Below are 115,343 nucleotides of genomic sequence, written 5' to 3'. Positions count from 1 at the left end.
AACAACGTGCCAATGGTAGGTCGTGACGAAGTGCGTATGGGTCGTGAGATGCATTGGCTTCGGATTGACCGTTACTACATCGGTGATCCTGAAAAACCAGAATCACTCGAAATTGCACACCAACCACTTATGTGCCAACATTGTGATAACGCTCCTTGTGAGACAGTTTGTCCAGTGGCTGCAACCGTTCACAGTTCGGAAGGAACCAACGATATGGTTTACAACCGTTGTGTAGGAACTCGTTACTGCTCGAACAACTGCCCTTACAAAGTGCGTCGTTTTAACTGGTTAGAACATTGGAATGAACACAGCTTACTTGGTGATGCGACTCCTACTTTTAAGGCTCGTCCTCCAAGAAACTTAGGTCTTAACCCAGATGTAACCGTTCGTTCTCGCGGGGTCATGGAAAAATGTAACTTCTGTGCGTCTCGTGTTGCTGAGAAAAAAATCGCAGCGAAAAACGAAGGACGAACTCTGAAAGATGGGGAAGTGAAAGCCGCTTGTGAACAAACATGTGCATCCGGTGCCATTGTGTTCGGTAACGTAAATGATCCTGAATCAAAAGTAGCGAAGCTCTTGAAAGACCCTAGGTCTTACAAACTTCTGGAATACCTAAACATCGGACCTGCCGTCAGTTATTTGACCCGAGTTCGAAACGAAGTTTAACAGGGAGAACACAAAGGGAATGTCATTAACACAAGCAGTTAGAGATAAATTAGATATCCCCGACCTGGTAACAGGCGGGAAATCGCTTAAAGATGTAACCGTTGATATCGCAAAACCAAACGAAGATTTCCCAACCAAACTTTGGTGGAATACCTTCCTTTTGGTTTTGACGATCACCCTGATCGACGTAGCCATTATCGGTTATTTGTTTTACGAAGGTCTTTACCTCCTCGGGATCAACAACCCGGTAGGTTGGGGATTTTTCGTCGTCAACTTCGTATTTTGGATTGGTATTGGTCACGCAGGAACATTGATTTCTGCGGTATTATACCTCTTCCGTCAAGGTTGGAGAACAGGGATTAACCGTGCCGCAGAAGCGATGACAATCTTTGCCGTACTCGTTGCAGCATCGAACCTCATCCTCCACGTAGGTCGTCCATGGCTCGGATTCTGGCTCTTTCCCTATCCAAACGAAAGAGGACCTCTTTGGGTAAACTTCCGTTCCCCTCTGATTTGGGACACGTTTGCGGTATCGACTTACCTTTCCATTTCGATGGTATTCTGGTATTTGGGCCTCATTCCTGACCTTGCGACTCTTAGAGATCGTGCCACAGAAACTTGGAGAAAGAACTTATACAACGTTCTTGCTTTTGGTTGGGTTGGATCGGCAAGAGCTTGGTCTCATTTGGAAATTGTTTCCATGATCCTTGCAGCTCTTTCCACTCCACTTGTTCTTTCGGTTCACACCATCGTATCCTTCGACTTCGCTGTTTCCATCCTTCCTGGTTGGCACACGACCATCTTCCCTCCATACTTCGTTGCTGGTGCGATTTTCTCCGGATTTGCGATGGTGGTAACCCTTATGGTCATTGCTCGTGAAGTGTTTAACTTAAAGAACTACATCACGATGAAACACTTGGACAACATGAACAAAATCATGATGGTGACAGGGCTTATCGTGGGACTCGCGTATGGAACAGAGTTTTTCATCGCTTGGTATTCGGGTAACGAATACGAAGTGTTTGCATTCTGGAATAGAGCTTTCGGACCATATGGTTGGGCTTACTTCATTATGATTTCCTGTAACGTACTTTCCCCACAGGTATTCTGGTTCCGCAAACTTCGTTACAACATTCCAGTGATGTTTGTTGCCTCCCTTGTGGTGAACGTGGGTATGTGGTTCGAACGTTTTGTGATCATGATGACACTAAACCGTGACTTTTTACCATCCAGTTGGGCTATGTATACACCGACTCTTTTCGACTACGCGATGTTAATCGGAACGTTCGGTATCTTCTTTACTCTCTTCCTTCTCTGGTGCCGAATTATGCCAGTGATTGCGATTGCAGAAGTAAAAACAGTGATGCCACAAAAAGAAGGAGCACACCACTAGTATGTATCTTCCAAAATTAGAACAGTTTCATAAATACAAAGAAATGGATGAAGGAGTTCTCGGAATTTTCGATACTCCAGAAGCCATTATGCATGCTGCGGAAAAAACAAAGGCAAAGGATTACATCGGTTTTGATTGTATCCTTCCTTATCCAGTGCACGGAATTGATGAAGCCATGGGAACTCCTAGATCAGGACTCCCTTGGGTCACTTTCTTTGCTGGGATTTTTGGATGCACGATTGGAATTTTATTCCAATACCTCACTCATGCACATGACTGGCCTCTCAATATCTCGGGAAAATCTCTCAATGCATGGTTTGCCTATGTGCCAATCATCTTTGAACTAACTGTATTTGCCGCAGGGATTTATACAGTAGCTGCTTTATGTTTTTTAAGCGGTATTCCCAAAGCGACACGTCGAATTCTGCACCCAGATTTGACGTCTCATAAATTCGGTCTTTGGATTCCAAAGTCTGCCAAAGGGTATAACGAATCCGATGTGGTTTCGTTTGTCAAAAGCCTTGGTGGATCCGAAGTAACCGTTGTGAAACCGGAGAATCAAAAATGAAACAAAACATCTTTCGAGTTTTCGCACTTGTGGCGTTAGTTTTTGTCGCAAACTGTGATTATAAAACTCCCGTTTATGAATACTTTCCGAATATGTATGATTCTCCTGCAAGAGAATCACAAGAGGATGATTCGTTTGCATCCAATGGTTCGGCTTCTAGAATTCCACCCAAAGGTGCGATTCCAGTTGGATACTACCCATATCCGTATGCGTCTGAAGCAACTCCAGATACCCTTCCAGGTGCTGATAAAGGATTAAAAAATCCAATTGGAAAGGCGAGTTTAGGGGATTTGATGATTGGAGAAAAACGTTACCAAACGTATTGCACTCCTTGTCATGGTGTGCAAGGTTTAGGGAATGGATCGGTTGTTGGTCCTGCACCAAAGTTCCAACAACCACCTCCATCAGTTGTCTCTGATAAAATCCGCGGTTGGTCCGATGGACAAATTTACCACATCATCACGATGGGTCGTGGTCTCATGGGAAGTTATGCTTACCAAATCGAACCAGAAGACAGATGGAAGCTTATCGCTTACATCCGAAAACTTCAAGAATATGAAGTGAAAAATAAAAAGGCGAACTAGGGGAAATTATGAGCTCTACAAAAGCAGCGAAACTAGACGAAACATTACTGCAGTTCAAACTGCCGGTGTCCCTTCGTAATGCCCTCATTGCCATGATCGGAGTGGGAGTGGTGAGTTTTCTCATCGCTTTCTTCGGATTTGGTCATGAAACATCTCGTCATATGGACGAAGCAGGACATTTTCACCATACAAACTTAGGATACCATATCCTACTCATTGGTGCTTATTTTGTCATTGGTCTTTCCATCACAGGGATTTTCTTTACAGCGATCCAACACCTAACAGGCTCACAGTGGTCAGTAACTGTTCGTAGGATTTTTGAAACTTACGGACTCTTTGCACCTGTCGCTGGACTCCTTCTTGTGGGTGTGATTTTTGGAATGCATGACCTTTATGAATGGGCAGATGCTACGGTTCGTGAAAACGACCACCTCATCCACCACAAATCTGGTTACTTAAATCCAACCGCTTTCATCATCCGATGTGTACTTTTCATTGGAGTATGGTCTGTGTTTGCTTACATTTTCCATGGAAAGTCAGTAGGACAAGACAAGGACAAAGTTGTGGATACTACAAAGACTCTTGCAAAGGTTTCCGGAGGATTTATCCTTTTCTTTGCAGTCTCTTGGTGTCTCATGTCGTTTGACCTTCTCATGTCACTTTCGCCGCATTGGTTTTCCACTATGTTTGGTGTGTATGCTTTCGCAGGTGCGTTCCAAACTTCTCTTGCATCGTATTTGATTGTCATTGCGATTCTTAAGAAAAATGGATACCTCGGGGAAGCCGTGAACGAAAACCACTACCATGACATATCAAAGTTTTTACTTGGTATGACAACTTTCTGGGCTTATGTGGGATTCTCTCAGTTCATGCTCATTTGGTATGCAAACATCCCAGAAGAAACATTCTTTTATGAAATGCGTATGACTGGTGGTTGGGGATACACGACACTTCTTCTTCCTTTTGTGAAGTTTGTGATTCCTTTCCTTTTGTTACTCAATCGTCCTAACAAACGAGACATTGATTTCCTTTGGAAATTATCTACTTGGATTCTTGCCGTTCAGTTCTTTGAACTTTTCTGGTTGGTGTTCCCAGCAAACTTTGAAAAGTTTTCAATCCTTCACTTCGTTTTAGCCTTTGGCGGAACAGTGGGTGTGATTGGTCTTTTTGGTTTCTTTGTCTTCAAAAAGTTCGAAAAACATAGTTTAGTTCCGGTTGGAGACCCTCGCTTAGATGAGTGCCTTCACCACCACCAATAGGAGAATTGTTTTGAAACTGAAATTAGTAGCATTCTTGATCGTTGGAATGAGCGTTACCGCTTGTTCCAAAAACGCAGAAGTGACTTGGCATAAAAATTGTGATTCCAAAACAAACAAAGCAAGTTTGGATTTTACAGTTCCCCTATATTCGGAACCAGATTCTAATTCCAAGGTGGTAGAGTTTGTTCCAGCAGGGACTGTGGTAAAAGTGTTTGATGCACGTAACCATAACGTATGGGCACCAAAATACTTTATCAAAGTGCAAACGGCAAAAAACGAAGGTTATATGAGCCCAAGATGTTTTGTCGTAGGACAAGATCCGGCAAATAGTGTTTGGAGATATTCCAAAGGTCTCGTAACAGAATCAAAACCTTTTTACGACCCAAGCGATAAAGCTCATTATCCACGTGGAACGGAATACAGTAACCTAAAGGACCTTCCAAAAGAGAAAATCCCTCTTTCTGAACTGACAAAAGGTTTAGAAGAAGAAACTTACGTAAACAAAAACATGTTGAAGCAAAATTAAAATGTGAATCAGCATGGAAGGATAACATTGTAAGAGGAATTTCCATTTACACTGACTTCAAAAAAAGACCCAAGGGAAACCAAGGGTCTTTTTTATTTCCTAAGAAGAATCACCTCATACAAAACAATTCCCAAAATGACAAATTTCTCCCAAATAAAGTAAAAAGCACCGAGTGTTTGAACTACATTCCAATTTTCGATTAAAAAATACATAGAAACACCACAGTAGGAAAGGTTTCCAAGGATCACTCCGAGTAAGAACGGTTTCCATTTTTTTGGTTTTTGTATGAAACAAATACTGGAATAAAGAAACATCACACCTGCAAGCATTCCGAGTTGATACAACACATCGGTAGGCATTCCAAAATAGGGTTGGAGAGGTAGAACCACACCAAATAAGACAAACAAGGATATAAAAGCACCGAAGGCATCGAGTAAAAATACAGTGTGAGGTTGGTATTTATGGAAAAGATTTTGTATCATCAATTGAGTCCTCAGAAGTTTTGATTTATAAAATACATTGTAACCATGATGGGAACATCAGTTTCACTAAAAAAAAATGTTTGTTGAAACCAAATGGATATTCCATCAACCTTTTGCATTGGAAATGATTTTGCAAAGAATAAATTTTTGACTTCGGACTGGCTTACCATAAACTCTAACTAGAGTAAGATTCCTTTGTAAAACAGCTCCCCACCATTGTGTTTTCCAATCCTTGGTAAACTTCCTTTCCTTGACAAAGGATTCAAATCCGATAGATTCAGCAACATGGGACAAAAACGCACCATTGCCACTTCCGCTTCCGAAGAACGTTTGGAAAAACTATTAGAAGAACGACTCACTGAAGGTTCCAATCATGATATCATCGATAAACGGATCTGGGATTTATTTGGAGAGACATGGTGTGTGATGTTTACAGACCTTTCGGGTTTTTCGAGAGGTGTGGCCAAATTTGGAATCATCCATTTTTTACAAACGATTTATGAATCCCAACGGATTCTCATCCCCGTCTTAGACGAGTTTGATGGAATCCTGATGAAGGACGAGGGAGATAGTTTGATGGTTTTATTTCGAAATACAAATAAAGCCATCCAATGTGCTATCCAAATGCAAAAAGCCTGCAAACGTTATAATGAAGGAAGGATTCTGGAAGAACAGATTCTTCTCTGTGTGGGACTTGGCTACGGTAAAATTTTAAAAATTGGGGATACAGATGTGTTTGGTGCAGAAGTGAATGCCGCTTCCAAACTGGGGGAAGATACAGCCAAAGCTTGGGAGATCCTTGTGACCAGTGCTGTCAAAGAAAATGCAGACGATACAACTGACTTTGATTTTGAACCGATCAAAGAAATTCCTCCTGGTTCCGATGGTGCCTTCAAACTTCTGTATACATTAGATGAGCCAAAGTGGGTTGTATTGTAACTTACATGAGTTAGTTGAATTCTAAACAGAAATGCCAAAACCTAAAAAATGAAACGATTTTTCATTCCATAAATTCATAAATGGAACGAATTTCTCCATATGTTTCGATGTAATTGTATAAGTCTTGGAATTCTTTGTGTTGGCATAGAGTCGCAGAATCTCCAATGAGAATCAAATGGGACTTGGCACGAGTGAGAGCCACATTCAAACGTTTTGGATTCATTAAAAATCCGATTTCCCCATCAGGATTGGATCTGACAAGACTTATGATGACAATTTCAGACTCCCTTCCTTGGAATGAGTCGATCGTTTGTGTGTAAAATCGACCTGCTGCTTTTTGTGATAGTTTTTCCACCTGGCCTCTGTAAGGTGAAATGACAGTGGTAAATTCTTTCGGTAATCCTTTCTCCACAAAAGTTTCAACAAGAGATATTTCTGTATCATTATAAAAACTGAGTTCTTCTCCATCAGTTTCTTCTTGGCTATCACTTCCTGCTGTATCAATCCAAAGTAAACTTACGTCAGAACCAAAGATTTCAGAGATTGCTTTGATCGTTTGATGGTTTAGATCGGGTTCGGTGAAAACTTTATTTTCATAATAGGTTTGGTTTGGGAAACCTAAGATTTCTTTTTTCATCCGAAATTGTTTTTCTAAAAAGATGGTTCGTTCACCTGTATCGTTTTCGATCACCTTTTCTAAAAAACTAGGAATGGATTCATGTTCTTTATGAGAATAGTTGACTCCAAGTTGTTTTGGATCTCCAAAGAAAAAGGTTTTTTTCCCAGAGAAAATTGCCATATAACAACCAGGATCAACACTTTGTGTGGCTTCATCCACAAACACGTAATCAAAGTTTCTTCCTTTTTTGAATTCGTTTCCAAAACCTGCGAAGGTAGAAACGATGAGTTCACTTGTATCCAATAACTTGGTTCTAATATTGGTTTCCGCATCACGGATGGTTTTTAATAAGAACTTCGCTTCTTTTCTCTGTTGGTAACGTTCTTCTCTTTCTTCTTTTCCAAAATTTCGTTTCCAAGAGTTGATTTTCTTTTGGAGCACTCTTAGTTCTGTTTGCCAATTTTGGATTTGTTTTTGATCGGGATGGGTTTGGATGAGATGGTCCAGGTGATAGGGTAGAACATTTTCTTTGATTTTTGTTGAATTCCCCATACGAATCACACGAATTCCCTTTTGGATGGCAAGTTCTACAATATAATCGCAGGCAAAATTCGTTGGACAAAGAGTTAAAACGGATTCCATTCTCTTTTGGATCTCAATGACAGCTTGCATGAGTAAGGTAGTTTTTCCCGTACCTGGTGGTCCAAAAATCAGTCCATAATCAAGGAGAGAAAATATTCTTTCGATCGGGGAAAGCTCCATTGTTTTTTTGGGAGGAGTTGGTTTATCTCCCAAACTATAACCGAGCATCCATTTGAGTTTTTGATACGAATCCGATTCCTTTGTTTGTTTTACTTTTTGTATGATTTCGTTATATAAATCATAGGTGGATTCAGGAAACCATTTGGAGATTTTGTATTCTTCTCCGTCCCATTCATAATCACCACGGACTTGGATGATGAGTTTTGTTTCATTCCATTGGTAGATATTTCCATAAATGGATTCTGTTTGGTTTTGTAAAAGGACAGGAACTCCAGGTTTGATCCAAAGTTTCGCTTTGTTTGAAAGATTCACTTGGAATTCTGCTCTCCAAGTATTTCCGACAACAAATCGAAGATCAACAAATGTTGCTACTTTGATTGTTTGGGATTCTGAATCCTTTTCTAAAAATAGATTTCGTTCTTCCTCACGTTCCTTCGTTAAAACTTGTTCTACGAAATTTAATTCTTCTTCTAATGAACCAAACGTTTGTTTTATGGCTCTTCCCATTCAATGTTCTCCAAGGTAGTAAAAAAACCATTCCGAAGGAGTGGTGCAAAATCGATAAAATCTGCTGCTTTTAAGTATAAAGAATCTTCAATAGAATACGCCTGGATGAGATTATTGGCAGCTTCTTCCAATTTTCCAAGTCGGCAATGGGCTCGCGCTAAAATGATGAGTGTTTCAGGGTCTATTTCTTTGCAATATTCGATATGGGTGCGTATGGAAGAGAGAGCATTTTCTGGATCTTCTGCATCCAAGTAACATAATGCCAGTAAGTCGTAATAAAGAAACTCTTCTGGTTCCACCATTTTTAGGGATTTTTTTAAAGAGGCGAGAGCAGAGTTAAAATCACCTCTTGAAAAATACAAAGAGCCAAGTTCTGCCCAAATGTCTTTACGATCAATTCCACGGCCATTACTCAAATGTTCTTGGGACAAAGCTTGTTTTAAAACTTCAATCGCTTCTTCGGAACGTTCCATATCTTTTAACAAGGAAGCGAGTAAGAGATAGTTTTCTAAATAGGATGGAAACTGAAGGATACTTTTTTGAAGTAATACCTTTGCGGATTTAAATTTCTTTAATTTAATGAGATAACGAGAGTATACGGTAATACTTAATGGGTGAGAGGGGTAGTTTTGTATGATGTCTTGGAAAACGGTTTCTGTTTCTTTTGGGTTTCCTACAGAATACAAACACCATGCTTTTTTCGCTTTGATTTTGATGAGTGCAGATTCGTCCTTTGTATAGGTTTCACTTTCTGCATATAAATTAAATGCACGTGTGAAATCCTTTTCCTCTTCCAAATGTTTTGCTTCCCGAATCAGAGAAAAAAAAGGATTCATCGTTTTTTTTTACTTCAGGAAAACACGGATTCGCCGATGGGTAGAATAGGGAGTAAAGATTGTAAAAGGAGGTCCAATTATGGTTCCATCTACACCGATTAACCCAATAGTCAATTTGCCAAAGGAAATTTTCCAAGCACAAAACCAACTGACTGAGAAACTCATGAAGTTGGCCGTAGAAGAAAAAGTAGGTCCAGTGGCAAAAAGCGAACGGTTACTCGACATCTATTGCTAAATCAATTTTCTAAGGTGAATCCACACGGGTTTCTGGATTGAAAATTGGACGTTTTCTTTCCATAAACCCACCAATGGCACTTCGGAAATCCTTGGAATCAAGCATACTTGCATTCCAAACAGCCACATAATCCAAACCTTCTTCGATGGTTTTACCTATTCCATGGTTTAGCACTTGTTTGACGCCGCGAATGACGATTGTTGGATTTTCCGCAATTTCATCGGCTGTTTTTAATCCTTCCACGAGCAAACTGTCAAAATCCTTAGTCACCTTGGTCACAAGTCCCATTTGAAAAGCTTCTGTCGCTGTGATGTCTTTTCCCGTTAGGGCAAGTTCTCTCGTATGAGCATTGCCAATGAGATGGGGAAGCCTTTGTAAGGAACCCATATCAGCAACGATGGCTACTTTTGATTCTCGTAAGGAAAATACGGCATCTTCAGACGCATAACGAATGTCACATGCAGATACTAAATCGAGACCACCACCGATACAATGTTTTTGGACTAGGGCAATCGATGGTTTTTTTGAATTGTAAACTGCATTGATCCCTTTTTGCATCGTGAGGATGAGTTGGTAGAGTTTTTCCCTACCGTCGGCGAGTTCCCCTTGGACCACTGGTTTGAATTCTTGGAAAAACTCTTCCAAATCAAGACCTGTAGAGAAAGATTTTCCTTTGCCAGCGATCACAAAACTATGAATTTTCGGGTCCGCATCGATCTCTGCGATCATGTCGGGTAGGTCACGCCAAAAAGGCCAGTTCATCGCATTTCGTTTTTCAGGACGATTCAACCAAAGGATAGCGATGTTTTTCTTTCGTTCGATTGTAAAAAAAGGAGAAGGATTCATGCCTTAGTTTCTTCCTTTAACCAAAGTTTTTTGGAAACCATGAGATACACACCAAAGAGAATGAGGCCAATGGCAATGTATTGAGACTGGGAAAATCCATGCCAATAGTAACCAGTGAGAAAGGTTGGATTTCCATTAGCATCAGGAATGTTCACAAGGGTAGGTGGATCCACAAATGGAATCACCGCTTTATTCACTCGTAAAAATTCAATGATGAGTCTTGCGAACCCATGGATGATGAGAAACTGTGCACCAATGCTCCACTTACGGAAATTTTGGTAGCGTGCCCAAAATTGAAAATAAGCGAAGTAACCGAAGGCCATAATGGATTCCATCACAGGTGTATTCCAAACAGGAACACCGGACGGGTGAGCCCCATGGAATTCAAAAACAAAAAATGGAATTCTCGTATCAGTGGCAAATCCGTAACAACCATCACCACTTACAAAACAACCGAGCCTACCAATCGCATAACCCATGCTAATCGCAGGAATCACTGCATCATAATATGCACCGATATCCAGTTTATAATAACGGAAGTATAAGGTGATGAAGAGCCAGCCAAAAAGAAGACCACCAAAAAAGACAAGACCACCACCACTAAAAAGAGAAGACCATAATCCCGGGTGACCAGGGAATCCGTTCCAGTGGGTGAGAGGATAAGAATACTTGCCATCATAACCAGGAACATCGATGAACACTTGGTCCCAGATTTCAAAGATAAAGAAAATTTTTGCACCGATGAGGGTGCCTAAAATCCCAAGAAAGATCAACCAATCGGAGTGGTTTGGATCTAATTTTTTTCGTTCCAGTTCCTTCGGGAGAAGATAGGAACCAACAAGAAAGGCTAACATCATAAGAAGGCTGAAAGTGGACAGACCCTCCCAGCCAAAGGGATTGGGAATCGGAATTCGATCTAACATAGGGGAAAGGGTAAATTCAAGGCTTTCAGGGGAAAGGAGAATTTGATTTCGAAAAAAGGGGAAAACGAAGGCAAAATTACCTTGACTCTAGATAGTTCAATATTAAACTATTAAATATCGATCTAAGGAGATTTCACTATGTTTGACTTCCTATTTTCTACTTCTGGGGACATCATCCCACTCATTTTACGCATCACAGCTTTTGTTGTGATTTTCCCTCACGGTGCACAGAAACTACTCGGTTGGTTTGGTGGATACGGTTTCAAAGGAACTTACGGATTTTTCACAGGAACCATGAAATTCCCAGGGATCCTTGCTGTTCTCATTATTCTTGGTGAGTCTGTTGGATCTGTACTTCTACTTGTGGGATTTTTTACAAAATTTGCAGCGTTGTCCATTACCATCATCATGGTAGGGGCTGCCATCCTTGCTCACAGACAGAACGGATTTTTCATCAATTGGAATGGAAATCAAAAAGGCGAAGGGTATGAATTCCATATCTTGGCAGCGGGACTTCTCATCGCTCTTGTAGTGGGTGGTGCTGGTGTTTATTCCATCGATTTTAATTTAATTGGTAAGTTCTAATCCCAATTTGTCTAGAAAAACATACAACTAATCTTTGTTTGGAAAACTGATTCTAAACGAGGTTAGTTGGTTTTAATCACTAAACTTCTTCACGGGGTGTTTCAAAAACGTTCGAATTCTTTTTCCCATTCTTTTCCCTCAGATAAATTTCCCATTCCTTTCCATAGGAAAATTAACCTTTGAGAATCAATCCTCCAAATCTTTCACTGGAATTCGTTTTCGGGAATCAATCTAAGTTGATGTATTCTTCTGGGTCGAGGGGAGCATCGAGACCAATGCGCACTTCGTAATGGACGTGAGCTCCCGTTGCTTTTCCCGTTTGTCCGACTAAGGCAATTTTATCACCCCGTTTCACGCGATCCCCTGGATTCACGAGAATGAGAGAGCAGTGGCCATACAAAGTGAAAAATCCATTTTCATGGTTGATGCGAACTGATTTCCCAAGGCCACCAACTGCTGTGTCGACGGCAATGATCCCAGGCCCTGTTGCATAAATCGGTGTTCCTTCTCCTGCTGCAAAGTCAATCCCCGAATGGTATTCTCCCACAGGTAAAATGCCGAAGGGATCGCTGCGATAGCCAAAGGTAGATGTCACCACACCCACACCTGGTTTCAGAGGCCGACCTCTTGGCATGGAATAAAAGATACTTTCTCTCATGGAAAGATAATCGATCGCATTTTGAAAATTGGGGACAAGGTTTCCAAGTCTTACACCAAACTGAGTGTAGGTGGTCACTACTTGTTGGAAAAGAAGTAAGTTGGAATCGAGTTCGCTTGCATCTTTACGAAACTCTTCTTTTAAGAGATAGTCTTGGGTGATCATCTCTTTTTCTGGGATTTCTTCCCAGGCAAGTAAGTTGAGAGACTCGGTCATGGATTCCAGTTCTTCCACAGATTCCCGTAAGTCTTTGGAGAGTAGGTCGTAAAATAAAAAGGATACGAGTTGAGTTTCTGTTTTTTTCTCTAAAGAGAGGTTTCGTTCAAAGAAAAAGGAAAAATAAACGAGGAGACCAAAGGATAAAAGGACAAGGGAAACTGAAAGTCCAAAAAGGAACCCAAGCATTCCGACTGATATTTCAATCTGGGCGAGGGGTTTTTCATCATTGGGGATGAGGACAAAACTCACCTTCTCACGGCTTCGGGAAATCCACTTTTGTAAGCGTTTTCGCCACCGTAAATGTGCAATTTGGAGCCTTTCGTAGGCGGTTGTGACGTAAGTTTCTGCCAATGTTCGTTATCCAGCCAATTTTTTCCTTGCCCATGCCATTTTTCAGGGGAAAGTGGATGAATCCAATATGTTTAAATTTCTCACTTCTCTTTTCAGAAAGAAAGCCGACTCTGTCGATTCCTTTTTGATGTACCCCGAGGGAAAGAGATACTATCGAGAAACTCACTCCATACGCAGGGCCAATATCGATGAAGATGCCATCAAAATCATCAATCGATTGAACAAGTTTCGTTACAAGGCCTACTTAGTCGGTGGAGGAGTCAGAGATCTGCTGATGGGCAAACGCCCAAAAGATTTTGATATCGTCACAAGTGCGACGCCAAACCAAATCAAAAGGATCTTCAATAACTGCCGGATCATCGGTAAACGATTTAAAATTGTTCACATCATTTTTAAAGGCAAAATCATTGAAGTCTCTACGTTCCGATCACTACCGGAACATCGTTTGGAAAAACACAAAGCAGAAAACGATTATCTCATCAAGCGGGACAATTCCTTCGGTACAGCAAAGGAAGACGCGGCAAGACGCGACTTTACCATTAACTCCTTGTTTTACGATCCTAAAAACGATTCCATTTTGGATTACGTTGGTGGATTTGAAGACATCCAAAAGAAAATTGTTCGGGTCATCGGTGATCCTGATATTTCTTTCAAAGAAGATCCTGTTCGTATGTTACGGGCAGTGAAGTTTTCCGTTTTACTTGGTCTTGATATCGAGAAAAAAACCAAACTGGCAATCAAAAAGAACCGTTTGGAACTCGAAAAATCATCCACAGCAAGACTTCTCGAAGAGTACAACAAAATGTTCCGTACTTGGAAAACATCCATTATCTTTGAAGGACTTGCAGAAAATCACCTACTCGATGTTTTGTTTAAAGAACCAGCGGATAAATTAAAGAAAATCGATCCAGAATGGCGTGAACATTTTATGGACACACCACTTGGGAAACGTCTGGCTGTGACTGACAAACTTCTCTCTGCGCGAGAGGAGATGACTCCAGCAATCTTTTATTCTTTAATTTTTTACGATATCGTAAAAGATCTTTATGAAAACGATCGTGGTCACCTAGCACATAACATCAAAGAAAGTTTACAACCTGTTTTTGAAAGAATGGGAATCCCGAAACGGGAACAAGACAACTTGGTAAAAATATTCATTAGCCAACCTCGTTTTCACGTCACTGATGATGAAAAAGAAAGGCAAAATTCTTTCTTCAAAAAGAAGGATTATTTTTACGATGCGTTTATGGTGTACAAAATTGTTGCCATCTCCGAAAACAACGAAGCTGCTGTTCAAACTGCATTTTTCTGGGAAATTTCGCTCCGCCAAAGACCGAAACCAGATAGCCACCAGTTTGGCCAACAGAACCGTAAAAAAGAAGGCAATAAAAAACGCCCACCTCGTAAGAAACATAGAGATCGTAGAGGGAATGGAAACCAACAAGAGAATGGCTCCAATCCTTCCAATGAATCCAAAAAAGGGGACTCAGGCGAAAACCGAAATCCGTCTTACGAACACCAAGATACTGAGGAATCATAAATTCCTCTCCGTATAGCAAGTAGATTCATTCCATAACTCTCGTCCAATGACTTGGGAGTTATGGAATGATTCACTCCAAGTAAAATCTTAAAAAATCACTCTTCCTCATTCTCCTTCTTCGAAGTGAAGGAAACCCTTGGTTTTGGGAAGGTAGGTTTTCCCATCTTTCCAAAACTGAACTCCTGGTTTTCCTTTTTCCAGTCGACCAATCATCGTCACAGGTATGTTGGTGATTTGGTTTGGAAGGATGTCTGGTGATAAAAACAAAAGTTCCAATTCTTCCCCGGAACCAAGGCAGAAGTCCACTCCCAGTTTTTCTACCGCTAACGGGTGTAAGGGGACAGATTCCACTTGGATATTGAGTTTCCCTTTTGAGCTTAAGGCTAATCTCTCGGCGTCTTGGATGAGCCCGTCTGTGATGTCCATACAGGCATGAATTTTAAACTGGGACAGTGGTGATTGCAGGATTTGTTTCGATTTTGGCAATAGGTGTTTTTCTATGGCTTGTTTACAACCTTTCTCCTTCCAGTTTTTCTTTAAGGATTGGTATCCGAGAAGGCTTTGTCCTAAATCCCCTGTGACATAGAGATAATCCCCTGGTTTTCCACCGGAACGAAGCCATGGTGTTTTGACTGTTCCAACGACTGTGAGTGCCAATTGAGTTGTGGGTGAGGAAAAGGTATCGCCACCTGCGAGTTTCATTCCATACTGGTGGAGAGAGTGTCTCAGTGATTTGGCAAATCGTTTGACCCAATCTTGTTTCTGCGAGGTGGGGGATAGGCCCAGATTTAAAAAACATTCTCTCGGAACACCACCAGAAGCTGTGATGTCAGAAACATTCACTTCTACTAGTTTTCCTGCAAGGACTTCGGGACTAGACCATTCATGCAGAAAGTGAGTTCCTTCTGAAAGGGAATCGGTTGTGACAAGGCGGTTTGGCGCCAAAAAATAACAATCGTCCTCTGGAGGAGGAGTTTTTCCAAATAGGGTGCGGATGATTTCTGATTCTTTCAAAGCTTCGTTTCCAATAAATTTGTTTGACCCACTGTGAAAACCGAAAATCCTGACATAAAAGAGGAAAATCTCGTACTTATGGAACTATTGTCTAAAGCCCACAAGACCCCTTCTATTGCAAAAGAAGCCGTACAAAAACAGTGGTTTGTTGTGGACGCAACTGATAAGACTCTCGGAAGATTGGCAAGTCAAGTCGCTTCCCGACTTCGCGGAAAACACAAATCTACCTTCACACCGAACCAAGATTGTGGAGATAACATCATCATCGTTAATGCTTCTAAAGTGGCTGTCACAGGTCGCAAAAGAGAACAAAAAATTTACTACCACCACTCCCGTTACCCAGGTGGTATGACTGCGATCGCTTTCCACAAACTCATCCAAGAGAACCCAGAAAGAGTGATCATGGAAGCAGTGAAAGGAATGTTACCTAAATCTAAATTAGGTGACCAAATGTTAAAAAATTGCCGAGTATTCGCAGGCAATGACCACAACCTAGGTGCACAAAAGCCCCTAAAACTGGAGTTGAAATAATATGGCGCAAAAAGCAGTTTGGGCAGTTGGCCGACGCAAAACATCTGTTGCACGAGCAAAAATCGCATCTGGCACAGGAAAAATCACAGTAAACCATAAAGATGTAAAAGAATACATCAAAAACGGAGATCATTTGGTTCGCCGTGCTCTTGAGCCTCTCACTGTTTTAGATGCTCGTGATAAATACGATATCGCACTCAATGTATCTGGTGGTGGAGTGATTGGACAAGTAGGAGCAATTCGTCACGCTGTGGCTCGTGCTCTAGTGGCTTTCAATGAATCACTCAAACCTACTTTGAAAAAAGAAGGTTTCCTCACTCGAGATAGCCGTATGGTAGAACGTAAAAAATACGGTCTCCACAAAGCACGTCGAGGAACTCAGTTCTCAAAACGTTAATCGGAAAATTCCTCTTTTTTTTCCGATAGAGAAGGCCTCCTTTGGGAGGCTTTTTTTTTCGCTCTGAACCCTTCTGAGTTACAACCTATGAACCAAATCATCTTTTACCTGGCCTTCGCATTTGGAACTTTTGCGAGTAGTTGTTTTTTATATTCGATTGTGATTTTTACCCAAACCCTAACGGTTGTAAAAGGGTATTCTGGCATTGTATTTTTCTTTTTGTTTTTACCCTTTCCCTTTTTCTTTTTGTACACAGGGTATCTTCTCGACCATTACTCCAAAAAATGGGTAGTTGTCGCATTTCAGTTCTTTTTATTTTTTGCCACATTTCTTTTGGCGGCCTTTACATTCGTTTTTGAAACCTATCCACTTTTATTATTACCGTTAGCTTTCCTAAATGGAATTGGAATGACAACGGTTTTGCCTGGAAGGATGGCACTTCTCAGGGAAGTGATGGAGTCGCACCGGCTTGTCTTTCATACAATTGCTGGGAATTTACTTCTTATCTTTTCGTTTGGAATGAGTCCTTTGGCCGTGGGTTGGATCCGGGAATTTGAATCCTATTCCCATTTATTTTTCATTTTGGCAGGATTCCATCTGGTATCGATTCTCGCCTTTACCTTGTTAACGACCAAGTCAACTGAGACTTCGGTGTTACCGAAGGAAAAGTTCAATCACCAAAGTGAATCAAATACAGAAATCCCTTCGTTACGAAAGAATTTACGAGTCGTCATTCAGTTTTTACAAGCGGATCCCGTATCGCGACAAGTGATGTATATGGCGGTTTTAAGTATGCTCGCTCTTGGCCCCATCCAAGTGGTGCTTCCACTCTATGTAAAACAAGAATTGGGGCTTGGGGAATTAGCAAGGGGAACGGTATTAGTATTCCTTGGGCCTGGACTTTTTCTCGGTGGAATCCTTACGATTTTGTTCCACCATTTAGAACGAAAAGGTTTTGTATTACTCCTTGTGTTTAGTTTGTCTTCTTTTTTCTTTTTGGGTTTTGTGCCTTTTTACGAAGCAAAGGCCACTTCGATTTTTTTGTTTTGTTTTGGAATTTCGGGAGGTGTGCTTTCGAGTCTTATGCCTGCCATTTTACAAAAACGAGCCGAGGATGGACTTCGAGGAAGGATTCTTTCTTTGTATACGGTTTGTTTCCAATTCACCCCAGCAGTCTCAGGATTTTTAGCAGCAATTCTAAACGATCACTTCGGAAGCTTTTGGACCTTTACTGGTTTGGGACTTGGGTTTCTTGGTTTTGCCCTCTATTCCTTTATAGGTTACCGAGAATTACGCGAAAGTTAATTTCGAATTTCCTTGCCCTAGAAGGCAAATCCGATTTCCGTGTAAGTGTATGAAGTTCAAAACGGTCCAAGAAATCGCCAGGTTGTATACGAATTACTTTCAAAAGAAAGGTCACACGATTGTGCCTTCTTCTAGCCTCATTCCCAAAGGGGATCCCACTCTTTTATTCACAACCGCAGGTATGGTGCAGTTCAAACCCCTCTTTACAGGAGCGGTGGAACTTCCTTATACGAGAGCCGCTTCGATTCAAAAATGTGTTCGCACTACCGATTTGGAAGTGGTGGGAAAAACGGAACGACATTGTACGTTTTTTGAAATGTTAGGAAATTTTTCCTTCGGCGATTATTTTAAAAAAGAAGCCATCGAATACGCGTTAGACTTTTCTTTAAACCAGTTAGAAATTCCCAAAGATAAAATTTGGGTGACCATTTACCTAGATGATGATGAAGCCAAAAAAATCTGGATGGATGCGGGAATTCCGGAAGAACGAATTGTACGCCTGGGTAAAAAAGATAATTTTTGGGGACCGGCTGGAGACAGTGGAGCTTGTGGCCCTTGTTCGGAATTGTATTTGGACAGAGGCCCTGAAAAAGGGGGACCTACTTGTGGAAACAACCCCAATTGCAAACCAGGTTGTGACTGTGACCGTTATTTAGAATATTGGAATTTAGTATTTAACCAGTTTAACCAAACGGTTTCGGGAGAACTCCTTCCCCTCAAACAAACAGGAATTGATACTGGATCTGGCCTCGAACGTGTTGCCATGTTATTACAAGAAGTAGACTCAGTTTATGACACGGACGAATTAAAAACCATCATCCAAAAAATAGAATCACTATCGGGTTTTCAATATAATGAGTCCACAAAACAATCGTTTCGTGTGATAACGGACCATTCGCGTTCTGTCTTTTTTTCTCTCGGAGATGGAATTTTCCCAGACCGCACAGGACGTGGTTATGTGATCCGCCGCTTGATTAGACGTGCCTCACTTTTTGCGAGAAAAATTGGAATCCATGAACCTTTTTTATACAAACTTGTTGGCACTTTAAAAGATTTGTATGTGGCTCGTTACCCAGAATTAAAAGACAAAGCAAAAGACATTGAATCCATATTAAAAAAAGAAGAAGAACTTTTCCTTCACACGTTAGAAGTGGGACTCGAAGAATTAGAATCTTTACTTTCTCATCTAATGGCAAACAAACAAACACTTGTGACAGGAAAAGAAGGTTTTCGATTGTATTCCACATACGGTTTCCCTCGCGAGATGACAAAGGAACTTGTGGAAGACCGTGGGTTTAGCTTTGATGACAAAGGTTTTGAAGGAGAACTCGAAAAAGATCGCGATTTATCTCGTGCGAGTTGGAAAGGGAAAAAAATCCAATACCTCACTGGACTTTCCGCTTCTCCCGAATTAAAAACAGAATTTTTAGGGTATACGGAATCCAAAGCAACGGGTAAAATTTTGTATCTTTTTGTGGATGGAAAGTCTGTCAATTCCGCCAAACAAGGGGAAGAGGTTGTCATCGTTCTCGACAAAACACCTTTTTATGCAGAAGGTGGTGGGCAAATTGGAGATACTGGTTACTTCAAAAAAGAAGGTTTCCAATTCCAAGTCCAAGACACCCAAAAAGAAAATGATACCTTCCTACATATGGGGATGGTGTTAAAGGGAAGTATCTCCGTTGGGGATATGGTCGAAGCGGAGATTGAAGTCGAACGTAGGCAAAACCTTGCCAACCACCACTCCGGTACACACTTGTTAAACGGGGCACTCCGAAGAATTTTAGGAACGCATGTCACCCAAAAAGGTTCCATTGTTTCGGCAGATTACCTTCGTTTTGATTTTTCTCATCCCAAAGCCTTATCTCCGGAAGAGATCATTCAAATTGAATCAGATGTAAACGAAGCCGTGAGTGCCAATATTCCTGTTAAAACAGAAGTTTTGGACTTAAACCAAGCCAAAGAATCAGGGGCTCTTTCCATGTTTGATGAAAAGTATGGAAGCCTTGTGCGTGTAGTTTCGATGGGTGAAAAATCCAAGGAATTCTGTGGGGGAACCCATGTAACAAACACCAAAGAAATTGGATTTTTTGCGATCGTAAAAGAAGGGAGTCCTGGCGCTGGAAATAGACGGATTGAAGCCATTTGCGGAGAATCAGTTGTCTCTTATTTTTTACACCAATTCCAGACCTTAGCATCTAAAATCGAAACACATAACCTTTTCGCCAAAGAGGCGTTTGGTGATTTGAAAGAATTTGGAATCACAAAAGAAGTTCCATCTCCAGAAGGTTTACAATCCATCTTTTTAAAGGATGGGAAAACAGCCGTGGCAAGTCTTCGTAAACTCAGAGAAACATTGGAAACGGAACTCGAAGAAAAATCATCTTCGCTCTTTAAGGCAAAAAAGAAATTGGAACAACAAAAGTTCCAAATGAACCCAGAACTTGTGGATGGTCTCTTACAAAAGGCACATCAGTTTGCCAAAGGCAAAGTGGTCACAGAAGTATTTCCTTCTGTCGATGCAAAAGCTCTAAAAGATTTGGCAGATTCCCTCAAGGCAAAGGAACCAGAGATCCTTTGTTTGTTTGGAACCACAGAAGGGGAATCCAGTACCCTTGTCTTTATGTGTAATAAGGTTTTGAATGAGAAAGGCATCCACTGTGGTGAAATGTTAAAAGAAACCTTAGTGATGTTAGATGGAAAAGGTGGGGGACGACCTGATATGGCACAAGGTGGTGGTAAAAAACCAGAATTTGTGGCCAAATCCTTAGAGTTTGCTCTGTCCCTTGCCAAAACAAAATTATCGTAAATTTCAATTTTTAGGAATTAGAATAGGAGAATCAAAATGGCTCAAGACCCTTCCTTTGACATTGTATCAAAACTCGATCGTCCCGAATTGCAAAATGCGGTCTCGCAGGCAATGACCGAGATCCAAACTCGTTTTGATTTTAAAGGATCCAATTCCGAAATCAAAATCACGGACGACCAATTGGTATTGACCTCCGAAAACGAAATCAAATTGAAACAGGTGATTGATGTCCTCACGACCAAAATGGCGAAACGAGGCATCAGTCTAAAAGCCTTCGATTTTGATTCTAAAGTGGAATCTGCCACAGGACAAACCGTTCGGATGAAGGTGAAAATCCAAAATGGTTTGGACAAAGAACAAACAAAACAAATCACAACCCTCATCAAAGACCAAAAATTAAAAGTCCATGCGACCATCCAAGGGGATTCGGTGCGTGTGGTGGGCAAAAAAAAGGACGATTTGCAGGAAGTGATGGCCGCCATCCGCAATGCCAATTTCAATTTTGACGCCAATTTTACGAACTTCAAAGGGTAAATCCTGACAGAAAAGAAAGCGCTTCTGGCTTCCAAATTTTTTCTGTCTATGTCTCGAAACCGTCCGATATTTCCCGTATGGACCCTAAAAAATCCGTATGGGGATGGACCTTGCCTAGAAAGGATTTCCTCCCATATTTATTTGTATTTTCTGGAATCTTTTTACTGTTATCCCTTTTTTCCTTCCAAGAAGGAGAGGATGGGTCGCTTTTCAATTGGTTTGGAAGGCTTGGGCATTACATTGCTTTGACCCTTTTTTACCTCTTCGGAAAAACTTCCTTTTTACTGGCTGGGTTTGTATTACTCTTAGGTGTCCTTTCCTTACGGAACCCAGACTTTGATGTCTTAAGTAAGGCTTTATTTTTCCCTATTTTTCTCATTGCGACAACTGTGAGTTTGAACCTTCTCGAAACTCCGATGGGCCATGTGGGAGATAGTGGTGGGATCTTTGGCCAATTTTTCTCATGGATCTTTTCGTATCTCTTTGGGGAAACGGGTCGTGTGCTTGTTGTCTTTTTTTTGTATTTGTACTTTGCTGTGATTTGGCTCGAAGACGGAGCTTGGTCTTATACCTTTTCCACCATCCACTCGGTATCCGAAAAACTCTACCACTTCATGGGAGGACGAAAGGAATTCCCTCATTTCAAACTTCCTTCCTTTATGGAATCAGTGGTGTCAACTCGCCGTGCACCCGAAGCGGAAGTAAAACAAAAAGAATGGTTTCAGATCCAAACATCCGAGGAATCAAAAGATGAGTTAGCTCATCATTTTTGGAATGTTGTCGCAAAGGATACGGGAAACGATTCGCGTTTTCAGATGGAATTTCCTTCCTCCAATCGATTTTTGGAAGAGGAAAAAAACGGAAACGTTAATTCACGTGAATTCCAATCCAAAGAAAAATCGAAACCACAGGCAGTCGTTTTCCAAAACGCCAAACAGTTTGAAGGATTTTTTGATGCGTCAGGCAATGTCTTTCGGTTCCAAAAACAGAGGACCACTTTACGAAGTGAGGCAAACAGTTCTATACAATCTCATTCCAAATTACAACTTGTCGATAAACGTGAGTTAAACGAAAGAGGGGAAGAGGATCCTTCCTTTTCCCAAAATGCAGATGCAGTTCGTGAATCCAAAATCCTCTTTCAGTTTCCGGAAGCAAAATGGAAACCAAAATTAGAGAAACCAGTATCCCTTGCCGACTTGGAACTTCCTAAATTAGAACCAATGAGACCAGGTTTAGAAGATGGTTTGTCCCGTGCCAAAGGCAGAGGATTCGGATGGAATGAACCGGCTCCATCTGAATTCGAATCTTCTTTTTCGGATCGAAATGGGTTTTCCGATTTTGATGACAACGCGAACGAAGAGGATTGGGAGGAAGTAGAATCTCCGGAATCAGTAGAAGCTAGAGACCAGTGGACCGAATCAGACTTGTTAGATGAAGAACAGAAAACAAAGCACACTGGCAATGGCAAAACTCTTGGATCCCTTACCATTCCTATCCCGGAATCGGTTCGATTGTCTCTTGTGGAAGAAACTGGTTTGGAATCAGAAGAGTGGGAGGAAACAAAGGGCGATAGAGAATTCGATTCAGATTCCGAAGGAGAATTGGAAGAAGAGACTTTGGAAACTTTGGCCGTGGAAGAATCTTCGCCACTCGTTCGTTCCAATTTGAGTGCGGGAAATTTTGGTAAGAAAAAACAAGCGCCGAAGGAAACCAAAACCGAACAAGAACTGATGTTTGGTTCCATGGTGCCAAAACCAAAATTGAAAAAAGGGAAATATTATATTTCTCCAAGACTCCTTGCGTCTCACCAAGTTCCTGTCGCCAATATCTTAAAAAATGATTCGGAACTCGACCTGATCGCCAAAAAAATCGAAGAGTCAACAGGCCATTTCGGGATTGAATCTAAAGTCATAACCAAAGAACGAGGTCCGATCATCACTCGTTACGAAATCACCATTCCGAATGGGATCAAACTGAACCGAATTGTGTCCTTGTCAGATGAGATCAGGGCTTACCTTGAAGTGAAAAACATTCGGATTGTAGCACCTATCCCAGGTAAGGCGTCGATTGGAATCGAAGTTCCGAATCGTGTGAGAGAAGATGTGTTTTTATCTGAGATTTTAAAAGACACGATCCTGCAACAAAAAGCAAAAGACTTATCCATTTGTATTGGAAAGGATATTTCAGGAAAACTGGTGATGATTGATATCGCAAAACTCCCTCACTTACTTGTTGCAGGGACAACGGGATCCGGAAAGTCAGTGAGTATCAATGCGATGATCACGAGCCTTATCTGCACTCGTTCTCCTGAAGAAGTTCGATTCATTATGATCGATCCAAAGATGGTCGAGATGACACTCTACGAAGGAATCCCACACCTTCTTATGCCAGTGATCACGGATCCAAAAAAAGCAACGAAGGCACTTTCCTGGGCGATCCAAGAAATGGAGAGTCGTTACCAAATGATCTCCCAATTGAAAAGTAGGGACTTCAAAAGTTTTAATGAAAAAGTGGATGAGTATGCCCACGCGAAGGGATTCCAAAAACTCCCTTACATTGTGATTTTCATTGATGAGCTTGCGGACCTCATGATGGTTTCGGGCAAAGACTTAGAAGAACAAATCCAACGTATTTCCCAAAAAGCAAGAGCAGTGGGAATCCACCTCGTCATGGCAACCCAAAGGCCGTCAGTGGATGTGATCACAGGGGTCATCAAAGCAAACTGCCCAGCAAGGGTTGCTTTCCAAGTCGCACAAAAAACGGACTCACGCACCATTCTCGATACGAGTGGGGCGGAAACTCTCCTCGGAAAAGGGGACTTTTTGTACCGATCTCCTACATCGAGTGACCTCATGCGAATCCAAGCTCCTTACATTGAAGAGAAAGAAATTGATTCCATCGTGGAAGAGGCCAAAAAACAAGGGGCACCTGCCTACGTGGAAATGAACTGGGACGATGAAACGAATATCGAAATGGCCTCTGATGAGGACGAAGAACTCTTCGATGAAGCATGGAACATTGTTGTCACAGAAAAAAAGGCCAGTGCAAGCTACTTGCAGCGAAGGATGCGGATCGGATACAACAAAGCGGCAAGGCTTATGGAACTTATGGAAATGAGGGGTTATGTTTCCCCGCAAGTCGGGGCAAAACCTCGGGAAATCTTACGTTCAGCGTAAATCATCGACAAGAGAAGTTTGTCTGAAAAACTGGGAATCTATGAAAGTATGGATCGGATTTTTGTTACTTGTTTTGGGAGTTTCTTTGGAGGCCCAAACAAGTCCGGCTCACAATTGGCATTCCCCTTCTGAAGTTGTCAAAAAGATCAAAAAAAACTTCAGCGAAATCAATTCGTATTCCGCTGATTTTCTCATCAAAACGGAAGACAACAAAAAAGAAAAACAAATGCGTGGGAAATGTTTTTACAAACGTCCTGGAAAAATTCGTTATAATTTTGCGGAACCAGAAGGGGACGAAATTGTTTCCGATGGAAAAACACTTCATATCTTTATCAAACGGTTAGGTGCTGTGGGAAAACAAGACCTCACACTCGATCGCAAAAATTCCTCAGGTCCTATCTTTACAACCAATAGCCCGGAAGGGTTAAACCGACTCTTTCGAAAATACCATTATAAATTTGATACCATTGAACAACCTCGTTCTATGGGTGATGCAACCAAATACTTTGTTCTCGATTTAGACCAAAGGGAAAAAATTGGTGGGTTCGAAAAGATGAAACTATTTGTGGATTCTGAATCGTACCTCATCAAAAAAGCAGTCGCGACAGATGGTCGTGGTAAAGTCACAACGATTTCATTTTCTAACATTAATTTTTCGGAAGATATCCAAGATGGTGTTTTCAATTTTCATATGAGCGGGAACGCTAAAATTGTCAACAACCCACTTGTCTCTGAGAACTAAACCTAAGAGGAGTTCATTTTGAATACAAAACGAGTTGGTCAGATCCTAAGAGAAGCAAGAGAAGACAAAAAACTTTCTGTGAAAGATGTCGCAAAAGAAACAAATATTGCGGCCAAATACATCATCGCATTAGAAACAGAAGATTATTCTCAGTTCCCAGCAGAAACCTTTGCTCTTGGTTTTTTAAAAAACTATGCCAGTTACTTAAAATTAGACACTGCTATGTTACTCAATTTATACCGTGGGGAACAAATTGAAGAATCACAAGCACCACTCGAAGAACTCACTCGACCTACAACCACTCCCTTTAGTTTAGATCGTAATAAAATCATAAGCCTTGTTTCTCTCTTTTTGTTTGTGATCTCGGCATATATCATCTATATCAGTTTTGAAGATTCTGGTTCTGTTTCCATGGATGATGACAACACAGAAGTAAGCCAAAGTGTTGAGCCTTCCAACAGTTCCGATATTCCTTCTGGCATTAACTTTGTGAACCAAAGTGTTCCTGAAAATGCAAGTGTACCTTTTATCCTCACAGAAGATCGTGGTGTGAGTTTTAGTGTGAACAACCAACAGTGTAAGATGTTCATCAAAGGTGTTTCCAATGGAAAAGCAAACCTAGGATTTAATATTTTCCCTGAAAAGAATGTGTATTTTTTCCAAACAGCAGAAGGGGAAGAAACCATCCTTTCTTATAAAATTGAAGAACTCTCGTCTCTCCGCCGTGACATCCGTGTGGTAACGCAAGCAGTCACAGAAAAATCGGCAAAGGTTCTTGTGACTTTAAAAGAGGAACGAGAAGGGGTCGCTGTGAAATCTCCAGTGGGTGATGTTCCGATCCAAGTGACCTTATTTTTCTCCAAACCTAGTTACGTTGAATTCGTGTTAGATGGTCAAATGGGTGAACGGGGTCTTGTTTCTGCTGGCGAAGTGAAACACTTAGAAGCTCGTGACAGACTTGAGATCAAAGTGGGGGATGGTGGTGCAGTGGAGATGGTACAAAACGGAAAAGAAAGAGTGGTTCTTGGAAAACCAGGAAAACTTGTGAAAAAAATCTTTATCCGCAAACCAAATCCTTACGACTCCACACAGTCCATCATTGGAGAGTTAGGCGAATAATGCCAAAGACCAAAGACAAAACCATTGAGACACCAAAGTCGTTTTTTATTACGACTCTTGGTTGTCCAAAAAACACTGTCGACTCCATGGCGATGCACCAGTCCTTACTCAAAGAAGGACTACTCCCTGCCGCAGACCCAGAAGCCAGTGATTTTCATTTGGTAAATACTTGTACGTTTATCCAAGATGCTACCAAGGAAACCATCCAAACCATCCTTGATTCCATCGATGTGAAGAAAAAGAACAAACAAAAGTTAGTGGTTGTGGGTTGTTTTGCAGAACGGGCTGGAAAGGAAATTTCCGCTGACCTTCCTGAAGTGGATTTACATTTCGGAACAGGTAAGTATGACAAAGCTGGTGAAATTTTACGTTCCCATTTCCCTCTCGATTTTAAAGACCTAACTGAATTCAACGAAGACCTTCTCGAAAGACTGAAAACCTCCAAAGGCATCGAAAACTATTCGAAACCTTATTCCTATGTAAAAATTTCTGACGGTTGTAACCGTGGTTGCCATTTTTGTATCATTCCCAATTTACGTGGGAAATACAGAGACACAGAAATCACAGATGTCCTCGAACAAACGAGGCTTGCTGTCAAAGCGGGTTCCAAAGAGATCTGCTTAGTTTCCCAAGACACAGTGTTTTATGGCAAAGACACAGACAAACTGATGGATTTGGTTCGGTCTGTGGCAGCTGTAGAAGGACTTGAGATCTTACGACTCCTCTATCTGTATCCTGATAAAAAAACAGAAAAGTTACTAGATTTGTACAGAGAAATTTCTAAAATTGCCCCGTATTTGGAAAGCCCCTTACAACATGTTTCCAAATCCGTTTTAAAATCCATGAACCGCACGGGTGATTATGAATTCTTTAAATCCTTATTCCAAAAAGCAAGGGACATCCGTCCTGATTTAGAAATCCGCACTTCGTTTATTTTAGGGTTTCCTGGGGAAACCATGGAAGACGTGGAAGAGATCATTCGCTTTGTGGAAGATGTAAAACCAGAAAAGGTAAACCTTTTTCCTTATTCCCCACAAGAAGGAACCAAAGGGGCAACTATGGAAGGGCAACTGAAAGACAAAGAAATTGCCCGCCGTGTGAACCTTGTGCGGGAAGCTTACCTTGGGACTCTCAAGACCATCCACCAAAACCGAATTGGGAAAACCTACCCATGTGTCGTGGATGAAGTGTTAGAGGAAGGAGCGATTGTTCGTCGCCTCCAAGATGCACCAGAGATTGATGAAGTGGTGTACGTGGAAGAGGTGGGTCTAAAAGTCGGCCAATTTGGTAAGGTAAGAGTGGATTCTTTTTATGAACTCGATATGTCAGGGACTTGGGTGGTTTAGTGGAAGATTGGAAAACCATAGCCAATATTCCTAATTTACTCACCGTACTCCGTGTACTGGCATTACCGTTTTTTATCTTTGCCTTATTCCAAAAAGAATGGGAATACCAAATTTTTGCCTTTGTACTATTTGCACTCGCATCACTTACTGATTTAGTGGATGGGTATCTGGCAAGAAAATGGAACCAACAAACAGAGTTTGGAAAATTCCTCGATCCACTTGCTGATAAATTTTTAGTCATCGGCTGTTTTGTTACCTTTTTGTTTATCCACGAACCCATTGAAGTATGGATGGTGGTTCTCATCGTCGGGCGAGATATGCTCATCACCTTTCTTCGTTACATTGCGGTTCGTTCTGGAAATAGCCTTCGCACGACCATGATGGGAAAGGTCAAAACAGCATTCCAAATGGGAGCGATCCTCATCATCCTTGTGGTGTTTATGCTGATCTCCGGAAAACGCCGTGCGATGATCAACGAAACCTATGCCATGGGAAAACTTGCTGGGTATTCTACCTTTGAAGTGGCATCTCAAAATGCCAATGAGTTTTATACGATGGTGAAAACCTCTGAAACTGTAAGTTGGAAAGATATATTTGATTCTATCGCTTCCTTTGTTCCTTATTTTGGAATGTTATTTACCACGCTAATCACGGTGATCTCTGGATTACGTTATATTTTTACCAACTATCAATTGTTAACCTTTTCGAATTTAAAAAGGATATTTTATGACCGCTCTCACAGTTAAAGAAATCCTTGGCCAAGTGGTGTCTGGGCATCATTTGGTGGATACCCATGCCGAGTACTTTTTAAATGAAGTGATGGATGGCAAAGTGACAGAACCTGTTCTTGCGTCCTTTCTCACTGCCATGAAAATGAAAGGGGAAACAACGGACGAATTGTACGGATTTGTGCGTGCTATGCGTAACCACGCCATCCAACCGAAAACCAATTTTGGTTTTGATTTTTTGGACACTTGTGGGACGGGAGGAGATGGCAAGGGAACATTGAATGTTTCCACATTGTCTGCTCTCACTCTAGCAAGCCTTGGTCACAAAGTGGCAAAACATGGGAATCGTTCGGTTTCTTCGCTTTCGGGAAGTTCTGATATCCTCTCTGGCTTAGGTTATCCTTTGGAACGAACTCACGAAACATGTGAAGCTGAGTTTCTGCGGACTGGGTTTGTGTTTTTGTTTGCGCCTTCCTGGCACCCAGCCATGAAATACGCGGGTCCCGTAAGGACGGCACTGGGTTTTCGCACATTTTTCAATTTGATTGGACCACTTTCCAATCCCTTTTCTCCCACACACCAGATTGTGGGAGTGTATGACCGTTCTTTGTGTTTGCCAATGGTGGAAATTTTGGCGAAATTAGGGGCAAAAGGAGCCCTCGTTTGCCACTCCCAGGATGGTCTGGATGAGTTTTCCATTTTTGAAACGACTGATTTTGCTTATTTTGATGGAAAGACCACAAAAGAACTCAGTTTTGATCCGAAGGAACTCCAGTTGCAAGCGAGTGAACTGGATCGAAATACAGTGTTCTCTTCTTCTAAAGAAGGGGCGGAATCACTCTTTCGTGCTGTCCTTGACCCACAAGGGCCAACAGGGGGAACAGCCATGGTCGCACTGAACGCCGGAGTTTCCTTATTTTTACTCGGTGCAGTAAAAGACATTCCTTCTGGTTACCAAATTGCGAGAGATGCGTTATTATCGAAAAAAGTTCTCCGATTCGCTCGTGAAACATTGAATTTAAGATAAGGCCTGTAAACATTGGATAAATAGCTATGCTCAATTTAGATTTTTTCACATCCCAAATCCTAATCCTTGCCCAAGAAGAAGGCGCTAAGTCTTCTCTTCAGTCCCTGATCATCATTCCGATTATGCTTGTCGCAATGTACTTTCTTGTGATCCTTCCCAACAAAAAGGAAGAGAAAAAAAGAAAAGAAATGATTGGTAACTTACAAAAAGGGGATACTGTTGTGACTAGCAGTGGCCTTCACGGTAAAATCGTAGAATTCAAAGATAACAACGAAACGGTTGTATTAAACGTTTCTGCGAATACAAACGTAACCTTTGATACTAGCGCAATCCTTAAGAAAAAAGCGTAAGATGAAATCCTTCTTTTCCCTTTTATTACTTCTAGGTCTTTCTACATCCCTCTTTTCACAAGAGGGTTTGGACTTTTTGGATAAGGTAAACGACAAACCAAAAACTACCACCAAACCCAAAGAAGACACAGTTCAAACCACAACTAAAAAACAATCTACTGTTGTGACGCAAACTGGAACGACGACAGGGAAAAAGAAAAAATCAAAAAAGAAGTCAAAACAAAACCAACTGACAACAGAGAGTCTTCCACAAAACAACAATTTGGTGACAAACCAAAATGTGAATCCTGTTGTTACAGAAAAAAACTTAAACCCAATAGAAAAACAACCAGCGGTTGTGGAAGAAGAGGAAGTTGTATCCAATGCTTTTTGGATGGACTCTGGGGTTTCAGTAGAACCCACTGGCCTTCCTGGATTTTCGTCTGAATTAAAAATAACAAATTCAGAAGTAGGGAAAGTGACTTCGGAATCCAGTATCAATAAAGATTCAGGGAAATCGTTTTTTAATGTTTCTGATTTTTTTGCGAAATACAAAAAAGCTATGATGATCCTTGGAATTATCATCCTTTTTGCTTTTTATAGACTTAGATCCGCACGTCCAGGTTCTAGCAGTCGTTCTTATAGAAGATAAAATTTTTAGGAGCAAACCAACTTGCAATCGTATCGACTCTTACTTCTACCATTTTTCATTTTAGTGGTATCATTTACCATTTTGTATCCAAACTTTGCCGACCGAACCTTAAAATTGGTTGTGAGAGAGGACGTATATTCCTTATCTGAAGCAGATCAAAAAGCGCTTGTGAGTGGACTCTTTGATCGTTGGGAAAAAGATTATGGGAAAAGTTCTGGTTGGACTATTGAACCAAATGGAACTTTGCCTCCTAAAGAAAATCCGTTTTATATCGTGAATGGACGTTTTATCACATCCGCAAAAATCAATCAAATCTCGCAAGAAAACCAAAACTTAGTAAACGAATCCAAAAACAAATTGGAACCAACTTGGATTGAAAATATGATCCGTGGTGGAAAATCATTGTCCATCAAACTTGGCCTTGACTTACAAGGTGGGATGCGAGTGGTTTTAAAAGGTGATTTTGAAGATTATACCACTAAACTACGTGATTTATATGCCAAAGAAATTGCAGAGCTAAATCTGACTGTCAACAATCCGGCAACCAAACCGGAAGAAAAAGAAAAAGCACAAAATCGACTTTCTGAAATTGAATCGAGTTTTGACCTTTCTCCGATGCGTAAGATTGTTGAATTAGAAAAAGCAAAGATGATTATCGACAATCGTCTCACAACGCAAAACCTAACAGAGCCTCAGGTGAGGATCCAGAAAGAACAAGATGCGATTGAAGTATCACTTCCTGGTGTTTCCAACTCTGCTGCGATCTTAGAAATTTTACAAAATACAGAAACGGTGGAATACCGCCTAGAAGAACCAAATCCTTTTACTTATAAAAACATCATTGGTGATAGTGAAAGAAGGATGATGGATCTTGGCCAAAGAGAAAAAACTGACATCTTTCTTTTCCAAGAACTAGTGAAAAACAAAGCAGGGAAAAAAGCCCAGGATGAGTTTTTGGCAGGCCTAGAAAAAAAATACAATATCCCAAAAGACTACAAAGTGTATGCAATGTGGGCGCGTGGGAATTCTGCTAAGTCTACTTTACTGCCTAGAAGTTTTGTTGTTCTCGAACGGAAAATTGCCCTTTCTGGGAATGATATGACGAATGCCCAACCATCGTATAACTCCAATTCTTATGGATGGATGGTGAGTTTTACATTAACTCCCAATGGTGCGGAGAAATTTTTTGATTTAACTTCTGAGAACCGTGGGCGCAACCTAGCAATTGTTTGGGGTGATAAAGTGATCTCCAATCCTGTGATCAATGATCCCATTGCGGGGGGGCGTGCAGAAATTTCAGGAAGTTTCTCAGAACAAGAAGCCATTCGTTTGGCAAACGTGATTTCAGAAGGTGCTCTTCCCATTCCACTTTCCGTTTTGGAAATGCGTTTTATTGGACCTACTCTAGGGATAGAATCCATTGAAGTCGGTGTAAAAGCCGTAGCGATTGGATTTTTCTTAGTTATGATGTATATGATCTTCTATTATAGGTTAGGTGGGTTTATTGCTGACCTTTCCCTTCTTGTGAACATCATCATTCTTGCTGCTCTTTTAACTCTAATGGATTTTACACTCACCCTTCCTGGGATTGCGGGGATTATTTTAACTGCTGGTATGGCGGTGGATGCAAACGTAATCATCTATGAGAGGATACGAGAAGAAATCGAAGAAGGAAGGGCTCTTTCTGTTGCGGTGACTAGAGGGTTTGAAAACGCATTCTGGACGATTATGGATGCCAACGTAACCACTCTCATTGCCGGGATTTTAATGATCCGTTTAGGAAATGGACCAATCAAAGGTTTTGCGATCACACTCTGTTGGGGTATCGTAACAACTCTTTTCACATCCTTATTTCTATCTCGATTGTTTATGGAACTGACTGTAAACCGAATGGGAGTCCATCATTTGAACTTAAGACCTTTTTTCTATGGAAAAAAAGAGGGTAAACATGCGTAATATCAATTTCACTAAGTATAAATACTTCACTCTTAGTTTTTCATTTTTAGCAATTGTATTTGGGTTTGTCGTGACGTTTTCGAAATACGGTGGGTTTGCTCACTCTCTCGATTTCAATGGGGGACTTCGTACGGTAGTGGAACTTCCCAAAGACAAAACAAGAACGGACATTGAAACCTATTTCCAATCGAAAAAGATTGAAGCCGTTGTGATTTTACTCGAGAAGGAAAAGAATATTTTCCAATTGGACGTCGGACTAGGTTCGCTTGCAACAATTGAGAGTTTATACAAAGAGATTCCAGAAGAGAAACGAGAAACTTCCACCTCGGCGATTGACAGGTTTGTCCAACTGCTTCGTTTTGAGTTCAATCTCCCTAAGGAAAAGGTGCTTTCCGCAGACCAAGTGGGAGCTGTTGTTGGGGGTGAATTAACAGAAGTAGGAATCACCTTACTTCTCACAACACTTGCTATCATTTTATTGTATTTGAGTATCAGGTCTCAGTTTAAGTTTGCTCTCGCTTCTGCGATCGCTCTGGTGCACGACATCTTGATGACAGTGGCTTTAATTGGGTTTTTACAAATCAAACCAAGTGTTCCGATCATTGCAGCACTCTTAACACTACTTGGGTATTCCATTAATGATAAAATTGTGGTATTTGATCGGATTCGTGAAAATGCGCATGGAAAAGATAACTTGGCTCTTTCCAATATCATCAATGTATCCATAACGCAAACTCTTGGTAGAACGATTAACACATCCTTTACAACAATGATTTCCGTTGTGGCAATCATTGTGGGTGGCGCGGCTGAGTTATATGACTTTGCCTTTATTTTACTATTTGGTGTGATTGTTGGAACCTATTCTTCCATTTACATTGCAGCTCCCATTTCTGAGATTTATGACATGCTCAGGAAGAAAAAATTCGCTTAAACCAAATTAGATGGATGTAGGGAAAAAGAAGGAACTTTATTCTCTACATTCTTTACTTGGGTTTCTTGCCATGGGTAAAACTGGCGGAAACCCTCCCGTATCAGCGGTTCTCACTGATGGACAGGGGAATGTGTTGGAAAAAGCACATACCAAAGAATTTGGAGGGAACCATGCGGAAAGGGAACTCTTCGCCTTATTCGAAAAAAAACATTCTCTCAGTCCAACTAGATTCGAAGAGAATCCTTCACCTCCCTCAAACCTAACGGATCAAACGCAAACGGTAAAGAAACCAAATCCTTTGCCTGCAGATTCCATTTTGTCTGTCAGTCTAGAACCTTGTACTCATTTCGGAAAAACACCACCTTGCCGAGATTTGGTGCTCAGTTACCATCCTAAAGAACTCCTCATTGGTTGGAAGGATCCAAATCCTCTCATCACATCAGGAGACTGGTCATCGTATCAAGAGAAAACAATTTCCGTTCGATTGGAACCGGTACTTGCCAATACAACATTACCGTTTTTACAGGGATTTCTCAAACGAATGAAGACTGAGCTCCCTTGGGTTTGGATCAAATCTGCGACTTCGAAAGAAGGAAATTATGCAAGTTTGGATCACAGGAAAGAAAGGGTAAGTGGCGAAGACACTGATTTATTTTTACAAATGTTACGAGGGAAAATGGATGCGGTGGCAGTTGGACCTAATACCATTTATACGGATGAACCTTCGTTACATTATAGAATCACCGATTCGATGATAGAAACAGCAGGTCATCCCAAACAAATAACAGATCTTGTCCCTTTTTTTGAAGCTGCGACCAATTTGTTATCTTCTCTTTTTCGATGGGCCAAAGAAACAGTCGTTGTACATCAGTTAGAAGAGGAAAAATACCAACCGTTCCGAGTTTTTGTTTTGGATCCACACCGAATGCCAAAGGAATCGTTTTGGAACAAACAAAGGGAACTCACAAAACGGTTTGGTAAAAAACTTTGTGTTTTTTTTCTTCTTACGACTCATGAATCCTCGAAATCAGATGAATTGAATTTATCCAATGAGATCAAAACCCATATAGAAAATCTCTCCTCATATTCTGTTGTTTCGCTAAAGAAAACGGATGGCAGTTTGTTTTTAGAAACCTTGGGAAAATTGGGAATCAATACCTTGTTATGTGAAGCGGGAAGTTTTTTTCCCAAATTTTTAGAAAATGACCTGACGGAAGAAGATTGTATTTTGGAGATTCGGAATACTAAAAAATCGATTCCCAATGGGATTCCATTTGCTTACATTGAAGATCCTATTGTGTCTGAATTTCGAATTGGTTCCCATTTCCTCTTCCTGCGAAAACCAAAAAGGAGAACTTAAACCATGTTTACAGGACTTGTTGAAACCCTTGGAAAGGTAATCCAAATCGAACCCATTGACTCTGGAATCCAGTTTACCATTGAAACCGAATGGGAAAATCCAGACATCAAACTTGGTGACTCCATTGCCATCAATGGTGCTTGTATGACTGTCACTCAATTTTCTGAGTTAGGGAATGTATTTCAATTTTACGCCTCGTTTAAGTCTTTAGAGTTAACCAACTTATCTAGGTTAGGGGAAGGTACTCTTGTGAACTTAGAACGGGCTATGGCACTAGGGCAAAGGTTCGGTGGTCATATGGTGCAAGGCCATGTAGATGGAGTGGCAAAGGTCCTCAGTCGAAAACAAATCGAAAACGAAGTGGAAGAGTTTTGGGTAGAGATTCCGAAAGAACTCCGTCGTTTTTTTGTGAAAAAAGGATCTGTGACCTTAGATGGAATCAGCCTTACCGTAGTAGATATCAAAGAGGGAGCAATCCAACTCATCTTGATACCAGAAACGATGCACAAAACAAATGCTAGGTCTTGGAAAGTGGACAGCCGCCTCAATGTAGAAGTAGACGTTCTTGCCAAATACATTGAAAATTATTTGGCATCCAGAGGAGAAGGGGAAGCGAATTAATTTCTTTTGAGTAAGTCGTCGATATCCGAATCATCAGAATTTCCATCCAAATATCTTTGTTGGAAATCAGCACTACTCAAAATTTCAAAAAACATATCCAGTTTTGCCAATTTGAAAACATTTTGGATCATGGGTTTCATGCCTACGAGTAGAAGTTTGCCTTTTTTGTTTTTTAAGGAATTGAGACTTTTGATGAGAGATCCAATTCCGGAAGAGTCGATGTAGTCGAGGCGACTCATTTCAATGGAAACAAGGTTTGGGCTCGATTCGATCAAGTTATTGAAAATCGACTCAAATTCTTCTGTGGACTCAATATCAAATTTTCCCGCAATTTCGATCGATTTGATCTTTCCCGTTGTGCTTAGTTTTAGTTCCAAACATCCCTCCGATCCGACACATTTAGACAAAAGAAATAGGAAAAATCAATGAATTTCTTTGGGAATCTTCTTTAATTCGGAACGGCTTTCAGAGTTTTAGTATATAGAGGCCTTTCCCTATGATACGTCCGATCGAAGAAGCAATCGAAGAAATCCGCCAAGGCAAAATGATCATTCTCGTCGATTCCGAAGACAGAGAAAACGAGGGAGATTTGGTCTGTGCCTCAGAATTTGCGGACAAAGACAAAATCAATTTTATGGCCACTCATGGTCGGGGACTCATTTGTGTTCCGATGGAACGGGAACGACTGCAAAGCCTGGGTCTTGGGAAGATGGTGGATGATTTATCTCTTGGAGATAAACATGGAACTGCTTTTACCGTTTCAGTGGATGCAAAATTTGGCACAAGCACTGGAATATCCGCTCACGACAGAGCAAAAACAGTAGAAGTTTTACTCGATCCAAAAACAAAACCAGATGATTTGATGCGTCCCGGACATTTATTTCCTTTGCAGGCTGTGACTGGTGGAGTGCTCCGGAGAGCGGGACATACGGAAGCAGCGGTAGACCTATCTAAGTTAGCGGGTCTCTATCCAAGTGGTGTGATTTGTGAAATCATGAATGATGATGGTTCCATGGCAAGAATTCCTGACTTGGAAAAATTTGCAAAAACTCACGGACTCAATATCTATACCATAGAAGACCTGATTCGTTACAGAAGACATAAAGAAAAACTCATCCACTTAGAAGTAGAAGCAAGTCTACCCACTGAGTTTGGTGATTTCAAAATCAAAGCGTATTCCACTCAAATTGATGATAAAATCCACATGGCACTTGTCAAAGGGGATATCAATCCAGACAAACCTGTTCTCGTGCGAGTACATAGCGAGTGTTTGACGGGAGATATTTTTTCTTCACAACGTTGTGATTGTGGACCTCAACTTCATAATGCCCTTCGTATGATTGAAAAAGAAGGATCGGGGGTCTTACTTTACATGAGACAAGAAGGTCGTGGAATTGGTATCATCAATAAATTGAAAGCCTATTCCTTGCAAGAGGGTGGTCTTGATACTGTAGAAGCCAACGAAAAATTAGGTTTTGCTCCTGACCTTCGGGAATACGGAATTGGTGCTCAAATCCTAAGAGACATTGGGGTAAAACAGATGAAACTCATTACGAATAACCCTCGTAAGATTGTGGGTCTTGAAGGATACAATTTGCATGTGACTGAAAGAGTACCAATTGAAATTGATCCTGTGGAAGAAAACTCTCGTTACTTACAAACTAAAAAAACAAAGTTAGGCCATTTACTGAACCTGCACGGTTAAGAACCGAATCGATAAACTCTCTTCTTTAAGGGGAGAGTCTTGTTCTTTTCCACTCGTCTTTTAGTTTTTCAAATAAAATCCGATCGTGTAACCTTCCTACTCTTCCTTGCCAAAATTCAATTTTGGTAGGGGCTACAGAATACCCTCCCCAAAACTCTGGCATCGGGATTTCTTTTCCTTCCCATTCTTTAGAGAGAGTCGCGAACTTCTCTTCTAAAAATTCTCTGGATGGCACCACCGAACTTTGATTTGATGTATGAGCTCCAATTTGAGACTCTCTTGGGCGAATTGCAAAATAACGTTCTGATTCATCTCTGGGAATTTTTACGGCAATCCCTTCAATGCGGATTTGTCTTTCCATTTTTGGCCAAAAGAAATTGAGCGCCACGTGGTTGTTCTCAGCGATATCATTGCCTTTGTCCGAATGGTAATTGGTGAAAAATTGAAATTCATTGCGAATGAGACCTTTTAAAAGTACAATCCGTACGCTTGGTTGGCCTTCTTTGTTTACCGTGGCAAGGCTCATGGCGTTTGGTTCTGGTTCTCCTTCTTCTTTTGCTTCGGAAAACCAAAGGGAAAAGAGTGCCAAGGGATCTGTCCCTGCTGTTGTTTCTGAAAGGACAGAACGTTTGTAAGATTGGCGCATATGCGCTAGGTCATTCATTGTTTCCATAAATCTGAAATCCTTCCCATTCATAATAATGGACGATGAGTTTGTAAAAAAAAGTAAAAAAGAGTCCAAGGGAAAAATAGAGACCCATGGGAACCTTGGTTCCTTTTAATGGTGTTCCTTTTTTTCGTAACAAGACAGTCATAACGACTGCTAAAACATAAGAGGTATTCAAATACACCATCCAAAATGGATTTCCTGTGATGGCAGCAAACATGGGAGAATAGAGCACATCCCCAAGACCTGTCCCCCCACGAAACAAAAGATAAATGGAAACGTAAAATACCAAAAAACCTAAATACACATAGAGTTGTTCGAGGCCCAAACTCTCCTCAAACAAAAAGTAATTTGTCAAACATCCAAATCCCAAAAGGAAGGGAAGGTTTTCATAATCCAGGGATAATTTTTTTGCATCGGTGAAAATTGAAATGAGTAGGTGGCCAAATAAAAATAAAAGGCAAATGGTTCCGAGAAGTGAATCAGAAACGAAATATACAAAAATCGCGACGAGACCAAATAAAAACTCAGATAAGGGATAGAGTTTAGGAATCTCTACCAAACAACTCTTACACTTTCCTTTTTCCAAAAACCATCCTAGTATGGGAACGAGTGCTAGTGAGGAAATTGGTGTTTTACATTCGGGACAATGGCTTGGTTTTGTAAAAATGACAAACCAACGTTTTTTCCCTTGGAATTCTTTTCTTCCTTTCTCATAACAGTAATATAAAATTCTGTCAGCGAGTGTAGTATAAAAACTGGCAAGTGCACCACCAAACAAAAACAAGATAGTATATGCTGACAGGTTCCAAAGAAATAACCAATTTGTATCTTCAAAAACGTCCACAGTCACATCCAGCTTTTATAAAAGACTTACGTTTCTTTTGCCAATTCTTGTAAGGCCTTCATTCCGCGTTTCAGTGTTTCCCACTCGGTGGCAAAAGAAAGTCGAACAAAGTTTTTGGAATCACAGAAGATAAACCCAGGTACAAGGATTAAATCTTTTTTGACAGCACGTTTGATAAACTCTTCATCTTCGCAAGGCACTTGGAAAAAGGAATAAAAAGCTCCCCCCGATTTTTGAATGGGGTAGTGGTCTTTTAGGGATTCATACACAAAGTCACGTTTTTCTTTGTAATCTTGGATGTAAGTTGTCATGTCAGTTTTTAAGGCTTCGATTCCTGCCCACTGTGTGATGGAAGGGGCACAAACGACGGTATATTGTTGTAAAGTGGTAAGTGCCTTGATGACTTTGTCTTCGGCAAGGATTGTGGCAAGCCGTAGTCCAGTCATATTATACGTTTTGGAAAATCCAGTGAGAGTGATGGTTTTTTCATACTCACTTCCGATAGAAAAAAACTTCCCATCATAATCGAAGAGTTCATAAATCTCATCACTGATGAGGTAAGCTCCCGTGGCTTCCGCTAAATTGGCAAGAGCACGAAGTTGTTCTTTGGATAAAACCTTTCCTGTTGGGTTCGATGGATTGGAAAATATGATGAGTTTGAATTTTCGGTTTTTGAGTGCCTCTACATCATTTGGTGTAAAGTCTTCCGAAAGAGGGACAACCTTTCCTCCATAAAACTTCAGCATGGCAGGATACATTAAGAAATAAGGAGAGATCACAAGGCACTCATCTCCCTCGTTCACAAGGGCATTGAATAATAAAAAGAGGGCAGAAGAAATCCCCGAAGTCACAAGGATTCTGTCCTCATGTGCATACTTCATATGGTTTTGGGTTCTATATTTTTCGGCCATCGCCGTTTTTAATTCTGGAATCCCTGCTGTGAGGGTGTAAGAAGTTTTCCCTTCAATGGCAGCTTTGTTCATCGCTTCAATGATGTTAGGTGGGCAAGGAAAGTGAGGTTGCCCGATACTCAAATTGATCGGGTTTTGGATGCTCCTTGCAAGTTCGAAGGCTTTTCGGATGGGGGAGGAGTCGATCCCATTCATTCTATTGGCAAATTCCATGGAACCATCATGGTTTTTGGGGGAGGTACGGGTCAATAGAATTTGGTTTACACCCTGGAATTGAGTAGAAATCTGAAGGATATGGAATTTGTAACCATCGCCGATGTGAAAGTGCCGGTTCTACCGCACTCCGAAAAATTTCCCGTTTTCTCTTCTAGCCTTGTTGAAACTGACTCGGTGAAACAAACCTTACAAAAAATCCTCTACCCCATGCTCGAAGGAATGCCCGTCCTCCTTGTAGGAGATGCTGGGGTTGGAAAAAACGCTTTAATCTATTATATCAATTCCCTCAGAAAACAACCTACACTTCGGTTCAGTTTCAACGAGGACACACTCCCTGAAGATTTGATTGGTTCGTATCGTATCCTTCTGGATGGGAAGGGTTTTACTTGGTCCAATGGGCCACTCACGAATGCACTTTCCGAGGGTTTGAGTTTTGTGGCCGATGAGATGAACCTCTGTGCGCCAAACATCATCAAACGATTTTCCTCTGTCTATGAATCCCATTACCTCGACTTACTCGAAGGCAGTGGAGAACGAGTGAAAGGCAAAACGGGATTTTGGTTCATTGGAACCCAAAACCCAAGTGAAGGGTTTGAAGGTCGTAAACCCTTGCCGTTTGATATCACCAAACATTTTGCAGTTGTCTATGTGGATCCGTATACTCCAGATGAGATGTTTTATATCTTAAAAAAACTCTATCCCATGTTATCGGAAGAGGTTCTAAAACAAATCATTCGCATCAGTATCGAATCGGAAAAACGAATTAAATCTGGTGAAGTTGGAAAAGGGGATTTAGAAAAATACCATTTTAATTTACGAACCTTACAAAAGTATTGCAACCGTTTGGTGTTATTTGGCGCCAAAGACAAAACGGTTTCCGTACGCGAAGCATTGTATCTCTTTGAAGAACCATTCCGCAAAAAAGAAGACCGTGACAAACAAAGGGAACTCATTGAATCCGAGTTTGGTGGTGCTGTAAAACTTGTTCCTACCAAAGGGTATGTACAAGGATCTACCATCTTCTGGAATGACAAAGAAATCAAAACTTGGGACGAAACAAAAACGATCTCATTACTTTCCAAATACCCAACACCAGAACCCATCCTGCATTTCCTGGACCAAGTGTTTACCGCCATCCAAGCAAAAGAAAACATCCTTATCGAATACAGAGAAGACCAGGACCCACAAGAATTTTTACCTTTGTTTACTGAACTTACCGGAATTCAAATTGAATCCGTGATGTTATCCAAAGGGATGCATACCTCCGATGTCGTGGGTGCTTTAAAACCAACAGAAGAAGGAAACATCGAAAGTGTCACTTGGGTAGACGGCCCTCTAACGCGCGCTATCCGAAAAGGTCATATCATCCTCATCTCAGGTTTGGAATCGGCTGGTGCAGAACTTGTTGAAAAAATGAATATGCTAACGGATGATGCCAGGTCTCTGACTCTGCCACCAGAGTCTGGAGAATACCTTCCCGTCAAACTGACAGAAACCTCTGTGGTTTTTGGAATGAAGTCCTTTCGTGCTTCTAAGTCTGTGACAACGATCTCTCGTGCCTTCCGTAACCGTTTTACACCAATTTTATTCCCAGAACTGGAAGATGTAAAAGTCTTAGAAGATATTTTGGAATTCTTTTTACCTGAAGGGGTGTTACCTAGATCCCTTGCCCGATTTCACCTCAAAGCAAAGGAACTTTCGGAAAAACGTACGATTGGTTCGGCGAACCTCATGCCTTACCGATTTGGGATTGCGAACCTTCTCAAATGGAAAAATCATATCTACCGTTACAACCAAACCGATGTAAAAGACATTGCGATTCGGGGCGGAAAAATTTATTACACAAACCAAATTGCGGATCCGAAGGAACGAAAGGAACTTGAGCGCCTGTTAGAGGGCTATCTATCTGGTGTAGAAGAGGTATCAACACTCTTCGAGGAAATCGAAGAGAAAAAAAAAACATTTACCGTTGAATCAGGACTAAATCGAAAAAATTGGTGGGATCCTGAGCTTCACAAACGCGATCCTCTCACAGGTGTTGCTAAAAAATTAAACTCTGGTGAAGAAACCAAACGGGGAATTGAGATCAATACACCCGAAACAGGTGGAGGAACCAAAGAAGGACCTGATGCATGGTATGGTCAGGACACACAGGGAAACCAAGGCCAAGGAGAACCACAAGGTGGGGGTGGCGCTTGGGGTTACCGCACTGAAGAACTCTATAAACAATTCTTAAAAAAACGCCGTCTGCTTTGGGATTATTCCATCATGGTGGGTCTCGAAGAATTTAAATCGGTGTTTGGAAAAGAGCTCGAAGAAGTCGAACTCAACCTAGAGCAACTCTTTGATCCTGAAATTGACATCCACCGCATGTACAAAAACGAAGGTTCAAGAGTGGACGCACGCAAATACATCTCTTACAAAAGTGGAAGGGGTGATACCAAAATCTTCGATAAAACCACCATCGAAAAAAATGATGAAAAACTCAAAGGGGTCGAGGTCACCTTCCTTGTTTCCAAATGCAGAAGGATCTTTAACTTTGAGTATTCGATAGCGATGTTATCGGCCCTACTAGTGAGTTTGCATATCCTAAACGAACATGATATCAAAACCAGTGTGCATACTTTCTGTGATATCAAAAACTCAAAAGACACTGTGGATATTTTTAATCTGAAATCAGCAGAAGAAGACTACACCCCCGAGAAAGAAGAAGAAGTATTCAGTGCCCTTTGTAAAAATTGGCAAGGAGATAGCATCCCTGAATTCCAAGTCCTTTCTAACTGTGAACGTTATTTTTCACCCGATGCCCAAACCAAAATCATTGTGATCCTTTCTGACTTCCGAGGCCAGCGGGCAAAGACTTACATTGAGGACGAACTCGCTTCTTTTGATACGAGAAAAATGAAAGAAGCTGTACTGAAAAACGAAGAGAAAAATTATGTATTTTTAGGGGTAGGACTTGGTTCTCGCTACATTGCAGAACACGTGTTCCACGATTCGCTCCAGATAACGGCTGACAATTTTTATTCGATGCCAAATCTCATTGGGGCAGAAATTGCAAGGCTTGTACAAATCCATCATTCTTTAAGACAATAATCCATATGGGCAAAACCAAAAAAGACGATAAACCACGCGGAACCGATCCTTTAATCAACAAAAAGGCAAAGTTCAATTTCGAACTCTTAGATTCGTTCGAAGCTGGTGTTGTACTCACTGGATCTGAGGTAAAATCCCTCAGGGAAAAAAAAGGGAACCTCACCGATTGTTTTGCCAAAGTCAGAAATGGAGAAGTGTTTTTGGAAAACTTTCAAATTCCACCGTATAAGAACGGAGGTTATGCGAACCACCCCGAGATTCGTCCAAGAAAACTCCTTCTCAAAGCAAAAGAAATTGAAAAGATAGACAGGTCCATCAAAGAGAAGGGGCTTGTGCTTGTTGCCACACGTTGTTTCTTTAAGAACAATCGTTTGGTGAAAATTGACGTCGCTTTAGCCAAACCTAAAAAACTTTACGACAAACGTGACGATATTCAAAAGAAGGAAGCCAAAATCGATATGGAAAGAGCCATGAAGGAACACTTACGCAAATGAAGAAACTTCCCATCGTCACCATTGTTGGTAGACAAAATGTGGGAAAATCCACATTATTTAACGCCATTCTGCGAGCACAGAGTGCCATCACAGAAAACACTGCTGGTGTCACACGCGATGTATTGCAAAAAACAGTCGAACGATCAGAGTTTAAAATTCCATTTACGTTGTCTGATACACCAGGTCTTGACATTGAAAACATTGATGAAATCTCAAAAGAAATCATTGAGATTGCCTTTGAACACTTACGCAATTCGGATCTCATCTTACATGTGATCGATCACAAAGACTTACGGAAGTATGATCACAAACTCATCGACTTATTCAAAAAAGATGAAGTACTAAAAGAAAAAAATGTACTAACGCTTATCAACAAAGTGGATACAGAACAAGATGAATATGATCTGGAACCATTTTATAAACTAGGGTTAAACGAACTCCTTCCGATCTCCGCACTTGGGCGCCGCAATTTTGATTTACTCTACCAAAAGATTAATTTTTTTCTCCCAGACAAAATCAAAACCCAAGAAGACCCGTATTGCAAAATTGCCATCATTGGAAAACCAAACTCAGGTAAGTCGTCACTCCTCAATACTTTCCTTGGTTACAAACGAGCAGTTGTGAGTGATGTTCCTGGCACAACAAGGGATTCTGTATCCGATCAGTTTTACTTCCAAAACCATAAATTGGAAATCATCGATACTGCTGGGATCCGAAGGAAATCCAAAACAGGAGAAAGTTTGGAATTTTATTCGTACAAACGAACCTTACATAGTTTAGGGGAAGCAGATGTAGTTGTCCTTCTTGTCGATGCCATGAAAGGCCTTGGTGAATTTGACAAAAAGATCTTTGGGGAAATCCAAGAACTCGGAAAACCCATGCTCGTTGCGGTGAACAAATGGGACCTCGTCCCTGAAAAAGAATCCAATTCCTGGAAACACTACAAAGACCGAATGGAAGGAAAACTTTCGATTCTCAAGGAACGCCCACTCCTGTCTCTGTCGGCAAAAGAAAAACTTCGTACCCACAAACTCTTAGAAGAAGTGGTTTCCCTCTTTGAAAAGTCCCAAAAAAAGCTCACAACCCGCCAATTAAATGACTGGTTAAGCAAGTGGGGGGGAAAAAATAAGGTACAGAAGGCATCGAACCGACCTCCGAAGGTGTATTACGCCACCCAGGTCTCGCAGATCCCTTTTAAAATATTGTTCTTCGTGAACGACACAAAACTCTTTCCCTCAAATATTTTGAGTTTCTACCGAAAGAGTATTGTAAAGGAATTTGGACTGGACGGCCTTGCTGTTGAGATCGAACTCCGGAACAGAAACGAAGGAAAGGAGGGCAGGGAATGATTCTTGCCGCGATCCTATTCAGTTACCTTTTTGGTGGCATCCCGGTGGGGTTTATCCTCGCCAAACAAATGCGAGGGATTGATATCCGTGAGCACGGTAGCCGTAATATCGGTGCCACAAATGTAGGCCGGGTCATTGGTTGGAAGTATGGATTTTTAGCCCTGCTTCTTGATGCTCTGAAAGGTGCCATCCCCGTCATCTCTGCCTCTTACATTGATTCCCCTTATTCTCTTACAACAACGGAAATCCTACTCGGGTCTGTCGCCATCCTGGGACACACCTTCACTCCTTTTCTTCACTTTCGAGGTGGGAAGGGTGTCGCAACTGCCCTTGGGGTGTATATGACCCTTGTTCCCATTGTAACACTCTGTGCTCTTCTGATCTTTTTTATCGTGTATAAAATCTCTGGATTTGTTTCCCTTGGGTCTATCCTGGCAACACTTTCCATGCCACTTTGGTATTTTGGTTCTTCCAAAGTATTACCTAGTGCCGATTACCAACCGATCATCTTTTTTGTGTTAGTGGCTACTTTTTTTCTCATCACGTATTCCCATCGGGAAAATATCAAACGTCTCGTTTCCGGAAAGGAACTCAGAGCTTCCCAAGATGCAAAATGAAAGGGAATCCACACTTTCGCAGAAAGAGAAACTCTTTCTCATCACCAAGTTTGTAGAAGACCACCCAGAAGCGGAAATCCAAGACTTCTACAAATGGTTGTATTATGGAGAGTTTGGAATGGAAGAATCCACACTCCTTATGACGGGAAAACTTTCGATTCCAGAACTCCACTTAGTCCTCAGTGAAATCAAAAAAGAAGAAGAACAGAATCTAGAATCCGAATTCGTTTGGGAACCCGTTGGGCTTGCCGCCAGGTATGTGAAAGTGTATCTCACAAAATACTACCATATGGATTGCCCCGTCAAACGGATTGTGAATTTACTGGAACGGTCTCCTGCCTTTCGTGGGGCAAGGATGAGTTTTAAACTGGATTGGAATTTACTAAAAGAAACAGTTCTGGAACTCCGTCCGGAACTCACTCGGCGTGATTTTATCAATTTTGAAGAGCGTATCAATTTCCACCAATTGCCAGCTCTGCCACATACTGATGGTTATGCGGAGAAAAACCCGTTTGCTTACCGTGTGGTTTCTCAAAAATTATTTTTCGATTATTTCCCTGAGTTTGAAGACAATGCTGTCTTTCATCCTTTTTCCGGAAACGAATCCATCATCGGATAAAGACTGCGTTTTAAAAACCGAATCTCTTTTCGGATGGACTGAATGAGAATTTGGTTTTTTCGTTTTGTATCCAAATCTTTGTGACGTAATAAATAAATTTCTGTTTTGCGGATGAGTCTTCGTAAATAGGATTCACTTTGCATCCAAATCCATATTTCCGAATCTTGGAAGGAAGTGTTTTCCGTATCTACGGCAAATGCATTCAGTTTGGATTCGATAAAAGATAAATCAGTGTGTATCTTTTGGAAAAGAGCTTCCCCACTGCTTGGAATGGTTCCATGCGAAGTCATTTCCTGAAAGTTTTGATTTTTCGGTTTGTTTCCTTTATCTTTACTTATTTCGGGCATCTCATTCTCTTTCGTTTCTTTTCCCGACCATATGGAAAACTTTCGCCAAGGGTAATGATGATTAGGAATCAAGTTTAACTTTTCTTTGGCTGCCTTAGGAGAAAGGGAGGGGATCCCTTCCATGTTTGCCCCGTCTTCGTTCACATTCCAAAGGGACATTTCTTTTACACTTGTGGCGGACTCTTCAAACCAGTGACGGTATAAATCCAGAACATAATCTGTTAACACTTCCCCTCCATTACAAGAGGGAACAAAACGGGTTTCTCGTTTCCGGATGATGACTTCATTGATGCGTTCGAGGCTATTTTTGCGACTGACTTGCGTTAACCATTTTTCATTATGGTGGGTGCCTGTGGAATGGATTTCACGTCCTGAATACGCAAGGTCTTGGCCAAGAAAATAAACACTGCCAAACCCCATAAAACGTAACAAATCAAAGGCAGTTGTGGCCACAGACCCTCCTGATTGGATATCACCCACATCTTGGAATACATGTTCGGCAAGTTCCCCACCAGCTGTGACTTCCCTGACAAGCGAACCTTCCGCATCCACTTGGTATTTGGCAGTTACTGAATGGACAACAGAGGTAAACATTGGTTCGCGGAGTAGAGTTGGGGAACTCACAAGGTCGGCAAAAAGAGGAATCTCTCCCAGGGACTCACCCATAAAATGAAAAAAGGAATTGGTTTGGGCATCGAGTGTGACCACTCCATCTGCTTGGATTCCTGCTTTGATGAGAACTTTGAGTGAGGTATCACAAGACAAAACAAATACTTTGTCTCTTACTTCTTGTAACCAAGATAGGTTTTTTCGTAAACTAGGACCAGCTGACACTAGTACGGCGGTAAGATCTTGGAATTGATCTCGAAGTTGGGAGATTGGGAATTTGACGGGAGGACTTTTTTCCGCATGGACTAGGTTAAACACACTGTTTTTAATCCATAACCTTTCAAACTCAAACTTAGTGAGTAGGTCACTCATCTTGGCTGAAAAAACAGTTTGTGTCTTGTCTTCTAATTCTTTGAAGATTGGGTTACGGTTTGTATCTGTGGGGTTACGAATGATCTTCAGACCACTCACTCGTTCAATGGGAAGAGATTCTAAGTAATTGAAAAATAAAGGAAAAAAGAGTTCTCCTGAAAACAAATGCCTCCCTGGCACTTGTAAAATTGGTTTTAAGAATGGATCCCATAGGATGGGAACCAGTGTTTCGTCTTCTCCTACAAAGATTAAGATTTGTCCTGGGTTCAGTTTATCACTGACACTTGTTAGGAGGTGCGGATTTCCAAGACCAAATACAATCACCACATCTGTTGCTTTTAAAGCGTAAGTTTCTATGAGTCGGATTGCTTGTGTTAGGGGAGAGAAGGAAGAAGAGAGTGGATTTCCATCTAATGAGACATAATATTCCCCATCTTTCTTCGCTCTGTGCAATTCCCACTGGTGATCGGACTGAAAGTTTTTGAAATAATTTTGTAAGTATGGCTTCCTTTCAAAAATTTCACTGGAAATCGGATCGATCATTTGGGACATAATACTATCTAAGGTTTTTTCTTATGTCTCTCAAGACCTGTCAACTGGGAAACAAGGAAATCAAACGGCAAAACAGATATGCATTTAAAAAGCCTAAACATTGTTGGATTCAAAACATTTGCAGATGAGACCGAGATCAATTTTGATCCAGGGTTTACTGCAGTCGTCGGACCTAATGGTTCGGGTAAATCAAATATTGTCGATTCCGTAAAATGGGTTTTTGGTGAAAAAAGTGCCAAAGGTTTACGCGGCGAAAAAATGGACGATGTCATTTTTCACGGAACAGAGAGTAGGCGAGCCGCTGGGTTTTCCGAAGTATCCATCCTTTTCGACAACGATGACCGTTTTTTTAATATCGATTACCCATCTGTCAAAATCACACGTAGGCTTTACCCTGACGGCGAAAACGAATACTATTTAAATGACATCCGCACCACAAGAAAGGACATCGAAAAAACCTTACTCGATACTGGGATTGGGAAATCCAGTTATAGTATTTTAGAACAAGGTCGAGTGGACCAAATCCTCAATTCCAAACCAGAAGAAAGGCGTGCTATCTTTGAAGAAGCTGCTGGGGTTTCTCGTTTTAAATTAGACCGAAAAGAAGCGACTAAAAAATTAGAAGACACAAACCAAAACCTACTTCGCATCCACGACATCATGAATTCCATGCAAAAGGATTTGGAAGTCAAAGAAAAACAATCCGAAAAAGCAGAACAATACTTCAAACTGAAATCCGATTTAGATGAATCTGATAAAAACTTACGTTACTTAAAACTGAGAGACTTCAAACGTAGGATGAAAAAATCGGATGAAGAATTGCAAGAGATCCGAGAAAAAAATAAATCGATTTTATCCCTCATCCAAAATGAAACCAATTTGATTTCCGAAAAGGAAACAATCAAAGAAGCAAAAGAAAGAGAGATTGCAGAGATTGATAAAAAATTATTCGATCATCTTTCCAAAAGCCAAATCCAAAAAGAAAAAATCGCCAAAAACAAAACCTTCATCCAAGAATATGAATTACGCATTGGTGAAATCCTATCTTCCTTAGAATTGGAAAACCAAGCGACCATCAAATTGGAAGTGGAAAAAAAGGCAATTGAGCTTGAAAACGAACGCCAAAGGGAAATCCAAGCAACTCTCCAAGAAGAAATTACAGAATTAGAATCCAAACGTGTTTCTTTGGAACTTTCCATCAAAGAAGAAGAAAAGGCAATCGAAGAAAAGGAATCTCGCATCGGGGAAAATGAAAAACGCCATATCATCCTCCGCGAAAAACAAAAAACAGTCATCCTCGAACTCATCCAAGAGTTGGAAAATAAAAAAAGAGAATCCAAAGAAGGGGAAGAGATCCGAAACCAAAACAAATTAGAACTCGTTTCTCTTACAAACGAATTTCAAAACAAATTACAGTTTGCACTCAATCAATTAGAAGAAACAAAACTTGCAGAAGCAAAAGAATCATTGCAAGGCATTCGATTGGATCTGTATTCGGAAAAACTCAGTGAATTCCTCAAAAAGGAAGATGATTTCAGAAACCTTCTGTTTGATAAAGATGGGATTTTATCCAAAAAAGAATCCATCGACCAAGAAATCGAAGACTTAATTTTAGAAAACGAAAACCTAACACGTGGAATTCGAGACAACCAAAGTAATATCATACTTTTCAGAAACCAATGGGAAGAAACTAGAACCCAAATTGTTGAATTAGAGAAAAAACTTCTCGAATCCAATTCAAGGTTAGAAAACCAACAAAAGGAAATCTCTGTTTTGGAAGAACGGATTGGGGAGATCCAATTGCGTATCTCTGGTGCCAAAGAACAAGAATCTGTGATTCGCGAGAAAAAGGAAAGTTTAGAGAAGGAAGTAGAGTTTTTAGAAAAAGAAATCGAAGATGCCTACCAAGAATTTCTTTCCATGAGTCGTATTTTGGAATCCGAAAAAGAAACCTTACAAAGCTTAGTGGAAGAAATCTCTGGAATCAAATCCAATATTTCCAAAAACCAAGAAGTCTTCCAAAATCTTTTACCACTATTATCCGAAAAAGAAAGAACTAGTTCCGCACTAAAAGTGCAAATTGATTCTCTAGTGGAAGAGTTGTACAATGATTATTCCTTAACGGATTCGGAACTAGAAACAGAAAGGGGAGCACTAGAGCTCGACCAAAAAGCAGAAGAAAGACGTCTTCGTTCTGCCAAATCCGAAATCCAACTCCTTGGTTCGATTAACCCTCTTGCCATAGAAGAGTATCGCAATATCAAAGAAATTTACGAGCACAACCTAAAACAAAAACAAGACATTGAAAGTTCGAAAAAGGACATTGAAGAAGTATTAAAACGAATCAATGAAGAATCGGAAAAACTCTTCCAATTGACCTTTGAACGAATCAAAGAGAATTTCCAAGAAACATTCTCCACACTCTTCAATGGAGGTCGTGCTACCTTAGAACTCACAGAAAAAGAAGATTCTTTGAATTCTGGAGTGGAAATTATGGCGGAACCTCCTGGGAAACATGTTCAAAACTTACGTTTATTATCTGGGGGAGAAAAGTCACTCACAGCGATTGCACTTCTCTTTGCGATTTATATGGTGAAACCAAGTCCATTCTGCTTTTTGGATGAGATTGATGCCGCTCTGGATGAAGCAAACAAACTGCGTTTTTGCCAAATCCTGGACCGTTTCAAAGACAAAACCCAATTCATCGTTGTGTCTCACGCACAGTCCACGATCTCAAGAGCCAATGCGATTTTTGGGGTGACGAACGAAGAACCAGGGATCTCTAAGATCCTTTCGTTACGACTCGATGAAGCAAAATCTTTCTCGAAACAAATTTCGCAAAAAACTGGAACAGAGAATTAGATACAGAGAAGAGAAAAACAGGTTCATTCTGATTGAACATTCGAATGGACCATTTCGCGCTGGTTGTCTCTTGAGGTCTGGGGATAAAAAAAACCTAGGAGAGTGATCCCCTAGGTTTTTGTGTTTGGTCTCTATTGTAAAGTTTCGTTTACGTAAAGATTATTTGTTTCCTTGCATTTCACGAACAATGCAAGTAGAGAAAGCCTTACAAGAATCGCCGCTTGTCAAACAACCAGAGATTTTGTTGTAGTATTTAGGACGATTGCAATTGAACTCACAACCTTTGCGTAATGTGTTCTTTTGTTCTTCCGATGCATTTGGATTCACTTGAACCGTGCAATTGTAAAACTTATCGCAAGCTTCTTTACACTTTGGAAAATCGGCTGCTTGAATGGAACCAGTGAATAACACCAGAACCAGGATGGAAAACAATCGGTTTGTATGTTTCATACCTTGTCCTCTCGATCTTTGGTAGCGAAGACGGGAGTCGAACCCGTGACCTCAGGGTTATGAATCCTGTGCTCTAACCATCTGAGCTACCTCGCCCTATCACCTTAGATCGTTTGGTTGAACTAAATCTTTAGTTCTTTTGTCATTTTTTGAATGGATGGGGAATGGTAAACAAAAAAAAGCCCCGGGGTTAGCGGGGCTTTTTCTCTTAGCAAGAGTAAGTTGTGAGGAATTCGTATGGGTGAGGGCGACCTTCCCATGGCCAAATTTCTGTTTCAAACTTATAGTGTTGGTAAGTTTGTAAGAAGTTTTCAGTGAAAACATCTCCTTGTTTGAAAATTGCTCTTTGAGCAAGCATCTCTTCCATTGCTTCACGAAGTGTGTGAGGCATTTGGCGGATTCCTTTTTCACGGATTTCATCCAAAGAAAGCTCAAAAAGATCTTCTTCACGTGCAGGACCTGGATCAATCTTTTCAGACACACCAGCCATACCAGCCATAAGTAAGGAAGCAAACGCCAAATATGGGTTAGCTGTCGAATCTGGGAATCGGAATTCCACACGTTTCGCTTTTTCACCGCTTACAAATGGAATACGGCAAGAAGCAGAACGGTTTTGTGCAGAGTATGCTAAAATTGATGGTGCTTCAAATCCTGGGATAAGTCGTTTGTAAGAGTTAGTGGATGCATTTGTAAACGCAGCACATGCTCTTGCATATTTTAAGACTCCACCAACAAAGTTGAAAGCGAAGTCAGACAATCCTTGGTATTTGTCTCCAGCAAAAAGGTTTTTTCCACCTTTCCAAAGAGAGATGTGAACGTGCATACCGTTACCATTATCACCAAAAAGTGGTTTTGGCATAAAAGTAGCAGTTTTTCCGTGTTTATGAGCTACCATCTTTACGATGTATTTTAGTTTTTGAACATTGTCAGCAGCTTCAATGAGTGTTCCAAATTTTACACCAATTTCCCCTTGCGCTTGCGCAACTTCGTGGTGAACCACAAACGTCTCCATTCCAATGGCTTCTAATGTTTTTACAAATTCGGCACGAAGGTCTACTTGCGAGTCAATTGGAGCCACTGGGAAGTAACCACCTTTGGTTCCAGGGCGGTGTCCTGAGTTGAAGTTGATTTTTCCAGCATTTGGACTTCCAGGAATTTCAGAGTGTGTGTTCCAGATTCCTTCGTTTGAATCCAATTCGTAGTATTGGCAGTTGATTTCATCACGTACTCTTAAGCTATCAAAAACGAAAAATTCATTTTCTGGTCCGAAGTAAGCAGTGTCTGCCACTCCAGATTTATTCATGAACTCGAGAGCTTTTTTTGCAATCGATCTTGGGCATTTTTCATAGTATTGATTTTTGTAAATGTCCCATACATCGCAGAACATAACAAGTGTTTTGTCCGCAGTGAACGGATCTAAGAATGCCGTTGAAATTTCGGGATGTAATTGCATATCGGAAGCATTGATTGGCTGCCAACGAGCAATCGAAGATCCATCAAAAGGAATTCCTTTGAATGTATCTTCATCTACGGAATTCACATAATACGATACGTGGTGCCACATTCCTTTGATATCCGTAAATCGGAAGTCGTAGAAAAGGACTCCATTTTTTTTGGCATACTCAACCACTTCTTTTCCAGAAGTAAATTTTGGGGTTGCGAACTGCATTTGATTCTCCTTCGTTCAGAGGTCGGTCTGATTGTTGTAATCTGTTACCATTTTAAATGCAAGATTTATACCAAGGCATTTCGACCGAAATATAAGGGTTTCGTGGAGTTTCTAAGCAATTTGTTTCGAAAACAGTGCCTTGATCCTGCGCGAAATGCTGGTTTAAAAGGATAAATGCCTTAATTATAGGCAAATAACACTCAATCTAAGCCGCCATCAATTCCTTGTATGGTAGAAAAAGGCTTCACTTTGGTCAATGGAATCCGGATTTTTTTTAACAAAATTTGGAAAATTCTAAATTCACTGTCATTTATGTTTTTTTTGTGGCAATCATCCCGATCCCAGAAACTGTAGAAGACGATGAGCTCTCGAAAACCTGATTTTGGCCGTTACCAGCACTTGGAGAGCTTCATCCATTTGTCCAAGGACGCCATTTGGTGTTATGAATTGGACATTCCCATGCCCATTTCTCTATCGAAAGAAGAACAAATGGAGTATATCTGGAACCATTCCGTGGTCAAAGAATGCAATTTGGCCATGGTCAAACTCTATGGATTCAATCATATTGAAGAAGTGAGTGGGAAATACTTAAAAGAGATTGTGACTCTGGAAAGTGTTTATTTGCTTCGTTTGTTCATTCAAAATTCCTACCAATTGGAAGATTTGGAATACACACAAAAATCGGGAATTGTTCCCAGAGTGTTTCTCATCAATTCCCATGGCCAAGTTGTGGATGGGCACCTCATTCGGATTTGGGGCCAACAAACTGAAATCTCGAATATCCGAGAGTCAGAATCAAAACTCACTGGCCTGTTGCAGTTTTCCCAAATTGTCACCGAAATTTCGAAGATGTTCGTTCACACGAAGGCAGAATTTGTTTCGGATGCCATCCAATATTCTTTGGAGGAACTAGGTAAGTATTCGAAAGCAGATCGCGTGTTTGTTGCTGAAATTTCTTCAGACAAACAATTTTTGTCCGTAAGCCACGAATGGTTATTCAGTGGTGTACCTTCTTTGTTTGGTGTCGGGACAAAACTCCCCATTGCAAAAATGAATCCAGAACGATTGGGTGTTCTTGCAGGTGATGGTGTTATTTTTATTCCCGATACAAGAGCTCTAAGTGACGAACCATGGCATTTACAGCTGTTCCAATCCGCAGAAGTGAGATCCATACTTGTGATTGGACTTCGTGATGAAGGGAATCTAATTGGGATTATTGGAGTCACCACCTATCAAAATTTAGGTGATTGGACCGATGAAACAAAACAAATGTTGGGTCTTGTGGCGGGTTTTGTCTCGCAAGGTTTGGTTCGTGCCAAAAACGAAATCAAACTGATGAAAAAAGAAAAAATCCTACAAAGGTTTTATTCGGATGTCAAAGAGGATTTGGCGCTTGCAAAACTCACACAAGAAGCTTGGGTGGCAAAAGATTTTGGAACCATCCCTAATTTAAAAATTGAATCTCGATTTTTACCTTACGATGAGATTGGGGGAGATTTGATTTTATATGAAAAACCAAAACCTGATTGTATTGATATTTTTTTTGGAGATATCTCGGGGCATGGAATCTCATCTGCTTTAGTGTCAGGCATTGCCGCTGTATCGTTTAAAAAACATTCCCACCAAGAAGATTCACCAGCAAAAATCTTGGAGGCCATGCACGAGGAATTAAAATCCATTATCTTCAAACACCATGTATCTGCGTGTGTACTTAGAATTTTTCCTTTAGAACGTAGGATCGAATTTAGTTTTGCCGGCCATCCACCAATCGTGTTTTGGAACCACAACGATCGAGTGATGAAATTTGTAAAAGATGAAATGTATCCCATTTTGCTTCTCGATGATTGGAAGGGAAAAAACATCTCAAAAACATTTATTCCGGGAGATCGGTTATTATTGTATTCTGATGGGATTTATGAATTGGAAGAGGAAACGGGTGGTTATATCGGTCTCGATGTCTTTTTACAAGAGTTAACGGAAATGATATCAGTATCCGATGACACAAATAGTCTAATTAAAAAGATGATTGCCAATTGCCTTGTTGAAAAGGAACGAATCATCCACGATGATATCGCTGTGTTGTTTTTGGAATTTTAATTCGAACGATCGATTAGATCGAGTGCTTTCGCATCTGCTTCGGGATACTTTGCCAAATACTCAGAAACAATTTTCTTTTTCCCATCCAATCGATCCAAATGAGTTTCAATGATATGGCCAAAGTCTAGTTTCCCTGTGACGATTTCGTAACGTTCTGTTTCAATGGTTCCGAGATCCAAATCCACTGGCACTTCGTTTGCTTTGTCTGCATAGTCTTTTGCTTTCTCCCAATAGGGGATTGCTTCTTTATAAAAACTTTCTGCCACTCCAAAACTTTCTTTTAACTCATGGGCAAAGTCGAGGTTGTAAAAATAGACATGTCGTTTGTCAAATTTGGAAGCAAGTCGCATATAGGAACGCATGATTTGGATATTGATATGCATAAACATCAAATTTCGATATTTATAGTATTCTTGTTCCGTTTTAGTCTCACATAATGCGTGTTTGGGGTGGCGAAATCGTTTTCCAAGAGAGATTTTCAGCCAGTAGATATTTTTACGAAGTTCGTTATCGTTATAATGTTGTTTTAAATTGTACAATTCATAAAAATCTTCCAGATATTTGGGTTCCCATTTGTGTAATTTATAGGGTACCCAATCAGAAAATTTGGTATACGGGCCATTTTTCTCGTATTCGTAATTGTAATCGATGTCGGTTTCCCAAGCACCGAGGGAAAAGGAAAACAAGGACAATAGGAGGCAAATGGTGACAAAAAATCCTTGTTTCATTAGGATGAATATCGGTGGATTTTCTTTTTTCCATAAGAAGGAAGTCGGTTATTTCAGAGGTTCCACCTCGGCCTTCCACTGGTAACCAACACCTCTCACATTTCGTATGGACTCCTCTCCGAGGGCATCTCGCAAACGGACAATGGCATTGTCGATCGTTCGTTCCGTCGGAAAACTGTCTTCCCCGACAATCACATCCAAAATCTCAGACCGGCTAAACACTTTGTTGGGATCACTGAGAAGTAAGGCGAGAAGGGAGCAGTCTCGTTTGGAGAGAAGTGTGCTTGTGCCATCTCCCCGTTTCACAAGGAAGGAATCCAAATGGATTTCTTTTGTATCCATTTTCCATTTTTGGCCGAAATGGGGCCTTTTAAGAGAAACCACACGTTCCAAACGAATGAGAAATTCTTTCAAATGGAAGGGTTTAGGGATAAATTCTGCGGCTCCGAGTTCAAACCCTCGAAGGCGTTCCTGTGCACCCGCTTGGGCTGTTAAAAATAAAAAAGGAAGGTCCTTTTCTTTTTTCACCATCATCTCGGCCAAATCAAATCCATTTCCGTCTGGCAGTCGTAAGTCGAGAACGACCAAATCGAATTGTCCTGGTGCATAAAGGGTTTCCGTTTCCGAAACTGTTTTTGCCCATTTTACACGGTATTTGTCTTGTTCTAATCGTTCTTTTAAGGTTTCGCCAAGGCCTTCATCATCTTCTACCAGTAAGATTCTTGGTTTCATACGACCTCGTTTAAACAAAGTTTTACTTGGAATCCGTTTGGGCTGTCCGGAAATTCGATTTTGCCTTTCATCTTTTCGATTAATTTTTTTACAATGTACAGGCCAATCCCACTTCCACTGGTTTTAGAATGGCGAAGAAAAGGTTGTGTGAGAAATTGTTTTTTTCCAAAAAAACCGGAACCATTGTCTTCCAGTAAAAAACAAATTCGATTCCCCTCTTGTGAGATCACAAGTTTGATGAGGTTTGCTTTTCCATGGCGTCTCGCATTATCGGTTAGATTTTTTAACATAGCAAAAAATGCTTTTTTATCTAGGTGAACTTTTTTGGTTACGGGTAAGTTTAGTTCCCAAATCAGATCAGGTTCATGATGAGAATATGATTCCTGTAATTCCTGTAAGGTGAGAGTTTCTAAATAAAGTGCTTCTCCTTGCATGAGACTCGCAAGGTAAAAAGCATTCCCCATTTGGGATTCTATCCTTTGGTTTTCTTTCCAAATTTTTGTGAGTTTTCGTTTGAGATCTTGATTTTCTGTATCTTCCAGTAATACTTCGATTTGCAGCTGTAAGCTGGCGATCGGAGTTTTCATTTCATGTGTGACGGTGGAAAAAAAATCAGCTATGAGTTTAGAACGTTTGTGGTCTCTGTAGGATAAAACAGCAAGTGTCACGCCACCCAGTGTTAACATGGAAAGGAAAAAAGATCCTTCCAATTGTAACATCCGATTGACTCGGTTTAGTTCCAATTGTCTCTCGGCGCTAATCGAAATCTCCGAAATGGTTTTTGCTTGGCGAAACCCTAAAATCCACCACCAGACTCCGAGTGACAGAGTGAGGGAGAGCCATGCCAGGGAAAAAAACATACGAAATTGTGCAGATCCTCTCAATTTGGCCTCTGAAAACAAGATAAGGGTGAGGGGAAAGACGACGAGCAAAAAAAGATGTTGTCACCTTGGCCCAACCCGAGAATTTATTTTTAAGGAGAACAACTTTGAACTTCGACGAAATCTCGAAACATCTTGGAAACGACGCGGAATCCCTCCTTGGATTCAAATCACCAAAAATAGCAAAAGAACTCATTCACGTACCTGGTGGCGACTGGGTAGACCGAATTTTTGCACCTTCAGACAGGTCCATTCCTGTTCTCAGAAGCATTCAAACTTTACTTGGCCATGGCCGACTTGGTGGAACTGGATATGTATCCATTCTTCCGGTAGACCAAGGAATCGAACACTCCGCAGGAGCTTCGTTTGCCAAAAACCCAATTTACTTTGATGGCGAAAATATCATCAAACTCGCAATGGAAGGTGGTTGTAACGGTGTTGCGACAACGTTAGGTGTGCTTGGATCTGTAGCTCGTAAGTATGCTCACAAAATTCCTTTCATTTTAAAAATTAATCACAACGAACTTCTCACTTACCCAAACAAAAGTGAACAAATTTTGTTTGCGACTGTAAAACAAGCGCATGACCAAGGTTGTGTGGCGATTGGGGCAACCATTTACTTCGGATCGGCAGATGCAGGTCGTGAAATCGTTGAGATTTCAAAAGTGTTCCAAATGGCACATGAACTGGGAATGGCAACCATCCTTTGGTGTTACATCCGTAACAATGCGTTCAAAAAAGACAAAGATTACCATGTGTCTGCTGACCTTACCGGGCAAGCAAACCATTTAGGAGTAACCATCCAAGCGGATATCATCAAACAAAAGTTACCTGAGAACAACGGTGGATACAATGTTTTAAACCAAGAGTCATCTTACGGTAAAACAGACAAACGTATTTACTCTGATCTTACTTCTGAACACCCAATTGACCTCACTCGTTACCAAGTAGCAAATTGTTACATGGGAAGAGCGGGACTCATCAACTCTGGTGGAGCTTCCGGTGAAAACGATTTACAAGAAGCTTTAAAAACAGCAGTGATCAATAAACGTGCTGGTGGTATGGGACTAATCTCTGGAAGAAAAGCGTTCCAAAAACCAATGAAAGAGGGTGTGTCACTACTTCACGCCATCCAAGACGTATATCTTTCTAAAGAAATCACTGTTGCTTAATGTTGTAAGGCATTGAGTTCTTTGATTTCGATCAAACAAAGAAGGGCAGGGGTACTTGTATCTCTGTCCTCTATTGTTTCTAGGCATTCATTTGAATGTGGAGACATTTATAGTTTATATCCACTTTGTGACTGGGCAAAGGACATTGGATTTAGTATCATCCAATTATTACCACTCAATGATACTGGAAATGGTTATTCCCCTTATAGTGCCATTTCTGCTTTCGCAATTGATCCATTATACATTTCTTTATACAAACTAGGTTTACCTTACAAATCCCGTAAAAATCAAATTGTAACCTTACAAAACAATCCCACTCGAGTTCGTAATTTAAAAATAAAATACCTAAGAGAATTTTATCTCCAACATCAAAAAGAAGCTATGAAAGATGCGCTTAACTTTTTGGAAAAACAACCTTGGTGTTATTCCTATGTTTCGTTTCGGGTATTGTATGAAACATTTGAAGGTAAAAATTGGTGGGAATGGCCAAAAGAATTTCAAGATCCTTACAATGCAAAAGACAAAGTGTTTACAGAACAAAGAGAAGAAGCATTATTTTGGGTTTATTTACAAAAAATCGCCTTTGATCAGTTAAATGCCGTCAAACTTCACTTAGAGGACAATGAAATTTTTTTAAAGGGTGATATGCCGATTCTAACAGCTCGTAATTCCTGTGATGTTTGGGAACACCCTGAAAACTTTATCTTGGATTTACAAGCAGGTGCACCACCTGATCATTTTTCACAAACGGGACAAACCTGGGGTTTTCCTGTTCTCAACTGGGACGTTTTACAAAAAAGCCATTATAGTTGGTGGAAAGAACGATTATTGTATTTAGAAAATTTTTTCCATTTGTACCGCATTGACCATGTGATTGGTATGTATCGCATTTGGGCCATTCCCAAAGAACACGAAACTGCATTAAAGGGATGGTTTCACCCTCAATTCGGAATTGAAACTAGTGAATTTTTAAACGTAGGAATTGATCCCAAATTCATTGAATCCATTGGACTCATCCATGAATTCAAACCCAATCATTATATTTTTTATTGGGACTTTTGGAAAGAAGTTAGTTACCAGTCACTCCCTGAGGAAACCAAAGCTAAATTATTTCCCTTGTCTGAACTTCATATCAACGCAGAAGAAAAACATTGGAGAAAAGCAGGGGAAGAGATCTTAGAAATTTTTGAATCCTTTTCTTCTATGGTACCATGTGCCGAGGATCTGGGTTCCGTTCCAACATTTATCCGAGAATCCTTGTTTGAGCGTCAGATGATTGGAATCGATGTGGTACGTTGGACCAAATCCTTTACAACGGGGGATTACATCGAAGAAGACCACTACCGCGAAAATGCAATTTCTGTATTGTCAACACATGACACAAGTTTGGTGATGGATTGGTGGAATCGGGAAGGGGATTTAGAGCACAAAGTTCAATTTTTCTTTGACCGTTTGGGTAAACCAAGACCTGAATCAGAAGACCAAATCTTAGAAGGTTTACTCGATTTTGTGTTCCAAACCAAAAGTTTGTTTAGCATCCAGCTCTTTCAGGATTTGGCCCTCGGCGTTACCGATGTGTTACAGAATCCAGAAAAACACAGAATCAATTTGCCTGGCACTCCTGACCATTCCAATTGGACCTACCGATTTCCCATCCTCATCGAAGATTTTGCGGATGACTTTACACGCAATTTTACGTTACGCAAACTCGTTCATTCTTCCGGAAGAAATTAGAATTTTTTTAAATTTTGACAGAATCGTTCAAGTGGATTCTCATTTTGTTTGGTAAAGTAGAACCCTAGTTTGGAGGTTCCCTTTGAGATTTGCAAAAGAAATGGCATTTTATTCTGCCTACCATCAAGAAAAACGAAATGTTTGGATTCACGTTTTAGGAGTACCAATGATTTCGTTTACTCTTTTCGTTGTACTCAGTCGATTTTCCTTATTTGAATACAATGGTTTTTCTGTCACTGCATCTCTCCTGTTTACCTTAGGAGTTTTAGGATATTATTATACCTTGGATGTGTTTTTTGCATTTATCGCTACATTACTGTTTGGTGGATTATTTCTGACTGCTGAATGGATCACAGTGCAATTACCATCTCAAACCGCTTGGAGCATTTTTGGATTAGGACAAGTGATTGGTTGGGGATCTCAGTTTTATGGACATTTTGTTTTTGAAAAAAGTAGACCAGCTCTCTTTGATAATTTGTTCCAAGCTCTTGTGTCTGCTCCGCTATTTGTTGTCGCGGATGTCGTATTTGAATTAGGATACCGTTCCGATTTAAAAAAAGCAGTAGAAGATGAGTTAAAACAAAAAGGAGTTTGGAAAGACTTTTCTGTTCACAAACCTGCCTAACAAACACCAGTTTCCCCTCACGGTAAGGGAACTGGATTGATATCACAAAAACAAACCTGGTGTAAATGAGACCCTCCGAGAAATAAGGAGGGTTTTACACCAAACATCTTTTTAAATGTGCGAGACAAATGGGCTTGGTCACTAAAACCAGCAGCATGCGAAGCAGTTGTTAGGTTCTCGCCACTTTGCAAAAGCCTCGCTGCAATATGTAATCGTTGCCACAAGAGGTATTGTCTGAGTGGGATTCCCATATTTTCTTTAAACAAATGCATAAACCGATCTTTGGATATTCCTGTTTCTTTCGATAGTTCTGCTAAATGAATGGGACTTGGCAGAGTGGCTTTGATTATTTGGATGGCCATGTCGATCCGCGGATCTGCTTTTACGTCTGACTTGTTTGAACCCAACACTTCTAAAATTTGGTCATACAGTGCACGTGCAGAGTGACATGTGAGAGCACTCGTAAAGAGTGGATCGGCGATGGAGCGTATCAATTGGATGGTGGATGAGTTTAGGATTTGGTAAGGATCCTTTCTTCCCAAAGTTTGGTATTCAGCGGATTTGGGATCCAATTGAATCACAAGAATTTCGGTATGGCCTGCTTCCAAACGATGGAAAAAATTGGGAGGGATGATGATCCCCTCGGTTTGGATGGACGTGTTTTCTTTTGTCACCAAGTGAAATGGAGTATCCATGGATATGAGGATGGAGACTGCATAATGGGAATGGGATTCGGTCACAAGGCCTTGTGTGCCAAGGAGAATCCGCTCTCCAAAATAAAAAAGACTTCCCTTTCTACTTTTATCCATATACTAAAAAAATCTTTCATAAACATTTCATAAAGACTCGGAATTGGCAAGGATTATCGAATGAAACAATGGATTTTGGTTTTTCTATTTTGTATTGGTAGTGGGTTGCTTTTTGCCAAAGAGAAAGGAGAATTCCTTTCGGAATGGAATCAAGTCCAACCTAAGTATTCAGTTGTTTCCAATGGATCCACGATTGGATTTCCCGAATCTGAATCTGTAGAATTATTTGAATCCTTATTGCAGATTGAAAACAGTTTGTACTTTCAAACAAAATCCAAAGACAAACAAGTTTCGATTTATGAATTCGAACTGCTTACAGGGAAGTGGAATGTAAAACCTTGGGACAAAGGAAAGGTTTTGGGTTGGACCGAATGTAAGGGCCAAATCTTCATCCAAACCAAAACGTTGTTATATGCGATAGAAAAAGGGACTTGGAATGTCCAAAAGGAAATTCCCATTCCCGCTAAATCTTCCAGTTGGAGAGACATCGTTTGTTCGGAAAACCAACTCTATCGATTGGAGAAAGACCAATTGGAAGTTTTGGATTTAGATTCACTGGAAACAAAACCTAGTTTACCTTTACCAATGAAATCTGTGCAAAGGATCGTCAAACGAAAAGAAGGTGAGATCCTTCTTTACTCTTCTTTTTCTGGGAATACCATCCAGTTGTATTCCTTACCTAACCAAACAAAATTAAAGGAATGGAAAATTCCAACCAATCACCGAGCTCTTTTTAAATTCACAGTATTAGAACCAGATCGCGTTTTGGTATTTGATCCAATCACAAAGATTTATGGAGAATGGATTCTCTTTGATGATCAGTTTTTCTCCGTAAACGATGGAATCGAAACACTTAGTGATGCAAAGGCAGTACGATTTTCTCCCATCCGTTCTCGTCTTTCCTATCAAATAGAACTTCTCGCGAAAGAAACAATCCCAGAAACAAATATCCATGTTGTTTTACCGAAAAAAGATACCTATGGCCAAACCTTACGAGAAGAAACATTTTATTCTCCCAGTCAGTTTGGTTTGGATGAAACGGGAAATCGAACCTTAACGATTTCCATTCCCGCTATGAAAGAAGGAGAAACAAAACGACTCACTGTTTATCAGGGAAATCTCACTCGTTACAAAATCCATTGGAAACTGTCACCAGAACTTGTCATTAACAGGGAAAAAGCGGAGTTGCAGTTTCCAAACGAAATGTTAGATGGTTGGTTTTTAAAAATCGACGATCCAATGGTCGTGTCCAAACGAACTGAACTTTTCCAAGACAAAACCTCAGTGAAAGAGATTTTAACGGAAACATCCAAATATGTTTCCTCCATTCCTTATAAGTCAGGGAAATTTGAAGCTGCTCCGAAAGTCATTGAAAAAAATAATGGAGGTTGTACCGAACATTCCTATGTCACCATGTCTTTGTTACGTGGGATAGGAATGCCAACAAGACTTGTATGGAATTATTTGCCAACCGAGTCTTCTGATACGATGCATTTGAATCATAAATATGTAGAAGTTTGGGTAGATGGGTATGGTTGGATGCCAATGGAACCACTGGCACCTCCGCGTTCCAAACCAGGTGTGACCTATGCAAGGCATTTGGTGTTTGCGGTGCTTCCCACACCCAACCATCCTAAAATTTTAGGAGGGGATCGTCTCTTCCAACTGACCAAGGAAAGTTGGGTTCACAGGAATTCTCTGCAAATGAAACTCAAGATTTTAAAAGAGGAAGGGGAAGAGGGGAAAGAAGAGGACGAGGAATACCAACCGAGTCAAAAACAGAACCGTTCCATTTTGTCTGGAGAAGACCTCATCGTCCCCTAACGTCAGCTAGGGGATTTTGCAGTTTTTTTTTACTTTCTTAAAACAAAGTTTTCCCCGTTTTTTGGGCCTGACTTACGAATGAAAAGGCGTTTTTCGACGCTGACACCGAGTATCACTTGGTAGATGTCAGTGAGGATTGGTCTGGAAGAATAATAGCCATGGCCAAGGCCACCAACACCAAGCACTGGGTCATCTACTTCATTCACATTGATGACATCCACACCGGAATACTTAAAACACATACCTGCCCTTGGTGCCCCATTTACTTTTTGGGATGCGATGAGAGCATTGTCTCCAGGGGAACAATACAAGGTGATTCGATCGGCTGATTTTTTTAAGTCACTTAAGATGAGTTCAAATTCGTTTTTATCAAAATCAGGAGCATTCAAAATCAATTCTTGTAGGAATTTTGATTTTCCTGATTTCGAGAGAGAAGCAAGGGAAGGTAATACAACTTGGTGACCCATACTGTGTACGACTAAGTGAATCTTTTTTCCAAGTGAGGTGATCCCATTTAAAAAATTCGCAAAAGGTTCTCTGTTGATTTTTGCTTCTGTAAAGTTTAAATCATAAGTAGATTTTACCATCACTTGGCCAAGGAGTCCTGAATCCGCGCCAGCAGGCCAAGAATATACAATCACTTCCCCTGGGAATTTTAGATCATATTTGATTTGTCCGGCTCGAAGAACTGCCTCATCAAAGTTGACATTAAACCCATGCACAAATACCAAAACTTCTTCACTTGCAGAAGATTTAATTTTTGATAAAAATTCTTTGTCTTCGGTATTCACTCGGCCTTTGAATTGGAAAAAAGAATGTTTGTCTTGAGAATTGTCTTGTGAAATATCACCTATGATATGTTTTGCGGGCACGTTTACGATACAAATTCCGTAATGTGGATTGATATCGGTGATAAAACCAAAACTGTTTCCTTCACATTTGTCTTTGGCACCCATTTCCCTGCGGGTTGTGACAAAATGAACATTTAAGTTTTTTGTTTCATCAAATGGATCGAGAATCCGTTTGTTGATTTGTTCTCCAATTTTGGGAGTACAGGAAACAAATCCGTTTAGGAATACAATCAAGAGTAAGATGAAAAATGAGAATCTCTTACTCAAGTTTTGGAAGGAAACTTGAGAACGGAAAAAATGAAATCGGTTTTGCATGTAGTTTGAATCTTTTTTTGAAAACTGGTTTTTGTGAGTAATTGTTCGTTTCATTTGTATGAAAATCCTTTGATGAGTTTTGTGGGATTGATGTTTTTTCCGTCTTTGATGACTTCAAAGTGTAAATGAGGTCCAAAACAATATCCAGTACATCCCGAACGAGAGATCACTTTGCCTGCACTCACGTAATCTCCTTCTTTGACAAAGAGTTTGGAATTGTGTGCATAAAGTGTTTGGTAGTTATCATCGTGAGATAAAATGATGGCGTTTCCATATCCACCCATCCAACCAGAGAAGGTGACTTTCCCTTTCCTTGCTGCATAAACGGATTCGTAATTGGCACGTAGGTCAAGGGCCATATGGAATTTGTATTGAGGATAAGAACGAGTTCCCCAGCCAGATGTGATGACTCTCGAAGCCACAGGGATTCTCCAAACTGGTCCTGTTTCTGGAATTACAGCCCCAGGTAAAAATACCTTTTGACCTGACTTAAATAAATCATAATCTTCTAATTGGTTTTCTGCATAAATATCATCGATTTTGACTTTGTAGTAGTCAGCTACCTTGGCTAAAGTATCCCCTTTTTTCAGTTTGTACATTAAACCTTGTTTGTTGGGGATGTTCAGGATTTGACCTGCAATGAGTGACACTTCTGGATTAATTCCAGAGCTACCCGCGATAGATTCAACGGATACTTTAAACCTACGGGCAATGTCCGATAAGGTTTCATTTTTTTTCACTTTGTATTGAGTGACTTTTAGTTTTTTGTTTTTGTTGTCTGCGAGTTTGTCGAGTTCCGCAGAACGTAGGATGGCCATTTTTTTATCTTCGGTTTCTTGTAAGTATTTGGCATCGGCAAGTTTTGCTTCTTTGTCTTTGGTATCGTTTTCTTCTACCTCAGTGGACATACTGAGGAATTCTTTTTCCATTAGAGTTTCTTCGTAAGTTTGTTTGTCTACGATGATGGAAAGTAAAAACGCGAATAAAAAAGAAAACCCGAGAAGGGGTAAAATCCGATACCGTTTGCGATTGAGATCGATTGTGCCGTGGAGGACACTGGATTGTGATTGGAGGTTATAAAAATACTTACCTGGGGAAACTTGGATTACGTTTATGTTTCCCCAACGTAACACATGCTTGCCGATCGTAGACTTTTCAGGCGAACGAAGTAGCATGTGTTAAATGGAGTTTAGGTTAGTCCTTTGAATCTAAAGATTTGATTCCGCCAAAAGATTCTTCTACAATTTTGCGAACGTCTTTTTTCTGTCCGCCTGTGATTGTGATGTTTCCTTTTGCTACGACACCTTTTTGAAGTTCTAAGTAAGGGGCAGTGATGTCACCTAACATACGACCTGTTCCTTCTAGTTTTACTTCGTTTTCAGCTTTGATGTTACCAATGAGGGTTCCGGAGACAATGACTTCTCTTGCACTGATATTGGTTTTGACCTTTCCAGTCTCTCCGATGACGAGTGCGTCTTCTGTTTTGATATCACCTTCGAATTTTCCATCGATTCTAAGTGAACCTGCGATATAAAATTTACCTTCAAATATCGACCCTGGTCCGATAACGCTGTTGATGGAATCCTTACCTATTGCCATTCCTGCTCCTTTTCCCCTTCTGTGAGAATCAAAATTTTCGGTCTTTCTGACAAGCCTTTTTAGTAATCAATTTCCTCATCTCCGCTAAAGACCGACTTTTTTCGTTTCGGTGGCTTCGTTTGGATGGGTTTTTTCTCTACTTTCGTGTCTGGTTTTTTCTTCTCGATCGTATTTTGCGTCGATTGTGGTTGTGGTTTTGACTCCACCACATTCCAAGCCGAACCGTGGTCGTTACAAACGTCTTTCGGAACGGTTTGTGGGATGAAGTATTCTTCGAGAAGGTCATGGCACTGGCCGCCAGGAAGTTTTCCAGACATACGGCAGACAGTGCGTTTTGTGACTTTGACCTCAGAGAGCCATGGAAATTCTTTGGCTGGCTCTTTTTCGAGGGCACGAGCCATAAACCGACCCCAAACAGGGGCAGAAAGTCTCCCTCCCGTCATCCCACGACCAAGAGAAATCGTTCCCACATCATAACCAAACCAGACAGAGGTGACAAGTTCTGGTGTGTATCCGACAAACCAAGCATCTCGAAAATTGTTGGTGGTTCCCGTTTTTCCATAGGCCTTTCTGTTTAACCCATAGGAAAGTACACCACGTCCAGTTCCTTCTTCCACCACATCCTTCATCATGGAAGTGATGAGAAAAGCAGCCTCTTTGGAGATGACTTGTTTTCGTTCCACATCTTCGTAGTCTTTTCGAAAGTCTTTAATGACATTGCCAGAGTTGTCTTCTACATATAATACGGAGATCGGGTTTACTGTTTTTCCCCCAGAAGCGAGGGCAGCATAGGCGCGAGTGAGTTCATACGGTGTCAGTTCAAACGATCCAAGGGAAACACTGAAATTATAAGGAATGTCTCTTCCTGGTAATTGTAACAAACCACGAAGGCTTTCCATTAAATGGGAAAGTCCTACTTGTTCAAGGACTCGCACTGCCACTGAGTTTTTCGATTGTTCCAGAGCTTTTCGTAATAAAATAAATCCTGAGTATTCGCTACTATAATTTTCAGGAGCCCACTCATCTCCATCTTCCATCAGGTATTGTAAAGGAGAGTCGGCAAAGAGTGTAGCAGGTGTTACATTTTTCTCAGGGTCTGGGTTTTTGCCAGAATAGTCCATTGCGGCTGCATATAAAATTGGTTTAAAAGCAGATCCTGGTTGGCGAAAGGCTTGGAACGGCCGGATTTGTTGGTTGTCGGAGCGAAATCCAGATCCACCCACAAGGGCTGTGATGTAACCTGTTTCGGGTCTAATTGCGATGAGCGAACCTTCAACGGGTAAAAGATGGTCTTTTGTATTTTGTGAGTTATAGTTTTTCTCAATTGTGTCCCCGAGATAGTCATCACCTGTCAGTAAATTGAGAGCATAAAATTCATCTCGCATATCTTCTTGGTAGGCAGAAGAAAACGTACGTTCTGTTCGCGAAATTTTAAATTTAAACTCAGGTAAGTCATACAAATCAGCGATGAGTGAATACCCACTTCCATACAAATCATCAAAAGCATCAATATTTCGAAACGCACGTTGGTTGGATTCCAGTGTTTGTTTTTGTAGTGCGGGTAGTAGGGCTTTTTCCGCTTCTTCTTGGTGACGGATTTGGATGGTGGAATAAATTTTGAGACCACCATTGTACAAACGGCTCGATCCAATGGAACGGATTAGATTTTTACGGATGTATTCTGTAACATAGGGAAAACGGTTTAACCTGTCTGAAAACGCAGAATCATTCGGAGAACGATTTAGATTTGTGTAATATTCTTCTAAAGCCGCATATTCTTTTTCAGCATCGGCAACAGTCATTCTGCCATTTTCCACTAACTTACGAAAGACGACCCTAACCTTGTTCATACTCGAAACAGGGTTTACGATGGGACTAAATTGTGTAGGTCTAGTGGTAAGGCTTGCAAGGATGGCAGCTTCTCCCCAAGTTACATCTTGTACTTCTTTTCGGAAGTAAAACCGAGAGGCTGCTCCCACACCGATAGTTCCATGTCCAAGAGGGATTTCGTTTAAATACACTTCTAAGATTTTATCTTTGGGATAAACAAGTTCGAGTAAAACGGCAAGCCAAGCTTCCCGTGCTTTTCTTGCGATGGATCGTTCGATGGATAAAAACTTAAGCCTTGCGACTTGTTGTGTGATGGTGGAGGCACCTTCTTTCACGCGACCCGCCATGATGTTCACCACAAAAGCACGAGCAATCCCTTTTAGATCTATCCCATTGTGGGAATAAAAGGAATTATCTTCCGTGGATAAAAAACATTGGATCACTTTGTGACGGTTGTCAGTGGAGTAGTTTGTGGTTTCGGCTTTTAGTTCTTCCAGTTTGACAGGAATCCGAGAGAATTTATAATACTCGGCAATGGGTTCGTATTCGCCTTTGTCATTTAGCCCGTATAAGGTGGAAGGGATATCATAAACCGCAGCTTCCCCTAAACGAAAGAAGTCTTTGACCGAACCAGTGAGTAAAAAAACGTTCAAAACTCCAAACAAAAAGATGGCTATGGATGTGTTTCGAAATTTTTTATCTCCCGTCCAAATGCGTTCCGTGACAATGCGAAACCAAATAATAAAATACTTTTCGAAGAGCCCAACGGGTTCTTGTTTCATATATTTCCCTTTTTCAAATTCCCACTAAACCAGTGGGGAAAATTCCTTCATGTGATCAATGCCGTGGTAACGAAGGCCAGTATCTAAATTATAACCACCAAGTGAATCCAGAATCTTGGAACGGCTCTCCGGTGAAAAACTATATTCATAAGCTCTCGTTAAAATTTCCTTACAAGCTTGGCTTGCTTGGTTGAGTAGTTCGATAAACGAATCATTGAATTTACGATTGGGATCTGCTGGATAAAACCATTCCCGTTTTTCATCATTCATGATTTTGGGATTAATCGCCTCAAGAGTTGGTAACATCAGAACGGATGCATTATAACGATGAAAGGTAAGTGTATCCACTACACTCACAAGCCCTCGCATCAGAGCACTTCTCGAATCTAGAGTGGATGTGAAACGGTAAAACCCAAGATAGGATTCATTTAAGATGTCCCCTGGGATGATTTTTTTTTCTGAGCCGATGTAGTTGGATTGGAATTCTTTAGGAAAGGTTTCCTTTAAAGATTGTAACCAAAAGTTCCAGAGAACTGGGTCCATTTTGTTTTTGATCCCAACGGTTCTGTGTCGGATGTCGATGTATTGTGGAAAGTCATACTCTCTTGCACTCATTCCCCAACGGTGGTTGATGAGAAGGGTATCCAAACCAAACTCCACTTTCATATGGTTTACTTGGGCTTGGTAAGAGATCTTCTTATCGTTGTTATAGTAATCACCAGAGATATAAAAGATATAAGGATGGGTTTGGATGTCTACCACACAGTGACAAATATAACCCAAAGTGAAGGCAAGAAACCTGTCTCTATACAAACCCATTTCGGTATCATATACTTGGTTTAGAAAACTCAAAATCAGTTCGGCTACTTGATGATGGTGAGCAAGGTCTCCAAAAAACGCTGCTTTTTTGGTTCGTTTGGGTTGTAAGACATGATAGAAATAAAAGATATCGGGGGCAACGGCACCTAAATTGGCATAGGGAGCCACATCAGGTCTTGCGAGTAAATTGGCAATTTTCCTTTGAGTGGCATTGCCGTGTTCCAAGTGTTTTTTCACTTGGGAGAGTGCTTCGATATGTGTGATCTTTCCTGCCATTTTCTACTTTTTTGACTTTATGGATTGGAACCTATTGAAAGGTTTATCTTAAATCCTATGACATCAATCGAAAAACTAAAGTTTTTGAAAGAAGACCAAGTGCGAGCTTTGGCAAACGAATTTGGCACCCCACTCTTTGTCTATTCTGAGACGGCAATTGAACAAAAATGTGACGAAGCTTTGGCATTCCCCAATGCCTTTGGTTTACAAGTCCGTTATGCCATGAAGGCAAATCCCAATTCCAATATTTTACAAATCATGAAGAAAAAGGGGATTCTCATCGATGCCTCTTCCGAACACGAAGTGAAACGTGCCCTCCATTTTGGGTTTGCACCAGAATCCATCATGCTCACTTCCCAAGAATTTCCAAGGGCATTTACAGAACTCATTGGAAAGGGAGTGAAGTTCAATGCTTGTTCCCTTCGTCAGTTGGAACTGTTTGGCCAATCCTTCCCTGGAAAATCCGTATCCATTCGCTTTAACCCAGGTCTCGGATCAGGCCATACCAAAAAAACCGATGTGGGTGGAGTTACTTCTTCTTTTGGGATCTGGCATGAAAAATTGCCGGAAGTAAAAGCGATAGTCAACAAATACAACCTCACTGTTGAAAAAGTCCACACACACATTGGATCGGGAAGTGACCCTGAAGTATGGAAGGCTGTGGCCAAATACACTTTAGAATATGCAGAAAGTTTTCCAACGGTCACTGTTGTGAGCCTTGGTGGTGGATACAAAGTAGGTCGTATGGAAGATGAAAAATCGACCGACTTACAAAAGATAGGTGCTCCTGTCAAAATCCAATTCCAAGAATTTGCCGAAAAACACGGAAGAAATCTCATTTTAGAAATTGAACCAGGAACTTACCTCATCGCTCTTTGCGGTGCACTTCTCACTACAGTGGATGACAAAGTGGATACGGGAAAACATGGATTTGAATTTATCAAATTAGACACGGGGATGGATTCCAACACAAGGCCTTCCCTCTACGGAGCCCGTCACCCTCTCGTCACTGTGAAAAAAGATGGTGTTTTACCAAAGTCTAACAAAGAGTATGTGGTTGTTGGTCACTGTTGTGAATCGGGAGACGTGTTTACCCAAAAAGAAGGTGGTGAACCCATCACAAGGCTTATGGGAGAAGCGGAAATCGGTGACTACGTGGTGATGGAAGCGGTGGGAGCCTATTGTTCCAGTATGTCCACAAAGAACTACAATAGTTTTCCCGAAACCGCAGAGGTATTACTTCGGAAAGACGGAACTGCAAAACTCATTCGTAAAAAGGAACCAGTCCTCGAGATCTTTCGGAACGAAATCTTAGTGGTGGAATGAACCAACTGTTTGCGATTCTCCTAGCTGGAGGAACGGGAAGCCGAATGGGAACGGATGTCCCCAAACAATTTTTAAAACTAAGGGGGGAATCCCTCCTTCGGCATTCGGTGAAACGCTTTCGTCGTTTTGGACTTCTCAAATCCATTACTGTTGTCTCGCATCCCGATTGGATTTTAGAAACAGAAAAGGAACTGGAAGATTTACTAGAACCTAACGACCGCATTGTGGAAGGTGGGGAGACAAGACATCTCTCTACCTTGGAGGGACTTCGTTCAGTTCCTTATGATGAAAAGGATATTTTTTTCATCCATGATGTGGCTCGTCCCAATTTCAAACAAAACGAACTCTACCAACTCGTGGAACAAACCAAAATTTTTGGAGCAGCTTCTCTTGTTTGTCCCGTTACGGAAAGCCTTGTGCGAGTGAAACTCCACCAAAACTATTCAAGCGAACCTTTAAAACGGGAAGAAGTCTACGCAGTAAAAACTCCACAGTCCGTGGCTGGTTTTATGTTAAAAGAATTATTGGCAATCCCACTTGCAGTAAATCCCAAACTTCATCCCACAGACCTCTGCACATGGATGGGTGAGAGAAGGGTGGGAATTGTGGAAACTAACTTTCAGAATATCAAAGTGACAAGTCCAGGGGACTTGGCTCTTGCCGAGTCAGTATACACCCTCGACTGAATTCTTAGATTTACCTACCGTGGAATAATTTGAACCTTTGTTTCCAAATCCAAACACGGAATAGGTTTTTGTTTTCGATCGAATCAATTTGGATTCCAAATCCTCTTGGTTTTCCATATTTACCTTGTGGGTTAGACCACCTAACAAGACCAGCTACGGAAATCTCTCCCGATCGAGTTTGGATTTTCACACGACAAGGATCTCCAGAGGATAAAACCGTTTCTGATTCAATATAAAGTCCTTCTAAGGATACATTGAGCAGTGTGCCTTGGTTGGTTTGGTTGTCTGATTTCAAAAACTGAACTGGATTCGAAACAGGATAACGAGGAGCAAAAACACGGTGTAAAAACGATTCATAAATCTGTTTTTCTTCTTTCTGGGCCAGAAGGAATAATAATTGTACACCAGCAATTTCGGTTCCATCAGGTTCGACGTCGATACGCACCACTTTTCCTTGTACGGAGATGGCTGCAGGTTCCCTGTTTTCCTTTTCTAATTTGAGGAGTAAATTGATCGGGTCACCGGGTTTTAAAAAATGATGTTTGGTGAGAGGGAGTAACACTCCATTTTTGGAGATATTGATCGTAAGACCATCTCCTTCTCTTTCTCCGTCGGCATTGGTCCAATGAAAAGGGATGGGATGTGTTTCCCTATACTTAGAACGCCAACCTCGTCTTGCGGAACTGAGGTAGGGTGCTGCAATCTCTCTTCTTAAAAAATAAAAAGCTATGGCAAGTAAAACGGTCGTGATCGCCATATTCCAAACGATGTCAGTGGTTTTGATGCGAATGCCCGCTAGGAAAAATTTTTTCCCTAGAGAAACGGATAATACCATCCAAATATTATAAGTGAGGATGAGGAAGGTGAAACATAAAAAGAGATAATAACCAAACTTCTTTTTGGTGATGAGGCCATACGCGATGATGGCACTTAAAAAAGAAAAGACATACTGCCATGGTTGGATCCTCGTTAGGATCATTTCGACATGGTTGAAATCCAAATCATACAAAGAAGCAATTGCAAAAAAGACAACAAAAGGAACGGCAAAAAAACCAAGTGTTACAATTAAGACAGGGATGGGGTAGTTGAAGAACCGAAATGTCACCCGAAAATCAAACTTCTTTTTTAACCTTTAGTCAACTTATTTTTGAAAGTTCTTTTCGGGAAACAATAGAACTTGGTTCTCTGGATTCACGTCGGTTCTGTTTCCTCTTGGGGAGATTCTTGTGTGTTCTCCTCAGATTTGGGGACAGATTCAGTGTTTGCCACTTCATCGTCTTTTGCATGGATCTCGTTGATTAGTATATGCAATAGTTTTTGTTTTTCTGAGATCATGTCTTCTACGGCTGTTAGGCGGTTGATGATACTATGCAAAATCACGGAAAGAAACCCAGGGCTTTCTTTCCCCATTCCTAAAAAGATATCTTTGGTGATGATTCCTACCTTTGTATCTTCTGATGCCGCCACAATGGTTGCCGCTCTGGGGGAAGGGAAAACCAAAGCCATTTCACCAAAAAATTCTCCAGGTTTGATATCTCGCACATACTGGTCTTCTCCAGATGCTTTTCGTTTGAATACTTGTAAGTTCCCTGAAAAAACAAAATACATTTTTCCATTACACTCTTCGCCTTCTGAAAACACTTTGGTTCCTTGGGCAAAATGGTCGATCCGAACTTCTGTGATGTATTTGCGGATATGGTCTACATTCATTTGGTTTCGTCCTTTTGGATTTCTTCTACCATTTTATCCAGTTCTGCAAGTCTCGCTTCTGCTCGATGGAGTTTTTCTACAGTGCTTTTTGTGAGTTGGAATAAAAAATGAGTATTGATTTTTGCCAATTTTTCAAATTGATCATGGCGTAAGATTCCCACACGAGCATTGGCAGAAACGACACTAATGGTCATAGCTCTTGGTCTTCTTGTGATAAGGGAAAGTTCTCCGAAAAATTCACCAGGTCCTAAACCTTTGATCACTTCTTGGGTTCCGTCTGGCATACGTTTGGTGACAGCAAACATTCCACTCATGATACAATACATACTGCCATCATGGGGATCACCTTCTTTGAAAATCACATCTCCTCGCAGATACACTTGCGTCGAGATATTTTGCATAAATTCAAGTATGTTCATCGGACTTATCCTATTGGTATCTGACATTCGTATAAAATTCCAAAACAAAGGCAAGTGAATCATAAAATCTCACTAGACAGAATTCCCTAGTACAAAAACCTGCTTATACAACCACAATGCGGGCGTGGCGAAATTGGCAGACGCACCAGATTTAGGTTCTGGCGCCGTGAGGCGTGGGGGTTCAAGTCCCTCCGCCCGCAAAACACAACTCTCATCTTTTTCCAAACATTCCAAACCATCACCAAACCCGGAGGGGCTTGAACAGTGACACGACCAGAAACTGTGACGACCCATAGAGAGTCATAGTTTCTGTAAGTTTGCCAGGAAGGCAAACGTCGAGCGGAGCCGTGCCTCGAAGCGTAGCAAACACACGAAGTGTTTGCAGCGGAGAGGTCAAGTCCCGAAGCAAGACCTGATGAAAAAGAGATCATTCTCTTAATCCGAAACAAACCAATCCTTGCAAACAATCACTCCACATAAATTTCAAATGAATCAAACCAGTCAGCGACTCATAGGGAGCAATCATTTCCGACAAACATGTTTGTACGGCAAACTTCTAAAACCAAAGGAAACATTGGATGTTTTCTGAAGATTATATTTATAGGAAATTCATCGAAAATCTCGTTCACCAATCTTTCTTAAAAATGATTCGCCAAACTATAGTTTCCCATGATAGGTTTGCACTATGAAGATATTGGCTACTATCGCTTTATTTGTCTTACTGATCCTGCCATTAACAACAAAAGAAAAATCTCTAAAACGAATGTACGTCTCCGCAAAAGATGTGGTCATCAAGGAAACACCAGATTTAGAAGCAGAAGAAGTTGGATCCTTAGAATTAGGAGATTATCCTTTGGTTGTTTCTTATGTTTCTCACAAAGGAAAAGCTAAATAGAAACAACAAGAATGGGTGAAAATTGAATACGAAACCACAGGTTACATCCTTCTTTCACAACTCTCGGAGGAACCTCCATTTTTACTCGACCAAACGGAACTGAATGAAGTCGCAGAATACAATTTCAAACGATTTACCTCTTTATTTGAACATTACAGCACAAGGGTTCCTTCTGAGGGATTGGATGCTTTTGAAACGGAAACCTACCAAAAACTGATCAAAGACTTACAGAAATTTAGTAAACTGCCTATCCTAAAAACCAAAAATTTGGAAGGTGCTTTTAAAACTTGGTTTCTCCAAAACAACAAACAGATTGAAAGTCGTTTGGATCGCGGAGATTGTACTTTCCAATATGAAGAAGTGGCTAATGCGGACAAGGGATGCACGGATTATAAAATTAGTTTGATTGTTGCACTCAAGTCAAAAACAAACGGAAGCGAAAGAGCTTTAGTCGAAAGTTTTGGTGACCAATATTGTATCACTGCGTATCAAAATGGCAACGATACTTGTGGTCGTTCTAAAGTTGGTTATTCCATCTACCAATCTTTACGTTGAAATGAAGGAATGAAAAGAAATTTCCAAAAGTTGAGATTCTCGAAAGGAAATTAGAAGATTTCGATAGGAATTGGACTGGAAGAGAAAAAATGTTTTAGATCCAACCTAAGATTCGTTTGGTTTCGATGGCAAATGCCAAAAGATAGGAATCCATTGTTTTTTTCCAATGTGCAATCGAATTACCAAATCCAGTTCCAACTGGTGGAGAGAGTGTTTGGCTAGCCGCCGCTCCTATATTATTTAGGTTCTGACTTGCGGGAACAGATCCCCGTACGCTATGAAATGTATACACTAGATTGGTGGACGTTGGTTCGGTAATAATGATATCTTGTAAACCATCTGCATTTGTGTCTTGGAAACCGAGCTTAAGAGAAAAGTTGCTACCTGAGTTCTCACCAGCAAACAAGGTATTGCCTACATCGCCATTCGCCAAATTTAAATTAGGAAGTCCTGTATTCAGATCATTTAAGAATAAATTTACATCTCCAATTCCTAAGCTTGCACCTGTGGCACCTATTAGTAAATCTGGGAGTCCATCTCCATTTGCATCCCCTGAAGCTATACTTCCCCCAAAATTACATGCACTCCCACTACATGAAGGAGTAGGTTGGCCGACGAGAGTTGCCACTGGTGGGTTTGGGTAAGGATTTGTGGAATCACAAGTGGAATGGTAAACAAAAACGATGCCTTGGTTTGAATTAAACCCAGATCCTCCAACTGCGAGGTCGATGCAACGGTCTACATTAAAGTAACCCATCGTAATGCTAGTTCCAAAACGACATCCACTAGGATTGGCACAACCAGGTGAAGGTTCAACTACACTCGGAATTAAATACTGTTGGGGTTGGTTCGGAAGGATACCGAAATTGGATATGTAGATATAAATCCTTCCCAAGTTACTAGAATAAGTGCCTGCACCGACTGCTAAATCAATGAATCCATCTCCATTGATGTCTCCAAAACTGAAATCGGTTCCAAAATTATCATTAGCAGCAGGTATATAAGAAATGTTTGCCGAACTTGTGTTTTGTGATGGAATTCCAACGGTTCCTTGGCTATAAAAAATAAATACATCGTCATTCCATGGAGAAGCAAGAATGGCATCATCATACCCATCAAAATTCATATCTGCGCTTTTGACAATACTCCCAAGTCGACCACCATTGGTAATCCCTGAAAGGATAGCATCAGCTTGTCCTCCCAAGTTTAAATTTTGAGAGAGGATGCCAGATGTCCCTTTACTATAAAATAAGAAAACCCTTCCACCGAAGCTAGTAATGCCAGCGTAAGCTTGGGAACCAACTAACACATCTGCATATCCATCTCCATTAAAATCACCAGAACTAATGTTACTTCCAAAAAATGTTCCGCTGGTCTGGCCATCGGTAAGAGTTGTTTCGGGAGTTGTTGCTAATTGTTTAGAGGCAGAATTCATTCGATACACATACGCATACCCTTGCGATCCTGCTCCAGGACTTGCTGTCACAATTAAATCGGGGTATCCATCTCCGTCCGTATCTTTATTGGTTCCTTTTCGGACAAGAATTTGATTTGCTTTTTCGAATGGAATTTGGGCATAGATCGTGTGAAGGCTTCCATAGGTCCAAAAAGAATTTGTTACTGCTTTTGCAGGTAACGCATAACGCCAGGTTCCATTCACAACAGGTACTTGGATCGGTGCATCTAAATCAATACCTACATTCACAAAACTAACATCAGACGGAGCTGACCCAATGATAAAACCAGTTTCGATGATGGAATGATTGGTAACATTGGTAAACGTAACCCGAGATTCTTGTAAAAAAAGTAAATAAATCCCTGGTGAATATCGTTTGAGAAAACTATTGTCAGAACACAACCAATTGTATAATTTCATCAGGCATTCCAATGGAGGATGCGTCAGTGGATTGGTCCAACATTGGGAAAAGGATAACAGGACAAGAATGGCAAAGGTAAAACGTTTGCAATATGGATGAAGTAACTGGTTTACCATGGTGTGATACAACTAACAATGAATTGATGTTTTGTTTTCAAGTTTGCAGAGGCAATGAATAATTGGATTTTGAAATCAAAATTTCGAAAAAAAATCAAAAAAATATCTTTCCTTTTCTTTTTGACTCAAACAAAATATTCCGAATGAGTTTTTTTGAAAGTTTAAAGGCCGTCGCAGCTCAGGCAGTAGAGCTAGTCCAAAACAATCCACAAGTGGTTTCTGGGATCCAAAAGATCATCGAAGAAAATGGTGGAGTTTCCGGAATCATCGAGAAATTCAAAGAGAAAGGCTTCGCAGAGGCTGCTTCTTCTTGGGTTGGCACTGGAGATAATATCAGTATCGGTGCTGATGATGTGATGAAGGTATTGGGGAAAGATTCCGTAAAAGATCTAGCAAGTAAAGTTGGACTCGATACAGAGGCAACAGCAGGACTCGTTGGAAGTTTATTACCTCTTGTGATCGATAAACTTTCTCCAGAGGGAAAAGAACCTGGTGGAGACATTACTTCCCAACTTTCCTCCCTTGCTTCCTTATTTACTAAGTAAAACATTGTAGTCTTTGCACCACCTATGAAAAATTAGGTGGTATTTTCCCGAATATTTCCCTCTATTTTGTCTTGCCAAAAATTGATTTGGTTTCCATTCTTCCTTCCATGAAGAAGTGGTTTCTAATTATCCTTGTTACTCTTGTATTTTTTTCCTGTAAAAGAACACCCAAAATCGAAATAGGACAGAATGTATATATTTCTGCAACTGTTCTCAATGCGCGTAATTCTCCTTCCTTAGATGGCGAAAAAGTGGGGAAACTCAAACTCGGTGACATTGTAAAAGTATTAGAACGTTCTGAAAAAGAGATGGAGATCGATGGTAAATCAAATTTTTGGTACCACATTGAATCTTCTTCAGTGAATGGTTGGGTTTTCGGTGGTTATCTATCCATAAATAAAGTAGAATCCCGTGATGCTATGATCACTGCGTTACAGGGAAGTTTTGTTTATTGTGCATTCCCTGATCGAATGGACTGTTCCAATACATTTGAATTTGAAGGCGAAAGTTTTGTTTACCGTGGTTATGACCAATACACGGGCATTACTGAAAAATCGGAAGGAAGTTATGAAGTGTATGCTGACCATTTGGTAATCGATGCACAATCACGACTGGTTCGTCCTTCTGTATTCATACAATACCCTCAGACAGATGAAGAACGATCTGCATATTACAACGCTTATCATGGTTATTCCAACTCTGACGAACACTTAGTTTCCTTAAGTACTTATCCCGCTGAAGGTAAAAAAGATTTATACTTTTATGTTTGTAATGAAAAACTCATATTATTAGAATCAAAATTGGAAACAGAAGAAGCGTGTAAAGCCAGTTATGTGTATAGCAAATCTTACTGAGGTTTCTCTTTAAAGGCTTCATTTCGTAACATCGTTTGGGTGCGGTGTGTATTTGGATTTTTCCAATTCAGAATTCTTAGTTTCAAATCGGCAGGAAGTTGACTTAAAAAATCCTGCCAGTTCTTTTCTTCCAAAACAGAATAAAACCCCGGTAAATATTGAATCTTCGTTTCCTTCGGCAAATACCTTTGGTATTCCAAGGCGGAGACTCCATACACAATCCGATAAATCGGTCTGTTTTTATGTTTCTCTTCTGGTAAAAAATGAAAGGCATCTCCTACCTTATTGTAACAAATAAAATAATCAAATCCTTGGTGAACGATGATGAGTGTATTTTTAGGAAATTGGAAGAGGGGGAGTAAAATCGAATACAATTTGTAGTCTTGGTTGTTCCATTCTTTTCCACGAACCATTGCATACGTTTGGTAGGGAATGAGAAGTAACAATAACAAAGTCAAAACCCATTTTTCTTTGCTCTTTGCGAGTGAAGGAAGTAGTAGTATACTTCCTGGGATAAAAATCAAAAGAAACATACGAAAGGGAAAACTAAAGGCAGTATAGGAAAATATCGGAAGCGAGAGGAAAACAAACAAAACAAACAATTTGTCATAGAATGACTTTTGATTGGGTTCTAATCTCTTGCGATTGAAGAGATAGAGAATCGGTGAAAGGAACCAAAGGATTTGTTCCAGGGAAAATTCAGGATACAGTTTTGCATATTGATAGAAGGGGGATAAAAACTCAAACTCAAATGATTCATAAAGAACCATCTTGATATCATTCCAATGGAGAGTATTGGGAAAAAAAATACTCAATCCAATCAGTGCCAAAAACAATCCAATGGCAAAATAGAAACTGAGTTTTTGATTTACAGGAATTTGTTTGATAAGCCAAACGAATAGAAAACAAACCGCAATCCCCGCCGTAATTTTATGACTGAAAAATACCAAAGCAAATAGAAACAAAAGTCTCAGGAAGTGATACCACCTTCGAGAAGTACCAAGAGTCTCTACAAGATACAGTTCCGAGAGAAACAAAATGAAAAATAGAATTCCTCCCAGGTTTTTGATGAAGTTAAAACTAAAATGGGGAAGATAAGAAGAGGAGATCAAAAAAACTCCAAAACAAATCGAAGCTAAAAACTGATTGGTCAAAAGATAGGCCAATCGAGTTCCCGAAAGGAAAATCGTTGATACAAGTAACGATACAAAAATTTTATTGGTGATGACGATATTAGAACCGAACTTGGAGAAAGCGACAAGACCATATAAAATAGGAGAGGAATCTGGACTAAAAAATCTACCTTTGCTCACATAGGAATTGACTTGGGCAGCATAATAATACCCATCCGCACCAAAGGCAAATGGAGAACTCATTTGTACAAGAAACTGTAAGATAAAGATAAAAACAAATAGACCGAGTAAAATGAGAATCTGTTTAGATTTGGTAGTCATCGGAAGAACAAAGTTTGAGTTCGCCATTCCCATCCGATTCTCGATAGACAGAGACATTCGAATATCCATTTTTTTGAATTTGTTGGAATTGCAATTGATATCGAGGGAGTTTTTTGGGACTTCGAATGCGAATGGTGAGTGTATCTTCTGTTAACTCAAATGAAAATTGTAAAGGAAATGGAAATGGGTTACGAATCCGTAAGTCTTTTTTGGGATACACTACGGATGCATCAGTTCCGAGAGGAGTAAACCGAGTTTCTTCTGTATATAAGTCACGGGTGTGAGGATACCGTTCTAAAATATCCAAACCAAGTTCCAAACTTAAATAGTAGATGATGCCTGATAGTTGGCAAAGTCCACCTGCAATCTCACTGGATACCACACCCTTTCGGATCACTCGTCCTTCTGTGTATCCTTTTGATTGAGTTGGATTTCCAATTAGATGCCAAAACGAAAAAATCTTACCAGGATGTAATACCCGTTCGTTGATCCTGGAGATTGCAATTTGCAAGTTTTGTAATTTTCCATCTTTGAGTGGAGAAGGCAAAATGGGAAGAGTGAGGGTAACTTCATAATCCCAATTGGTTTTGCGATCCAATTTTGGATTGAATCCAAACCGAAAGAGATCACCACTTAGAAGATCTTGTAACCATCGGAACAAGGATTTTAATTTCAGTTTAAGAAAAGAAACCAATGTGAGTGGTTAGTCCTTTGGTTCCAAGGGAATTTCTGTAAAACTGCGATCTGGGTTCATCATATACGCAGCTTTAAACGGATGAGGAGGTTTGTTCCCCCATTCATTGGGAGACAACAATGAAAAATAATCTCCACTTTCTTTTGCGTAAAGATAAATCATCTGACCTGGTTTCTTTTCAAATTGGCATTTGGCTTTGTGTAACTCGATGTCTTTTTCTGCCTGTTGTAAAATGAGTTCTGCTTCTTCTTTTAAAGCCCGAATTTCTTTGGCTCTGTCTACTAAACTGATCGCAGGTGCGAGGCGGCTTGTGCCGTAGGTGAGACTATGGTGGGGGATAACCTGTTCTTCCATCACTCTTTAGACAAACTTAGGTTTCCTCCAAAGGCAATTCAATTGGAAATTCGATCGAACTATTTCTTTTTTCGAATCAATCTCTATTGAAAAAGGAAAAAAGACGGATTCTAGACAAAACTAGTTGCTAAGAAAAAGGCTCTCCCGATGAATCAGGAAAGCCCAGTTGCCAAGGAAAGACGATTTTTTTGTTTATGACAATGGTTGGTATTGGATGATCATTGCTTTTGCTTTGATTTCTTTTGGCATCACTGTTTTGGATAAAATTCTTTGTAAAGAGTCTTTATCTTTTGATTTCCCAAGTTGAACGACGAAGTATCCATTTTTTACCATGATGAAAGACTTTGCTTTGAGTTTTCCTTGGTTATCTGCTTGGAGTTGGGATAAAAATGTTTCCGCTGATTTTCGATTTGTAAAAGCAGCAAGTTGAATCGTGTATTGTTTTCCTTCGTTTCCTGAGATTGATTTCGGAACAACATGGGAGGATTGTTTCGATTTCTCTTTTGGTTTGGAAACATGGGAAATGTTTTTTAACTTTTCTTCTTTTGGAACATAAGTAGATCTTTGTTCTTTGGATTTTGTCAAATCTACCACTTGTTGTTTTCTTTCTTCTTCCTCATCTTTCGCAGTGGAAGTTTCCATATAATAAGGATGGTTTCCGATATCAGCCATTGGGATTTCTTGAGAAGAAATGGTTTCCTTAGGTTTTGTTCCTTGGACGAGGGAAGAGGCAACTTGGGCCCCTTGGGTATCCGCAGTGATGGACTCTTCTGATTTTTTTGGAGTGCCATCTGTTGAAGGAAGGTTCGCTCCGGCAGTTTCCATCTGTACTTGGTTAGAGGATGGAATTCCACGATTTTGTGTTTCTTCGGATTTTCCTTTTCCTACAGAGACTCCTAAAAAGAAAATGGAAAAGAATAACGCAAATAGAAAGAGAGATAAAACTCCAATCCTTTGTTTGTCTAAATTAATAACGTAAAATACTCTTTCTTTCATGACTTGATCCTATTTTGAATTTCCTTATAGATAATAACGATTTGTTCTTTTAAGCCTTCTCTATCAGTATCGTTCGTTACGACAAAATCGGAGAGGAACTTTTTTTTCTCAATGTCCATCTGAGATGCGGTTCTTCTTTCGAAATCGGCCTTTTCCATCCCACCTCTAACCCGAACACGTTCCCAGTTTTGTTCTTTGGGGAGGTAAATGGTCACAGTGAAGTTACAAATGGTATGAGCATCTGTTTCAAATAGGAGAGGAACTTCCCAGGCAACGATACTTCCAGGTTTTTGTGCTTCAAAAAAGGAAAGGAAGTTCTTCCTTACGAGTGGGTGTAAAAGTTCGTTTAGTGCCTTAAGTTTGGTTTCGTCGCTAAACGCGAGTTCGGCAATTTTGGTTCGTAGGATGGTTCCATCGTTTGTGAGAATGTTTGGCCCAAAGATAGATACCAATTCCGCTTTGACTGGGCTATTTGGTTCTGTGAAACTGCGCGCAATGGCATCGGAGCTAATCGTCACGGCACCTAATTCTCCAAAGATGGAGAGGGCAGTGGATTTTCCTGATCCAATCGAACCAGTGATGCCAATCAGTGTTTTGTTAGAAGCGAGAGCCACGGGTTTATAACATAAAAAACCCGTGAAAGTACAAGTATTTTTTTATCTCATTTTAGAAAAAAATGACTCAAGTTTTTTTCTTTTTGTTTTACTTCGTTGTACCGTTGAAAATCCAGTCTTGTACCAGTTTGGCGGACAATTTGGGATCTTCGATCATTGGGGCATGGCCCATATTTTCCAGAAGTACGGTTTCTAATTTGGTTTTTAGTTTTTTTTCCAAGACTTCCATAACTGAATAGTGGATCACTTTGTCTTCTTTGCCCCAAATGGTGAGACAAGGTGCTTGGATTTTGTCCAGTTGAGTTTCGAGGATGTATCCTTCTTTTCGGATTTGTTTTAAGATGTGTGCATTCCATTCGCGGTTTGCGACAGATTTTTCCGCAAAGTAGGATTTTAAAAACGAAGGAAGATAGGGTGGTTTCACAAAGGTAAAACGCAATAAACGATCAAAATCTTCTTTGTCTTTCACAAGCAGAGGACTTTCTTTCCCTGAGAGTTCGATGGTTTGCATTTCGCTTGGTGTAGGACTTTTGATTCCTGCATTGTCAAATAATATGAGAGACTTTACTTGTTTGGGAAATTTCGCAGCAAAAATCCCGGCAATCCCTCCACCCATTGAGTTTCCTGCAATGTGGAAATCTTTAAGTCCAATGGCTTCTGTGAATTTTTGCAATCGTATCGCTTGGGCTTCCTGGGTATAAGAGATACCTTCCGGTTTACTCGTTTCCCCGAAACCAGGGAGATCTGGTGCAATGACCCGAATGTTTTTGGGAAGGTGTCTGGAAAATCGTGTCCAGTGGTCCTTATCACCACCAAAGCCATGTACGACGAGAAGGGTTTCTCCATTTCCAGGCCGTTCTGTGTACTTCCAAATTATTTCCTCAACAACAATCGATTTTGTATCGAGATCGGAGCGGTATCTTTCTAGGCTAATACCTGTTTTGTGAAGAGTTGAGGCACAACCAATAAGTGTGCCAAACAGAAGGAAAACGCAAGTACTGAATTTAAAATTTGATTTCATTTTTGTCCTTACAAAAAATGCAAAGGTTCGTTGACAGAGGGCTATGAAAAAATACTTTGGTCGTAACCGAGGCCCTGTAGCTCAGTCGGTAGAGCAGAGGACTGAAAATCCTCGTGTCGGCAGTTCGATTCTGTCCGGGGCCAAGGTTACCTATTTTCCAACCTTTCTTTCTTCTCCCATCGTCCAAAGTCCCAAAAATTCATTTTCTTCTACTTTTTTACAAAGTTCAGGTTTATAAAGTTTTTTGACCGGCGGTTTTGGGTAAATGTGGATTTCATCATTATCGGGAATGAAGGTAAGCATACGTAAAATTGTATCTTGGCCTTCAATTTCATACATGGTATAAGACATACCTTTGGAAGGAATGATTTGGGAAGTTTCCAAATACTTGCGAGTAGAGTCTGACATAATCCTTAAAGTGATTCAGGTTTCTTTTCGTAGCAACTAAAAAGTTGATTTTGATTTTCCGTTTTTCCGAAATCGTTTTGCAAAGAGAATCAGTTTCTCTCGGATTTTTGGTGATCGGCCTACAGAAACATTCATACGAAAAAAATGATTCCAATGTTTGGATAACCCAAATAGAGATCCTGGTGCAATTGCCATACCTAATTTTTTAGCTTCCAAAAGAAGTTTGTCTCCATCTAACTTTGATTCAATCCAAATAACAAATCCTCCGTCTGGTTTCGTAATTTTAAGATTTCCATCACTTTCTTTTGTCAGTAGTTCTATGTATTCATGGCTCAGATTTTGGTATTCTTTTCGTAAACTTTTTAAATGTCTTTCATAGGTTTGTCGTTTTAAGTATTCCAGAACTGAAAGTTGAGTTGGGTGGTTTTCTGAAATTTTAAAGGCTCTTGCGATTTTGGATACCGATTGGATCCCCGTTTTAGTGGCGACCCAGCCCATTCTAAGTCCGGGGGAAAGTGTTTTGGAAAAGGAGGAACATAAAAAAGTTTTGGGCCCATTCAGTTTTTGCGAAAAAAAACTCACCAGAGGTTTTGGTCTTGTCCCTGTATAAAACAAATCACCATAGATATCATCTTCGATGAGGTGGATTCCATATCGATCACAAAGTTCGGCCAAAATTTGTTTGGTTTCATCTCGAAATAAAATTCCATTGGGATTATTAAAATTAGCTGAAAATAAAAATACTTTGGGTTTGTGTCGTTTGATGAGTTTTTCAAATTCAGTGGAACTAATTCCTTCTGCCTCACGATAAGGAATCTCCACCACCTTTAATCGTAAGGTTTCGAGAATTTGGAATAGACCCACGTAAATGGGAGAAGGAACGATCACTGTATCTCCAGGTTCTGTAACAGAAAACAAGGAATAGGTGATTGCTTCTGTACATCCTGCTGTGATTTGAATTTGTTTTGAACTCACTCGATACCCATTCATCGATGTTCGTTTGGCCAACCAATCTCTGAGATGAGGATTTCCTTGTAAGTCTCCGTAACTAAAACCATCCTTATAGAGAAGTGCTTTTTTATAAGCGGAATGTAATTCTGCAATTGGTAAATAACGAAGGGCTGGAATCGCTGCTCCAAAGGAGATGAGTTTTGGATCCATGACTGTGTTCATGATTTGTTGGATCCGATCATCTGCTTCCACCGATTCATAAAATTCGTTTTGAGGACCTAGAATCACAGAACTAATGTTTTTTTGTACATAATATCCTGATTTGTTTAAGACGTAGATATACCCTTCCTCTTCCAAAATCCGATACGCTTCCTTGGCAGTTGTCAAACTACAGGATTTTAAAGTTTGAATTTCCCGAAGGGATGGGATTTTTTCGTTTTCCGAATAATAACCAATCTGAATTTCTTTTTTTAGGTCGGAGGCAAGTTGTTCGTATTTTGTTTTTTCCATCTGTATACCTATAGAACAGACCATCTGTATATGGACAGATTTCTATTTCTTTGATAATTTATTGACATGGAAAGAAATCTTGCAAATCTATTTTTGACAAAAAGAACAAATGACATCCGTTCTTCCGCCATTCGTGAAATTTTAAAAATCACAGTCAAAGATTCAGAGTTTCTTTCCTTTGCTGGTGGGCTTCCGAATCCTAGTTTACTTCCTACGGAACGATTAACTCAGGCGACAGAAACAACCATTCGCACGAAAAAGGATGTCGCTTTTCAATATGGAGATTCCACAGGTTATGAAGCCTTAAAGGAATTGATTTTTGAATATTTTGTCGATGAGAAAGAGGACTTTTCCAAGTCTTTATGCATTACGAGTGGTTCCCAACAAGGTCTTGCGATTTTGGGACAACTGTTTATGGATGAAAACACAAATGTGCTTTTGGAAAACCCCGTGTATTTGGGGGCTTTGCAGGCATTTTCACCATATCGCCCTCATTTTGTTTCACTGCCTATGGAAGAGGATGGTCCCAGTATAGAAGCACTCGAAACCATTCTTGTTCGCGAGAAAATCCATTGTTTTTATGCAAACCCGAGTTACCAAAATCCATCCACATGTACTTGGTCCATCGCCAAACGCGAAAAGGTGGCTTCCCTTTTAGATGCATATGGTGTCATCCTGTTGGAAGACGAGGCATATCGATATTTGGATTTTACGGGAACGGTTTATCCTTCCATCACATCGTTACGTAAAAACAAAGACCTATCCTTTGTTTTAGGAAGTTTCTCAAAAATCATTTCTCCTGGTTTTCGATTGGGATGGGTAAGTGTACCTAAACCATATGAAACAATTTTTACTGCCATCAAACAAGGATATGATCTAAATTCGAATCAGTTTTCCCAAGTTGTTTTGGTGCAACTTCTTCGCGATTTGGATATTAGGAAACATTTACAAAAGATCCAAACTTTTTATGCCAACCAAAAGAATCATTTGGTTCGTTTGTTAGAACAATACCTACCAGAAGTGAAATTTCAAAATCCTCTGGGTGGAATGTTTTTGTGGGTAGAGTATCCAAATGTTTCGGCGAAAAAAATGATGGTTAAGCTTATGGAAAACAAAGTGGTGATGATACCTGGAAATGAATTTCGTTTGGAAAAATCAGAACGGGCATTTTTTCGAATGAATTTCAGTTTTTTACCTGAAGAGCAAATGGAGGAGGGGGTGAGAAGGATCCAATCCGTGTATCGTGACATAATTACGTAACATACGTGTAGTAAAAATTGTTTGACATTTACTACTTATCTGTTTACTTATTAAATATGAAGCCTGCAGTCACGAAAGCATTGCATCCTAAGTTTTCCGTCCTCAGTTTGGAAGAAAAATTGGAAATTCTAAAGGAAGATCCCAGTTTTCGAATGCTTGTGGAACAAATGTACCAAAACTATAAGGAAAATCGATCTACTGTGATTCTTTGATTTGCTTCTCTTTGCATGGAGTGTTTCTATGGAAGGAAAGCAGGTAATTATGAATTTAGATCTTACACCACAAGAAACAAAACAACTCTTGGATGCACTCACTGTATTCGAATGGGTGAGTAACTCTCCTCACGAAGAATCGGATCCCAGTGTGGATGGTTTTCTCCAATCCTTACTCAAAAAACTTTCCGCAGGAATGGAGAATAGTCCCATCACTTCTGAAAATGGAATGTACACTGTCGCAGAAGAATATTTCCAAGAAGTATTTGAGTCTTATATCGAACCTTATAATGATGATGTGTTTTGGACAGAACTCACAACCGAACTCGCACAAAGAGATTTGGAACTTTCTATTTCTGAAAAGGAATTAGAAGCAATGGCACCTGAAGCATACGAAACAAAAGTAGCAAAAGAAGCAGAGAAATACGATGCCGAGTTCGAAAAAAATGGTGTTGATCGTTTGTTCTTAAAAAAATAAACCAATCACATCCAAAACAAAACCTAGAGTGGTTTCTAGAAAAAAAAACACGATCTTCTCCTCAAGTGGATTCGTGTTCTTTTTCCCACTCGATGAAGATGACAGTTTGGTCATCTTCTTGTTCTTCTTTTCCCTGAAACAAAAACAATTGGATGACAAGCTCGGCAAGCACACGTTCGGATTCTTTCTGTGTAAATTCCGAAACAATTTTTTGCATGCGGTCCATACCAAACTCTTCTCGCGATTCATTTTTTTGTTCCAACATTCCATCGGTAAAAAGTAGGATACGATCTCCTTCCAAAATGGGAAATTGTTTCTGAGTATAGGGTTGGTCTTTTTTGAGACCAATGATATTACCCGTTCGATTCAAAATAATTTGTGTTCCACTCGATTGGAAAATTTGGTTTGGGTGACCAGCTGACGAATAGTAGACGGTTTTGGTTCTGGTATCAATGTCTAATAAAAATCCAGAAAATACAATTTTTAATCCTGAAAATTTGTTTTGAATTTTTTGATTCAAATGGTTCATCAAATCATCAGTTTTTGTGATAAATCGTTTGATGGCTTCGTATTCAGATTTGATCGCCATCGTATACAATGCTGCTTGGATTCCATGCCCCGTGGCATCTGCGATAAAAAATCGAACGATTCCATTATCGAGTTCAAAGATATCATAAAAATCACCTCCCACTTGTTCTTGGGGTTGGAAGTAGAGATGGATTTTGAGTGGAGAAAATTTGATTCCATCTTCTGGAAGGATTTTTTGTTGGATTTTCTTCGCAAGTAGTAGGTCTTTTTTGATCCGACCGAGTGATGAGTTTAATTGGTAAGTTCTTTCCGAAACAATTTGTTCCAAATTTTCTGTTACGGCAAGTAAGGATTCATTACTGATCTTTAAACTTTCAGCAAGTTCTTCTGCTCTTACGAATGCATTGGCAATCCGACTGGATAAAATTAAAGATTGGATAAAAATAAAACAAAGAAGGGCATAGGGAGTCAGTCCAATCCCTCTGCTATTCAAACTATGTTTTAAAATATCAAAGGAAACCGAAAACGCTAAGACGAGTAACCCAATCAAAAACAATTTGGAATTGGGTCTGCTATTCAAAACTGCTTTTAAGTTGATATGAATGACGTACCCAATGATGAGGAAGGCAAGAATTTGAAATCCATAAAGTAAAATCGTAAAAACCGAAATGGGTAAAAACAATGTAAAGGCAAATACCGTACTGGCAACTAAGGCACGTCTTACATGTTTGATTTTCGATTCTTCTGGAAACAATGAATGAATGAAAAGTAAAAACGTGGGAACCGCAAAATAATAAGAAGCGAATTCAATGCGAAATGCTGTTGGCCAATGGAACTTCGGGAATAATTCAAGGATATATCGTTCTCCTGTAAATGCTAAACGAATTCCAAGCAAAACACAAAAGATCGCAAAATAGAATATGGATGTTTCTTTTCGTTTATAAAAATACAAACCAAAATGGTACAAACCAATGAGAGAAAGTGCACCGAGTAAAAATAACTCACGTGCATTGGCAAACATTCTTTCTCTATCCATGATATATTTGTTTCCGAGAATGGGATGACCCCAAAACCCACCAAAATTGTTTTCATAATTGGCAATATGGAAAACCAACTCCACAATTTCATCATCAGGAATCAGTGTGTAATATTTGGATTTGATACGAGGAGTGTCATCAAATTGGTTAATCCCTGGTTTTCCTTGTCCACCGATGAGAACTCCATTGGCAAAAAATCGATAGGAGGAAGCTACATCGGGAATGTAAATTCGTAGCTCTTGACCTACACTTTGTTTGTTGATATGGATGAACGCGCGTAAGGTGGCTTTTCCTGTCCTAGGTAATTCAATCCCACTATACTCTTCTCCTTGCCAGGAATTCGGAATGGCCAAATAACCCGTCAGAGCTTTTTTTCCATGAAAGGGAGGATAGTGGAATTCATCAAAGTACAACTCCCATTCCCCTTGTAAGTCAATGGCAGTGTTTTCTTTGAAAGTGATCTCTCGTAAATCCAAAATCCCTTGGCGGAACCGAAGGCTATCCCCCAAGTCTGGATTTTGGCATTGAAACGTACACAAAGCACAGGTGGTGATGAGGACCACAAAGAGAATTAATTTTCGCATTGGTTTTAGTTTAGATGAATGTGAAAAACGAAAAGAACTAATTTCGTCCAGAATATCCTATCACATCCATAAACGCAGAAACGGAAAACACAGCTTTCCCTGGGCCTGGTTCTCCATATCCTGGAGGGGTTGGCAAACCATAGGATTCAAAGGTTTCTTTCCATGCGCGTAGTAATTCACAAAAATACACAAGAGGGGGGCCTGCTTGTTGGCCAAGGGTTGTGTACGGTTCAGGGCACCATGCTGTAAATCTTGGCACAATTCCCTTGGACATAAAAAAGTCTAACCCTTGTTTTGTGGAAGTGATTGCTTCTTTTACTGTTTTAAATCCCCAAGGTTCAGAAAGTTCGACACCACCCACAAAGTTCGGGATCACATTTTCGGGTCCAAACACTTCTGCCGAGTCAACCACTCGTCGGATCCAATTTTCATACCCAATCCAACTTGCTTTTCCTGGACAAATTTTTTCAAAGAGATCTTTGTCCCAAACTTCATAATTGGGATGGTAAATCTGAATTCCTGCGTCTTTGAATTTTTGGCAGTCTTCCTTTTCAAAGGCTTGAGCCACCAGTTTTCCCATCCAACGTTTGGGAAAACGAGCTTCGATTGCTTCCGGGTATTGGAGGTAAAAATCCACTTCTGATTTTTTCTTTAGATTGGTGAGAACAGATCCGCCAGTGATCGTATACACTTTTGCAATTTGGTCTTCTGCATCTACCCAAGATAATACTTCTAAAATATCATCCACATCCTTCACACCTGTGTAAGGACGTCCTGCCCCTTTTTGTTGGCGGTAGTTATGATTGATGTCACAGTATGCACATTCTTCGTCTTTTCCAAAATATTGGCAGTTGCGAAAGACTGTGAGGTAGAGGAGGTATCCCCATTCAATGACAGGTGCCACTTCCCCTGGAAGTTTTCCGGATTTGGTTTTGTGTCTGTACCAAGAAGGAATGGGTGGATACTCTGCTGTTCCAATCTCCGTTTCTTCTAAAAAGAGAGTGGGTTTTCCATCTCTCAGTTTCATTTTGTATGGAGAGTTTGGATTGTTCCTTGTGGAGATCACTGTTTTTAAAAGACCGAAATGGCCACCGCTGATCTTAATTTCCTCAGGTGCTTTGGTATCGGCTCCATCTTTTAGGTCAGCTAGGGGAATATGATCAAAAGAAAAAATAAAATAGTCTTTGGATTTATAAGGATCTTTGACTTGGAATGCCTCTGGAAAAAAATGAATGCCTTGCCTGAGAATGTCTTGTTTGACAATCGCTTCCATGGGAAGGTCTTTGTAAGTTCTTTCCATTTCTTCGAGTAAAGAAAGGGAGGAGGCAGGTCTTTGGTTCATTGTAGAGGTTTCAGCCATAATGGGAGTTTTTTTCTTCCTCTGTCTTAGACAAAGCGATTTTCCCGAAAAAACTGCGAAAAAGACCCGAAAATCGTAGGTTTCCTACGAAATACCTGAATATTCGTTTACAAATCCACTCACCAAATTATTTTTTTTCCGAACTAATGAAATTTTTTTCATTCTAGAAAAAAATAGAAAAAAACTGGGAATTTTCCATCTCCTGGTTTGTTGATTAGAGAGTAAGGAAATTAGTATTTCACTAAGGGACAGGAAGATATGAAAGCATCGAAACTAACCATCGTAGGTCTTGCGATTCTTTTCACTGGTCTTACAGTTTGTAAGAAACCAGAGGCAGAAGTAACGGAAGCACCTAAAAAACCTGCAGATTTATCTGCGGTTGTCGTATTTGCGGTAGGAGATTCCAAAATCCAACACGCAGACCAAACAGAAGAAAAAGCACAACTTGGTGCTCTTTTGAAAACAGGGGATAATGTAGTCACAGGCGACAATGGAAAAGTAGACATCCAATTTGCAGATGGCTCGAGCATTCGTATCTCTCCAAAATCCGCGATTGACTTTGCGAAACTTTCCCAAGACAACGCTGGAACAACAGACACTCAAATTGCTCTAGTTTCCGGAAAAGTATTTGCGAAAGTGAACAAAGCGAAGAAAGAAGACAACTTCACTGTTGTAACACCAACCGCGATTGCGGGTGTGCGTGGAACTTCCTTCATCGTAGAATCAGCTGATGGAAAACCTGCGAAGGTGAAAGTTGTGGAAGGTGCGGTTGCATTCGCTCCACGTGTTCCAGCTCTTGAAAAACTTTCAGAAGAAGAAATTTCTAAAAGTGCTGATCTTAAAAAATTACAAGAATCCATTGCAAAAGCAGAAGTGATCTTAGAAAAAGACCAAGCTTCTACTCAATCTGTAAAATCTGCAGAACTTGCAAAGTCAGCAGACATTCAATCTTTGGATTTATCAAAAGCATTCAAAACTGCAGAGAAAGAAAAACTCGTAGTTGAAAATGCAAAACTCACTAAAAACGAAGAACAAGAAATCAAAACCATCGTAACTGTTGATAAACAAACAGCACAAGAAATTGTGAAACTCAGTGAATCAGCTCAAACTGAGAAATTGGATGAGTTGAAAAAACAAGAAATCGATGCTAAGAAACAAGCGATTGAAAAAGACGTTGCTAAGCGACAAGAAGAAGAGAAGAAAAAATTCGAAGACACTTTAGCTAGCCAACCAAAAGAATTCAAATCGAAAAAAGACATCATCAACTACTACGAAAGAATTGAAAAAATCGTATTAACTGATGGTAAAACAGTGATCATTGGAGCAATCATCAACCAAGAAAATGGACAATTGATTGTTCACACTGAAAATGGTGTCAAAAAAATTGATATGGATAAAGTAGAAGAAGTCATTTACGACCTTCAACAAAAATCCAAATTCTAAAACAACCACACCCTTACGTAGAAAAGAAGCCTGGAGGGATTCCCCTTCGGGCTTTTTTTATGTACTCGTGTTTTTGTATTCGTTCCAAAGAACGCGAATGGCGCTGATGAGAGGGCTCACTTCGATCATGAGGAGATTGTTTTGGTATTTGACGAGGAGTGTGTTTTGACCAAATCGTTCCATCTCTCCCCATTCCACTTGTAATTCCGGATGGTGGGTGAGTGCTTTTTGGATGAGAACCTTTACTTCATAATCAGAGAGAGTATCATCAATTTCACCCAGGTCTTTTAAGATGGATAAAAAAAAGGTTTTGGTAAGTCCTTTTTGAAACTCCTCTAATTCGGATTCGGTCATATCTACTCTTTCGGTAGATTTTCCTTTTCTATTTCAAAATATTCATCTGCGTGGTAAGAGGATCGTACGAGAGGACCCGATGCTACCGTCTTAAATCCAATTTGGTAGGCGACTTGTTTCCATATCTCAAACTGTTCCGGTGTCACAAAGGACTGCACGGGGTAGTGAGTTGGACCTGGTTGTAAGTATTGGCCAATCGTCAACATCCGAACCCCATTTGCATACAAGTCTTCCAAACAGGTTTTGATATCGGTCTCTGTTTCCCCAAGACCTAAAATCAGTCCACTTTTGGTCACAAATCCATGTTTGGCGATATGAGATAATACTTCGAGGGAACGCCGATAGTTTTTTTGAGGTGTGATGGTCGGAAAGAGACGTTCCACCGTTTCGATATTGTGATTGATGATATGGGGTTTTGCGGTATAGAGGATTTGTAAAGAATCCTCTTTTGCCTTAAAATCAGGAATTAACACTTCAATGGTGCAATGAGGAGAGTAGGTTTTGATCTTTTGGATCGTTTCCGCGAAATGAGCTGCGCCCCCATCTTTTAAATCGTCTCGGTTGACTGCTGTGAGAACCACATGTCGGAGTCCAAGTAGTTCAACAGACCTTGCTACCTTTTCGGGTTCTTCCATGTCGAGGGATTTTGGTTTTCCAAAGGCGACGTCACAGTACTGGCAACGTCTTGTGCAAATATCACCAGCGAGCATATAGGTGGCAGTTTTACGATTCCAACAATGGTTTAAATTCGGGCAACTGGCGGATTCACAAACGGTATGAAGTTCTTTGGATTCGACATCGGCTCGAACCACAGAAAGGGAGTCAGAATCCTTGGGAAAACTCACTCGCACCTTCATCCAATCCGGCAGGGGTTGGGTGGGGTTCAAATGTTTGGAGCGAGGTTTCTTTTTTAATGGATTCATACCTTCTTTAGACTTTTTGAAATGAGGCCACTTTGTAAAATGGAAAATCATGAGGATCAATGCATTTCTTGCCAAATTAGGTTTAGGTTCCCGTCGAAAAGTGGAAGAATTGGTCCTCGCGGGAAGGGTCAAAATCAATGGTAGTACAATTACGGATTTGTCCTTCCAAGTGGATGAAAACGATACCATCCTCTTTGATGGAAAACCAGTTGTCAACGAAGCCGGGGATTCTCGTCCGAGGATCATTGCCTTCAATAAACCTCCCGGATTTCTTACCTCTCATGAAGACAAACACCATGAGAACACCATATTCACCTTATTACCTGAATCCTTTCAGAAATACAATTATGCAGGACGATTGGATTTAGATTCTAGAGGGCTGATCCTCTTATCGATTGATGGTAATTTCATCCAAAAGGTCACTCATCCCAAACATAAAATCGATAAAGAATACATTATCAGTTTAAAACAACCAGTGAATTGGAAAAAAATTGCCGAAGAATTCATGTTAGGTGTAAGAGAAGGGGGAGAAACCCTTCGTGCCTTGGCAGTCAAACCAGCCAATGTTGTTCCAGAAAATACGCAAGCCGGTTTTACAAGTTATCTCAGTATTGTGCTAAAAGAAGGAAAAAAACGTCAGATCCGTCGGATGTGTAAAACAAAAGATTTGGTGGTTCTTGATTTGTATCGGATTCGGATTGGCAAACTGGATTTACGAAATTTTCACTTGGAAGAGGGAAAATACAAAGTGGTCACGGAAGAACAAGTTCTCGGCAATTAGGTTCCTTAATTTGGTTGAAGAATCCACTCGATTCATAAAATGGTGAGGTTAGGGGATTTGTTTTTTTGAAATCAAAACCATTTTTATTTTATCCTTTGGTTCTCTTTTTATTTATCTTTTTGGTAGATAAAATCTTTTTATTACCTGTTTTCCATGAGGAATTTTTGCAAGCAGGCAATTCAGTTTTTTATTACCAAAGAAAGGTGCTACAAGACCGCCTCGTTTCGGATCCGAATCTAAAGGAAAAAAAATTAGCCCTTGTATTGGGAGATTCTAGATCCTATCCTTTTGCTGAAATCGGAATCCCAGAACCATACCAAAAACAATGGACACTCTATAATTTCAGTAGTCCCCAAGGAATTCCAATGAATTCCCTGATGCAATTCCAAAGTATTTTGGAACAAGGTGTCACACCTGATTTTGTCATCTTATCGTTAAGTCCTGAAGCCTTTGATGATTCCAAAGGATTTATTTTGTCTCCCTTTTTACGAATGGGATGTAATAAAGAATGTATTGATATGGTTTGGGATGATATTCCATTAAAAGAAAAATGGTATTATGTTTTGGATCATATCTTTGCGATTCGCAGTGTGGAATTCAATTTATCATTGTTCACGTCCCGCTTAAAACAAGGAAAACTGAAAGAATACAAAGCTTCTCATAATAAAGAATTCCAACTCATCAATTATTCAAAGGGTGAATATTTGATGTATGGCGTTCAATCCAATCCAATCGAAAAAATCAAAAACGATACGATCCGAATTGGAAATTTGTATATGCGTTCCTATGAAGTCGGAAAATCACAACTACCTTATGTTGAAAAAATCTTAAAAATCACCAAAGAGAAAAAAATCAAAACACTCGTGATTTGGCCGAAGGTTTTTCCTGAATACTATTCTTATTATGAAAAGTTCCATGTAAAAGAAGTTTGGTGGGATCCCATTGCCTCCAAAGCAAAAGAATACGGAGCATATACTTTGAATTGGAATGTTCCAAATACTTGTGATTTATTCAATGACGCTTCTCACCAATCGGCGTTTTGTTTTATAGATCAAATGAAAGAAATTTGGTTAAACTACGCTGAAAAGTAGATTCAAAAACATCCCTTATAAAATCAAGGCTCCCCTTCGAGCAAAACGAAACAAACTCTCTCTTCGTTTTGCCATTTGGAGTTTTATCAGTAGCACCACTGCCATTTGGTCGATTTTACTCATCACCAATTTGTCGGGTCACAGTTTACTCATTGGTTCTTTTGGTGCCACAGCAGTTCTGTTATTTGCAGTGCCTGATGCACCACTGTCTCAACCAAGGAATTTAATTGGGGGTCATCTTTTGTCTGCCACAATTGCTGTGATTTTGGTGCAGACCATCGGGACCAATTTTTTTACCTTAGGATTTTCTGTTGGATTGTCTATTTTGGTGATGTATCTTACGCATACCTTACATCCACCAGGAGGAGCAACTGCGCTCATTGGTGTGATTGGAGGAGTGGGTGTGGAGTTTATATTTTTTCCCGTAATGGTGGGAGTGATTTTACTTCTTTTGAATGCGCTGGTTGTGAATAACCTAGTGCACCACCGGAAGTATCCGGTGGCTTGGTTTTAGATTACCAGTTTAGTTTTTTTGCGTCTTCTACAAATTTAGCAAGTCCACTGTCTGTCAGTGGGTGTTTGAATAACATTTCAAAAACAGAATATGGTAAAGTCACACAATCTGCTCCACGTAAAGCCACTTCTTTGAAGTGAATCGGATGGCGAACTGAAGCCGCGAGGATTTGTGTTTCTATTCCGTAGTTGTCGTAAATCTCTCTGATTTCGGAAATGAGTTCCAGTCCGTCATATCCTACATCATCCAAACGACCCACAAATGGAGAAATGAATGTAGCACCCGCTTTTGCCGCAAGTAGGGCTTGGTTTGCTGTGAAACAAAGTGTTACGTTTGTTTGAATCCCTTTTTCAGCAAACGCCTTCACTGCTTTCATTCCTTCTGGAATCAAGGGCACTTTCACTACAACGTTTTCTGCGATTTGGGATAATTCCAAACCTTCTTTGATCATAGTAGGTGCATCCGTTGCTAGTACTTCTGCACTCACAGGTCCTTTCACAAAACTACAGATCTCTTTGATGACTTCTGTGAATTTTCGACCCGATTTTGCAATGATGGATGGGTTTGTGGTGATACCGTCAAGTAAGCCTAATTCATGGACCTTTTTAATTTCGTCAATATTGGCTGTGTCTAAAAATAAATTCATTTTGCCTCGTCTGCTTGGTTTTAGAAACCAAGCCTCACGAGACAAGCTAACTACGGGATTAAATCCCGCAAGGTTTTTGTTTCTTGTACGCTGAAGAAATCCACGTAATCTTTTGCGATGATGTCACGGATATTGGCAGAAAAGTAATCAATGCGGCGAGTATAAGGGAGTTTTTTATATCCTTCTCTCCAAACGACAGCAAAACCACCTCGCGGCGGATTCTCTCTTCGCTCCACAAGTTCCCAAATGGCTGCCCCAGAAACTTTGTCATCGCCAATGGATTCCTTTCTCGGTTTTCCATATTTGGCTTCGAGTTTCTCTTTGATTTTTTCAGATGGAACTAAGTTGAATGTGACACCAACCGAAAATAAAATTCCATTCTCTCGAAATTCAGTTTGGCCATCGATCGTTGGGTCTGTTTCTGGTTGGCCTTCTCTTTTGGGACGGACTTCTTTTAAAAGTTCTGGAGTTTTATAAAAACGATACAAATACAGAATTCCGTTTCGGCGGATGAGTAAACTGACATCCTTTTTTTCATTGAGGATCTCAATTTTTTCTTTGGAATCAGGGTTTGTTGCCATGGAAAGGAATTTCTCTCGGATGGATTCAAACGTCATCCCCCAAGAAGCTTCCGCAAATCCATCCAAGGTATTTGGTATTTCTGTTTGCGAAAATAGATAACCAGGAAAACAAAAAAGGAGGATTAGCAGATATTTCTTCATACTGTTTGTATCGGCCAATCTCTAAAAAAAGCGAACTTGTTTCTCACTTAAATTCATCGGAGAAGGGGTCATCTCCGAGCCCGTAGGTTTCCGTTTCCTCGGCAAATGGGTTTTCCTCGTCGTCTGTCTGGCCAAAGGTATGTTCCTCATCGGAGGAGGTTTCCCCATAATCGGAACTAGACCAATCCTCGCCGGATTCGTAGGTAGGTGTAGGTTCAAAACTGACACCAAAGATTGATTCGTTATTCCAAAGGAAAACCAAAACGGGTGTCTGTAAAAAGAATAGAAGTAGGTAAAATAAAAAATACAAATCTCGGTCGAGGCCGTAATGAACCGCTCCACTCGATAAATTTCCTAAGGCAAACCCTGATAACGTGGGTTTGGTGAGACCTAAAATCGAAGTTCCTTGGTAGGCTTCTTTGATGACAGGATAGGAAAAAAACAAAGCTAAAAAGAATATGGGTAGGTGGAAAATATGTTCAAAGATCCCAGGTCCTTTTTCTCCCAGTGCCGATCCGAGTAAGGGCCAAAGCCATACAAAAAAAGCGCTTCCTACGAATGTGAGACTACCAAAAACAATGTTTCCATTTGATTCTAAAACATTCAGGAAGATGCGAAATACATCTCCCCGAATCTCTGTTAGTTCCTCTCTTCGGTAATTTGATTTTGCCGAAAAAAATAAAATTTTCGTATAATAGGTGATGGTAGCCACCGCAAAACCAAAAAAGAAGAGAAAGAGTAGGAAAAGGAAAAATTCCATTAGTGACGGAAATGCCTCATGCCAGTGAAGACCATGATCAGTCCATGTTCGTCAGCTGCTTGGATCACTTCTTCATCTCGGATGGATCCACCCGGTTGGATGATGGCTTTCGCACCCACTTTTGCAATTGCGTCAATTCCATCTCGGAAAGGAAAAAATGCATCACTTCCCACATACGATCCCACAACCGAGAGTCCCACTTTTTGTGCTTTCATGGCACCAAGCTCTACTGAATCGACACGTGACATTTGACCTGCCCCGATGCCAAGCGTTGAGTTTTGGTCCGTATACACAATTGCGTTGGATTTAATGAACTTCACACAATTCCAGGCAAACATCAATCCTTCCAAATCATCTTCTGTTGGTTGTTTTTTCGAAACGATTTTTAATTTGTCTTTGGTGATGAGATCATAATCACGATTTTGAATGAGAAGACCATGGTGAAGGGAACGTAAATCCAATTCATCAAGAGCTTCATCAAACTTTGCAATCGGAATCAAACGAACGTTTGGTTTTTTTGAAAAAATTTCTAATGCTTCGTCGGAAAAACTTTCTGCGATCACACCTTCTACAAAGTTTTTTGTGATCTCTTCTGCGGCTTCTTTTTCCACGCGACCATGAATTCCAATGATTCCACCAAATGCTGAAATAGGATCCGTTTTTCTCGCGAGTTCAAAGGATTCTAAAACAGTATCACCAAAAGCAATCCCACATGGATTTAAGTGTTTCACAATTGATACTGCATTTTTAGGAAGTAAACTCGCCACATGGAAGGCTGCATCAAAATCCAACATATTATTAAAAGAGAGTTCTTTCCCTTGTAATGCTTCAAACTGTGATTTTAAAAACTGAGGTTCATAAAATGCAGCATCTTGGTGTGGGTTCTCACCATAACGAAGTTTTTGTTTTTTGTTGAATGCAAATGTAATTTTGTCAGGGTATTTGATATCCAAACGTTTATTGAAATAGGTAGAAATTGCAGAATCATATGCTGCTGTTTCTGAAAATACTTTTGCCGCATAACCAAAAGCAGTTTCTCTCGAAATTTTACCTTGGTTGGATGTGAATTCTTTTTGGAAGGATTCGTAATCTTTTGGATCTGTTAACACCACAACGTTTTTATGATTTTTTGCCGCTGAACGAAGCATTGATGGTCCACCGATATCGATGTTTTCAATTGCATCTTCGAGTGTGACATCTGGTTTCATCACTGTTTTGACAAAGGGATAGAGATTCACAATGACAAGGGTGATGGGAACAATGCCGTTTGCTTCCATTTGTTTGACATGGTTGGGATTGGTGGTATCACCGAGAAGACCACCATGGATTTTGGGATGGAGGGTTTTCACTCGACCATGTAAAATCTCTGGAAAACCAGTAAACTCATCTACTTTTTTCACTGCGATCCCAGCTTTGGCAAGGGCATCATAGGTTCCACCAGTGGATAAAATTTCCACACCATGTTTGGTTAGGAAGGAACAGATTTCAGTGATTCCCGTTTTATCAGAAACGGAAACAAGTGCTCTTTTGATTTGAATCATTTTAGGATTTCTACCTTTCGTTCTTTGATTTTTAGTTTATCTTCACAAAACAGTTGTATAGCGAGGGGAAGGATTTTGTGTTCTTCCTTTAGGATTGCCAAGGATAATTCTTTTTCAGACCACTCTGGTCGAATGGCAATCGCTTTTTGTAAAATGATGGGCCCTGTGTCCACACCTTCCCAGACAAAATGCACCGTACAACCTGCTACTTTGACACCGTAATCCAAAGCTTGTTTTTGGGAGTCGAGTCCAGGGAAGGCAGGAAGTAAACTGGGGTGTACATTGATGATTTGGTTCGGAAACCTTTGTACAAAATCCGGTTTGAGGATTCTCATATAACCACAAGCCACGATGAGATCGGGTTTGTAAGATTCCACTTGCTCGAGTAAATCGCGGTGGTAGTCCAATTTGGAACTAAATTGGGTGTAAGGGATGATTTTTGTGGAAATCCCGAACTTTTTAGCTAAACTAAGGGCCTTTGCCTCAGGATTGTCCGTGACTAGGGCAACTAGGTCTAGTTTTAGCTTCTTTTTACGAATGAATTCCACAGAAGCCGAAAAATTCGACCCTCTGCCAGAAGCCAAAAAAACAACACGTTTTGTTTTTCCCATGTGATATTCTAAGAATATTCGGATCGGTCATTAAGCAAGTATCCTTTTTGGTCGATGGGAATAGTCAGGAGAAAAAAATGTCGCTTGCGAGAAAAACCGGTGCCTCTGCTTACAATGAATACAAAGCCAACGAGATCTCTACCGTTAGCCAAATCAAATTGATTGTGATGTTATTTGATGGGGCCATTCGTTTTCTAGGTGTCGCAAAAGACAATATGACTCCCAGAAAGTATGATGTGGTAAACAACAACATTATCAAAACCCAAGACATCATTACCGAACTGCTTTTGTCTCTCAATATGGAAGAGGGGAAAGAAGTCGCAAACAACCTTTTATCCCTCTACATCTACTTAAAAAAGAGACTTCTCGAAGCCAATATGCGCAAAGACAAGGCCATCATCGAAGAATGTATCAAAATTTTAGGTGAGTTGAAAAACTCATGGGAAGAGTTAGAGAAAAAAGAACCTCAAACTCCCACACAAAGTGCAGGTCCAAGGACCACTGGAATCTCCATTACAGGTTAATATTTCATTTTTAATTTTATGAAACAAACTTCCTTCAAACAGTTATTACAAAAGAAAATCCAACTTCTGGATGGTTTGATTCAAAATTTAAAGAGGGAAGAAGAATTACTTTCCTACCGAGATGCGGATACCGCCGTCAAAATTGAATTTAAAAACGAATCACTCGTACGAAAACTGGAAGAACTCGATATACAGATTTTGGAACACCAAGAGATGGATGTGCATACCGAAGAGGAAATTGCGCTTTCGGAATCTGTATTTTCCAAATTAGATGAAGCTCGAACTCTACAACAAAAAGTCCAAGAATTACTTGTCTTCGAAATGAATGAGAGTAAAAAAGAGTATTGGGAATTTAGTATCAAACGTAGGCTCAAATCTCATTTGGTATTTTCCTCTGGCCTTTCATGGACAAAAAACTACTGTTAAATGATTCCCTGCAATTTTTAGGTTTAAGTTCTGGATTTACCGAAGCGGAATTACGAGATTCCTATCACAAATTAGCAAAAAAATACCATCCTGATACAGGAGAATATACAAGTGATGTGATGTTTGTGGAGTTAAACAAACATTACGAATCCTTAAAAGAATTCCTTCTCATCCATCCAGAAGATTCGATTGGGGACCCTAGTGGGGACAGGGGCCCTCAAAGTAGAGGGGATTCCCAAAACCCATCAGAATCGAAAGAACCATGGGAAAATCAAACCGAACGTCGGAAAACCAAACCATCCAAAGATCCGATTTTCCAAGAATACAAATTGGCAAAAGAAAAGGAAACCGAAGCCATCCTACGTTATTATGAAAAACGGAGCCTTCATCCAATAGAACTTTCCACTACTGCCAATCAGGAACTCGTTCAATTACAAAAAGAATTAGAACCTGTAGTGCAAGTATATGCCAATATTCTCAAAGACAATCCCACAAGTTTATGGGCGAGCGATGCAAAATCTTCTTTGGAACGATTGCGTGTTTGGTGGCCGAAAGGGTAAAAAAAAGAGCCGGAACACTTCCGACTCTTTTTGAAATTTTGACACCATTTCCCTTTGTCTCGTCTCGCAAAACAAAGTTAAGAACACAGTCTTCTTGATAAGCCAATCAAACTGTGTTTTTACGAATGGATGAGATTTTACGGGCTAGGAGCTGCGGCCTCGCCACCCAATAGTCCTAATGAAATCTCAGGAATCCAACTGATGAGTACCAGTCCAATGAGGAATAGTCCTACAATGGGTGCTACTGATTGGATTACCTTTCCTAATGGTTGTTTGAAAATCCCTGATGCGACAAAAAGGTTCACTCCCACAGGTGGTGTGAGGTAACCGATCTCTAAGTTCACAATCATGATAATTCCAAAATGAACTGGGTTGATTCCATAATTCACAGCCATCGGCGCAAGCAGTGGTGCTAATACGAGAATCGCACTCATGATATCCATAAACATTCCCACGATGAGAAGTAGGATATTAACTCCTATGAGGAATGTCACTGGACTTGAAATGAGTTCCGACATCGTCGCCACAAGGTTTTGTGGAATTTCGTTTTCGATCATAAACTTATTCAAACTGACCGCAAGGATGAGGATGAGAAATAAGATTCCAAGCATCTCCGCACTTTCTGCCATGATCTTTGGAATTTTAGGAAAACTTAATTCTTTGTGGATAAACACTTCCACGAGGATGGCATAAAACACAGCAATCGCCGCAGATTCTGTGGCAGTGAAAAACCCAGAGTAAATCCCCCCGAGGATGACCACTGGCATTAGAAGGGCAAGTACACCTTCTTTCCAAGCAACCCGAATTTCTGCCCAGTCCCATTTTCCACGACCGACATTCCCAGCACGTAAGACGGAATATAGCATCAGTAAACTCATGAGTAAAATTCCAGGACCAATCCCTGCGATAAAAAGATCCGTCACAGAAACACCCACCATGATGGCATACACAATCATCGGGATACTAGGAGGAATGATGATTCCAAGAGTTCCCCCAGAAGCGAGAAGTCCCATGGAAAACTGAGTTGGATATCCTGCTTTTGTGAGAGATGGATACATGAGTCCACCAATGGCAATGAGTGTCACGGGAGACGAACCAGAAATCGCTGCAAAGATTCCACAGGAAAACACACCTGCAATGGCAAGACCCGCTGGAATGGGGGCCGTCATTGCCTGAGCAATCCGAATGAGTCTTCTTGCAATACTACCATGAGTCATTAAATTTCCTGCGATGATGAAAAGAGGAATCGCAAGTAGGATTTCCTTATCACCAGCAAAAAATAAATCACCCACGATGCTATTGAGTTCATGAAACGATTCAAGAGGTGGATCTGGTAAAAAATAATAACAATACACAGTGATGGCACCCATAAGCACGATCAAAGGTTGTCTGAGTAAAATTAACGCGAGTAAGAGTACAAGAATTCCCCAAGAACCCATTAGCGATTCCCTCCTGAATTCGATTCGGAAAGTTCTTTTTCCGCAAGTTCCAAGGCTTCTGTCGCCTCATTGATGTCAGATGGGATGAGTGCTGGAAAAATTCCATAACACAAATGGCGAACCCCCATAGAAATAAAAATATAAGGGAAAATCAATTGGACTTTCCATAAGTGGATTTCAGTTACTGGATTCACTTCATCTAAACTAATACTTTCTAACACATATATGACAGATAGATAGGCTAAGAATAAAAAGAAAGCGGCAATCACCCACTGTTCAATGATCTTTACATAATGTAAAATAGCTTTTGGTAATACTTTATCTGCAATCTCTGGTCTGAGGTGAGAACCCTTTGCACTGGCAAGTGCGGAACCAAATAAACCACCCCATAACATAAAATAAAGGGACAATTTTTGTGCCCAGATAATCCCACCAAGTCCTAACCACTCTAAAAATGAAGAGGTTCCACCGTGGATGGATTCTGCAATGTAGACACTCCAATCACCAATGAATCCTGCGACTCCAGTGTTTGGATAGGCTTCTGAGATTTCTAATGTCCAATTTAAAACTTTATCGATGACTTCCCTTTTGGAGACGTCAGCAATCATGAGAAGAGTGAGCAGAAGGAAACAAATTCCTCCTGCCCATTTCTCGCCGAAACTCAAAGTATTTAGAATTCGTTCGACGAATTTCATTTATCTATATCCTACCTTACTCTAACCGCCACAAGCAGCTTTGGCTTTTTGGATTTTGTCGTAAATCTGTTTCGACTGACCACCAATTTTTCCAACTACTTGGCCTGCTACTGCATTACCAGCTGCTTTGAAACCTGCTAAGTCGGAAGCACTAGGCTCATAAACTTGCACATCTGCTTTTTTCAAAGTGGCAATCATGTTTTTCTCAATGGAACGAACGGCTTGTCTTGCACCTGGAGCAAGTTTGTTTCCTTCACCCATTAGAGTTTTCTTTTGATCGTCATTTAAAGTGTCCCAATACTTTTTCGAGTAAAGGATAGCAGCTGGTTGGTAAATATGGCGAGTCAAAGTAAAATATTTGATCGCTGTTTGCCATTCCGCAGCTAACGTGAAAAGAGGAGTGTTATCAAACCCTTCTACCACACCTGTTTGTAAAGATGGAAGAACTTCTGGAATCGCAATGGGAATTCCGCTCACACCTAATTGTTTCCAATAAGCAATGTGAACTGGAGATTCTTGGATTCTGATTTTGACACCTTTGAGGTCTTCTGGTTTTTTCACAGGAGCCGATTTAGTACCGATCGAACGATATCCATTTTCTGCCCAAGTGACAAAAATAAGACCTTTGGCTTCGAAGAGTTTTCTGAAGTCTTCTAACAAGTGGTCATCTAACACGCAGTCAGCTTGTGCATAAGAATTAAATAAGTAAGGAATTTCTAATACGTTTAATTCTTTTACCGTGTTCGCAAGAGCACCTGCAGTAAGACCAGCACCTTGCAGTTTTCCACGAATGACTTGTTGGAGGATTTCGTTTTCTCCACCCATTTGCCCACCAGGATAAATTTTAAATTTAATTTGTCCTTGGGACTCACTTTCAATTTTCTTTTTAATTTTAGCTAACTCGTTTGCCCAAGGAGATCCTTCTGGAGCTACGGTAGCTAACTTAACGGTCGTTTGAGCAAAAAGACCCCCACTGATCGTGAGGGTGATACTTACACAAACTAAATATTTTAACTGTTTTAAAAACATCTAGTTCTCCTAGTGATGGTTTATAGTTCGTCGAGTAATTTTTTAGCTTTTCGTTGTTCAACGATTTGGTCTGCTTCGATTTCAGGTAAAGAAGCTGCTTTTCCTTTGATCACATATTCCAATTGTTTTTTGAATTTGTCTTCGTTTCCTTTTAAGCGGCTTTCTGCATATAGAACTCGAACAGCAAAATAATTAGGGTGTTTTGCAATTGCTTCTTCAAAGTATTTATCAGCTAATTTTTTATCACCAGTAGGTGAAAGTGCATTACTTGCTGCATCATATCTAAGAGTTGCAGAGTAAAAGTATTCTTTACCCATAGCTTTTTCGATTTCTTTCACTCGGTTTACCATTGCAGTAAATTTAGATCGGTTGTTGAGAAGGGTAGTAAAACCAACCAATCTTGACCACTTTCCTAGAGATGCATATCTCCAGTAGAGTGCATCAATGTCTTCTGGTCCGAGTACATCAAGAGACTTTTCAACCTCTAAACCTTCTTTAACTACTTTGTCTCTGAATTTTGGATTCATGGCAAGAGCTGCTTCACACCAGTTGACTGCAGCATCATAAAATGCGATGGATTCATCTTTTACTTTTGCATCTTCATCTGCATCGCCAGTCAGTTTTAGCCATAAGTGGCCATCACCCATCAAATAATTACCACGGCATAACATCACTTTCACGTCAGTGTATTGCGGGTTTTCGATTGCAAATTTTTCTAAACTAACAAGCGCTTGACGAAGGTCTTGTTCGTTGTGTCTGTTTTTCCAAAGTTTTTCAATATCAGCTGGAAGTTTCGCTGGAGTAGTCGAGCGAGTTACATCCGATGCAGAGATTTTCACTTGTCTAGATTTTCCACAAGCAACCACAGAAACGAGCACTAGGGTTGCGAGTGCGATTTTTGACCAATTTTTTGTTTGGTTCATTTTTTCATCATCCTCCAAAAATGTTTGGGATTTCTCCCTTTCTATTTGTAGCATCTAAAGGAAGTTTTGGGGCAAAATTTTAGAGAAATTCTAAAAAAAGCACAAAGAAATCCCATGATTCCGGAAAAAAATACACGCATTTGACTTAAATGCAAGAAAGTTTTATTTTATGGGACAATAAGAGTGTTGGAAGGTGGGGAAACCCGATAGGAACTTGTGCTATTGGCCAAATTCACGGCAAGGCCCAAAGTTCGGAGAGAAATGTAATTTCCAGGTGTGATTGTGGCAAAAATCCGGCAAGAGACCCCGGCCGTATTGGGATTTGAGGATGGATCCACCTCAAATAGGTATTCAATGGGTTGGACAATACTCGCCTGTGCCAAAAGACACTGGGCCCCTTGGTTCAAATCCGTGGGATTTTGGGCAAGAGCTTCCGTGGGAGCTTCAAAAAGTCGGTAACCTTGGAAGATGAGTTCGGGATTTTGCGCTCTGACTTTGATGGTAAAGTTGGAATTTCCATTATTGGTGATGGATATGAGTGTGGGAGGCGCCTGCACGGAGGAAGTTGTGGAATAATTGGTGCAATTTCCAAGAAACACGAGGAAAACTGCGATTAGGAAACTAGGAAATACCAGATTTCCAAGGGAAACTGGTCTTTTCATGTTTCTCCCTTTCCTTCGCGGCGTTTTTTCCTCCAAAAGAAGAATCCCAGAAGGGCCAAAGCTAGAATCACGAGGATGAGGATGATGGTCTGTCCACTTCGCACCCAGCTCATGAGCTCATCAAAATTATGGGCAAAATAATACCCCAAATACACCCAAATGGGCACAGAGATGAGAGCAGCAAATCCATCTGTGAGTAAAAACAAAAGTAAACTAATTTGTTTGGATGTGCCCGCTGTAAAGAAAATGGGCATCCGAAGCCCAGGCATAAAACGACCCACAAATACAACCCAACGGCCATACTTTTTGAATTGTTCCCGGACCTTGTCAAATCTCTCAGGGTGGAGGACGGTGCGTAAAACAGGAAGAGTTAACGCTTTTTCTCCATAATGCCTTCCTAACCAAAATACAAAAGTATCACCAATGAGAACACCCGCCATTCCAACGAAAAACATGATATGAACATTGGCATAGCCAAGCCCAGAAATCACTCCACCAGCGGTGAGCGAGATGTCTTCTGGAACAGGAAGTCCAAAACCACAAAGGATCAGAATTCCGAAAACGGCAAAATAACCGTATTGCATAAAAATGGAAACTAAGGTTTGTAGAAAGTCCATGAGGGATTTATACTGATTTTATGGTTTCGTCGAAAAAGGAAAGAGATTTATGAAGAAAGGGAGAAATGAACTCCTAGAGGAAGAAGAAAAAATCCTTGCTCCCTATGCGGTGGGAAGCCGAAATTCAGGCGGTCGCGCCTATGCAGAACCAGAACATCCTTATCGGTTGCCGTTCCAAAGAGATAAAGACCGCATCATCCATTCGCATGCATTCAAACGATTGGAATACAAAACACAAGTGTTTGTTTACTCGGAAGGTGATCATTTTCGAAATCGATTGACTCATACTTTAGAAGTGGCAGGGATTTCCAAAACCATTTCCAAAGTGTTGGGCCTCAATGAAGACTTAAGTGAATCCATTGCTCTTGCGCATGACTTGGGGCATTCTCCCTTTGGGCATGCTGGTCAAGAAGCTCTCGCTGAACTCATGAAAGAAAAGGGTGGATTCGAACATAACAAACAATCTCTCCGTGTGGTGCAAAAATTAGAACGTAGATACCCAGATTTTCCTGGTTTGAATTTATGTGAAGAAACTCTACTGGGGATCATGAAACATGGAGGAGGGTATGAATCATCTAACTTACTTGCGGTGAGAAGAGAAAAAGGTCCATCTCTCGAAGCCTTGATTGTGGATGCCTCCGATGAAATTACCTATAGTGCACATGACATCGAAGATGGACTTGAGAGTGGTTTATTGCAATTAGAAGAAGTAAAACTCCTATCGATTTGGAAACGATTAGAAGAAAGTTTACCGAACACAGAAAAAAATGGAAATCCTCCTTCTCATACCATTTCCCGTTCCATTGGGCGAGTGTTGCTCAATTTGATGGTTTCTGATTTAGTGGATACCATTGATCTTACTTTAACGAAACAGAATATTATTTCAAGAGAATCTGTTTCCGAAGCGTACCAAAATAAAATTAAGTTGGTTCATTTTTCTGATGCATTTCAAAAAGAATTTTTGGAGTTAAAACAATATTTGTTTCAAAACTTATATAGGCATCCAGAAGTTTCGAGAATGAGTGAACGAGGAAAAGAAACGATTTTTTTACTCTTTAAACATTTTGAAACTCATCCTGAATCCATTCCAGAATCCTATCGCAAACGAGAAGAAGAAGATGGTCGGATGCGAATCATCTGTGATTACATAGCAGGAATGACAGATCGGTATGCCATTGAAAAATTAAAACGAGAAGGAATCCTTTGGTTTCCCTATTAAGATTTTAGTGCTGAATCATTTTAAAAAATAAAATCATGGTTTTTAAAGCTTGAGGTAATGATGTACGAACTCTATTCCCATCCCAATTCCACGTATAGCAAACGTGTTCATATTTATCTGAAATTTCGGAATTTAGAATATGAAACTATACACGTGGCGCTCGATAAATTGGAAAATCGAAAAAAACCATTCCTTGCCATCAATCCTTATGGGAAGGTTCCCGTTTTAAGAGATCATGAATTCGTTTTATCGGAATCTTCGGCTATCATTCGTTACTTGGAAGAAAAACATGGTTTTGACAATCCACTATTTCCTGAGGATCTCCAAAAAAGAGCCATTTTAAACCAAATGATAAACCAATGTGAATCCGAGTTTTGTTTTCCAGGGAGTGTGATTTATTTTGCAAAAAAATTTGTTCCAGAAGAAAATTGGGAACCCAAACGAATGAAGGATTCTTCCAAACGGATTGGAAGGCATTTTGATGTTCTCGAAACCATATTGTCGAAGGAACAGTATTTGTTTGGAAATCAATTTGGAATTTTAGAAATACTCTATGCACCTTTCATTGAAAACGTGGGTATGATGGATTCTAAGGTTCCCAATTCTGTGGAAGAATGGATTACTCGGGTTATGGAGGAACCAGCTGTCAAACAAGTGTTAAAATCGTAAATGGATGTAAAGAATTGGATTCATTGCCTTTTTCGACTTGGAGACCCTACCAATATCTATGTGGGAAATGCTAGTTAAAAACTGGATTCTTATGTTTTGTGTTCGATGAATGTTCTTTGTAATTGGTTCGAAAACTCTCTCCAATTCTTTTGCCAATCAGCCGAACCTTTTGGTCCTACCGTATTTGTGATCACAAGGTAGGCAGTGATGGGGATTTGGAATTGGTTTGCAACCTTCGCCAAACCAAATAGTTCTAAGTTTTCTACTTGGAAGTTTTTCCAATTTCGGTGATTCGTCTCGTCTAATTGATATAAGGTGATTGTCGTAGGTGCATTACAAACCACTTGAGGAAAACTAGCATCCACTTCGAGTTTGTGAAACGGTGAGTTCATGGGAAGTTGTTTTCCGAATCCAAGTAAGGATGAGATTTCCTCGGAATGCACTTCTTTTGGTGAGACGATATCTCCGATTCGGAAGGGAGCCCAGGGATAGACACCACAAGACCCTAAAAATGCAATTTGTTTGATCTCTTGATTTTGGACAAGATACCGAGAACATTGGATCGCTTGTTCTAAATTTCCGATTCCCAACGGTGATACGTGGGGAAATTTCAGTGACTTTTGCAAAAGATCGATTTCTCCTACAAAAGCACTGGTGACTAACGTGTGTTCTTTGTTAAACGGAATCAAGACCTTCTGTTTCCGGATACCCAAACATTAAATTTAAATTTTGTAACGCTTGTCCTGCTGCCCCTTTTTGTAAATTGTCTAAGGCGGACACGATCACAAGAGTATTTCCTTTTACCTTAAATCCGATATCTAAAAAGTTTGTGTTTTGGACTTTTTTTAACTCAATCTCTTCTGGTGTTTTGTACAAACGAATGAAAGGTTCTTTTTCTGCAACCGATAGGAGTTTTTCTTCGATTTCTTTCGAATCCACTGGTTTAGAAAAAGGAATATAAATCGTAGAGAGGATTCCTCGGTAAACAGGAAGTAGGTGGGGAGTAAATAGAATTTCTTTTGGTTCGGCACCCACAAAGGCATACTCTTCCATCTCTGGTTCGTGTTGGTGGCTTAATACCTTATAGGCTCTAAAGTTTTCATAAACATGTGTGTATGCAAATTTGATTTCTTCGGTTCTTCCACCGGCTCCACTCACACCTGATTTTGCATCCACGATCACAGGGCCTTGGATTTGATTTCGTAGATTTCCAAGAATCGCAATTGGTAAAATTGCAGAAGTCGCATAACAACCAGGATTCGAAACAAATTGAGCATGTTTGATTTTTTCTCGAAAGAGTTCGGGGATACCAAATACCACTTTTTCCATCCATTCCCATTGGGTATGTTTGAATTGGTAAGCAGCTTCGAATTTGGTTTGGTTCTGCAAACGAAAGGTCCCCGATAAATCAATGACCTTCCTTCCTTGTTTTAAAAATTCAGGTGCCTTCTCTAGGGAGACTTCATTCGGAGTGGCCAGTACAATATGTGTGTCATCTGGTACGGTTACTTCGTGTTTCTGGAACACCAAGTCTGGTAAATGGTTTAAATCAGGGAAAACTTCTCGAATGCGTTTTCCATTCACTTGGTTAGATGTGATATGTACGAGTTTAAAATGAGGGTGGTGGGCAAGTAAACTGGTGAGTTCTTTGCCAGTAAGTCCACCTGCGCCGATGATTGCGAGTTTAGTTTGTTTCATAATCGGAACCAAGGTCAAGAATTTGGAATTGTCCTAGGTTGTCAAACGGGTCTGTAAGCAAAATGCTTGATTTTCCAAAATCATCTCATCGAATGATGGCACTTCTTTATGGTCACTTCCTCGGGTTTACTTCTGCAGTTTTCCAACCAAATGAAATCAAAAGGATTACTCATTTTGATTTCGATCCGGATGGTTCTTGGTTGGCTTGGAATCCTTGCTTCCATTTTAAATTTCGGAAAACCACCTTTTTACATCGCTGTCGCATTTACTTTGTATTTTTTTGGTACTTCCTATTTGGGGAAACATTTCCTTAAGAACAAACAAAAGAACCCCATTGCAAACCAATGGATCATGTTGTTTTTGGGAATTGATTATAGTGTTTTACTCTTTGGGTATTACATGGCGATTTTTGCCCATCCCGTTGGGTTAAAAGCCTTACCCATTCAGAACTCAATTTTCTTTTCCCTGTTTTTTTTATTCCAACTTTACATTTCCTTTTTTTTACATCGGACGTTTTCCATTGTGATGGGAATCATTGTAAGCCTTGGGTATATAGGTGGTATTTTTTTTGCGCACCAGTTGGGAGTCGAAATTGATTTTGGATACCAGCTGACTCCCCAAGGACCCAATCGAGTTGTTTTTGTTCTCGAGGTATTAAAGGTAATTTTACTTGCTGCGAAAACAATTTGTATTGTGAAGTTGGTTTCGTTTTTACTCGATATTCTGGAAAACAATAACCAAAAATTAGCCATCGAGTTAAACGAAAGAGAAACCAGTTTGATTCAAAGTGATCGATTGGTCACACTAGGATCGCTTTCTTCCAATGTTGCCCATGAAATCAAAAACCCACTTGCGGGCATTCTGTCCATGGTGAACTTTTTATTGTCAGAAGAAAAACGTTTCCTGACTAGTCGGGAACCTCTTTGGATCGAAAAAGAAAAACAAATATTATGGAAACATCGTACAAAAAAAGAAAAACGAGAAGAGATGGATTTGATATTACAACTATTTCCTTTTCTACCTCGTCACGATTTATTTTATTTAGCAGATCGTTGTATTGATTTAGGGATTGATTATAAAAGTTTTGACGGAATTGCAGAAGAAGATAAAAAAGATTGGGAATTTGTGTTTTCTTGGTTAAAATATAAAACGATGGAAAATGCAAATTTACTAATTTCCAATTCAATCCATCGAACTGAAAAAGTCATTTCTACATTCCAACAATTCTCTAAACCATTCCAAGAAACAGAAAAAGAGCTCGTACGAATTGGGGATGGCATACGTGATATCTTGATTTTATATACGCAATATTTAGAAATGAATCGAATCCTTGTCACAAATATTGACGATCGATTAGAAGCCATGGTGAATGAACCCGCAATCAAATTGGTTTGGTCTCATTTACTGTTTAATGCCATCCAAGCTACGTCTCATAAAACGGGGGAAATCCAAGTGAAACTCTTTCGTAATGCAGACGAACAATTGGAAGTGAATTTCATCGACAAAGGAGTTGGAATTCCTCATTCGATCCAAGATTCCATTTTCCAAGCTTTTTTTACGACCAAGGAAAAAGGGGAAGGGATTGGACTTGGACTTTATATCTGTAAAAATATCGTCAAAGAACAAGGCGGAACCATTGATTTCACTTCCGAACCAGGAAAAACAATGTTTCGTGTTTGTTTGCCAGAAAAAACAAATGGAAATGAAACAATCAGTTAGGAGAAATGTAAGATGAAAATATGGTATTTAGTTCCAGTCGTTTTCCTTTTATTCCAATGCCAAAAGGAAAATTTACAATATGAAACATTGGCCATCGCCATCACAACAGAAGCAAAATCAAACCTCCAACAAAAACTAATGTCCCAAATGAAAGAAGGGGGAACCAGACAAGCGATTCCTTTTTGCCATGAGAATGCACTACGTTTCACTGAAAACCTGGGAAATCAAAAAGCTGTGTCCTTGAGACGAATTACAGACAAACCAAGAAACCCAAAGAATATGATGACAGAGGATGAGTTGAAGATCTTTTCTTTGGTCAAACAAGGAAAATCCAAAGAGGGAGTTTATCCAAATCAAATCGTCAGATCGGATGAAGTTGTGACCGTCTATGTGCCAATCGTAATTACGGGTCAATGTGTCGGTTGCCATGGAAAAGCGAATGAAATCACAAAAGATACCAAGGAAACATTAGCCAAACTTTTTCCAAATGATAGAGCAATCGATTACGAAATAGGAGATTTAAGAGGACTTTTTTCCGTCACATTTAAAAAGTAATCGATCCCATTCTATGATTCATCCCATTTCCTTCATCAAAAACAAACCTGAGTTATGTGAATTCGTTCTTGAACATGGATTGTATGGATTTTTGATATGGGATACCAATTTAGGAATGGTGTATCCAAGTGAAATTGCGATAAGGTCAATGGGACTTTCTCCTCACCAATCCTTTCCTGCTGCCTGTATCCTGAATCACTCAGGTTACTTACTAGACTCAGACTATAAACCCAATGATTCATTTTTTGGAAGAATCTGTTTTGATCCAAGCGAAAGTGCGGGTTTTCCGTTTCGGTTTTTTTCCAAAGTATTTAAGGAAGCAGGCAAACCATATCGTATCCTTGCGTTAGATGCTGCCATCGAAAGTAAAGATCGGAACCAAACTCCGATCATTCAATCGGAAATGGAATTCAAATCTGTGTCAAGGCTTCTCGACCAAATGGCTAACTTGGCAAAAATTGGTGGTTGGGATTTGGATTTACGAACAGGAAAAGCCAATTGGACCAATGTGACCAAACGCATTCATGAAGTAGGAGATGATTTTAATCCCAGTATAGAATCAGGCCTTCAGTTTTACCATTCGGAAGAAAGTCGAAACAAAATCGCGAAGGCTGTCAATTCTCTTTTGGAACAGGGAATTGAGTATGATTTAGAATTAGAAATGGTGACTGCAAAAGGGAACCAAACTTGGGTGCGAACCATTGGTCGTGCAGAATATGAAAATCAAAAAATCGTTAAAATTTATGGAATCATCCAAGACATCAACGATCGAAAAAAATGGGAGATGGCACTTGCTTCCCAAACAGCCATCTTATGGTCGTTTGTGGAACATGCTCCCGCTGCAGTGGCGATGCTCGATCAGGATATGCGTTATGTTGCTCTTAGCCAACGATGGATCGATGACTATAAGATCACTTTGTCTAAAGAGGAAATCATTGGAAAATCCCATTATGAAATTTTTCCCAATATTGGGGATGATTGGAAAACAATTCACTCGCGAGGGTTAAGTGGGGAAGTGTTAAGATGTGATGAAGACATTTGGCGCCCTCCTGGTTGGGAAAAAGACCAAGTGATCCAGTGGGAAATTCGGCCTTGGAATTTGTTATCAGGTGGGGTCGGTGGGATATTGATGTTCACAAGGGACATCACAGAATCATACGAAACTAAGTTAGAGTTGAAACATGCCAAAGAAGTAGCTGAAAAATCATATAATGCCAAATCAGAATTTCTTGCGAACATGAGTCATGAAATTCGTACCCCGTTAAATGGGATCATTGGTTATTCTGATTTACTTGCTGAAACTTTAGTGGATACTGCTTTTAATGAATACGCACAAATTGTCAAACAATCTGCACATACACTTTTAAATATCGTGAATGATATTTTGGATTTTTCCAAAGCGGAAGCAGGTAAACTCCAGTTAGCCGAAGAGCCCAATGATCTAAAAGTGGTCATTTTAGAATCCATTCGAATCATGGATATCCAAGCGATTACCAAAGGATTGGATATCCGTTTGGATTTGGATCACACAATTCCATTAACTCTCATGTTTGATGCAAATCGATTGCGGCAAGTCATGTTGAATTTGATTGGAAACGCTCTTAAATTTACAGAGGTCGGTTTTATTGAATGTAAATTGGAAGGTTTGGCCTCACCCAATGAAAAGGAAGTTTTGGTTCGGATTTCGGTAAAAGATTCTGGGATTGGAATCGCAAAAGAAAACCAAAAAAAGATATTTGATTCCTTTACCCAAGAGGATTTTTCCACCACACGGAAGTTTGGTGGAACAGGGCTTGGCCTTGCGATTTGCCGGCAATTATTGAAATTAATGAAATCAGACTTAAAATTGGAAAGTGAATTGGGGAAAGGAAGTGAGTTCTACTTCGACATTCCCTTTCGAATTCCAGAATTTGATGCGAGTTTGTCTTCAGATCCATCTTTATCTGTCAAAGAGGTCCAACCTGGGTGGAACCAAGAGGCAGATACCTCACTCGTGAAAGTGTTGGTGGTCGAAGACAATTTGGTAAACATGGGACTCATGAAAAATTTCATCAAACGGATCGTCACGAATGTAAAAATTCTAGAAGCGGAAAATGGAGAAGAGGCCATCACTGTTTTCCAAAAAGAACAACCCAATCTCATCCTCATGGACATTCAGATGCCTGTCAAAAATGGATATGATGCTACTGTAGCGATTCGTAATTTGACCGAAGGAAAAGATGTTCCCATCGTAGCAGTGACAGCAGG

The 115,343-nt window shown here is 40.3% G+C and carries 112 protein-coding genes and 3 tRNA genes (2 of these 115 cut by a window edge); 62 read left to right on the top strand and 53 right to left on the bottom strand.

What is annotated here, in order from left to right; translation table 11 throughout:
- The 6 genes in view from EHQ59_RS15155 to EHQ59_RS15130 are tightly spaced (at most 19 nt apart) and all read left to right on the top strand, a layout consistent with a single transcriptional unit that may run on beyond the window.
- A protein-coding gene (locus EHQ59_RS15155; protein ID WP_208652437.1) for a TAT-variant-translocated molybdopterin oxidoreductase crosses the window boundary here: on the top strand, positions 1-666 show its end. It extends 2,460 nt beyond the left edge of the window; only the last 666 of its 3,126 coding nucleotides appear in the window; its start codon lies beyond the left edge, outside the window; its stop codon occupies positions 664-666.
- A gap of 19 nt (positions 667-685) precedes the next feature.
- Positions 686-2,059, top strand: coding sequence for an NrfD/PsrC family molybdoenzyme membrane anchor subunit (nrfD, locus tag EHQ59_RS15150; RefSeq protein WP_100716671.1), 1,374 nt, complete (start codon positions 686-688; stop codon positions 2,057-2,059).
- 1 nt (position 2,060) lies between these two features.
- The gene (locus EHQ59_RS15145) at positions 2,061-2,627 is read left to right on the top strand and encodes a DUF3341 domain-containing protein (RefSeq protein ID WP_135620471.1); all 567 of its coding nucleotides are present in this window, start codon (positions 2,061-2,063) and stop codon (positions 2,625-2,627) included.
- Positions 2,624-3,211, top strand: coding sequence for a c-type cytochrome (locus EHQ59_RS15140; protein WP_135620470.1), 588 nt, complete (start codon positions 2,624-2,626; stop codon positions 3,209-3,211). Before EHQ59_RS15145 ends, EHQ59_RS15140 begins: the two co-directional genes overlap by 4 nt.
- An 8-nt stretch (positions 3,212-3,219) precedes the next feature.
- Positions 3,220-4,470, top strand: coding sequence for a hypothetical protein (locus EHQ59_RS15135; RefSeq protein ID WP_135620469.1), 1,251 nt, complete (start codon positions 3,220-3,222; stop codon positions 4,468-4,470).
- 10 nt (positions 4,471-4,480) lie between these two features.
- A complete protein-coding gene (locus EHQ59_RS15130) occupies positions 4,481-4,996 on the top strand; it encodes an Lsa16 family lipoprotein adhesin (RefSeq protein WP_135620468.1) in 516 nt (171 codons plus the stop codon).
- Positions 4,997-5,088: 92 nt separating this feature from the next.
- On the opposite strand, the gene EHQ59_RS15125 is transcribed toward EHQ59_RS15130, so the two are convergent.
- Positions 5,089-5,478 carry a hypothetical protein gene (locus EHQ59_RS15125; protein WP_135620467.1) on the bottom strand — a complete coding sequence of 130 codons (390 nt, stop codon included), beginning with the start codon at positions 5,476-5,478 and terminating at the stop codon, positions 5,089-5,091.
- 285 nt (positions 5,479-5,763) lie between these two features.
- Between EHQ59_RS15125 and EHQ59_RS15120 the strand changes: the two genes are divergently transcribed.
- Complete coding sequence (locus EHQ59_RS15120) at positions 5,764-6,417, top strand: adenylate/guanylate cyclase domain-containing protein (protein WP_135620466.1); 654 nt, start codon at positions 5,764-5,766, stop codon at positions 6,415-6,417.
- 61 nt (positions 6,418-6,478) lie between these two features.
- On the opposite strand, the gene EHQ59_RS15115 is transcribed toward EHQ59_RS15120, so the two are convergent.
- Positions 6,479-8,305 (bottom strand): AAA domain-containing protein, encoded by a 1,827-nt coding sequence (locus EHQ59_RS15115; RefSeq protein WP_135620465.1) that lies wholly within the window; start codon positions 8,303-8,305, stop codon positions 6,479-6,481.
- Positions 8,290-9,141: a tetratricopeptide repeat protein gene (locus EHQ59_RS15110; protein WP_135620464.1), complete on the bottom strand. Its 852-nt coding sequence runs from the start codon at positions 9,139-9,141 to the stop codon at positions 8,290-8,292. The genes EHQ59_RS15115 and EHQ59_RS15110 overlap by 16 nt, the downstream gene beginning before the upstream one ends.
- A gap of 79 nt (positions 9,142-9,220) precedes the next feature.
- Here EHQ59_RS15110 and EHQ59_RS17755 point away from each other — a divergent pair, with 79 nt between their 5' ends.
- Positions 9,221-9,376 (top strand): hypothetical protein, encoded by a 156-nt coding sequence (locus tag EHQ59_RS17755; RefSeq protein WP_167481422.1) that lies wholly within the window; start codon positions 9,221-9,223, stop codon positions 9,374-9,376.
- A 9-nt stretch (positions 9,377-9,385) separates the two neighbouring features.
- Here the strand turns inward: EHQ59_RS17755 and EHQ59_RS15105 are convergent, their stop codons facing one another.
- Together EHQ59_RS15105 and EHQ59_RS15100 are read right to left on the bottom strand one after the other, a co-directional pair.
- Positions 9,386-10,222, bottom strand: coding sequence for a crotonase/enoyl-CoA hydratase family protein (locus tag EHQ59_RS15105; protein ID WP_135620463.1), 837 nt, complete (start codon positions 10,220-10,222; stop codon positions 9,386-9,388).
- Positions 10,219-11,145 (bottom strand): prolipoprotein diacylglyceryl transferase, encoded by a 927-nt coding sequence (locus tag EHQ59_RS15100; protein ID WP_135620462.1) that lies wholly within the window; start codon positions 11,143-11,145, stop codon positions 10,219-10,221. The genes EHQ59_RS15105 and EHQ59_RS15100 overlap by 4 nt, the downstream gene beginning before the upstream one ends.
- A 138-nt stretch (positions 11,146-11,283) precedes the next feature.
- Here EHQ59_RS15100 and EHQ59_RS15095 point away from each other — a divergent pair, with 138 nt between their 5' ends.
- Positions 11,284-11,730 carry a DoxX family protein gene (locus tag EHQ59_RS15095; RefSeq protein ID WP_135620461.1) on the top strand — a complete coding sequence of 149 codons (447 nt, stop codon included), beginning with the start codon at positions 11,284-11,286 and terminating at the stop codon, positions 11,728-11,730.
- Between the two features lie 226 nt (positions 11,731-11,956).
- Here the strand turns inward: EHQ59_RS15095 and EHQ59_RS15090 are convergent, their stop codons facing one another.
- The gene (locus EHQ59_RS15090) at positions 11,957-12,958 is read right to left on the bottom strand and encodes a M23 family metallopeptidase (protein WP_135620460.1); all 1,002 of its coding nucleotides are present in this window, start codon (positions 12,956-12,958) and stop codon (positions 11,957-11,959) included.
- A 67-nt stretch (positions 12,959-13,025) separates the two neighbouring features.
- Here EHQ59_RS15090 and pcnB point away from each other — a divergent pair, with 67 nt between their 5' ends.
- Complete coding sequence (pcnB, locus tag EHQ59_RS15085; protein WP_135620459.1) at positions 13,026-14,498, top strand: polynucleotide adenylyltransferase PcnB; 1,473 nt, start codon at positions 13,026-13,028, stop codon at positions 14,496-14,498.
- 105 nt (positions 14,499-14,603) lie between these two features.
- Here pcnB and thiL read toward each other — a convergent pair whose 3' ends face one another.
- Positions 14,604-15,512: a thiamine-phosphate kinase gene (thiL, locus tag EHQ59_RS15080; RefSeq protein ID WP_135620458.1), complete on the bottom strand. Its 909-nt coding sequence runs from the start codon at positions 15,510-15,512 to the stop codon at positions 14,604-14,606.
- Between the two features lie 78 nt (positions 15,513-15,590).
- On the opposite strand from thiL, the gene rplM reads away from it, so the two are divergent.
- From rplM to EHQ59_RS14995, 17 genes are all read left to right on the top strand, one after another.
- Positions 15,591-16,043, top strand: coding sequence for a 50S ribosomal protein L13 (gene rplM / locus EHQ59_RS15075; RefSeq protein ID WP_015675928.1), 453 nt, complete (start codon positions 15,591-15,593; stop codon positions 16,041-16,043).
- Between the two features lies 1 nt (position 16,044).
- Complete coding sequence (gene rpsI, locus EHQ59_RS15070) at positions 16,045-16,440, top strand: 30S ribosomal protein S9 (protein ID WP_135620457.1); 396 nt, start codon at positions 16,045-16,047, stop codon at positions 16,438-16,440.
- 87 nt (positions 16,441-16,527) lie between these two features.
- Positions 16,528-17,745, top strand: a complete 1,218-nt coding sequence (locus tag EHQ59_RS15065) for an MFS transporter (RefSeq protein ID WP_135620456.1) — start codon at positions 16,528-16,530, stop codon at positions 17,743-17,745.
- A 49-nt stretch (positions 17,746-17,794) separates the two neighbouring features.
- Positions 17,795-20,554: an alanine--tRNA ligase gene (alaS, locus tag EHQ59_RS15060; RefSeq protein WP_135620455.1), complete on the top strand. Its 2,760-nt coding sequence runs from the start codon at positions 17,795-17,797 to the stop codon at positions 20,552-20,554.
- 36 nt (positions 20,555-20,590) lie between these two features.
- The gene (locus EHQ59_RS15055) at positions 20,591-21,088 is read left to right on the top strand and encodes a YajQ family cyclic di-GMP-binding protein (protein WP_135620454.1); all 498 of its coding nucleotides are present in this window, start codon (positions 20,591-20,593) and stop codon (positions 21,086-21,088) included.
- A gap of 77 nt (positions 21,089-21,165) precedes the next feature.
- A complete protein-coding gene (locus EHQ59_RS15050; RefSeq protein WP_135620453.1) occupies positions 21,166-24,264 on the top strand; it encodes a DNA translocase FtsK in 3,099 nt (1,032 codons plus the stop codon).
- 40 nt (positions 24,265-24,304) lie between these two features.
- Positions 24,305-25,006: a LolA family protein gene (locus tag EHQ59_RS15045; RefSeq protein ID WP_135620452.1), complete on the top strand. Its 702-nt coding sequence runs from the start codon at positions 24,305-24,307 to the stop codon at positions 25,004-25,006.
- Between the two features lie 18 nt (positions 25,007-25,024).
- Positions 25,025-26,125 (top strand): helix-turn-helix domain-containing protein, encoded by a 1,101-nt coding sequence (locus tag EHQ59_RS15040; RefSeq protein ID WP_135620451.1) that lies wholly within the window; start codon positions 25,025-25,027, stop codon positions 26,123-26,125.
- A complete protein-coding gene (locus EHQ59_RS15035; protein WP_135620450.1) occupies positions 26,125-27,471 on the top strand; it encodes a MiaB/RimO family radical SAM methylthiotransferase in 1,347 nt (448 codons plus the stop codon). Before EHQ59_RS15040 ends, EHQ59_RS15035 begins: the two co-directional genes overlap by 1 nt.
- Positions 27,471-28,217: a CDP-diacylglycerol--glycerol-3-phosphate 3-phosphatidyltransferase gene (gene pgsA, locus EHQ59_RS15030; RefSeq protein ID WP_135620449.1), complete on the top strand. Its 747-nt coding sequence runs from the start codon at positions 27,471-27,473 to the stop codon at positions 28,215-28,217. The genes EHQ59_RS15035 and pgsA overlap by 1 nt, the downstream gene beginning before the upstream one ends.
- Positions 28,198-29,226 carry an anthranilate phosphoribosyltransferase gene (trpD, locus tag EHQ59_RS15025; protein ID WP_135620448.1) on the top strand — a complete coding sequence of 343 codons (1,029 nt, stop codon included), beginning with the start codon at positions 28,198-28,200 and terminating at the stop codon, positions 29,224-29,226. The genes pgsA and trpD overlap by 20 nt, the downstream gene beginning before the upstream one ends.
- A 26-nt stretch (positions 29,227-29,252) precedes the next feature.
- Positions 29,253-29,576 (top strand): preprotein translocase subunit YajC, encoded by a 324-nt coding sequence (yajC, locus tag EHQ59_RS15020; protein ID WP_135620447.1) that lies wholly within the window; start codon positions 29,253-29,255, stop codon positions 29,574-29,576.
- Position 29,577: 1 nt separating this feature from the next.
- Positions 29,578-30,207, top strand: coding sequence for an SRP-less Sec system protein (locus tag EHQ59_RS15015; protein ID WP_135620446.1), 630 nt, complete (start codon positions 29,578-29,580; stop codon positions 30,205-30,207).
- A gap of 21 nt (positions 30,208-30,228) precedes the next feature.
- On the top strand, positions 30,229-32,163 hold the full coding sequence (gene secD, locus EHQ59_RS15010; protein ID WP_135620445.1) for a protein translocase subunit SecD: 1,935 nt from the start codon (positions 30,229-30,231) through the stop codon (positions 32,161-32,163).
- Positions 32,156-33,094 carry a protein translocase subunit SecF gene (gene secF, locus EHQ59_RS15005; protein WP_135620444.1) on the top strand — a complete coding sequence of 313 codons (939 nt, stop codon included), beginning with the start codon at positions 32,156-32,158 and terminating at the stop codon, positions 33,092-33,094. Before secD ends, secF begins: the two co-directional genes overlap by 8 nt.
- A 10-nt stretch (positions 33,095-33,104) precedes the next feature.
- Complete coding sequence (locus tag EHQ59_RS15000) at positions 33,105-34,454, top strand: dihydrofolate reductase family protein (protein WP_135620443.1); 1,350 nt, start codon at positions 33,105-33,107, stop codon at positions 34,452-34,454.
- A 3-nt stretch (positions 34,455-34,457) separates the two neighbouring features.
- Positions 34,458-35,075 (top strand): riboflavin synthase, encoded by a 618-nt coding sequence (locus EHQ59_RS14995; RefSeq protein ID WP_135620442.1) that lies wholly within the window; start codon positions 34,458-34,460, stop codon positions 35,073-35,075.
- Here the strand turns inward: EHQ59_RS14995 and EHQ59_RS14990 are convergent.
- Entirely contained in the window at positions 35,072-35,452 is a 381-nt protein-coding gene (locus EHQ59_RS14990) for an STAS domain-containing protein (protein WP_135620441.1), read from the bottom strand. The two genes, EHQ59_RS14995 and EHQ59_RS14990, sit on opposite strands and share 4 nt — an antisense overlap.
- Positions 35,453-35,571: 119 nt before the next feature.
- Between EHQ59_RS14990 and EHQ59_RS14985 the strand changes: the two genes are divergently transcribed.
- Complete coding sequence (locus tag EHQ59_RS14985; RefSeq protein ID WP_135620440.1) at positions 35,572-36,780, top strand: bifunctional 3,4-dihydroxy-2-butanone-4-phosphate synthase/GTP cyclohydrolase II; 1,209 nt, start codon at positions 35,572-35,574, stop codon at positions 36,778-36,780.
- A gap of 25 nt (positions 36,781-36,805) precedes the next feature.
- On the opposite strand, the gene pdxH is transcribed toward EHQ59_RS14985, so the two are convergent.
- The 3 genes from pdxH to EHQ59_RS14970 are packed head-to-tail and all read right to left on the bottom strand — an operon-like array spanning position 36,806 to position 39,418.
- Entirely contained in the window at positions 36,806-37,444 is a 639-nt protein-coding gene (pdxH, locus tag EHQ59_RS14980; RefSeq protein WP_135620439.1) for a pyridoxamine 5'-phosphate oxidase, read from the bottom strand.
- Entirely contained in the window at positions 37,437-38,294 is an 858-nt protein-coding gene (locus EHQ59_RS14975; RefSeq protein WP_135620438.1) for a prepilin peptidase, read from the bottom strand. The genes pdxH and EHQ59_RS14975 overlap by 8 nt, the downstream gene beginning before the upstream one ends.
- Before the next feature lie 26 nt (positions 38,295-38,320).
- Positions 38,321-39,418 (bottom strand): pyridoxal phosphate-dependent aminotransferase, encoded by a 1,098-nt coding sequence (locus tag EHQ59_RS14970; protein ID WP_208652421.1) that lies wholly within the window; start codon positions 39,416-39,418, stop codon positions 38,321-38,323.
- An 81-nt stretch (positions 39,419-39,499) separates the two neighbouring features.
- Between EHQ59_RS14970 and EHQ59_RS14965 the strand changes: the two genes are divergently transcribed.
- Genes EHQ59_RS14965 through EHQ59_RS14945 form a run of 5 tightly spaced genes read left to right on the top strand, consistent with a single transcriptional unit; the run spans position 39,500 to position 45,596 of the window.
- Positions 39,500-42,517 carry an AAA family ATPase gene (locus EHQ59_RS14965; protein ID WP_135620437.1) on the top strand — a complete coding sequence of 1,006 codons (3,018 nt, stop codon included), beginning with the start codon at positions 39,500-39,502 and terminating at the stop codon, positions 42,515-42,517.
- 5 nt (positions 42,518-42,522) lie between these two features.
- Complete coding sequence (gene smpB, locus EHQ59_RS14960) at positions 42,523-43,011, top strand: SsrA-binding protein SmpB (protein ID WP_002974168.1); 489 nt, start codon at positions 42,523-42,525, stop codon at positions 43,009-43,011.
- Positions 43,008-44,360: a ribosome biogenesis GTPase Der gene (gene der / locus EHQ59_RS14955; RefSeq protein ID WP_135620436.1), complete on the top strand. Its 1,353-nt coding sequence runs from the start codon at positions 43,008-43,010 to the stop codon at positions 44,358-44,360. The genes smpB and der overlap by 4 nt, the downstream gene beginning before the upstream one ends.
- Positions 44,357-44,977, top strand: coding sequence for a glycerol-3-phosphate 1-O-acyltransferase PlsY (gene plsY / locus EHQ59_RS14950; protein WP_135620435.1), 621 nt, complete (start codon positions 44,357-44,359; stop codon positions 44,975-44,977). Before der ends, plsY begins: the two co-directional genes overlap by 4 nt.
- Positions 44,967-45,596 carry a hypothetical protein gene (locus tag EHQ59_RS14945; protein ID WP_135620434.1) on the top strand — a complete coding sequence of 210 codons (630 nt, stop codon included), beginning with the start codon at positions 44,967-44,969 and terminating at the stop codon, positions 45,594-45,596. The genes plsY and EHQ59_RS14945 overlap by 11 nt, the downstream gene beginning before the upstream one ends.
- Here EHQ59_RS14945 and EHQ59_RS14940 read toward each other — a convergent pair.
- On the bottom strand, positions 45,560-47,476 hold the full coding sequence (locus EHQ59_RS14940) for a motility associated factor glycosyltransferase family protein (RefSeq protein ID WP_135620433.1): 1,917 nt from the start codon (positions 47,474-47,476) through the stop codon (positions 45,560-45,562). The genes EHQ59_RS14945 and EHQ59_RS14940 overlap by 37 nt on opposite strands.
- 78 nt (positions 47,477-47,554) lie before the next feature.
- Between EHQ59_RS14940 and EHQ59_RS14935 the strand changes: the two genes are divergently transcribed.
- On the top strand, positions 47,555-50,338 hold the full coding sequence (locus EHQ59_RS14935; protein WP_135620432.1) for a chromosome segregation SMC family protein: 2,784 nt from the start codon (positions 47,555-47,557) through the stop codon (positions 50,336-50,338).
- A 159-nt stretch (positions 50,339-50,497) separates the two neighbouring features.
- Here EHQ59_RS14935 and EHQ59_RS14930 read toward each other — a convergent pair whose 3' ends face one another.
- The 3 genes from EHQ59_RS14930 to glnA form a co-directional block, all read right to left on the bottom strand.
- Complete coding sequence (locus EHQ59_RS14930) at positions 50,498-50,788, bottom strand: Cys-rich protein (protein WP_135620431.1); 291 nt, start codon at positions 50,786-50,788, stop codon at positions 50,498-50,500.
- 19 nt (positions 50,789-50,807) lie between these two features.
- Positions 50,808-50,884: transfer RNA gene (locus tag EHQ59_RS14925), tRNA-Met, on the bottom strand.
- Between the two features lie 112 nt (positions 50,885-50,996).
- A complete protein-coding gene (gene glnA / locus EHQ59_RS14920; RefSeq protein ID WP_135620430.1) occupies positions 50,997-52,457 on the bottom strand; it encodes a type I glutamate--ammonia ligase in 1,461 nt (486 codons plus the stop codon).
- A 360-nt stretch (positions 52,458-52,817) separates the two neighbouring features.
- Here glnA and EHQ59_RS14915 point away from each other — a divergent pair, with 360 nt between their 5' ends.
- A complete protein-coding gene (locus tag EHQ59_RS14915) occupies positions 52,818-54,554 on the top strand; it encodes a PP2C family protein-serine/threonine phosphatase (RefSeq protein ID WP_135620429.1) in 1,737 nt (578 codons plus the stop codon).
- Here the strand turns inward: EHQ59_RS14915 and EHQ59_RS14910 are convergent.
- The 3 genes from EHQ59_RS14910 to EHQ59_RS14900 are packed head-to-tail and all read right to left on the bottom strand — an operon-like array spanning position 54,551 to position 56,874.
- The gene (locus EHQ59_RS14910; protein ID WP_135620428.1) at positions 54,551-55,282 is read right to left on the bottom strand and encodes a hypothetical protein; all 732 of its coding nucleotides are present in this window, start codon (positions 55,280-55,282) and stop codon (positions 54,551-54,553) included. The two genes, EHQ59_RS14915 and EHQ59_RS14910, sit on opposite strands and share 4 nt — an antisense overlap.
- A 48-nt stretch (positions 55,283-55,330) precedes the next feature.
- A complete protein-coding gene (locus EHQ59_RS14905; protein WP_135620427.1) occupies positions 55,331-56,014 on the bottom strand; it encodes a response regulator transcription factor in 684 nt (227 codons plus the stop codon).
- On the bottom strand, positions 56,011-56,874 hold the full coding sequence (locus EHQ59_RS14900) for a sensor histidine kinase (RefSeq protein WP_135620426.1): 864 nt from the start codon (positions 56,872-56,874) through the stop codon (positions 56,011-56,013). Before EHQ59_RS14900 ends, EHQ59_RS14905 begins: the two co-directional genes overlap by 4 nt.
- Positions 56,875-57,002: 128 nt before the next feature.
- On the opposite strand from EHQ59_RS14900, the gene EHQ59_RS14895 reads away from it, so the two are divergent.
- The 3 genes from EHQ59_RS14895 (at position 57,003) to EHQ59_RS14885 (ending at position 60,426) form a co-directional block, all read left to right on the top strand.
- Positions 57,003-58,067, top strand: coding sequence for a class I fructose-bisphosphate aldolase (locus EHQ59_RS14895; RefSeq protein WP_135620425.1), 1,065 nt, complete (start codon positions 57,003-57,005; stop codon positions 58,065-58,067).
- Positions 58,068-58,079: 12 nt separating this feature from the next.
- Positions 58,080-59,801, top strand: a complete 1,722-nt coding sequence (locus EHQ59_RS14890) for a 4-alpha-glucanotransferase (RefSeq protein ID WP_135620424.1) — start codon at positions 58,080-58,082, stop codon at positions 59,799-59,801.
- 82 nt (positions 59,802-59,883) lie between these two features.
- Entirely contained in the window at positions 59,884-60,426 is a 543-nt protein-coding gene (locus EHQ59_RS14885; protein ID WP_135620423.1) for an Mpo1 family 2-hydroxy fatty acid dioxygenase, read from the top strand.
- Positions 60,427-60,443: 17 nt separating this feature from the next.
- On the opposite strand, the gene EHQ59_RS14880 is transcribed toward EHQ59_RS14885, so the two are convergent.
- Positions 60,444-61,235 (bottom strand): helix-turn-helix transcriptional regulator, encoded by a 792-nt coding sequence (locus tag EHQ59_RS14880; RefSeq protein WP_135620422.1) that lies wholly within the window; start codon positions 61,233-61,235, stop codon positions 60,444-60,446.
- A gap of 60 nt (positions 61,236-61,295) precedes the next feature.
- On the opposite strand from EHQ59_RS14880, the gene EHQ59_RS14875 reads away from it, so the two are divergent.
- A complete protein-coding gene (locus tag EHQ59_RS14875; protein ID WP_135620421.1) occupies positions 61,296-63,059 on the top strand; it encodes a transglutaminase-like domain-containing protein in 1,764 nt (587 codons plus the stop codon).
- Positions 63,060-63,088: 29 nt separating this feature from the next.
- On the opposite strand, the gene EHQ59_RS14870 is transcribed toward EHQ59_RS14875, so the two are convergent.
- Genes EHQ59_RS14870 through EHQ59_RS14850 form a run of 5 tightly spaced genes read right to left on the bottom strand, consistent with a single transcriptional unit; the run spans position 63,089 to position 69,531 of the window.
- On the bottom strand, positions 63,089-64,225 hold the full coding sequence (locus EHQ59_RS14870; RefSeq protein WP_244245575.1) for an alpha/beta hydrolase: 1,137 nt from the start codon (positions 64,223-64,225) through the stop codon (positions 63,089-63,091).
- A gap of 50 nt (positions 64,226-64,275) precedes the next feature.
- Positions 64,276-65,400 carry a peptidoglycan DD-metalloendopeptidase family protein gene (locus EHQ59_RS14865; RefSeq protein ID WP_425270157.1) on the bottom strand — a complete coding sequence of 375 codons (1,125 nt, stop codon included), beginning with the start codon at positions 65,398-65,400 and terminating at the stop codon, positions 64,276-64,278.
- 19 nt (positions 65,401-65,419) lie between these two features.
- Entirely contained in the window at positions 65,420-65,824 is a 405-nt protein-coding gene (locus tag EHQ59_RS14860; protein ID WP_012388418.1) for a bactofilin family protein, read from the bottom strand.
- A gap of 59 nt (positions 65,825-65,883) precedes the next feature.
- Positions 65,884-68,436 (bottom strand): penicillin-binding protein 1A, encoded by a 2,553-nt coding sequence (locus EHQ59_RS14855; protein ID WP_135620420.1) that lies wholly within the window; start codon positions 68,434-68,436, stop codon positions 65,884-65,886.
- Positions 68,437-68,460: 24 nt separating this feature from the next.
- Positions 68,461-69,531, bottom strand: a complete 1,071-nt coding sequence (locus tag EHQ59_RS14850; RefSeq protein ID WP_135620419.1) for a zinc dependent phospholipase C family protein — start codon at positions 69,529-69,531, stop codon at positions 68,461-68,463.
- Positions 69,532-69,588: 57 nt separating this feature from the next.
- On the opposite strand from EHQ59_RS14850, the gene EHQ59_RS14845 reads away from it, so the two are divergent.
- The gene (locus tag EHQ59_RS14845) at positions 69,589-70,857 is read left to right on the top strand and encodes a diaminopimelate decarboxylase (RefSeq protein ID WP_135620665.1); all 1,269 of its coding nucleotides are present in this window, start codon (positions 69,589-69,591) and stop codon (positions 70,855-70,857) included.
- The gene (locus EHQ59_RS14840) at positions 70,854-71,543 is read left to right on the top strand and encodes an IspD/TarI family cytidylyltransferase (RefSeq protein ID WP_135620418.1); all 690 of its coding nucleotides are present in this window, start codon (positions 70,854-70,856) and stop codon (positions 71,541-71,543) included. The genes EHQ59_RS14845 and EHQ59_RS14840 overlap by 4 nt, the downstream gene beginning before the upstream one ends.
- Before the next feature lie 10 nt (positions 71,544-71,553).
- Here EHQ59_RS14840 and EHQ59_RS14835 read toward each other — a convergent pair whose 3' ends face one another.
- The 3 genes from EHQ59_RS14835 to EHQ59_RS14825 form a co-directional block, all read right to left on the bottom strand.
- A complete protein-coding gene (locus tag EHQ59_RS14835; RefSeq protein WP_135620417.1) occupies positions 71,554-72,648 on the bottom strand; it encodes a PilZ domain-containing protein in 1,095 nt (364 codons plus the stop codon).
- Between the two features lie 86 nt (positions 72,649-72,734).
- On the bottom strand, positions 72,735-73,253 hold the full coding sequence (locus EHQ59_RS14830; protein WP_135620416.1) for a Crp/Fnr family transcriptional regulator: 519 nt from the start codon (positions 73,251-73,253) through the stop codon (positions 72,735-72,737).
- Entirely contained in the window at positions 73,250-73,672 is a 423-nt protein-coding gene (locus EHQ59_RS14825) for a Crp/Fnr family transcriptional regulator (RefSeq protein ID WP_135620415.1), read from the bottom strand. The genes EHQ59_RS14830 and EHQ59_RS14825 overlap by 4 nt, the downstream gene beginning before the upstream one ends.
- 118 nt (positions 73,673-73,790) lie before the next feature.
- Between EHQ59_RS14825 and EHQ59_RS14820 the strand changes: the two genes are divergently transcribed.
- From EHQ59_RS14820 to EHQ59_RS14810, 3 genes are all read left to right on the top strand, one after another.
- A tRNA-Leu gene (locus EHQ59_RS14820) sits at positions 73,791-73,872 on the top strand.
- Between the two features lie 485 nt (positions 73,873-74,357).
- Positions 74,358-74,567, top strand: coding sequence for a hypothetical protein (locus tag EHQ59_RS14815; protein WP_135620414.1), 210 nt, complete (start codon positions 74,358-74,360; stop codon positions 74,565-74,567).
- 15 nt (positions 74,568-74,582) lie between these two features.
- Positions 74,583-75,122, top strand: coding sequence for a hypothetical protein (locus EHQ59_RS14810; protein WP_135620413.1), 540 nt, complete (start codon positions 74,583-74,585; stop codon positions 75,120-75,122).
- 94 nt (positions 75,123-75,216) lie between these two features.
- Here the strand turns inward: EHQ59_RS14810 and EHQ59_RS14805 are convergent, their stop codons facing one another.
- On the bottom strand, positions 75,217-76,998 hold the full coding sequence (locus tag EHQ59_RS14805) for an FG-GAP-like repeat-containing protein (protein ID WP_135620412.1): 1,782 nt from the start codon (positions 76,996-76,998) through the stop codon (positions 75,217-75,219).
- A 260-nt stretch (positions 76,999-77,258) separates the two neighbouring features.
- Here EHQ59_RS14805 and EHQ59_RS14800 point away from each other — a divergent pair, with 260 nt between their 5' ends.
- Together EHQ59_RS14800 and EHQ59_RS14795 are read left to right on the top strand one after the other, a co-directional pair.
- Positions 77,259-77,660 (top strand): YidB family protein, encoded by a 402-nt coding sequence (locus tag EHQ59_RS14800; RefSeq protein ID WP_135620411.1) that lies wholly within the window; start codon positions 77,259-77,261, stop codon positions 77,658-77,660.
- A gap of 107 nt (positions 77,661-77,767) precedes the next feature.
- Complete coding sequence (locus EHQ59_RS14795) at positions 77,768-78,514, top strand: SH3 domain-containing protein (protein WP_135620663.1); 747 nt, start codon at positions 77,768-77,770, stop codon at positions 78,512-78,514.
- Here the strand turns inward: EHQ59_RS14795 and EHQ59_RS14790 are convergent.
- The 6 genes from EHQ59_RS14790 to EHQ59_RS14765 all read right to left on the bottom strand — a co-directional run bounded on the left by EHQ59_RS14790 (position 78,508) and on the right by EHQ59_RS14765 (position 83,647).
- The gene (locus EHQ59_RS14790) at positions 78,508-79,968 is read right to left on the bottom strand and encodes a hypothetical protein (protein WP_244245566.1); all 1,461 of its coding nucleotides are present in this window, start codon (positions 79,966-79,968) and stop codon (positions 78,508-78,510) included. The two genes, EHQ59_RS14795 and EHQ59_RS14790, sit on opposite strands and share 7 nt — an antisense overlap.
- Complete coding sequence (locus tag EHQ59_RS14785; RefSeq protein WP_135620409.1) at positions 79,952-80,662, bottom strand: VanW family protein; 711 nt, start codon at positions 80,660-80,662, stop codon at positions 79,952-79,954. Before EHQ59_RS14785 ends, EHQ59_RS14790 begins: the two co-directional genes overlap by 17 nt.
- Before the next feature lie 9 nt (positions 80,663-80,671).
- Positions 80,672-81,016, bottom strand: a complete 345-nt coding sequence (locus tag EHQ59_RS14780; RefSeq protein ID WP_135620408.1) for a DUF2452 domain-containing protein — start codon at positions 81,014-81,016, stop codon at positions 80,672-80,674.
- A 192-nt stretch (positions 81,017-81,208) separates the two neighbouring features.
- A complete protein-coding gene (locus EHQ59_RS14775) occupies positions 81,209-82,012 on the bottom strand; it encodes an SPOR domain-containing protein (protein ID WP_135620407.1) in 804 nt (267 codons plus the stop codon).
- Complete coding sequence (gene coaE, locus EHQ59_RS14770; RefSeq protein WP_135620406.1) at positions 82,009-82,626, bottom strand: dephospho-CoA kinase; 618 nt, start codon at positions 82,624-82,626, stop codon at positions 82,009-82,011. Before coaE ends, EHQ59_RS14775 begins: the two co-directional genes overlap by 4 nt.
- Before the next feature lie 88 nt (positions 82,627-82,714).
- A complete protein-coding gene (locus EHQ59_RS14765; RefSeq protein WP_135620405.1) occupies positions 82,715-83,647 on the bottom strand; it encodes an alpha/beta fold hydrolase in 933 nt (310 codons plus the stop codon).
- A 70-nt stretch (positions 83,648-83,717) separates the two neighbouring features.
- Between EHQ59_RS14765 and EHQ59_RS14760 the strand changes: the two genes are divergently transcribed.
- Positions 83,718-83,790: transfer RNA gene (locus EHQ59_RS14760), tRNA-Phe, on the top strand.
- Between the two features lie 7 nt (positions 83,791-83,797).
- On the opposite strand, the gene EHQ59_RS14755 is transcribed toward EHQ59_RS14760, so the two are convergent.
- Both EHQ59_RS14755 and EHQ59_RS14750 read right to left on the bottom strand, forming a co-directional pair.
- Positions 83,798-84,055 (bottom strand): hypothetical protein, encoded by a 258-nt coding sequence (locus EHQ59_RS14755; protein WP_135620404.1) that lies wholly within the window; start codon positions 84,053-84,055, stop codon positions 83,798-83,800.
- A 36-nt stretch (positions 84,056-84,091) separates the two neighbouring features.
- On the bottom strand, positions 84,092-85,516 hold the full coding sequence (locus tag EHQ59_RS14750) for an aminotransferase-like domain-containing protein (protein ID WP_135620403.1): 1,425 nt from the start codon (positions 85,514-85,516) through the stop codon (positions 84,092-84,094).
- A gap of 66 nt (positions 85,517-85,582) precedes the next feature.
- Here EHQ59_RS14750 and EHQ59_RS14745 point away from each other — a divergent pair, with 66 nt between their 5' ends.
- The 3 genes from EHQ59_RS14745 to EHQ59_RS14740 are packed head-to-tail and all read left to right on the top strand — an operon-like array spanning position 85,583 to position 87,466.
- Positions 85,583-86,776, top strand: coding sequence for an aminotransferase-like domain-containing protein (locus tag EHQ59_RS14745; RefSeq protein WP_135620402.1), 1,194 nt, complete (start codon positions 85,583-85,585; stop codon positions 86,774-86,776).
- Between the two features lie 56 nt (positions 86,777-86,832).
- Positions 86,833-86,988: a hypothetical protein gene (locus EHQ59_RS17750; RefSeq protein WP_167321688.1), complete on the top strand. Its 156-nt coding sequence runs from the start codon at positions 86,833-86,835 to the stop codon at positions 86,986-86,988.
- Positions 86,989-87,037: 49 nt separating this feature from the next.
- Positions 87,038-87,466, top strand: a complete 429-nt coding sequence (locus EHQ59_RS14740; RefSeq protein WP_135620401.1) for a hypothetical protein — start codon at positions 87,038-87,040, stop codon at positions 87,464-87,466.
- A 61-nt stretch (positions 87,467-87,527) separates the two neighbouring features.
- Here EHQ59_RS14740 and EHQ59_RS14735 read toward each other — a convergent pair whose 3' ends face one another.
- Both EHQ59_RS14735 and EHQ59_RS14730 read right to left on the bottom strand, forming a co-directional pair.
- Positions 87,528-89,615 (bottom strand): PP2C family protein-serine/threonine phosphatase, encoded by a 2,088-nt coding sequence (locus EHQ59_RS14735; RefSeq protein ID WP_135620400.1) that lies wholly within the window; start codon positions 89,613-89,615, stop codon positions 87,528-87,530.
- Positions 89,616-89,652: 37 nt separating this feature from the next.
- The gene (locus tag EHQ59_RS14730) at positions 89,653-90,975 is read right to left on the bottom strand and encodes a radical SAM protein (protein WP_135620399.1); all 1,323 of its coding nucleotides are present in this window, start codon (positions 90,973-90,975) and stop codon (positions 89,653-89,655) included.
- 258 nt (positions 90,976-91,233) lie between these two features.
- Here EHQ59_RS14730 and EHQ59_RS14725 point away from each other — a divergent pair, with 258 nt between their 5' ends.
- Complete coding sequence (locus EHQ59_RS14725; RefSeq protein ID WP_135620398.1) at positions 91,234-92,418, top strand: lipoprotein LipL45; 1,185 nt, start codon at positions 91,234-91,236, stop codon at positions 92,416-92,418.
- Between the two features lie 57 nt (positions 92,419-92,475).
- Here the strand turns inward: EHQ59_RS14725 and EHQ59_RS14720 are convergent, their stop codons facing one another.
- Both EHQ59_RS14720 and lipA read right to left on the bottom strand, forming a co-directional pair.
- A complete protein-coding gene (locus EHQ59_RS14720; protein ID WP_135620397.1) occupies positions 92,476-92,772 on the bottom strand; it encodes a hypothetical protein in 297 nt (98 codons plus the stop codon).
- A 2-nt stretch (positions 92,773-92,774) separates the two neighbouring features.
- Positions 92,775-93,695 (bottom strand): lipoyl synthase, encoded by a 921-nt coding sequence (gene lipA, locus EHQ59_RS14715; protein ID WP_167481421.1) that lies wholly within the window; start codon positions 93,693-93,695, stop codon positions 92,775-92,777.
- A 49-nt stretch (positions 93,696-93,744) separates the two neighbouring features.
- Here lipA and EHQ59_RS14710 point away from each other — a divergent pair, with 49 nt between their 5' ends.
- The 3 genes from EHQ59_RS14710 to EHQ59_RS14700 all read left to right on the top strand — a co-directional run bounded on the left by EHQ59_RS14710 (position 93,745) and on the right by EHQ59_RS14700 (position 96,081).
- Positions 93,745-94,476: a pseudouridine synthase gene (locus tag EHQ59_RS14710; RefSeq protein WP_135620395.1), complete on the top strand. Its 732-nt coding sequence runs from the start codon at positions 93,745-93,747 to the stop codon at positions 94,474-94,476.
- Positions 94,477-94,541: 65 nt separating this feature from the next.
- Positions 94,542-95,567: a DUF1574 domain-containing protein gene (locus EHQ59_RS14705; protein WP_135620394.1), complete on the top strand. Its 1,026-nt coding sequence runs from the start codon at positions 94,542-94,544 to the stop codon at positions 95,565-95,567.
- A 22-nt stretch (positions 95,568-95,589) separates the two neighbouring features.
- On the top strand, positions 95,590-96,081 hold the full coding sequence (locus EHQ59_RS14700; protein ID WP_425270158.1) for an HPP family protein: 492 nt from the start codon (positions 95,590-95,592) through the stop codon (positions 96,079-96,081).
- Between the two features lies 1 nt (position 96,082).
- Here the strand turns inward: EHQ59_RS14700 and fsa are convergent, their stop codons facing one another.
- The 5 genes from fsa to purN are packed head-to-tail and all read right to left on the bottom strand — an operon-like array spanning position 96,083 to position 100,361.
- Complete coding sequence (fsa, locus tag EHQ59_RS14695) at positions 96,083-96,727, bottom strand: fructose-6-phosphate aldolase (RefSeq protein ID WP_135620392.1); 645 nt, start codon at positions 96,725-96,727, stop codon at positions 96,083-96,085.
- Positions 96,728-96,777: 50 nt separating this feature from the next.
- Positions 96,778-97,449: a hypothetical protein gene (locus EHQ59_RS14690; RefSeq protein ID WP_135620391.1), complete on the bottom strand. Its 672-nt coding sequence runs from the start codon at positions 97,447-97,449 to the stop codon at positions 96,778-96,780.
- Between the two features lie 43 nt (positions 97,450-97,492).
- Complete coding sequence (locus tag EHQ59_RS14685; protein WP_135620390.1) at positions 97,493-98,209, bottom strand: hypothetical protein; 717 nt, start codon at positions 98,207-98,209, stop codon at positions 97,493-97,495.
- A complete protein-coding gene (gene purH, locus EHQ59_RS14680) occupies positions 98,209-99,750 on the bottom strand; it encodes a bifunctional phosphoribosylaminoimidazolecarboxamide formyltransferase/IMP cyclohydrolase (protein WP_135620389.1) in 1,542 nt (513 codons plus the stop codon). The genes EHQ59_RS14685 and purH overlap by 1 nt, the downstream gene beginning before the upstream one ends.
- Entirely contained in the window at positions 99,747-100,361 is a 615-nt protein-coding gene (gene purN / locus EHQ59_RS14675; protein ID WP_135620388.1) for a phosphoribosylglycinamide formyltransferase, read from the bottom strand. Before purN ends, purH begins: the two co-directional genes overlap by 4 nt.
- Positions 100,362-100,438: 77 nt before the next feature.
- On the opposite strand from purN, the gene fliS reads away from it, so the two are divergent.
- The 3 genes from fliS to EHQ59_RS14660 are packed head-to-tail and all read left to right on the top strand — an operon-like array spanning position 100,439 to position 101,871.
- A complete protein-coding gene (gene fliS, locus EHQ59_RS14670) occupies positions 100,439-100,885 on the top strand; it encodes a flagellar export chaperone FliS (protein WP_135620387.1) in 447 nt (148 codons plus the stop codon).
- Positions 100,886-100,903: 18 nt separating this feature from the next.
- Positions 100,904-101,311, top strand: a complete 408-nt coding sequence (locus EHQ59_RS14665) for a flagellar protein FlgN (protein WP_135620386.1) — start codon at positions 100,904-100,906, stop codon at positions 101,309-101,311.
- Complete coding sequence (locus EHQ59_RS14660) at positions 101,290-101,871, top strand: DnaJ domain-containing protein (RefSeq protein ID WP_135620385.1); 582 nt, start codon at positions 101,290-101,292, stop codon at positions 101,869-101,871. The genes EHQ59_RS14665 and EHQ59_RS14660 overlap by 22 nt, the downstream gene beginning before the upstream one ends.
- 137 nt (positions 101,872-102,008) lie before the next feature.
- Here EHQ59_RS14660 and EHQ59_RS14655 read toward each other — a convergent pair whose 3' ends face one another.
- The 6 genes from EHQ59_RS14655 to EHQ59_RS14630 form a co-directional block, all read right to left on the bottom strand.
- Complete coding sequence (locus tag EHQ59_RS14655) at positions 102,009-103,310, bottom strand: TRAP transporter large permease (protein ID WP_135620384.1); 1,302 nt, start codon at positions 103,308-103,310, stop codon at positions 102,009-102,011.
- Positions 103,310-104,005, bottom strand: coding sequence for a TRAP transporter small permease (locus EHQ59_RS14650; protein WP_135620383.1), 696 nt, complete (start codon positions 104,003-104,005; stop codon positions 103,310-103,312). The genes EHQ59_RS14655 and EHQ59_RS14650 overlap by 1 nt, the downstream gene beginning before the upstream one ends.
- 21 nt (positions 104,006-104,026) lie before the next feature.
- On the bottom strand, positions 104,027-105,034 hold the full coding sequence (dctP, locus tag EHQ59_RS14645; RefSeq protein WP_135620382.1) for a TRAP transporter substrate-binding protein DctP: 1,008 nt from the start codon (positions 105,032-105,034) through the stop codon (positions 104,027-104,029).
- A 20-nt stretch (positions 105,035-105,054) separates the two neighbouring features.
- Positions 105,055-105,957, bottom strand: coding sequence for a TRAP transporter TatT component family protein (locus tag EHQ59_RS14640; RefSeq protein WP_135620381.1), 903 nt, complete (start codon positions 105,955-105,957; stop codon positions 105,055-105,057).
- A 167-nt stretch (positions 105,958-106,124) separates the two neighbouring features.
- Positions 106,125-106,619 carry an LIC11661 family lipoprotein gene (locus tag EHQ59_RS14635; protein WP_208652419.1) on the bottom strand — a complete coding sequence of 165 codons (495 nt, stop codon included), beginning with the start codon at positions 106,617-106,619 and terminating at the stop codon, positions 106,125-106,127.
- Positions 106,616-107,236: a DedA family protein gene (locus EHQ59_RS14630; protein ID WP_135620380.1), complete on the bottom strand. Its 621-nt coding sequence runs from the start codon at positions 107,234-107,236 to the stop codon at positions 106,616-106,618. The genes EHQ59_RS14635 and EHQ59_RS14630 overlap by 4 nt, the downstream gene beginning before the upstream one ends.
- A 49-nt stretch (positions 107,237-107,285) precedes the next feature.
- Here EHQ59_RS14630 and EHQ59_RS14625 point away from each other — a divergent pair, with 49 nt between their 5' ends.
- On the top strand, positions 107,286-108,455 hold the full coding sequence (locus EHQ59_RS14625; RefSeq protein WP_135620379.1) for a deoxyguanosinetriphosphate triphosphohydrolase: 1,170 nt from the start codon (positions 107,286-107,288) through the stop codon (positions 108,453-108,455).
- Between the two features lie 60 nt (positions 108,456-108,515).
- Positions 108,516-109,124: a glutathione S-transferase family protein gene (locus EHQ59_RS14620; protein WP_135620378.1), complete on the top strand. Its 609-nt coding sequence runs from the start codon at positions 108,516-108,518 to the stop codon at positions 109,122-109,124.
- A gap of 89 nt (positions 109,125-109,213) precedes the next feature.
- Here the strand turns inward: EHQ59_RS14620 and EHQ59_RS14615 are convergent, their stop codons facing one another.
- Positions 109,214-109,813 carry a phosphorylase gene (locus EHQ59_RS14615; RefSeq protein WP_135620377.1) on the bottom strand — a complete coding sequence of 200 codons (600 nt, stop codon included), beginning with the start codon at positions 109,811-109,813 and terminating at the stop codon, positions 109,214-109,216.
- Positions 109,800-110,822 carry an N-acetyl-gamma-glutamyl-phosphate reductase gene (gene argC / locus EHQ59_RS14610; protein ID WP_135620376.1) on the bottom strand — a complete coding sequence of 341 codons (1,023 nt, stop codon included), beginning with the start codon at positions 110,820-110,822 and terminating at the stop codon, positions 109,800-109,802. Before argC ends, EHQ59_RS14615 begins: the two co-directional genes overlap by 14 nt.
- Before the next feature lie 108 nt (positions 110,823-110,930).
- Between argC and EHQ59_RS14605 the strand changes: the two genes are divergently transcribed.
- The 3 genes in view from EHQ59_RS14605 to EHQ59_RS14595 are tightly spaced (at most 13 nt apart) and all read left to right on the top strand, a layout consistent with a single transcriptional unit that may run on beyond the window.
- Positions 110,931-112,541 (top strand): sensor histidine kinase, encoded by a 1,611-nt coding sequence (locus tag EHQ59_RS14605; protein ID WP_135620375.1) that lies wholly within the window; start codon positions 110,931-110,933, stop codon positions 112,539-112,541.
- 12 nt (positions 112,542-112,553) lie between these two features.
- Positions 112,554-113,096 carry a Tll0287-like domain-containing protein gene (locus EHQ59_RS14600; protein ID WP_135620374.1) on the top strand — a complete coding sequence of 181 codons (543 nt, stop codon included), beginning with the start codon at positions 112,554-112,556 and terminating at the stop codon, positions 113,094-113,096.
- A gap of 13 nt (positions 113,097-113,109) precedes the next feature.
- Positions 113,110-115,343: the 5' portion of a hybrid sensor histidine kinase/response regulator gene (locus EHQ59_RS14595; RefSeq protein ID WP_135620373.1), read on the top strand. Its footprint extends 139 nt past the window's final position; 2,234 of the gene's 2,373 nt are visible here — the first part of the coding sequence; its start codon is at positions 113,110-113,112; its stop codon lies off the right edge, out of view.

It is taken from the genome of Leptospira kemamanensis (genome assembly GCF_004769665.1).
In the GTDB taxonomy this organism is placed as follows: domain Bacteria; phylum Spirochaetota; class Leptospiria; order Leptospirales; family Leptospiraceae; genus Leptospira_A; species Leptospira_A kemamanensis.
The sequence above is the reverse complement of the archived record's forward strand: the minus strand, read 5'-3'. Positions and strand labels throughout refer to the sequence as shown.

Excerpts from the sequence above, each read along its gene's own strand:
- nrfD (WP_100716671.1), top strand. The coding sequence starts at position 686 with ATGTCATTAACACAAGCAGTTAGAGATAAATTAGATATCCCCGACCTG.
- EHQ59_RS15145 (WP_135620471.1), top strand. The coding sequence starts at position 2,061 with ATGTATCTTCCAAAATTAGAACAGTTTCATAAATACAAAGAAATGGAT.
- EHQ59_RS15140 (WP_135620470.1), top strand. The coding sequence starts at position 2,624 with ATGAAACAAAACATCTTTCGAGTTTTCGCACTTGTGGCGTTAGTTTTT.
- EHQ59_RS15135 (WP_135620469.1), top strand. The coding sequence starts at position 3,220 with ATGAGCTCTACAAAAGCAGCGAAACTAGACGAAACATTACTGCAGTTC.
- EHQ59_RS15125 (WP_135620467.1), bottom strand. The coding sequence starts at position 5,478 with ATGATACAAAATCTTTTCCATAAATACCAACCTCACACTGTATTTTTA.
- EHQ59_RS15120 (WP_135620466.1), top strand. The coding sequence starts at position 5,764 with ATGGGACAAAAACGCACCATTGCCACTTCCGCTTCCGAAGAACGTTTG.
- EHQ59_RS15115 (WP_135620465.1), bottom strand. The coding sequence starts at position 8,305 with ATGGGAAGAGCCATAAAACAAACGTTTGGTTCATTAGAAGAAGAATTA.
- EHQ59_RS15110 (WP_135620464.1), bottom strand. The coding sequence starts at position 9,141 with ATGAATCCTTTTTTTTCTCTGATTCGGGAAGCAAAACATTTGGAAGAG.
- EHQ59_RS17755 (WP_167481422.1), top strand. The coding sequence starts at position 9,221 with ATGGTTCCATCTACACCGATTAACCCAATAGTCAATTTGCCAAAGGAA.
- EHQ59_RS15105 (WP_135620463.1), bottom strand. The coding sequence starts at position 10,222 with ATGAATCCTTCTCCTTTTTTTACAATCGAACGAAAGAAAAACATCGCT.
- EHQ59_RS15100 (WP_135620462.1), bottom strand. The coding sequence starts at position 11,145 with ATGTTAGATCGAATTCCGATTCCCAATCCCTTTGGCTGGGAGGGTCTG.
- EHQ59_RS15095 (WP_135620461.1), top strand. The coding sequence starts at position 11,284 with ATGTTTGACTTCCTATTTTCTACTTCTGGGGACATCATCCCACTCATT.
- pcnB (WP_135620459.1), top strand. The coding sequence starts at position 13,026 with ATGTTTAAATTTCTCACTTCTCTTTTCAGAAAGAAAGCCGACTCTGTC.
- rplM (WP_015675928.1), top strand. The coding sequence starts at position 15,591 with ATGGAACTATTGTCTAAAGCCCACAAGACCCCTTCTATTGCAAAAGAA.
- rpsI (WP_135620457.1), top strand. The coding sequence starts at position 16,045 with ATGGCGCAAAAAGCAGTTTGGGCAGTTGGCCGACGCAAAACATCTGTT.
- EHQ59_RS15065 (WP_135620456.1), top strand. The coding sequence starts at position 16,528 with ATGAACCAAATCATCTTTTACCTGGCCTTCGCATTTGGAACTTTTGCG.
- alaS (WP_135620455.1), top strand. The coding sequence starts at position 17,795 with ATGAAGTTCAAAACGGTCCAAGAAATCGCCAGGTTGTATACGAATTAC.
- EHQ59_RS15055 (WP_135620454.1), top strand. The coding sequence starts at position 20,591 with ATGGCTCAAGACCCTTCCTTTGACATTGTATCAAAACTCGATCGTCCC.
- EHQ59_RS15050 (WP_135620453.1), top strand. The coding sequence starts at position 21,166 with ATGGACCCTAAAAAATCCGTATGGGGATGGACCTTGCCTAGAAAGGAT.
- EHQ59_RS15045 (WP_135620452.1), top strand. The coding sequence starts at position 24,305 with ATGAAAGTATGGATCGGATTTTTGTTACTTGTTTTGGGAGTTTCTTTG.
- EHQ59_RS15035 (WP_135620450.1), top strand. The coding sequence starts at position 26,125 with ATGCCAAAGACCAAAGACAAAACCATTGAGACACCAAAGTCGTTTTTT.
- trpD (WP_135620448.1), top strand. The coding sequence starts at position 28,198 with ATGACCGCTCTCACAGTTAAAGAAATCCTTGGCCAAGTGGTGTCTGGG.
- yajC (WP_135620447.1), top strand. The coding sequence starts at position 29,253 with ATGCTCAATTTAGATTTTTTCACATCCCAAATCCTAATCCTTGCCCAA.
- EHQ59_RS15015 (WP_135620446.1), top strand. The coding sequence starts at position 29,578 with ATGAAATCCTTCTTTTCCCTTTTATTACTTCTAGGTCTTTCTACATCC.
- secF (WP_135620444.1), top strand. The coding sequence starts at position 32,156 with ATGCGTAATATCAATTTCACTAAGTATAAATACTTCACTCTTAGTTTT.
- EHQ59_RS15000 (WP_135620443.1), top strand. The coding sequence starts at position 33,105 with ATGGATGTAGGGAAAAAGAAGGAACTTTATTCTCTACATTCTTTACTT.
- EHQ59_RS14995 (WP_135620442.1), top strand. The coding sequence starts at position 34,458 with ATGTTTACAGGACTTGTTGAAACCCTTGGAAAGGTAATCCAAATCGAA.
- EHQ59_RS14985 (WP_135620440.1), top strand. The coding sequence starts at position 35,572 with ATGATACGTCCGATCGAAGAAGCAATCGAAGAAATCCGCCAAGGCAAA.
- pdxH (WP_135620439.1), bottom strand. The coding sequence starts at position 37,444 with ATGAATGACCTAGCGCATATGCGCCAATCTTACAAACGTTCTGTCCTT.
- EHQ59_RS14970 (WP_208652421.1), bottom strand. The coding sequence starts at position 39,418 with ATGGAATTTGCCAATAGAATGAATGGGATCGACTCCTCCCCCATCCGA.
- EHQ59_RS14965 (WP_135620437.1), top strand. The coding sequence starts at position 39,500 with ATGGAATTTGTAACCATCGCCGATGTGAAAGTGCCGGTTCTACCGCAC.
- smpB (WP_002974168.1), top strand. The coding sequence starts at position 42,523 with ATGGGCAAAACCAAAAAAGACGATAAACCACGCGGAACCGATCCTTTA.
- der (WP_135620436.1), top strand. The coding sequence starts at position 43,008 with ATGAAGAAACTTCCCATCGTCACCATTGTTGGTAGACAAAATGTGGGA.
- plsY (WP_135620435.1), top strand. The coding sequence starts at position 44,357 with ATGATTCTTGCCGCGATCCTATTCAGTTACCTTTTTGGTGGCATCCCG.
- EHQ59_RS14945 (WP_135620434.1), top strand. The coding sequence starts at position 44,967 with ATGCAAAATGAAAGGGAATCCACACTTTCGCAGAAAGAGAAACTCTTT.
- EHQ59_RS14940 (WP_135620433.1), bottom strand. The coding sequence starts at position 47,476 with ATGTCCCAAATGATCGATCCGATTTCCAGTGAAATTTTTGAAAGGAAG.
- EHQ59_RS14935 (WP_135620432.1), top strand. The coding sequence starts at position 47,555 with ATGCATTTAAAAAGCCTAAACATTGTTGGATTCAAAACATTTGCAGAT.
- EHQ59_RS14930 (WP_135620431.1), bottom strand. The coding sequence starts at position 50,788 with ATGAAACATACAAACCGATTGTTTTCCATCCTGGTTCTGGTGTTATTC.
- glnA (WP_135620430.1), bottom strand. The coding sequence starts at position 52,457 with ATGCAGTTCGCAACCCCAAAATTTACTTCTGGAAAAGAAGTGGTTGAG.
- EHQ59_RS14915 (WP_135620429.1), top strand. The coding sequence starts at position 52,818 with ATGAGCTCTCGAAAACCTGATTTTGGCCGTTACCAGCACTTGGAGAGC.
- EHQ59_RS14910 (WP_135620428.1), bottom strand. The coding sequence starts at position 55,282 with ATGAAACAAGGATTTTTTGTCACCATTTGCCTCCTATTGTCCTTGTTT.
- EHQ59_RS14905 (WP_135620427.1), bottom strand. The coding sequence starts at position 56,014 with ATGAAACCAAGAATCTTACTGGTAGAAGATGATGAAGGCCTTGGCGAA.
- EHQ59_RS14900 (WP_135620426.1), bottom strand. The coding sequence starts at position 56,874 with ATGTTTTTTTCCCTGGCATGGCTCTCCCTCACTCTGTCACTCGGAGTC.
- EHQ59_RS14880 (WP_135620422.1), bottom strand. The coding sequence starts at position 61,235 with ATGGATAAAAGTAGAAAGGGAAGTCTTTTTTATTTTGGAGAGCGGATT.
- EHQ59_RS14875 (WP_135620421.1), top strand. The coding sequence starts at position 61,296 with ATGAAACAATGGATTTTGGTTTTTCTATTTTGTATTGGTAGTGGGTTG.
- EHQ59_RS14870 (WP_244245575.1), bottom strand. The coding sequence starts at position 64,225 with ATGCAAAACCGATTTCATTTTTTCCGTTCTCAAGTTTCCTTCCAAAAC.
- EHQ59_RS14865 (WP_425270157.1), bottom strand. The coding sequence starts at position 65,400 with ATGCTACTTCGTTCGCCTGAAAAGTCTACGATCGGCAAGCATGTGTTA.
- EHQ59_RS14860 (WP_012388418.1), bottom strand. The coding sequence starts at position 65,824 with ATGGCAATAGGTAAGGATTCCATCAACAGCGTTATCGGACCAGGGTCG.
- EHQ59_RS14855 (WP_135620420.1), bottom strand. The coding sequence starts at position 68,436 with ATGAAACAAGAACCCGTTGGGCTCTTCGAAAAGTATTTTATTATTTGG.
- EHQ59_RS14850 (WP_135620419.1), bottom strand. The coding sequence starts at position 69,531 with ATGGCAGGAAAGATCACACATATCGAAGCACTCTCCCAAGTGAAAAAA.
- EHQ59_RS14845 (WP_135620665.1), top strand. The coding sequence starts at position 69,589 with ATGACATCAATCGAAAAACTAAAGTTTTTGAAAGAAGACCAAGTGCGA.
- EHQ59_RS14840 (WP_135620418.1), top strand. The coding sequence starts at position 70,854 with ATGAACCAACTGTTTGCGATTCTCCTAGCTGGAGGAACGGGAAGCCGA.
- EHQ59_RS14830 (WP_135620416.1), bottom strand. The coding sequence starts at position 73,253 with ATGAATGTAGACCATATCCGCAAATACATCACAGAAGTTCGGATCGAC.
- EHQ59_RS14825 (WP_135620415.1), bottom strand. The coding sequence starts at position 73,672 with ATGAACATACTTGAATTTATGCAAAATATCTCGACGCAAGTGTATCTG.
- EHQ59_RS14815 (WP_135620414.1), top strand. The coding sequence starts at position 74,358 with ATGAAGATATTGGCTACTATCGCTTTATTTGTCTTACTGATCCTGCCA.
- EHQ59_RS14805 (WP_135620412.1), bottom strand. The coding sequence starts at position 76,998 with ATGAAATTATACAATTGGTTGTGTTCTGACAATAGTTTTCTCAAACGA.
- EHQ59_RS14800 (WP_135620411.1), top strand. The coding sequence starts at position 77,259 with ATGAGTTTTTTTGAAAGTTTAAAGGCCGTCGCAGCTCAGGCAGTAGAG.
- EHQ59_RS14795 (WP_135620663.1), top strand. The coding sequence starts at position 77,768 with ATGAAGAAGTGGTTTCTAATTATCCTTGTTACTCTTGTATTTTTTTCC.
- EHQ59_RS14790 (WP_244245566.1), bottom strand. The coding sequence starts at position 79,968 with ATGACTACCAAATCTAAACAGATTCTCATTTTACTCGGTCTATTTGTT.
- EHQ59_RS14780 (WP_135620408.1), bottom strand. The coding sequence starts at position 81,016 with ATGGAAGAACAGGTTATCCCCCACCATAGTCTCACCTACGGCACAAGC.
- EHQ59_RS14775 (WP_135620407.1), bottom strand. The coding sequence starts at position 82,012 with ATGAAAGAAAGAGTATTTTACGTTATTAATTTAGACAAACAAAGGATT.
- EHQ59_RS14765 (WP_135620405.1), bottom strand. The coding sequence starts at position 83,647 with ATGAAATCAAATTTTAAATTCAGTACTTGCGTTTTCCTTCTGTTTGGC.
- EHQ59_RS14755 (WP_135620404.1), bottom strand. The coding sequence starts at position 84,055 with ATGTCAGACTCTACTCGCAAGTATTTGGAAACTTCCCAAATCATTCCT.
- EHQ59_RS14750 (WP_135620403.1), bottom strand. The coding sequence starts at position 85,516 with ATGGAAAAAACAAAATACGAACAACTTGCCTCCGACCTAAAAAAAGAA.
- EHQ59_RS14745 (WP_135620402.1), top strand. The coding sequence starts at position 85,583 with ATGGAAAGAAATCTTGCAAATCTATTTTTGACAAAAAGAACAAATGAC.
- EHQ59_RS17750 (WP_167321688.1), top strand. The coding sequence starts at position 86,833 with ATGAAGCCTGCAGTCACGAAAGCATTGCATCCTAAGTTTTCCGTCCTC.
- EHQ59_RS14740 (WP_135620401.1), top strand. The coding sequence starts at position 87,038 with ATGAATTTAGATCTTACACCACAAGAAACAAAACAACTCTTGGATGCA.
- EHQ59_RS14735 (WP_135620400.1), bottom strand. The coding sequence starts at position 89,615 with ATGCGAAAATTAATTCTCTTTGTGGTCCTCATCACCACCTGTGCTTTG.
- EHQ59_RS14730 (WP_135620399.1), bottom strand. The coding sequence starts at position 90,975 with ATGGCTGAAACCTCTACAATGAACCAAAGACCTGCCTCCTCCCTTTCT.
- EHQ59_RS14725 (WP_135620398.1), top strand. The coding sequence starts at position 91,234 with ATGAAAGCATCGAAACTAACCATCGTAGGTCTTGCGATTCTTTTCACT.
- EHQ59_RS14720 (WP_135620397.1), bottom strand. The coding sequence starts at position 92,772 with ATGACCGAATCCGAATTAGAGGAGTTTCAAAAAGGACTTACCAAAACC.
- lipA (WP_167481421.1), bottom strand. The coding sequence starts at position 93,695 with ATGAATCCATTAAAAAAGAAACCTCGCTCCAAACATTTGAACCCCACC.
- EHQ59_RS14710 (WP_135620395.1), top strand. The coding sequence starts at position 93,745 with ATGAGGATCAATGCATTTCTTGCCAAATTAGGTTTAGGTTCCCGTCGA.
- fsa (WP_135620392.1), bottom strand. The coding sequence starts at position 96,727 with ATGAATTTATTTTTAGACACAGCCAATATTGACGAAATTAAAAAGGTC.
- EHQ59_RS14690 (WP_135620391.1), bottom strand. The coding sequence starts at position 97,449 with ATGAAGAAATATCTGCTAATCCTCCTTTTTTGTTTTCCTGGTTATCTA.
- EHQ59_RS14685 (WP_135620390.1), bottom strand. The coding sequence starts at position 98,209 with ATGGAATTTTTCCTTTTCCTACTCTTTCTCTTCTTTTTTGGTTTTGCG.
- purH (WP_135620389.1), bottom strand. The coding sequence starts at position 99,750 with ATGATTCAAATCAAAAGAGCACTTGTTTCCGTTTCTGATAAAACGGGA.
- purN (WP_135620388.1), bottom strand. The coding sequence starts at position 100,361 with ATGGGAAAAACAAAACGTGTTGTTTTTTTGGCTTCTGGCAGAGGGTCG.
- fliS (WP_135620387.1), top strand. The coding sequence starts at position 100,439 with ATGTCGCTTGCGAGAAAAACCGGTGCCTCTGCTTACAATGAATACAAA.
- EHQ59_RS14665 (WP_135620386.1), top strand. The coding sequence starts at position 100,904 with ATGAAACAAACTTCCTTCAAACAGTTATTACAAAAGAAAATCCAACTT.
- EHQ59_RS14660 (WP_135620385.1), top strand. The coding sequence starts at position 101,290 with ATGGACAAAAAACTACTGTTAAATGATTCCCTGCAATTTTTAGGTTTA.
- EHQ59_RS14655 (WP_135620384.1), bottom strand. The coding sequence starts at position 103,310 with ATGGGTTCTTGGGGAATTCTTGTACTCTTACTCGCGTTAATTTTACTC.
- EHQ59_RS14650 (WP_135620383.1), bottom strand. The coding sequence starts at position 104,005 with ATGAAATTCGTCGAACGAATTCTAAATACTTTGAGTTTCGGCGAGAAA.
- dctP (WP_135620382.1), bottom strand. The coding sequence starts at position 105,034 with ATGTTTTTAAAACAGTTAAAATATTTAGTTTGTGTAAGTATCACCCTC.
- EHQ59_RS14640 (WP_135620381.1), bottom strand. The coding sequence starts at position 105,957 with ATGAACCAAACAAAAAATTGGTCAAAAATCGCACTCGCAACCCTAGTG.
- EHQ59_RS14635 (WP_208652419.1), bottom strand. The coding sequence starts at position 106,619 with ATGAAAAGACCAGTTTCCCTTGGAAATCTGGTATTTCCTAGTTTCCTA.
- EHQ59_RS14630 (WP_135620380.1), bottom strand. The coding sequence starts at position 107,236 with ATGGACTTTCTACAAACCTTAGTTTCCATTTTTATGCAATACGGTTAT.
- EHQ59_RS14625 (WP_135620379.1), top strand. The coding sequence starts at position 107,286 with ATGAAGAAAGGGAGAAATGAACTCCTAGAGGAAGAAGAAAAAATCCTT.
- EHQ59_RS14620 (WP_135620378.1), top strand. The coding sequence starts at position 108,516 with ATGTACGAACTCTATTCCCATCCCAATTCCACGTATAGCAAACGTGTT.
- argC (WP_135620376.1), bottom strand. The coding sequence starts at position 110,822 with ATGAAACAAACTAAACTCGCAATCATCGGCGCAGGTGGACTTACTGGC.
- EHQ59_RS14605 (WP_135620375.1), top strand. The coding sequence starts at position 110,931 with ATGGTCACTTCCTCGGGTTTACTTCTGCAGTTTTCCAACCAAATGAAA.
- EHQ59_RS14600 (WP_135620374.1), top strand. The coding sequence starts at position 112,554 with ATGAAAATATGGTATTTAGTTCCAGTCGTTTTCCTTTTATTCCAATGC.